This is a genomic window from Mycobacterium heidelbergense, from assembly GCF_050205645.1.
Lineage (GTDB): Bacteria > Actinomycetota > Actinomycetes > Mycobacteriales > Mycobacteriaceae > Mycobacterium > Mycobacterium heidelbergense_A.
The window spans coordinates 57,672-167,460 of record NZ_JBNMQT010000011.1 but is presented as its reverse complement, the minus strand read 5'-3'; the positions used below and the strand labels follow the sequence as shown (position 1 = coordinate 167,460).

Below are 109,789 nucleotides of genomic sequence, written 5' to 3'. Positions count from 1 at the left end.
GGCCGGGCGATATCGGCGACAGGACCAAATACTCCGGCTGGGGCTGGGCCGACGACCAGTGGGCGTGGGGCAACGTACCCACGCCCATCACGCCCCCCGCCGAAACGTGGGGGGAGCTGACCTTGCGCAGGCTCGATACCGGCACATGGATCCTGGGCGGCTTTCTGTCCTCGGGATATGCATTGGGGTACCGCACGATCGACTCGCCGACCGCCAATCTGTACGAAGCCGAGGTCCAGACGCCGGTGGTGGGGACAACCTGGGACGCCCAAAACCTCGCGGCCAGTCAGGTCGCCCAACTCTACGGCGGATATGTTCTGCCGGGCTCACGGCTGGACGTTCCGGGTGGCGTCGGGCTGGTGGTCTCGCAGTGGAACACCGCGACGGGGTGGCCGTACCGGACGATGCAGTTCAGGGTCACACTCAAGGACACCACGGCCCACGACCTTCGATTTCGGTCGCCGGGCCGAGCGCGGTAGAGTGCTCTACGTGCAGCGGGTGCTCCTCCTCGGACGCCGCGACGGGGTCTGATCCAGACCGGCCTCCCGTCGCGGGCGTTCGCGATGCGCCGGTCTGAGGTTCCCTCTGACACCCCCCGGAGCAACTACCGTGACCAGTTTTTCCCAGCCTTCCGGCCCCGACGCCTATACCTCGGCGCGGGCCGTCGTCAAACCCGCGGGCCCACCCGCACCCGGCCAGCCCGTGTGGAATCCCCAACGGGGTTCGTCGATGCCGATCAACCGGTACCGACCGTTCTTCGAGGAAGTCGAGCCTATTAGGGTCGCCGACCGCAGCTGGCCCGACCGGGTCACCGACTCCGCGCCGCTGTGGTGCGCGGTGGACCTGCGCGACGGCAACCAGGCGCTGATCGACCCGATGAGCCCGGCCCGCAAGCGCCGCATGTTCGACCTGCTGGTGCGCATGGGCTACAAGGAGATCGAGGTCGGCTTCCCGTCGGCCAGCCAGACCGATTTCGACTTCGTCCGCGAAATCATCACCGCCGGTGCCGTTCCCGACGACGTCACCATCCAGGTGCTGACCCAGTGCCGACCGGAGCTGATCGAGCGCACGTTCGAGGCGTGCGAGGGCGCGTCGCGGGCGATCGTGCACTTCTACAATTCGACGTCAATCCTGCAGCGGCGCGTGGTCTTTCGCGCCGACCGGGCCGCGGTCCAGGCCATCGCGACCGACGGCGCGCGCAAGTGCGTCGAGCAGGCCGCCAAATACCCGGGCACCCAGTGGCGGTTCGAGTATTCGCCGGAGTCCTACACCGGCACCGAACTGGAGTACGCCAGGGACGTCTGCGACGCCGTCGGCGAGATCATCGGTCCCACACCGGACAACCCGATCATCTTCAACCTGCCCGCCACCGTGGAGATGGCAACACCCAACGTCTACGCCGACTCGATCGAGTGGATGAGCCGCAACCTGGCCAACCGCGAGTCGGTGATCCTGAGCCTGCATCCGCATAACGATCGCGGAACCGCCGTCGCCGCAGCCGAATTGGGCTATCAGGCCGGCGCGGACCGCATCGAGGGCTGCCTGTTCGGCAACGGAGAACGCACCGGCAACGTGTGCCTGGTGACGCTGGGGCTGAACCTGTTCTCCCGCGGCGTGGACCCGCAGATCGACTTCTCCAACATCGACGAAATCCGCCGCACGGTGGAGTACTGCAACCAGCTGCCGGTGCACGAGCGACACCCCTACGGCGGAGACCTGGTCTACACCGCGTTCTCCGGCAGCCATCAGGACGCCATCAACAAGGGCCTGGACCAGATGAAGATCGACGCGGACGAAGCGGACGCCGTCGTCGAGGACATGCTCTGGCAGGTGCCGTATCTGCCGATCGACCCGAAGGACGTCGGGCGTACCTACGAGGCGGTGATCCGGGTCAACTCTCAGTCCGGCAAGGGCGGGGTGGCCTACATCATGAAGGCCGACCATGGCCTGGCCCTGCCGCGGCGGCTGCAGATCGAGTTTTCCCAGGTGATCCAGAAGATCGCCGACGGCGAGGGCGGTGAGGTCTCGCCGAAGGAGATGTGGGACGCGTTCTCCGAGGAGTACCTCGCGCCGGTGCGGCCGCTGGAGCGGATGAAGCAGCGCGTCGACACCTCCGAGGAGGACGGCGGCCCGACCAGCATCGCCGCGACCGTCAAGATCAACGGGGTCGAGACCGAGATCGCCGGCGTCGGCAACGGCCCGCTGGCCGCTTTCGTCCACGCGCTGGGCAAGGTCGGATTCGAGGTCGCGGTCCTGGATTACTCCGAGCACGCGATGAGCTCCGGCGACGACGCACAGGCCGCGGCCTACGTCGAGGCGTCGGTGGGCGGGCGGACCGTGTGGGGTGTCGGGATTGCGCCGTCGATCACCACCGCGTCGCTGCGGGCCGTGGTGTCGGCGGTGAACCGGGCGTCTCGCAATTAGCGGCGCTGGGGCCGAAGAACGCGCTCAAGAGCCGCTCGACCAGGCCGGCGGGGTCGCCATTGCCCGGCATGACCGTACAAGCGCTCAACCCGGCCGCGCTCGGCCGCGACGCCAGCGTGAGCAGGATCCTCACTGACCTCGGGGATCACTGGCTTGCCTCCAACGCTAAGACTTAGACGTAATTGCGTAACTGCGTAATTGCGTCATCGCCGCGGCCTTGGGGTGCCTCCAGGAACGAGCAGTCCGTGACCTGCGCGAGTTTGTGATCGACCGTGGACTAGGCGAGGTAGACCGCTGCTACCTTCGGGATCATCAACGGCCCTCACAGGGCTTAGCGGCGGGCGCCACCGGAGGCTATAGCCGAAGGGTTACTAGTAGTGGTTGAGGCTCCGATTTTCAGCCCCTCAGAATTCGAAGGCCGGACCCACTGATTAAGAGTCAGCGATTCCTTCGCGGGCAAGGTGAAGGCGGGTTTGGCAAACTGTTCGACCCCGGAAGAGTTCACCGCACCTCAACTTCGCGCGAGCTGTCTCAGCGATGTTGCCATGGCCAACACCCACGGCCGGAACGGCGATGAGTGGGCCGGCAACCGGTCACGCTGCCGCTGGTCGGTCGTAACGCCCGTGGATCAACGCCGATACTGTGGCCTGCTGCCACATCCGACCGTGAGGTGTGCGGTGACCTGCCGCGTTGATCAAGTTGGCGGCCTCGGTCTGCGTCAGTCCGCATCGGTCCACAAGCCACGTCGCATAACGCTTGAGCGCAGGCTGCCGTTCCGGCCAGGCCATGGTGGGCTCCGGCAGAGTCGGCCGAGGGCCGCATTTGAGCTCAAGCTGGCCCAGCATTTCTGTGACCTGCTGCACGGGCTGCAGATGCGCCGGCGACCCGATCGGTTCCGTAGTACAGGCCGCGGTGAGCGCCAGCTCGATCTCTTCGCGCAGCGTGTGGAATCCGGCGGCGGCAAGCGCTGCATTGTCCAGATCGTCGACAGTCTGGACCTCTCGGCGCAGCGCGAAGTCCATTTCGTTCATCCCACCGGTGGAGGGGCATGGCGTAAGACATTGGCCGAACAACAGGTTGAGCCCATGGCGCTGCAGCACCAGACTGAGCCGGCGAAAGTGTTGCTCGCGACCAAAGTCCTCCACTGGAAACGGGACCCAGATGTGGGCATTGGTGCCGATGGCCCGGCTCAGCGCTTTCACGACCGCATCTACCAGAGCCAGGTCATCGTGGGAAATGGCGTCGCCGGGTTCGAAGGTATGGATTTCGATGATGGTCGCACCATGCTGAGCCGCGGTTTCGGCGAGTACATCAGCCCGCTGACCGGTTGCATGGTCGCCAAGGACGACGACCGAGCAGGTGGTGAACATAGGGCCTGCCATCATGCCGCCCCTGCGGCGACGACGCCGCGGCCGGCCGATTTGCGGATGAACTCCTCGATCTTGGCCTCGACATTCTCGAAGCCATGGGCTCCAATAGTCAGGACCTCATCGGTCAGCTGCTCTTTGGACTTAATGAGGCCGCGCTCAGCGACGACGTGCATGATCCGACCGATTGTGTCCTCCTCGTAAGCCTGCAGGATGGCGTCGCGGACATCCTCGGCTTGTACCCTGCGGCGGTACCGGATGTTTTGCTCCAGCCACTCGCCGGTGAAGTATGCGTTCTGGTTGCACAGGATGGGGTGGCCGAGGTTGAAGTACACGACGCCGCTGGCGGCATCCCATGACGCGAAGTTGTTCGGGTCGAACTCCTGCCTGATCCAGTCTGCCTCTTTAAGGGGCGCGGGCTCGGGCACTGGTGCCGGCCGGGGCTGCACCTCGGTCGCCTTCTCGCTGGCGGGTGTACGGCGGCGGACGTTGCTCGTCCCGGTAGGCGTGACGTGCGGAGCGCGGCGCTTGGCGCTTTTTTTCCTGGGCTTGCTCCGGCGCCTGGCGGTGCCGCCCGATGTCACCCCTTCCACACCCGTCGATGACGGGTCTCCGCTAGGAACGGTTTCGGCGGTGTTGAGCATCCCGTCCAGGTAGTCGGCCCCCGGTGCGCCGGAATGCCCGAGCACACCGGTGCCGGCCTTGCGGCGCCGCGACTGGATCACTGCGTTGATCCGGGACCTCCAACGGGCTGTGAGCCGGTCGGCCGTCGTCAGATTGATCTTGTTGGCAGAACTGATGCGTTCGCGCGCAGCCTTGTTGGCGTCGAGGATTGCCTGCGGCATCCGCTCAATGAACCGCTCGCCCCACTGGGCCAGAGGCAGCTCCTTGCCGTTGCTCAGGACAAGCTTGGAGCGGGTCGGGTCCTGGTGGAGGTGCAGCCGCGGGTTGGCAGGGTCATTCCCAGGGTCCGTTGGGCCGACGATCTCCAAGCAGAGCCTGTTGTAAACGTCGCCGAGCTGGACACCGAATAGCCGCATCATCGGGGCCAAGTCGGGGTAGTCGCCGCCGGGTGCGGCAAGCACCATCGCCTCGTTCTTGTACCGGGCAATGACGTGGCCTTTGCCTCCGTAGGGCAGGCGCCGATCGTCGGGCTTGACAGGAAATGGCAGCAGAGTCCATTTCACCCCTACCCGAAGGTCATCGTCGACAACGACGGTGCCGCTAACGCTTGGACGATCTGTCCACGCACCGTGCCCCTGAATGGTCCGGCTGTCGAGGCGGTACTCGGTGTCGCCGGCTCCGGTCAGCTTGCGCCCGCCGAAACTCTTACCTTGGGCGGCTGGCATCAGTGCGCTGACGGTAATGATGATCGGCTGGCCGCCCGGGATGCCCACGGGTTCATAGATCCGATCCCGCATGGCATCGACGATCCCGTAGGGCGTCTCGTGCTTGTCGGGATTGGGATCTACGAACGGGCCATCTTTGTGCTCATTCCGGCCGAGGTAGATAAAGGCAACCCCGTGGCCACTTTTCTGCACTTCCGGGCGCCCGGTCAGGACCTGGAGCAGCGCAGGCTCGGGCGTGAATACTGGCGTGTACTCATATTCGCTGGTCGCGGGACCCTTGAACAACTTCATCGCGAGCCCCCCGGCGATTTCATCGGCGTCCCACGACAGGACCAACAGATCGGTCCAGGGGAGCACCGAGGTGCGGGCACCGGCGTGACGCTGGCCGAGCGTGTTGTGCAGCCTCCAGATGTCCCCGTCGCCCGCACCGATCGTGGTCATATATGAGCTGAGCTGCGGTTCTGTCAGCGCGGGCCCGTTGTTGATGGTCGCTCGCTTGAGAGCGCCGGTACCCGGCAATGCCACGACATCGCTGGCGATGTACGTGGTGCCATCCTGCTGGGTGGCGTTACGGATGATCTCTAGCTGGTGCTGATACGGGCGGCTGCCCGCGTAATCCTCTTCGATACGTGCCGACGCTGCCGCGTCCGACATGCCGATTGCGTGTGAGGTGGTCATTGGCTAAACAGCCGTCCAGATGAGAGGCCACTCACCTCATGGGGGCCAAGCACGTTGCTGACCTGACCCGAGCTGTCGCTGTTGGTGTCTCTGGCAGGATCGGGAGAAAACGCGAAAGCGAGCTCGACGACGCCACGATCATCGAGCAAGTCCACAGCTACCTGGGCTGCATCACCGAGGCGTTCACCGACCTTTCGGCGGTCGCCGAGGGAAACCTCACACCCCAACAACTACGACAAGACTCCCTCCTTGGAAACATCGGCGTGCTCAGGGTCCTGGCCGGCGTATGGCACAGGCTCCACGCCAACGATGTAGACGACGACGAAATCACCGAGTTCTTCCGCAAATTGGACAAGCACATGGCCGCGCCAATTGATAACGAAGGCATCTGGCGCGTCACCCGAGCCGCGGATGACTTCGAACCCAACGCGTCGGCGCCGATCATGCGCACTCAGAATCTGCAGCATCTTGCCGGGGTCATAACGGAGTGGTTCACCAATCCCCCCGCCGAGCTCTAGAGCCCCACACCGCAAAGCCCTTTGTGCCAGCTACGCCACTCAAGGCAGCCCGCCGAGCCTACGCCTGCCTCAAGCTCGAAGGTGCACACATGGCTCCGTCTCCCGATTGCCCCTAAGCGAGGTCTTGGCTACCTCCGCAGCGACAGGTATCGGTAAGCAGTAACTCGTCCGATTCCGAAACCTTTAGCAAGCTCACCAACGGGTTCCCCAGTTGCAGCAAGACGACCCAACTGTTCCTGCCTGTCGAGGCTTAGCTTCGACGGCTTCGTGGCCGATAAACGTCGCATACGGGAGGTACTCGAGATGCGGCGCGGCGCTCCTTACCTAGCTCAAGCTCGATTTCGGCGAGGAGGCCAGGGCTCGTCCGCCGGCGCGGCGGTATCGATGCATTCTCGTAAGGCGCAACAGATTTGACGCTCACTAGGTTCGGTAATGGGTATAGGGCGGCGACGCCATAGGCGACCTCGCGTAAGGCACCACCACTACCGGTGAACTCGCGCCGCAACGACGCTCAGAACAGCGCGAGCTGTTCGTCGACGGTGGTGACGTCGACGAATTCCTCCATGTTGGTGCCGCCGAGGACACCGCGCAGGGAGGCCATGAACTGCGCATCGGTCACGACGGGCACGCCCAGCTTGCGAGCAAGAAAGCCCTTGCCCTGCTCGGGGGCGGAGTCGTTGCACACCACCAGCGAGGTCTCCAGGTCGACGGTGTCGCTGTAGGCCAGGCCGGCGTGCAGGATCCGCTCGACGAGTTCCTCGTGTGTCCGGCGCACCTCTGCGGCCAGCGCCACCCGCATGCCCTGCACCAGCGGCCTGCCCGGGTCGTAGGGCCCCGGGTTCAGATACGGGCAGGGCATCCGGGAAGCGAGCACCTTCAGTGGCCGCAGCTCGTCGTGGGTCACCCGGCCATTCGGCCAGCGGCGCCGGGTCACCGGACGCACCGGCAGCCAGATGTCGCGTTCGCGGGCCCGCGCCAGCGCCGACGCGAGCACCCCGGTCAGCACCATGGCGTCGTCGAAGGCGTCGTGCGGCCGTTCCTGCGTCACGCCCCAATGCGCCGCGAGCGTCTCCAGCCGCAGGTTGTCGATGCCGAGGTCCAGCCGCCGGGCCAGCTCGACCGTGCACATGACGCTGTCGACGGGCAGTTCGGCCTCGGCGAGCTCCGCCTCGGCGGCGAGAAACGCGTAGTCGAAGGCGACGTTGTGGGCCACCAGCGTGCGGCCCCGCAGCACCTCGATCACGTCGCCGGCGATGTCGGCGAACTGCGGTTGGTCCTCCAGCATCGCGGCGGTGAGGCCGTGGACGTGCGTGGGACCGGGGTCCACCCCCGGGTTCAGCAGGCTGACTACGGATTGCTCCACGTTGCCGTCGGCGTCGAGGCCCAGCGCGGCAAGGCTGATGATCCGTGCCTGACCTGGGCGAAAGCCCGATGTCTCGACGTCGATGACGGCCCAACCCGCGTCGGGCTCGCTTGCCGGGCGACCCCAGGACACCCCGTTCATAGCCTGAGGATTGCACGTCGGACCGACATCACCGGTTCGCTGCGCGCCGTGTCGTGAACTAAATCGATGAGGGCGACCCGCGGCGCCCGGCGCCGAGCGCCGCGCTTGCGATCGCCCTTAAACTCTCCGCGTGGTCACCACCCGCGCACGTCTGGCACTCGCCGCAGGAGCGAGCGCGCGGTGGGCGTCGCGGGTCACCGGGCGCGGCGCCGGCGCGATGATCGGCGGGCTGGTCGCCATGACGCTCGACCGCTCGATCCTGCGTCAGCTCGGCGCGGGCCGGCGCACCGTCGTCGTCACCGGAACGAACGGCAAGTCCACCACCACCCGGATGACCGTCGCGGCCTTGGGAACGCTGGGCGCCGTCGCGACCAACGCCGAGGGCGCCAACATGGACGCCGGCCTGATCGCCGCGCTCGCCGCCAACCGCGATGCGCCCCTGGCCGTCCTGGAAGTCGACGAGATGCACGTGCCGCACGTCTCCGATGCCGTGGAACCCAGCGTCATCGTGCTGCTCAACCTGTCGCGCGACCAGCTGGACCGCGTCGGCGAGATCAACGTGATCGAACGCACGCTGCGCGCCGGCCTGGCCCGGCACCCGCACGCCGTCGTGGTCGCCAACTGCGACGACGTCCTGATGACCTCGGCCGCCTACGACAGCCCGAACGTGGTGTGGGTGGCCGCGGGCGGTGCGTGGGCGAACGACTCGGTGAGCTGCCCGCGCAGCGGCGAGGTCATCGTCCGCGAGCGGGGCCACTGGTATTCGACCGGCGCCGACTTCAAGCGGCCCAGCCCGCAGTGGTGGTTCGATGACGAGACGCTGTACGGGCCCGACGGCCTGGCCCTGCCGATGCGGTTGACGCTGCCGGGCGCCGTGAATCGCGGCAACGCCGCCCAGGCCGTCGCCGCCGCCGTGGCGCTGGGGGCGGACCCTGCCCGGGCCGTCGCGGCCGTCTCGGCGGTCGACGAGGTCGCCGGGCGCTACCGCACGGTCCGCATCGGCGCGCACGATGCGCGGATCCTGCTGGCGAAGAATCCGGCGGGCTGGCAGGAGGCGCTGTCGATGGTGGACAAACACGCGGCCGGGGTGGTCATCGCGGTCAACGGGCAGGTGCCCGACGGCGAGGACCTGTCGTGGCTGTGGGACGTGCGCTTCGAGCACTTCGAGGAGACGGCGGTGGTGGCGGCCGGCGAACGCGGCACCGACCTGGCGGTGCGGCTGGGGTATGCGGGCGTCGAGCACACCCTGGTGCACGACACCGTGGCGGCCATCGCGTCCTGCCCGCCGGGGCGGGTGGAGGTCGTCGCCAACTACACCGCGTTCCTTCAGCTGCAGCGGGCATTGGCGCGCCATGGCTGACTCGACTGTGCGGATCGGGCTGGTGCTGCCCGACGTGATGGGCACCTACGGCGACGGTGGCAACGCCCTGGTGCTGCGCCAGCGGCTGCGGCTGCGCGGCATCGACGCCGAGATCGTCGAGATCACGCTGGCCGATCCGGTGCCGGAATCCTTGGACCTCTACACGCTGGGCGGGGCGGAGGACTACGCGCAGCGGCTGGCCACCAGGCACCTCATCCAGCACCCGGGGCTGCAGCGCGCGGCGGACCGCGGCGCACCCGTGCTGGCGATCTGCGCGGCCATTCAGGTGCTCGGGCACTGGTATGAGACGTCGGCCGGGGAGCAGGTCGACGGCGTGGGCATGCTGGATTTGACGACCACACCGCAAGACAAGCGCACCATCGGTGAGCTGGTGACCAAGCCGTTGCCGGACGGCCTGACCCAGCGCCTCACGGGTTTCGAAAACCACCGCGGCGGAACGGTTTTGGGGGCCGCGGCCGCACCCTTGGGCGCGGTGGTCAAGGGCGCGGGCAACCGGGCCGGCGACGGCATCGACGGCGCGGTCCAGGGCAGTGTGGTCGCCACGTACATGCACGGGCCGTGCCTGGCCCGCAACCCGGAACTGGCCGACCTGCTGCTGAGCAAGGTGGTGGGCGACCTGGAACCGCTGCAGCTGCCCGAGGTGGAGCTGCTGCGCCGCGAACGACTGGCGGTGCGTTAGCCGTGCGCGCGAAGATCAGCCCGCGGCTGGCCGCCGGCGCAGCACTGCTCGGCGCGGCCGTGTTCGTCACATCGCCGACACCGGCGCACGCCGACTACGACGTCCCGAACGGCCGGTACAACGTGCTCTACCAGGACAGCGACAAACCGACCGCCTGGCTTTTCGTCCCGTGCGGTTCGGACTGCACCCTGGCGACCTCGCAAGATGGCGGGACGCTCGTCATCAGCTGGGAATTCCACCTCGCCAATGGGCGATGGACGCACAGCGGCACGGCCCAGACGCGGTGCCCAAACGGCCCATGGGCCCCGGTGACCGTCAATTACAGCTTCGATGCCGTGTCGCTTGCCGGCGAAGGCCAGACGACGACGTCGGACGGGTGCGGTGACGAGCCGGGCAAGACCTTTACGAGGTCGTTCCAATTGAGCAAAGTCTGAGGAACGTCAGGCCATGGCCCGGCGGCCGGTGAGCGCGCGGCCGAGCGTCAGCTCGTCGGCGAACTCCAAGTCGCCGCCCATCGGCAGTCCGGACGCGATCCGCGTCACGGTCAGGCCGGGGATGTCGCGCAGGATCCGCACCAGGTAGGTCGCGGTCGCCTCGCCCTCGGTATTGGGGTCGGTGGCGATGATCACCTCGGTGATGTCGACGTCGTCGACCCGTTCACCGATCCGGCTCAGCAGCTCGCGGATCCGCAGCTGATCGGGGCCGACGCCGGACAGCGGATCGAGCGCACCGCCCAAAACGTGGTAGCGGCCGCGGAATTCGCGGGTGCGCTCCACCGCCTGAATGTCCTTCGGCTCCTCGACCACGCACACCACCGACGCATCGCGACGGGCATCGGAACAGATCCGGCACCGCTCGTCGTCGGACACGTTGCCGCACACCGCACAGAACCGCACGCCGTCGCGAACCTTCGCCAGCACGGCGCTCAGCCGGTCGATATCCGCCGGTTCGACGGACAGCAGGTGGAAGGCGATGCGCTGCGCGCTCTTGGGTCCGATACCCGGCAGCTTGCCGAGCTCGTCGATCAAATCCTGGACGGGTCCCTCGAACATGGCGGTCGGTAGATCAGAGCCCCGGCATTTGCGTCGGCGGCGCCGGCGGCTGGCCGGGCGGACCACCCATGCCGCCGGCCAGCGACCCCAGCTGCTCCTGCGCCATCGCGGTGACCTGCTTGGACGCGTCGGCCATGGCGCCGACGATCAGGTCCTGCAGCGTCTCCACGTCCCCGGGGTCGACGACCTTCGGATCGATCTTCACCCCGACCACCTCGCCGCTGCCCTTGACGATGACCTCGACCAGGCCGCCGCCGGCGTGCCCGTGCACCTCGGAGTTCGCGAGCCGTTGCTGCGCTTCCATGAGCTTTTGCTGCATCTGCTGCGCCTGGGCGAGCAGCGCCGACATGTCGCCTCCGGGTTGCATGACAATCCCCTCGCATCTTGGTCTCGAGTTGGTGTCGCCTGTGGATGTCGGGCGATTCGAAACACTCAGCGTAGACCGCGCGACGTTACCTTTGCGCCGTGGACCTACGAGTGAGCAGGCGTGTCGGGATCAAGATGACGATCGGCGCGCTGGTGGCCGCGTCGACGGCGGTGACGCCGACCGCATGGGGAGTCCCCGCCAACATCGCCGGCATGGTCGTGTTCATCGACCCCGGCCACAACGGCTCCAACGACGCGTCGATCACGCGTCAGGTGCCCACCGGCCGCGGCGGCACCAAGGACTGCCAGACCAGTGGGACGTCGACCAACTCCGGCTACATGGAACACACCTTCACCTGGGACACCGCACTTCGGGTCCGAGCGGCGTTGAACGCGCTCGGCGTGCGGACCGCGATGTCCCGCAACAACGACACGGGCGTGGGAGCGTGTGTCGACGCGCGCGCGGCCGCGGCCAACGCGTTGCGCCCCAACGCGATCCTGAGCATCCATGCCGACGGCGGCCCGCCGTCCGGGCGGGGATTCCACGTCAACTATTCGGCCCCGCCGCTCAACCAGGCGCAGGCCGGGCCGTCGGTGCAGTACGCACGAATCATGCGCGATCAGTTGCAGGCGTCGGGGATTCCGCCCTCCAACTACATTGGCCAGGACGGCCTGTATGGGCGGTCGGATCTGGCCGGCCTGAACCTGGCGCAGTATCCGTCGATCCTGGTCGAGTGCGGCAACATGAAGAATCCCGCCGATTCGGCGCTGATGGAGTCGCCCGAAGGTCGGCAGAAATACGCCGACGCGCTGGTCCGCGGCGTCGCGGGGTTCCTGGCCACCCAGGGCCAGGTGCGCTAGCTTTCGAGTTCCTTTTTCAGGTTGGCGAGCACCTCGGCCTGGATTTTCTTCAGACCCAGTGGCGCAAAGGTCTTTTCGAAGAATCCCTTGATGCCGCCCGCGCCGGTCCAGCTGGTCTTCACGGTGACGCTGGATCCCGGGCCCGCGGGAGCCACCGTCCAGTTGGTGACCATGGACGAGTTTGCGTCCTTCTCGATGACGGTGTGGCCGGCGACGTCGACGTTCACCTGCACATCGCGGACGCGTGATTTGGTCGCCTGCAGCCGCCACTTGGCAACCGTTCCGGCGCCCTGCCCACCCTCGACGACCTGGTACTCGCTGTACTGCGGGGACAGGATTTTCGGGCGAACGTTCTGATAGTCCGCAACCGCGGCCAGCGTGGCCTCCGGCTCGGCGTTGATCAAGATCGTGCTGGCCGCGCTCACCTGGCCCATCAGGCGCAACTCCTCTTTCCGATGCCGCCCGCGCGGGTGCACGGGCTGTTTCCGAAGACTAGGGTATATGTGGTGCCAAGCCCTGGATCTGCACTCTCGGCTCACACGTCGGGCGTTGATCGGTTGATGGCGAGTTATCGGTCCATCCCAGCAACGTCCGCAGTCCGGCTCGCCAAGCCCAGCTCAAATCTGTTCCGCGCCCGCACCAAACGCGAGGCGCGCGGCCTGGACACCTCGGGGCTGACTCGGGTGCTCGGTGTCGATCCGGACGCCCACACCGCCGATGTCGCGGGCATGTGCACGTATGAGGACCTGGTGGCCGCGACCCTGCCGTACGGGCTTTCGCCGCTGGTGGTGCCGCAGCTCAAGACCATCACCCTCGGCGGTGCGGTCAGCGGCCTGGGTATCGAGTCGGCGTCGTTCCGCAACGGTCTGCCCCACGAATCGGTGCTGGAGATGGATATCCTCACCGGCGCTGGTGAATTGGTCACCGCGTCCCGCGGCCAGCACACCGAACTTTTCCGTGCTTTTCCCAATTCGTATGGGACGCTTGGATATTCGACCAGACTCCGAATCGAGCTGGAGCCGGTGGCGCCGTTTGTGGCGCTGCGCCACGTCCGGTTCCGCTCGCTGCCCGAGCTGGTCGCGGCGATGGAACGCATCATCGACACAGGTGGGCAGGGCGGCACGCAAGTGGATTACCTCGACGGCGTGGTGTTCAGCGCCGACGAAAGCTATCTGTGCCTCGGCAGACGGACCACCACCCCCGGCCCGGTCAGCGACTACACCGGCAAAGACATCTACTACCGCTCGATCCAGCACGACGCGGCGGGCGTCGAAGCCACCAAAGACGATCGGCTGACAATCCACGACTACTTCTGGCGCTGGGACACCGACTGGTTTTGGTGTTCCCGCGCGTTCGGCGTGCAGAATCCCCGGTTGCGCCGCTGGTGGCCGCGCCGCTACCGGCGCAGCAGCGTCTACTCGAAGCTCGTCGCGCTGGACCAGCGCTTCGGCATCGCCGACCGCATCGAAGCGCGCAACGGTCGTCCGGCGCGGGAACGGGTGGTGCAGGACGTCGAGGTGCCGATCGAACGGGTCGTCGACTTCTTGGAGTGGTTCGGCAAGAACGTACCCATTACACCGATCTGGTTGTGCCCGTTGCGGCTTCGCGATCGCGAAGGCTGGCCGCTGTATCCGATACGACCCGACCACACCTACGTCAACATCGGATTCTGGTCCTCGGTGCCGGCCACCGACCCCGCCAAGGGCGCAACCAACCGGGCCATCGAGGCGAAGGTGAGTGAGCTCGACGGGCACAAGTCGCTGTACTCCGACTCCTTCTACACCCGCGAGGAGTTTGACGAACTCTACGGTGGGGAGGCCTACAAGACAGTCAAGAAGACCTACGATCCCGATTCGCGTCTCCTCGACCTCTATGCAAAGGCGGTGCAACGGCGATGACAACGACACGAGAGCCTGAACGCCCCACCAAGTCGGGCAAATTGAGCATGGCGGAGATCCTGGAGATCTTCACCGCGACCGGGGGACAGCCGCTGAAGTTCACCGCGTACGACGGCAGCACCGCCGGCAGCGACGAAGCCGAACTGGGCCTGGATCTCCGGTCGTCCCGCGGCGCCACCTACCTGGCCACGGCCCCCGGCGAACTCGGCCTGGCCCGCGCCTACGTGTCGGGCGATCTGCAGGCGCACGGCGTGCCCCCCGGCGATCCGTACCCGCTGCTCAAGGCGCTGACCGACAGGGTCAACTTCAGGCGTCCGTCGGCGCGGGTGCTCGCCAACGTCATCCGTTCGATCGGCGTCGAACACCTGTTGCCGATCGCGCCGCCGCCGCAGGAGGCGCCGCCGCGTTGGCGGCGGGTCGCCGACGGCGTGCTGCACAGCAAGACCCGAGACGCCGAGGCGATCCATCATCACTACGACGTCTCCAACACGTTTTACGAATGGGTGCTGGGCCCGTCGATGACCTACACCTGCGCGGTGTATCCGAACTCCGACGCGACGCTGGAAGAGGCCCAGGAGAACAAGTACCGGCTGATTTTCGAGAAGCTGCGGCTGCAACCGGGTGACCGGCTGCTCGACGTGGGCTGCGGCTGGGGCGGCATGGTGCGTTACGCCGCGCGCCGCGGTGTGCGGGCGATCGGCGCCACCCTGTCGGCCGAGCAGGCGAAGTGGGCGAAAAACGCGATCCAAGATGAAGAGCTGACGGGCCTTGCTGAAGTGAGGCACTCCGACTACCGCGACGTGGGCGAGGCGGGATTCGACGCCGTTTCCTCAATCGGGCTGACCGAGCACATCGGCGTCAAGAATTACCCCGCCTACTTCGGCTTCCTGAAGTCGAAGCTGCGCACCGGCGGGCTGCTGCTCAACCACTGCATCACCCGTCACGACAACAAGTCGACGCCATTCGCCGGTGGGTTCACCGATCGCTACGTGTTCCCGGACGGGGAGCTGACCGGCTCCGGCCGCATCGTCACTGACATCCAGGACGCCGGTTTCGAGGTGTTGCACGAGGAGAACTTCAGGCATCACTACGCGATGACGCTGCGTGACTGGTGCCGCAATCTGGTCGAGCACTGGGACGAGGGGGTCGAGGAGGTCGGGTTGCCCACGGCCAAGGTGTGGGGCCTGTACATGGCGGCGTCACGAGTGGCCTTCGAGCGCAACAATCTCCAGCTGCATCACGTGCTGGCGGCCAACGTCGACGAGTGGGGCGACGACGAGCTGCCGCTGCGACCGTGGTGGCAGCCGTAACCCGAACCCGATCAGCCGCCGTCGATGCGGCGCGCGCCCAACTCGTTCTGTAACAGCTCGAGCGCGGCCTCTTCGGGGTCGCGGCGCGGAGCCGACGGCTCGTCGCGCCCCGCTTCGGCGAGCATGTGTTCCTCTTCGTCCCGCTGAGCCGAATCCGCTTCGGCGGGCTCGTCCGCGGGAGGGTCCGGCTTGACGGGCGGCGGGGCACTCGGCCCGGGCTCCGCCGCGCCGACCTCACAACGCACTCGCCAGTTCACCCCCAGCGCGTCCTTGAGCGCCTCGGCGATGACGTCGGCGTTGCGCTGTTCCGACAGCCGCTTGGCCAGCGGCGCCGAGGCGTGGGTGAGCACCAACGTGTTGTCCTCGATCGCCCGGACGGTGGCCCCGGCGAGCATCACCTCGGTGGTGCGGCTGCGCTGGCGCACCTTGTCCCGCACCGTCGGCCACATGGTTCGCACCGCGGACGCGTTGAGTTCGCCTGGAGCAGAGGCTGATTCGGGGACCGCTTCAGGGACCGGCTCGGGGGCGGCTTCGGGTGGCGGCGGTGGAGTCGGTTCGGGGACCGGGGTGGGCTTGGGTGCCGCGGCCCGCTTGGGCGTCGGGCTGGGCGCGGCGGGCCGTTGCGGGGGCGCCACGCTGTCGGCAGCGGGAATGGAGACGCCCATCCGGGTCTCGATCCGCTCGACGCGTTGCAGCAGCGCCGCCTCGGCATCGCTGGCCGAGGGCAGCAGCAGTCGCGCGCAGACCACTTCGAGCAACAGGCGTGGCGCCGTCGCGCCGCGCATCTCCCCCAGCCCGGCCTGCACCACCTCGGCGTAGCGCGTCAGCGCCGCCGGCCCGATGCGCGCGGCTTGCTCGCGCATCCGATCCAGCACGTCCTCCGGCGCGTCCACCACGCCGCGGCTCGCCGCATCCGGAACCGCTTGCAGCACAATGAGATCGCGGAATCGCTCCAACAGATCGGTGGCGAAGCGCCGCGGGTCGTGGCCGGCGTCGATCACCGATTCGACCGCGCCGAACAACGCGGCCGCGTCCGAAGCGGCTAGCGCGTCGACGGCGTCGTCGATCAACGCGACGTCGGTGGCGCCCAGCAGGCCCAGCGCCCGCTGATAGGTCACGTGCTGGCCCTCGGCCCCGGCCACCAACTGGTCCAGCACCGATAGGGTGTCGCGGGGCGAACCCCCGCCGGCGCGGATCAGCAGTGGATACACCGCATCGTCGACGACGACGCCCTCCTGCTCGCAAATCCGCCCGACCAGCGCCCGCATGGTGCGCGGCGGCAACAGCCGGAACGGGTAGTGATGGGTGCGCGACCGAATCGTCGGCAGCACCTTCTCCGGTTCGGTGGTGGCGAAGATGAAGATGAGGTGTTCGGGGGGTTCCTCGACGATCTTGAGCAGCGCGTTGAAGCCCGCCGTCGTCACCATGTGCGCCTCGTCGACGATGAACACCCGGTAGCGCGACTGCGCCGGCGCGTAGAACGCCCGGTCGCGCAGCTCGCGGGTGTCGTCGACCCCGCCGTGGCTGGCCGCGTCGAGCTCCACCACATCGATGCTGCCGGGCGCGTTGGGTGCCAGCGCCACGCAGGATTCGCACACGCCGCAGGGGTTGGCCGTCGGCCCCTGCGCACAGTTCAACGACCGGGCCAGGATGCGAGCGGACGATGTCTTCCCGCAGCCGCGCGGCCCGGAGAACAAGTAGGCATGGTTGATCCGGCCGGCTTCCAGGGCGACGGACAGCGGTTCGGTGACGTGCTCCTGCCCCACCACTTCGGCGAAGGTTGCCGGTCGATACTTGCGGTAGAGGGCCACGCTCAGCAGGCTACCGACGCCCGGTGACTCGGGCCCGACTGGCCGTCAGCGCACACTCGACGCGGACGGGGCCAGGTTCAGCATCGACTCCGAGGCCGCCAGCAGCGCGCAGGTCGCCAGCCCGTCAACGGCGGCACGCAGGTCCGGTATCGACGGGAAGGTCGGCGCGACGCGGATGTTCTTGTCGTCCGGGTCTTTCCGATACGGGAAGGACGCGCCCGCCTCGGTGACCGCGATGCCGGCGTCCTTGGCCAGGGCGACGGTGCGCCGCGCCGTGCCGGGCCACACGTCGAGGCTGATGAAGTAACCGCCCTTGGGTTCGGTCCACGAGGCGATCTTGGATTCGCTCAGCCGCTGATCCAGGATTTCGGCCGCCAAGGCGAACTTCGGCGCCAGGATCTGCTGGTGCCGCATCATCTGCAGGCGGACCCCGTCGGCATCGCCGAAGAAGCGCAGATGCCGCAGCTGGTTGACCTTGTCCGGTCCGATCGACTTCTTCCCCGCGTACTGCAGGTACCAGGCGATGTTGCCCAACGATCCGCCCAGGAAGCTGACGCCGGCGCCGGCGAAGGTGATCTTCGAGGTCGACGCGAACACATAGGGCCGGTGCGGGTTACCGGCCTTGGCCGCCAGCCCGAGAACGTCGACCTGGCGGACGAAGTCGTGCGTCAGGGTGTGGACCGCGTACGCGTTGTCCCAGAACAGCCGGAAGTCGGGCGCGGCGGTCCGCATCTGGATCAGTCGGCGAGCCGTTTCCCACGAATAGGTGACGCCGGTCGGGTTGGCGAAGACCGGTACCGCCCACATCCCCTTGATTGCCGGGTCCACGGCGACCAGTTCTTCGATGAGGTCCATGTCTGGACCGTCGGGCAGCATCGGGATCGGAATCATCTCGATGCCCATGGTCTCGGTGAGGTTGTGGTGCCGGTCGTAGCCGGGGACGGGACACAGGAACTTGACGCTCGGCTCGTCCTTCCACGGACGTGGCGAGTCCACGCCGCCGTGCAGCAACGAGAAGACGACGATGTCGTGCATCAGCTCCAGGCTGGAGTTGTTGCCCGCGATCAGGTTGGGCACCGGAATGCCGAGCAGCTCGCCGAATATCGCCCGCAATTCCGGCAGCCCGTGCTGGCCGAGGTAGTTGCGGGTGTCGGTGCCCTCCTCGTCGCGGTAGTCGTCCTCTCCAGGCAGGGTCAGCAGCCGGTTGGACAGGTCCAGCTGTTCTTCGGACGGCTTGCCGCGGGTGAGGTTCAGAGACAGCTTCATGGCCTGCAGCTCCGCATACTGCTGCTGGTGGCGTGCGTGCAAGGCCGCTAGCTCGTCATGGCTGAGGGAATCGAACGCCACCAGGGGACCTTTCGCTGATCGCACGAGCTTCGGGGTCATGAGGGGACCCCGCGCACCCGACAGAGCCCATTGACCCTTGCTGCCTTCCGGCCCTGGGGGAGTTCACAGGATAGACGCCGCGCGGGGTCCATCGCGAGTGTAATACCTGGCCCGGAGTAACCCGCGTGCAACCGGCGGCGGCCGTAGAGCACTCGGCTACCATGGCCACGGAGGATTCGCCTAGTGGCCTATGGCGCTCGCCTGGAACGCGGGTTGGGTTAACAGCCCTCGCGGGTTCAAATCCCGCATCCTCCGCCAGCTAGTCCCCGGTGCGGCCGAGGACTGACCATCAGCATGAGGAGGCGTATGGGGCGCAAGGTCGCCATACCGTGGCACTTGTTGTTTTCGATCGGTGCCGGCGTCCTCTATTTCTTCTGCGTGCTGCCCCGCTGGTACGAGCTGACGGGCGAGATGACGCGCGGACTGGGGATGGCGGGCCGCATCGCGTCGGGCGCGCTTATCGGGCTGGCCGCGCTGCCCGTGGTGTTTACCCTGCTGCGCACCCGCAAGCCGGAGCTGGGCACCCCGCAGCTGGCGCTGTCCATGCGGGTCTGGTCGATCGTGGCCCACGTGCTGGCGGGCGTGCTGATCGTCGGAACCGCGATCAGCGAGATCTGGCTCAGCCTGGACTCCGCCGGGCGGTACCTGTTCGGCATCTACGGCGCCGCCGCCGCGATCGGCCTGCTCGGAATTTTCGGCTTCTACCTGTCGTTCGTCGCCGAGTTGCCGCCGCCACCGCCGAAACCCATCAAGGCGAAGAAGCCCAAGAAGCGTCGTGGCAAGAAGGACGAGGAGGCCGACGAAGCCGCCGAGGGCACCGAGGCAGCAGAGTCCGAGGCCGACGAAGAAACCGAAGAGGCCGAGGAAGCCGAGGAAGCCGAGACCGAAGCAGCCGAGACGGTCGAGCCGGTCGCGGAAACCGAAGAAACCGCCAAAGCCGAAGAAGCTGAAGAGGCTGAAGCTCCCACCGAAGAGCCCGCCGCAACCGAAAAAGCCGAAGAGCCAGCCAGCGAAGAGCCTGCCACCGAGGAGCCCGCCGCCGAAGAGCCCGCGGGCGGGCTGCGCAATCGCCGCCCCACCGGCAAGGGCACCCACCGCATGCGCCGCCGGCGCACCCGCGGCGGCGTCGCGGTCGACGACGAATAATTCAGCGGCGCCGTAGGCGCTCGAGCGAGTCGGCGATGCGCTGCCGGGTCTGCTCGGCACCCCACAGCTCACGCACCTCGCGGTCGATATCGCCGGCCTCGCCGATCCGCGCCAGAACAGGCGCTCTGAGCTGGCCTTTGGTGTGGCGATAGGCGTAGGGCGAGATCTCACCCAGGTCCGACGCCTCCGCCACGGCCGCCCCAACGAGATCGTCGGCGACGACGCGGTGGGCGAGCCCACTGGCGACAGCGTCGTCGGCGCGATAGAGGCCGCCGCCAAGCAGCACTTCCTCGGCGTGATCGCCGCAGGCGTGACGTATGACCTCGAGCGCGGCGACGGGAAACGGCACCCCGACGCGGACCTCGGTCGCCCCGATCTGCGCGTCCGGGCCGATCAACCGGCGATCGCAGGCACACGCCAGCACACATCCGCCCGCGATCGCGGCGCCGTTGATCGCGGCGACGGTCGGCCCGGGGTAGCCGAACAGCGCGACGAACGCGTCGGACAGCGCGGGGATCAACCGATCCGCGTAGTCGGCGCCGCCCTGCAGGACGCGGTTGAGGTCGACCCCGGCGCAGAACACCCGGCCCGCCCCGGTGACGACGAGCGGGCCGCCGCCCGAATCCTGCAGCTCGCCGACGGCGTCGCTCAGCCCCTCCAGCAGCTCGACATCGAGGGCGTTGACCCGGCCCGACGACAGGGCCAACACCCGAACCGTCCCGACGGTCTGGATCTCGATCACTGCGGCCGGCCGACTATGACGACGGGAATGTCGGTGTTCTCGTCGGTGTGATAGCTCGCGCAGACGCGGTGGTAGCCGTCGGCGATCTGTAACGGAACGCCGGTGGCGAAGTCGCCGCGGACCAGCAGGATGGGCGACAACGGTTCACCCTTTTTGATCTTGGATAGATCGGACGCGACGTGGGGATTGTCAACCGGCAACAGGCTCAGCTGAGCGGCCCGCAGTATGTCTTTGGCCTTCTTGTGCACTACGTCCGAGGTCTGCAGGCTATAGGTCAGCTCTTCGACGGTGTGCGGGTCGGCGAGCAAGGCGAGGTAGTCGGCCGCGGCCGGAAAGTCATGGGCCTCAGGCTTTCCCAGCCATTTCACCTTCGGCAACGGCTGCCTCCCTTCCTGGGGCCACGTCGACGCAGCCTACCGGGTGCACCGAAAAATTGGGATCGGTAGCAAATCGGGCGTTCTGTACTCCTCCCATGACGACGCCAACGGGGCGGCGCATGAAGGAAGGAAATGCAGTGAAACGTCTTCTCGTGGGAGCGATTGGAACCCTCGGCGTCGCGTCAGCGCTGGTGGGCTGCTCGAGCGGCGGCCACTCAGCCAGCCCGGCGTCGAGCGCGGCGCCCAGTGCCTCCACCGGCACCGGCGCGCAGGTCAAGGTGGGCGGCAGCGACCTCGCGGGACTGAACCCGTCCTCGGTGACCTGCGTCAAAACCGGCGGCAAGATCGACATCGGCAGCGGGTCCACCGGCGGTGGCCAGCAGGCGCTGGCGGTCGTGATGACCGACGAGGCCACGCCCAAGGTCGAGTCGTTGGCCCTTGTTGTCGACGGCAACGCGCTGTCGGTCAGCAACGGCATGGGCGCCAAGGTCGGCTCGGCCAACGTGGCGGTGGACGGTAAGACCTACACCATCACGGGCCAGGCGCAGGGCGCCGATTTGAAGAACCCGATGGCCGGCATGGTCACCAAGGACTTCAGCATCAAGGTGACCTGCGGTTGATCGGTCGAACTCCGGGCGGCGGACGTGGCTGGATCACACGTCCGCCGCTCCGGGTTTGCGCCGCCAGGACTTATGATGCAGCCGTGTCGATCCCGGCCGAGTTGCAGCGCGCACGCCAGCTGGCGTTCGCGGCCGACGAGGCCGCGGCGCGGGATCTGCTGCTGTCCTTGATGCCCGCCATCGAGCGGGAGGATCGCGACGATCTCGCGCTCGAGGCGTTCGCACAGCTGGGCGAGATCTACCTGGCGCGCGGCTCGAATGATGGCGTCCGCGAGTCGATTCGGCGTATCCGCGACTGTGTGGCCGCCTATTCCGCCCAAGCGGGGGCACCCACCGCCGAGGTGGCGCGCATGCTCCGTCGGTACTCGCGGCGCGCCCAATTCCTGCAGACGGGCCTGACCGCGGCGCTCGGCGATCACGAAGGCGCCGCCAAGGAGCTGGCGGCGTTGGGCGATTCGAACAACGATTTCACCGACCTCGCCGACGAACACGCCTACCTGCTCACCCATGCGCAACTCCTGTGCGCGACCGCGCTCTGCGACGACGACCTGCATGTCGAGTCGCTTCCCTTGTGGGAGCGCGTGCTCGGCGCCATAGCGGATCCGGATCACCTGGGCGGTGACAGCCAGGCCGGGGACCGTCTCCGGATCGATGCGGCTATCGGATACGGCAGGTTCTGCGTGGAAACCGGGCGGTTGTCGGAGGCGCAGCCGTGGCTGCGTCGCGCGGGAGCCCGCGCGCAGGCGCGTGGATGGGAATTAGCCACGGCCAGAACACAATTGGAGCGTGCAGCGGCATGCTGGTCGGCGGCCGACCACGCCACCACCGAACAACTGGTCTCGGAGGCCCAGCCCGTCCTCGCGCGATACGCCCGAGCGCACGACGAGGCGCGGTGCTGGCTGTACCTGGGACTCACCCGGCTGGCCTCCGGCGCATTGGAAGCGGCCGACGAATGCTGGGGACACGCCGAGCGGCGGTGGCGTGAACTGGGCAAGCCACTGTACCTGCATCGGATCCTGTTGCAGCGCAGCTGGATAGCCATCTTCTGGAGCCGCTTCGCGGACGCCGTCGAGATGATCGCCCAGGCTCGCGAGCTGCTGGACTCGTCGCCGCGCAGCAGTTGGCTGCAGTACGCGCAGCTCGACAACCACCTCGGGACCGTTTGGCGCGCTGACGCATTGGCGGATCTGGGTTTCGACAGTTCGGGGGACCCCGACGAGACGCTGCAGGAAACCGAGGCGCGGCAGGCCGAAGGGCTCGGCATCCTGCGCGGTGAAGTGGGCACCCCCGAGTATTGGCGTGCGATGACCAAACTCGAACAGGCCGCCGAGCTCAAGGTGCCGGCCGCGTTGGCGGTCGACTCGGTGCGGTACTCGATTGCCGACGCCGACGCGAGATCACGCTGGGCCACCAACGTCTCGGCGCCGATCTTGGCCGGTGCCTTCGCCGTTGCCTGGGAATGGGAGAACACAGCGCTGATCAGCGAGCTGGTCGAATACCACAGCGCGCGAGGGACTTTCAATGCCGCACCCCAGGCGGCCAAAGTCGGCGAATGGGCATCCGCGGCCGCCCCTTCCCTGCTGATCGACGCCGGGGAAGCGCTGGCCGCCGCCGGCCCGCCGGCGCGCGGCGGCGCATCGCTGACGCGCCTGGCCCCGTTGCCGCCGCTTCAGATGCAGCCCGACACTGCCCCGATCCTGAGTCACTATCGCGCGCTGGCGTTGCAGCGATACGGCCGTGCGGTCACCGCCGACGAACCCGCCTGGTCGACCTGGCCATGAGTGACACGGACCGGCCGACTCTGGTCCTGCGGTTCGCGGATCTCGGGATCGTCACGTACGCCAGTCTGCGGATCGTCGGGCAGCCGTCCAGAACCGTCAATTGGGTGGTGGAGGAACCGATCCTGCTGGCGGCGCTGCAGGAGCTGGCCGACGCGTTGCCGGAGCCGCACGACGGTCAGACCCGTCGAGACGCCATCGAGCGGGCGCTGACCTGCGGCCCGTTCGCGACCCCACAGGCCGAGCTGACGCTCGCGTACATCCTGGGCGTGCTGCTCATCGCCGAACCCGGGTGGCAGCTGCTGACGGAATGCGTGGCAAGTCCGCGCGCGGTGCTGTTCGTGTCGCCCACCGCGCGTCTGGCTCGCGTCCCGTGGGGCCTGTTGGCCTTGCCGAAGTCGGGGCCGAGCAAGGAAGAACTCGTCCGCGCCCGCCAGGACGCCATCACCGCCAGCGGCAGGGTTGCCGCCCGAATCCCTTGGCAGCTGGCGGATATCGGCGAGCTCACCGATGGGTACCGGCTGATGGAGATGGTCGACGTGCTGATGGCGGTGCCGCAGAACATCGTGCACTCGCCGCGGTCGCCGGCCGGGTGGGACGCCCGCCGAGACGCTCCGCCGGTGCTGGTTCTCGACCCCCGGGTGCCCGGTCAGCGCCCCGACTCCGCGCTTGGGTCGGTCCTGGGCAGGCCGTCGGCCGAGACGGCGTTGGCGCGGCACTACACCGGGCTGATGGGACGCCTCGCGGTGCTGCCGACGGTCGACGCGGTGGTGGAACTGTTCCGCCGCCAGGACGCCGACCGCCGGTGGCTCGCCGAACTCTTGTCGCAATCCCCGAGCAGGCTGATGTACGTCGGACACGCGAGTTCGCCGGATGGCCATGCCGCCCAGGCCGATCGGGCCGCCCTGCACCTGGCCTGTACCGCGGGCACTCCCGGGGATGCCGACGCCATCGGCGACCACCGCCCGCTGACGGCATCGGATCTGATGGCGTTGCGGCTGCCGATGCCACCCCGGGTGGCGCTGCTGGCCTGCGCATCCGGCGGCGATTATCAGTTCGACGAGGCGACGGGCCTGGTGGCCGCCGTGATCCTGGGTGGCGCACAGTTGGTGACCGCCACGCTGTGGTCGCTGCCCACCACGGCGGCCTACCGGCAGTTCACGGTCGATGACCGGACCGACCCGATGTCCGATGCGGTGATCGCCGTCGACGATGCGCACGAGGCCGTCGACGCGGGGTGCGCGGTGAATCGGTGGCAGCGGGACCAGATGCGGCGCTGGCGCGACGGCGACACCACGGCCAGTCCGCTCTACTGGGCCGCGCTCGCCAGTTTCGCCGTCGATGGGGCACGCTGACAGTGGACGGCCAAGACGTCGTCGGGCAGCGAAAGCTCTTCGCGGGCAGCGGGATCGAACGCCACCAGCACGACGAGGCCCGGACGCAGTATCGAGGAGTCCGGATCGCCGTCCCCACATGCCAATTTGCCTACGAACGTCTCCCCGGACACCGCCACCACCTCGACGAAAACCTGGGGCCCGACCGCGCGCACGGTGCCGACACCGACGCTGCGTTCATGGGAATTCCGATGCCGAGAGACGATGAGCCCGCGAAAAGCGGTGTACAGCAGCATTGTCAGCGTCTTCATGTGACCAGGTTCGCGCGGCCGACCGGCTACCGAACCCAACTTTTTCGCTGCCGCTATCTTCGGAAAGCCCCTATCCTGTCCTGATGAGTGCGGATTCGCAGGTGGCGACCGCCATCGCGGTCGGCCACCCGCGCAGGTCGGTGATCGAGAAGGCGTGGCGCGCGATCGGTCCCGGCGTGGAGGTGCTCAGCAGCGACGACGGCGGCCCGTTGAGCCGCACCGTCAAACGCGTCGTGGACCCGTTAGTGCTGCGGCTGCGGTCCAACCCCCAGTATTCGAACCCCGTCGTCGATCCCGAGACGGCCGCCGCCATGCACGAACTGATCGTCGGAAGCGCTCCCCAATTGCGTTCCGCCGCGGCATGGTTCGACGCTCTCAAACTCGAGCGCCGCCGGCAGCGGATCCGCACCGGAAACGCCCAGGAGCTGTACTTCCCGGTGTGCTTCGAGCTCGCGGTGACGAAAGGGCCACCGGCACCGGAGGATCAGGAGACGGTGGCCGCGATACTCAGCGAAATCCACCTCGGCCGGGACCGGACCGCGATCGAGGTGTTGCGCCAATACGTGGCGAGCCCGGACGTCGTGGCCACGCTCACCGGCCAGCTGGATCGCAGCTGGCGCGACGTGCAAGCCTCGGAAGCAGCCGCATCGACCGCCACCGGTCCCTTCCGGGACGAGCTCGGCACCGCGCTCGGCCGTGCGGCCGGTCACAGCGCCGCGGCCGCGCGTCAACGGGCGTGGTCGGCCGTCATCGCCGACCCCGCACCTTACAACCTGGGCGCCCTGGCGCGAACCGAGACGGCCGAACTACCGTGGTCGATCGTCGCGCTGGGCTTGAGTTCGATTGCACCGCAACGAAAGCCGCAGATATCCGCCGGCTCCGACAGTGATCGCCCGCTGGACCGCAGCGTGGTGGACCGGGTGCGCGCGACGTTGCGGCGCGCCCTGGATCGCGACGCGTTGCCCGACGTCCCGCTGCTGTGCGAAGAGGAGGTCGACCGCGCCTGCGCGCCATGGGGGTTGCTGTCGGAGGATAAACAGGCCACGTTGGTGGCCGGCATCGAGGTCGCGGTCGAGCTGGCGCCACTGGACCCCACCGTCATAAGCCACTACGGGCTGGCCGCCCAGATCCAGGCCCGCCTGCGCAAGGAGGCATACGTCTTACACGCCAGGCGCTATCTCGCCGAGGGCGGCCCGATTCATCCAAGGCAACGGCAGGTCGTCGACGATCTCGCCGCCTACGCGCAGCCGTACCTCAGCCGGCTTTGGGCCCGCCTGCACGGCCGCGATGTCTGGCAGGAGCCCTGCGACGACGTCGACGAGGTGCGGTCCTTACTAGAGGGGGTCGCGCGGTCGGTGAGCCTCGATCACCGGCAACGGATCAAGGCGATGCTGGAATTGCAGGTGGCCGGATGAGATTGGTTGCCGATTCCGGTCTTTGGGGGACCGGCCCCGCCATCGCACAGACGCCGCTGACCGCGGTGCTGGAAGTCAGTGGCGCCGTGCTGTCCTGGACGGTCGACGAGCCCACCGGCGCGGCACAGATCAGCTTTACCGATTTGGCGCGCGCCGACTGGCTTTGGCGCGTCCTCGGCGAATCCGGACACGTCGCGCTGGCATCCGCCTTAGGAGCAACTGAAGGCGCCACCGACCAAGCACACAGCGTCGAGCTGACCGGTGTCGACGTCGTGCCCGAGTCGGTCGACCCGCTGCGGCGGCTGGCCCTCGGACACTGGCTGCGGCGCTGGTGGCCCGCCAGTCGCCGGGACGGCATCGCCGGGCTGGACCGCGCGCTGCTCGACGTCGAGGTCGCCCTGCTGACCATCGGGGCGCAGGGCTTCTTCACCGATGACACCCTGGATTCGGATGTTGCCCAGCTGCTGGCGCCGCACGCCGCGGCCCTGCTCATGCACGCCGGAAGTGACGATCCGCGGGTGCTCGACCTGGTCCGGGCCGGCGCCGGGGTAGCCGACGACGCCGGCGTCGATGGCATCGGGTGGCCGGAACTGCATGCCGCCCTTGATGATTCGAGCGTCGAGCTCTCGATGCCCGGCAGGCATCAGGACGACTACGCGCTGGCCGCCGGTGCGGACACGGGCGCGGGGGCCGCCACGGCGATCGCCACCGGCGTCGCATCGATCAACTGGAGCGCGGTTCCGCCCGCGATATTCGACGCGGGCGAGGACACCGTCGACTGGGTCGTCGAGACGGCCGGCGCGGCGCCGGTCGCCATCGTGCGCGCGGCCGTCATCGGGCCGGACCCGGCCGCCGGCATCGAGGTGCGACTGCGGTCGGGGGCCATCAACGGCACCGGCGTCCTGGACGCCGATGGCCGCACCGCCCTTCCGTTGGTCGACGGCCAGCAGCGGCCGGTCACGGAGTCGGCGGCCTGGGATCACGACTGGACGGCAACATCGGTGACCGTCGGCGCCGACGTCGCGGCGGAGACGCGCGAGACACGGGAGCGGGTGCGTCGCTGGGCGCGGGCGCGGCTGGACCGCCCGGGCGACGACGCATTCCTGGCCGAGATCCTCGCCGCCGAATCCGCCTACTAAGGCCTACTAAGATTCGGGTCGATTCCCTATGCTGAGCGAGTGCCAAACACCTATCGCGTCGTTCAGTGGAACACCGGAAACGTCGGCAAGAGCTCGCTGAAATCCATCGCCGACAACCCCACCCTTGAGCTGGTGGGGTGTTATGCCTGGTCAAAGGACAAGGTCGGCCGAGACGCCGGCGAACTGGTCGGCATCGCGCCGCTGGGGATCGCGGCGACCAACGACGTCGACGCGCTGCTCGCCCTGAAGCCGGACTGCGTGGTCTACAACCCGATGTGGTTCGACGTCGCCGAGCTGGTCCGCATCCTGTCGGCCGGCGTCAACGTCGTCACGACGGCGTCCTTCATCACCGGGCGCAACCTCGGCGACGACCGCGATCGGCTGGTGGAGGCCTGCGAGCAGGGCGGCTCGTCGCTCTTCGGGTCGGGCGTGAGCCCGGGCTTCGCCGAACTGCTGGCCATCGTGTCGGCGATGGTGTGCAACCGGATCGACAAGGTCACCGTCAACGAGGCCGCCGACACCACGTTCTACGACTCGCCCGACACCGAGAAGCCGGTGGGCTTCGGCCAGCCGATCGACCATCCCGAGCTGCAGCAGATGGCCGCCAAGGGGACGGCGATTTTCGGCGAGGCGGTCCAGCTGGTGGGCGACGCGCTCGGCGTCGAGCTCGACGAGGTCCGCTGCGTGGCCGAATTCGCCCAGACCACCGCCGATCTCGAAATGGCGTCCTGGACCATCGAAGCGGGATGCGTGGCGGGCGTCTACATCAGCTGGCAGGGCATCGTCGACGGCAAGACGGTGATCGACCTCAATGTCCGGTGGCGCAAAGGACAGACGCTCGAGCCCGACTGGAAGATCGAACAGGACGGCTGGGTGGTGCAGGTCGACGGGCAGCCCACGGTCACCACCAAGGTCGGCTTCCTGCCGCCGCCGTATTTCCAGGCGGAGACGATCGCCGATTTCATGGACCTCGGGCACATCATGACCGCTGTGCCCGCGATCAACGCCATCCCCGCCGTCGTCGCCGCGGCGCCGGGCATCGTCACCTACGCCGATCTACCGCTGACGCTCCCGCGCGGGTTCGTCAAGACCTAGCGCCGAAAAGCTACGCGCTCCCCGACGCGGCCGTGTCCGCCCGTCGCCGGGCGGGTTTGGCGTAGGTCGCGCCCAGCTGCGGCACCTCGAGCGGACCCTGATGGCGGGCGGCCTCGATCGCGGTGCGCAGGGGACGGGCCAGGCCCGCGAACGATCCCATGTCGAACAGCCGTTGCGTCAGCAGCCGGTTGTGGACGTAAGCGAACGCGCTGCCGGTCTCCGGGTCGGCCCATCCCAGCGTTCCGCCCAGGCCGACGTGACCAAATCCCTTGAGCAATCCGGGCACCGGTGATTCGTGGTAGCCGAGATGAAAAGGCATGGGCACCACCATGTTCGCGTCCGGCCACTTGAACGGCGACCGACCCGCCAGGCCGCGCGCCAACTCCTTGGACAGGTACCTTTTGCCGTCGATGCGGCCGTCGTTGGCGAGTACCGCGAACATCTTGGCCAGGCCGCGCCCGGTCACCACGCCGTTGGCCGCGGGCACCTCGCCGTCCAGGAATGCGGTGTCCCCTTTCACGAGCGATATGACCCCGGGGAAATACATCGCGCCGAGGGCCCCGGAGAACGGCAGACCGGCCACCCGCGGTGCGACGAATTTGAGCACCGGCATGCGCCACTTGCCTTGTGGCATCAGAATCTGCGCCGCGCTGGTGGGCGAACCGGCGGGCGGGCGGCCGAGGTGCAGGCCGTCGGTGTTGAGCGGCCGCGCGACCTCCTGGCGGATCAACTCCCGCATGCCTTTGCCGGTGACGGCGCGGGCCAGACCGGACAGCAGCCAGCCGTACGTCAGCGCGTGATACGCCTGCACGCCCCGCAGGTGATCGAGGGGCGCCTCGGCCAGGCGCTGCTCCATGAGCAGGTGATCCATCAACTCTGTCTTGGTGACGCCCCTCAGATGCGACAACCCGGATCGATGCCGCAAGACGTCGCGAACCGTGATCTCGGCTTTCCCGTTGGCCGCGAACTCGGGCCAGTATTCGGCGACCGGCTCGTCGTACGACAACAGGCCGCGATCGGCCAGCCGGTGAACCACCGTCGAGGCGACACCCTTGGTCGCCGAGAACACCATCGCACCGGTGTCCGCGGTCCACGGCTCGGTGCCCGCGCGGTCCGACCATCCCGTCCAGACGTCGACGACGGGCCGGCCGTCGATGTAGACGCAGAGGGCTCCCCCACCTAGCCGCCGCCCGGGAAAGCGCTCGGCGAACGACTTGACGACGTTCGCGAAATGCGGATCGGCGGCGCCGCACACGTGGCGTGGCAGGCCGTCGTCGGTGACCAGCAGAGTCGACATTGAGAATGAAGCTAGCAGTGGGGTTGCTCAGGGGGTTCGCGCACGTCGGCGCCCGGCGCCACGTCGGGCGGCGCTTCCCGCAAAAACTTCCTCAGCCGAAGCAGCTGATTGACGACCATGCTGATACCCAACAGCATCAGCGTCGCCACCACGGCCACCACGATTGCGGTGCTCACAACCTCCATGGTGACAGTCGAAAGCCGCGTGGCGCGTTATCTGTCGCCGTGGGCGGGTAGCCGAAAGTGCATGAGTACCGAAGACAAGTTGAAGAACAAGATCGACGATTTGGGCGGCCGGGCCAAAGAGGCCATCGGCAAGGCGACCGGGAATGACGACACGCGAGCCGAAGGGCGCGCGGACCAGGCCAAATCCAGCCTGAAGGACGCCGGCGAGAAGGTGAAGGACGCCTTCCGGAAATAGCCACGCCATAGCCCGGGGCGCACCGGACGGTTGAAAAACGAGGCCGGGGGCAATCCCTACCGCGATTGGCATCGAATACCAGGGGTGGAGGTCGTGGACTTGACCAGCAAATGGGTGCGCCGGGTGGTGGTCGCCTGCGCACTACTGTTCGCTTCCGCATTGCTCGGCCCGCCGGCCCCTTTGGCGTCGGCCGACCCGTGTCCCGACGTCGAGGTCGTGTTCGCCCGCGGCACCGGCGAACCCCCGGGCGTCGGCAACATCGGGCAGCAATTCGTCGACGCCCTGCGCGGGCGGATCGGCGCGCGATCGCTCGGGGTGTATCCCGTCAATTACGCAGCCAGCAGCGATTTCGGCAATCCTGATTTTCCGCTGACCGTCATTGACGGGATTCGCGACGCCGGCGCTCACGTCCAGTCCATGGCGGCGAACTGCCCCAAGACCAGGGAGGTGCTGGGCGGCTACTCCCAGGGTGCTGCCGTTGACGGCTACGTGACCTCGGCCGCCGTACCGCCTGGGGTGCCCGCTGACTTGGTACCGAAGCCGATGCCACCGGAGATCGCCAACCACGTCGCCGCGGTCACGCTGTTCGGGACACCTTCCGACCAATGGCTGGCGCAGTATGGCGCGCCGCCGATCGCCATCGGCCCGCTGTACAAGCCCAAGACCCTCGAATTGTGCGCGCAGGGCGACCCCATTTGCGGTACCGGCAATGACAACGCCGCGCATGTCATGTACGGGGTGAACGGCATGACGGACCAAGCCGCGGACTTCGCCGCCGGTCATCTGTAATACCCCTGGCGCCTGCGAAACCGACGGCCGTTGCGAGAATCGCACGATGCACGTTCTGATCACGGGCGGGACCGGATTCGTGGGCGGCTGGACCGCCAAGCTGATCTCCGACGCCGGACATTCCATCCGGTTCCTGGTGCGAAATCCGGATCGGCTGCAGACCTCGGTCGCCAAGCTGGGCGTCGACGTGTCGGACTTCGCCGTCGGGGACATCACGGATCGGGTCTCGGTGCGCGACGCGTTGCGCGGCTGCGACGCCGTCGTGCACAGCGCCGCCCTGGTGGCAACCGACCCGCGCCAAACCAACGAGATGCTGACCACGAACATGCAGGGAGCCCAGAACGTCCTTGGTCAGTCCGTCGAGCTCGGCCTGGATCCGATCGTCCACGTGTCGAGCTTCACCGCGCTGTTTCATCCCGGCCTGGAGATGTTGACGGCGGACCTGCCGGTGGTCGGCGGGGCGGACGGATACGGGACGTCCAAGGCGCAAGTTGAGATCTACGCGCGCGGCCTGCAGGACGCGGGGGCCCCGGTGAACATCACCTATCCCGGAATGGTTCTCGGTCCGCCGGTCGGTGACCAATTCGGCGAGGCGGGCGAGGGCGTCAAGGCGGCGTTGCAGATGCATGCGATCCCGGGGCGAAGCGCGGCATGGTTGGTCGTCGACGTTCGCGATCTGGCGGCGTTGCACGCGGCGCTCTTGGAGCCGGGCCGCGGGCCGCGCCGTTACACCGCGGGCGGTCATCGGGTTCCGGCGGCCGAGCTGGCGAACATGCTCGGCCAAATCGCCGGCACGCCAATGGTTGCCGTCCCGATTCCCGACACCGCGCTGCGGGTAGCGGGTGCGGTGCTGGATCGGGCGGGCCGGTATCTGCCCTTCGACACCCCCTTCACCTCGGCGGGGATGCAGTACTACACGCAGATGCCGGCCTCCGACGATTCGCCCAGCGAGCGCGAGCTCGGCATCACCTATCGGGATCCGACCGAAACCGTCGCCGACACATTCGCCGCCCTACGCAGCGCCACCGGCTAGGCACTAGCTGCCGCGGCCGAAATCGACTGGCTCACAGTGTAACTGTCGATTCCCTCGGTTCCGAGTTCGCGGCCGTAGCCGCTGTTCTTCACGCCGCCGAACGGCGCCGCCGGGTCCATGATGTAGCCCTCATTGACCCCGAAGGTGCCGGAGCGCACCCGGGCCGACACGTCGTATCCGCGGTCGACGTCGGCGGTGAACACCGAGCCGGCCAGCCCGTACTCGGAGTCGTTGGCGATCCTGATCGCCTCGTCCTCGTCGCGGTAGGAGATGACGGTCAGCACCGGGCCGAAGATTTCTTCGCGCGCGATCCGCATGTCGTTGTTCGCATCGCTGAACAACGTCGGCCGCACGTACCAGCCGGTGCCGAGGCCGTCGGGCATGTCGGCGCCGCCGGTCACCAAGCGCGCGCCTTCGCTCTTGCCGGATTCGATGTAACCCCGGACGCGCTCCTGCTGGCGCCGCGCCACGAGTGGACCGAGCTGGGTGTTGGGATCCGCCGGGTCGCCCACCGTCATCGACTCCATTCCTGCCGCCAAGGCGTCGACGAACTCGTCCTTGCGCGCCTGCGGCACCAGTATGCGGCTCAGCGCGTTGCACACCTGGCCGCTGTTGGCGAGGCTCGCCATCTGGATCCCGGTCGCGACGGCCGCCGGGTCGGCGTCATCGAGCACGATGGCTGCCGACTTGCCGCCCAGCTCGAGGCTCACCCGCTTGAGCCCCTGCGCACAGGCGAGGGCGACCTGTCGGCCGGCAGCCGTGGATCCGGTAAACGACACCTTGTCGACACCGGAATGGCCGACGAGCACTTCGCCGACCTCCCGACCGCCGGGCACCACGTTCAGCACGCCGGGCGGAAGGTCCGCCGCCGCAACCATTTCCGCGAGTAGCTGCGCGTCGAGCACCGACTCGGGCGCGGGCTTGAGCACCACCGAACAGCCGGCCAACAGCGCCGGCACCACCTTGCAGACGGTGAGGAACTGCGGCATGTTCCACGGCACAACGGCGGCGACGACTCCCACCGGTCGCTTCACGACGCGAATGTCCTTGCCGTACAAGCCCGGACGTACCTGCTGCCATTCGTAGGTCCCGGCCAAGCCGCAGAATGCCGAGATCATGGTCAGGGGCAGCCGGACCTGCGCCATCTTGGCGAAGCTGATGGGGGCACCGATCTCGGCGGAGATCAGTGCGGCCATATCGGCACGCCGTTCCTTGTAGATGCCGGCCAGCCTGGTGAGTGCCTCGATCCGTTCGGCGGGCTGCAGGCGTGGCCACGGCCCGCCGTCGAAGGCCGCCCGCGCCGCCTCGACGGCCCGGTTCACGTCCGCGGGTCCCGCGCTGGCCGCGCGGCCGATGACCGCCTCGGTGTGCGGAGATACCACCTCGATGACGTCGTCGGACTCCGGGGCTTGCCACTTGCCGTCGATGAAGAGTTGGTCCCTGTCGTACATCGGATCTCCCTAGGGTCAGGTGTTGCGACCACCGTTGACGCCGAGAATCTGTCCGGTGATGTAGCCGGCTTCCTCGGAGGCAAAGAACGCGCACGCCGCGGCGATGTCCTCGGGCTTGCCCACGCGCCGCACCGGTGTGCGATCGATGTGGTCCTCCACCGTGCCGCCGAGCAGATGCCGGCTCTCGGCGCTGCGCAGCATCGGTGTGTCGATGAACCCCGGCGGCACGGCGTTGACGGTGATCCCGCTGGGCCCGTATTCCAGTGCCAACGACTTGGTCAGCCCGTTCACCGCCGACTTGGCCGCCACATAGTGGGCCATGAACGGCTGCCCGGAGTGCGTGCTGGACGACGAGATGTTGACGATGCGTCCCCAGCCGGCCTCGACCATGTCGGGCAGCACGGCCTGGATGGTGTGGAAGACGCCGTTGAGGTTGACGTCGATCACTCTGGACCATTCCTGGAAGGACATCGTCAAGAACTTCTTGAAGCCCTCCACCCCGGCGGCGTTGACCAGCACCAGGATTGGGCCGAACTTGTCGCGGATCGCCGATATCGCGGCGTCGACCTGCCTGCGGTCGGTGACGTCGGCAACGTGGCCGGGCCCGTCGTCGGTGGGCGACAGATCGATGACGGCCACCCGAAATCCGTCGCGGCGCAACCGTTCCGCGACGGCACGGCCAATGCCCGACGCGCCGCCGGTCACGACCGCTGTCTTGACGCTCAAATTCTCACCCTTCGCGAAGCTGAGCGATCGCTCAGGCCGGTTGGCCTCACCTGCCTATCACCCCACGCGCGCGATGGTCAAGCGCGGACGCGGGGCGCACGCTCCTTGACCGCGGCAACCGGGAATGCGAGCATGGCGGAGACGCGATTTGGGCAATCGCTCAATGAAGGTAGGTCCGTGACCGCATCAGAACGACCCAAGACGCGCGACTCCACCACTCGCGACATGCTGATCGACGCGACGAGTCGGATCATGGTCGACGAGGGCTATGCCGCGGCTACCTCGCGGCGGGTCGCGGCCGAAGCCGGCGTCAAACCGGCGTTGGTGCACTACTACTTCCCCACGATGGACGAGCTATACCTGGACGTGTTCCGCCGCGGCGCGGCCGCGTATCTCGAGCGGCAAAAGCAGGCGTTGGCCTCCGACCGGCCCCTACACGCCTTGTGGGACACCCTGATCGGGCCCAAGGACACGCGACTGCTGCTGGAATTCATGGGCCTGGCCAACCACCGCAAAGAGATCAGGGCTGAGATCGCGGCGTGGCAGGAGCGGTGGCGTGACATGCAAATCACCGCACTGAACTTCGTCGTCCGCGAACATGGTCTTGACACAAGGGAATTCCCTCCGGCGGGCATCGCGGTCGTCATTGCGTCGATCGGCCGCATGCTCATATTGGAGCAGGCGCTCGGCACTTCCGGGGGTCACGACGAGGCCGTCGCGCTCGTCAACCGCCTGCTGGACCGGTACGAGATGCCGACACCGAAGCCGCGCCGCGGCTGATCTCAGTGCAGCACCACCCGCAGCCGCTCCCAGCCGCGAACCGTCGACGTCGGCGCCAATTCCGCTGTGTCGTAGTCGATGTCCCATTCGGGCCAGCGATTGAGCATCTCGTCGAGCGCGACGCGCCCCTCCAGCCGGGCCAGGTTGGCGCCCAGGCAGTAGTGGACGCCCTTGCCGAAGGTGATGTGCGAGATGTTGTCGCGGTGGATGTTGAACGTGTCCGGATCGGTGTAGCGGCGGGGGTCGCGGTTGGCCGCCCCGAAGAGCAGCAGCATCGCGCTGCCGGCCGGAACGGTGGTGCCGTATATATCGAAATCCTTTGCCATCCAACGGGCGACGTGGGGGCCGGTGGGTTCGAACCGCAGCGTCTCGTCGACGGTGCGGTTCAGCAGTGACCGATCCTCGTAGATCTCCCGACGTTGGTCGGGATGCTCGGCGAGCACCTTGGCCAGCCAGCCGATCAGCCGGCCCGTCGTCTCGTTGCCCGCACCCGCGACCACTTGGGTGTAGTGCAATATCTCCTTGCGGGTGAGCTTGCGGTGCACGCCCTGGTCGTCGTCGAACTCGACGTTGAGTAGCTGCGTCATCAGGTCGTCCGACGGGTTCTTCGATCGCCACTCGACATAGTCGGCATAGATTCGGCCGTCGGCGATGGAGTCGGCGTTGGCGACCTTCAGCGGCGCGCCCGGCTTGGTCCGCAGATTGGCATCGTTGGCGTCCCGGACCGAGATCTGCTCGGACTCGGGAATTCCCAACAGCATGCCGATCACCCGCATCGGCATCATCGACGCGAGCTCGGCGATGATGTCGAATCCTTCCGATCCGACGAGCGGATCCAGGCAGCGGATGCAGTAGGCGCGGATCTGGTCTTCGATTTCGGCCATCCGGCGCGGGGTGAACACCCGCGACATCAGCCCGCGCAACGCCGTGTGCTCGGGCGGATCCTGGAACATCATGACCCCGCCGGGCATGTCGAATTTCGACTGGATCAACTCGAGGATGTCGCTGCGTCGGTTGGAGAAGACCTCCCAGTTGGCCAATGCCCGTTCGACGTCGGAATGCCTTGATATGGCCCAGAAGTCGTAGCGCTCGTTGTAGTAGATCGGCGCCTCGTCGCGCAGCCGCGCATAGGTCGGATACGGGTCGGCGTTGATGCCGGTGTCGTAGGGGTCGTAGTAAACGTCCGTGTCAACCTCCGCCTGGCCTTTTGGGCGATCGCCCAAATTTACCGCGCAGGCCCTGTTTAGCAGCATCACGCTTGCCTCGTCAAGAGCCCCACGACAATCTGTGAAGATTAATCACACGCGTGTGAAAGCTTCGTTAAGAACGTGGCCGATCTTGCGGCCAACCAGCATTGTTGTTGTATGCAGGCGACGGTTGCGCTCACCGCGTCGAGTGCCGCGCGATTTCGCGTCACCGCCGCGTATGCGGCATTGCTGGCCGGGGTCTCTCTTACGCTGACGATGCTCGGTCCGCATGCGCGCGAGGCCGCCGTGAGCCGCATGAGTACCAACCTGCACAATTTGCGGCACGGCCACATGGGCACCTTGGTCGGCAGCGCCTTCGTCGACGGCAGCGATGAGGTCTACCTCTGGTTACCGGGCCTGGTGTGCCTGCTAGCCCTGGGCGAATTGATTTGGCGCAGCAGGGGTTTGGTCCTCGCGTTCACGGTCGGTCATATCGGCGCCACGCTGTTCGTCGCGATAGGTTTGGCCGCCGCGCTCAAGGCGGGATGGCTGCCGATGTCGGTGGCGCGGGCCAGCGACGTGGGGGTCAGCTACGGCGCGGTGTGTGTTCTGGGAGCGCTGACGGCATCGATACCGTCGCGCTGGCGCGCAGCCTGGGTCGGTTGGTGGCTCGGCGTCGCGATGATCGCGGCCCTGGGAGCCGACTTCACCGCCTTCGGTCACATCCTCGCGCTGCTGCTGGGCATTCGCCTTTCGTTCCAACTGCCTTCGACAGCCCACTGGACGCCCATGCGCGTGGCCTTACTCTCCGTCGGCGTCGCGTTCGGCTACTTCGTGCTCTCCGGGCCGTCAATGGTCGCGCCGGCCGCGGGTGTGGTCGGGGCGCTCATCGCGGTTCTGGCCAGCCACACCCCGCTGTTCGAGCGGCAAGGTGAGCTGGAAGCGCGCACCCGGATCGTTGGGTAGGCAGGCGAGATCGCCGGGCCCGTCCGGCCCGCTGGGACCGCCGGCACCCGGCGCACCTCATCCGCCGGGCTAGGGACGGCGCCCCAGGCGGGCGGCGTCTTCCAGCAGATCGGCAGCGGCGGTGACGCTTTCGGCGGGTGTGGTCATCTGGGCGGCGACCTCACGGGTTCGACTGACGCAGTGCGGAGTGAGGATGGACCGCAGGTCTGCGACCAGCGACTTCTGCGTGGTCTCGAAGAAGGTGCGCGCCATCCCGGCTTCCAGTCGGCTGACCGCGGCACCCCACATCGGCTGATCGACCGAGACCCAGAGGATTAGCGTCGGGGCTCCGGCCCGGATGCCCGCGAACGTGGTGCCGGGGCCCCCGTGGTGGACGACCGCGCGGCAAGCGGGAAAGACGGCCGAGTGGTTCACCGCGTCGACAACCTTGACGTGCTCGGCTTGCGACTCGGTGAAATCGCTTGCGCCACTGCAAATCAACGCCCGCTCACCTAGCTCCGCGCAGGCCGCGCTGATCATCGCGACCGCGTCATCGGGTGACGCGACTCGGACGCTGCCGAAGCCGAAGTAGATCGGCGGTGTGCCCGCGTCAATCCACGAGGCGACCTCGTCGTCGACATCCACCGGCAACTCCAGCGTGAGCCCGCCAACGAAAGGCCGCCGGAGGCCGCGCTTTGCCCATTCGGCGGCCAGCCCCGGAAAGAACAGCTCGTCATAGGCCTGGATCTCCAGCCAGTGCGAGGGTCGTGTTTCCTCCGGCAGGCCAAGTTCCCGCCGGTGGGCGTCCTCCGCGTCTTTGGTTATGCCCGGACCGCCGGGCTCGATCGGGTAGAAGTGCAGGGTAGCCAGCGGAATGTCGTAGTACTCCCCCACATTGGCGGCCAGTCCCTGTTGGCTTGGGTCCGCCAGCAGCAGATCGGCCCCGTCTGCCAGCGACGTCAGTGCCGTACCCACCTCCGGCCAATATTGGGTGACATCCCGCAAGATTTCCCACATCATGCTGATCGGATTCGGCATCGGCGCGAATTTGCGGACCAAGTTCGCGCCGTGGGGAACCGCGGCAAGCCCGGCCGATTCGACAAAGTCAAGATAGGCGGGCGGGACCGCCATGCGCACTTCGTGACCTCGACGCTGCAGCTCCCGACCGACGGCTGCGTACGGCTCGGCATCGCCTCGACTTCCCAAGGTTGCCAGCGCAAATTTCATCGCGGCAAATGTAACGCAGCGGTGCTCTGGCAGCCATCGCTGCGCATCGTGCGGAGCCGTTCTCGCCCAAAAGATCTCTGCGAGAACTTGTTTCACCAGCGCCGAGTTGTACTCTGGCAGCAATGCTGAAGCTCGAGACCGCCGCACGATACGCGCGCGCGTCCGCACAGATTCCCGGCTTCTTCTACCCCGCCGACTTCATGCTGTTCGACTTCATCCTGGGCCACCAGCTGGACGACGGAGTCGAGGGGGACATGCTCGAGATCGGGGTCTACCAGGGTAAATCTGCCATTTTGATGGGTTGCGGTCTGCGTCCCGATGAGCGCCTCATCGCGTGCGATCTGTTCGAAAAGGTGATGTCGCAGGAGGACATTCCCGTCGAGGACCGGGAACCCTATGGCGGTCTGGCCGTCGAGACGTTCTGCCGCAACTGGGATCAGTTTCACAGTCGACGACAACTCGACGTCAGAATCTGTGATTCTGCGCAATTGACCGAGCTCCCGTCGTTGCGTTTCATGCACGTCGACGGGGGCCACAGCTATCAGCGCGCCAGGGGCGACATCAAGCTCGTCGCAAAGCACGCCGGCCCGCGAGGTGTGATCAGCCTGGATGACTACCGGATGACAGAAAAGCCAGGCGTCGCGACGGCAATCGCCGAAGCTGTCGCCGCCGGCGAGCTCTATCCCTTCTGCGCGTCAGACATGAAGCTATACGCCGCCACCAACAACGACGATCAAGCACATTGGGCTGCCGTATTGAAAGCGATGCCCGGGGCCGGGGTGTCCTCGTTCCCCGACTATGACGTGGTGACCGTGGCCATGCAGGTGAGCCAGCCCGTCGTGTTCGCAAATCTGTTGTTTTGCATGTCCGGCCGTCGCGACGACGTGTGACTGAGCAGCCCTGCTTATGGCGCTCCGGGATGCGGCGGCAAGGTGAGCCGGAACCGCGCCCCTCGATCGTTGGGCACGCAGACGAGATCTCCGTGATGAGCGCGCGCCAGTGCCCGGGCGATGGGCAGGCCGAGCCCGGCGCCGCCGTGGTCGCGATCGCGGGCTAGGTCCAGACGGACAAGCCGGTCAAAGATCCGCTCACGGTCGGAGTCTGCGATCCCGGAGCCCGAATCGGTGACGGTCAACTCGACGTCCGGCCCAGCCCTGCACACGTCGATCACGATGTGCCCGCCGGATGGGGTGTGTCGGCGGGCATTGTCGACGAGATTCGACACGATCTGGGCAACGCGGGTCCGGTCGGCGCGCACGGGCACACTCGGCTCACCGGTGCGCGTGATGGCGATGTCCGGAGAGAGCACGGCCACTCGCTCGCATTCGGCTTCGGCGATCTCGACGAGATCGGTGTCGGAGAGGTCCAGTGTCACCCCGGCGTCGATGCGGCTCAGATCCAGCATGTCGGCGACCAGTCGACCGGCTCGTTGGGATTCGGCTAAAAGCATTGCTGCGCGGCGGTATTGGGCTTTCGCGCGAGCATCTTCGCCGCCTTGGGCGGCGGCCCCCATCAGTTGTTCGGCAGCGACGCCGATTCCGGCGATGGGTGTGCGCAGTTCGTGGGCAGCATCTGCCAGGAACTGGCGAGTGCGCTGTTCGGATGCTTCCAACGCGTCGAGCATGCCGTCGAAAGCCGCTGCCGCGCGGCCGAGTTCGGTGCCGACGCGGTCGGGTCGCAGTCGCCTGCCGCGGTCGCCGCTGGTGATCGATCGTGCCACGGAGGTAAGCCGATCCAGAGGTCGCAGGGCGGCGCGGGAGACGGCGGTGACCAGCAGACCGGCCACCATCAGCGTGATCAGGCCGCCGGCCACCAGGACTTCGCGCAGCCGTCGGATCAGCGCGGTGGTTTGGGTGGTGTCCGCGACCAGGATTACCCGGCCGCCCGATGTCAGTGGGTGCACCACCACGGTGGCGGTGGCGTCGGGTGGCGCGACCGGTGGTGGCGGCGGCCAGCCCGGTGGTGGCGGCGGCCAGCCCGGTGGTGGCGGCGGCCAGCCCAATGGTGGTGCCGGCCAACCCGGTGGCGGCGGCGGAGGCGGAGGTTCCGTGGGTCCGCTGGTCGTGTCGGGTTGGATGGCGTGGTCACCGTAAGTGGTTCCGTCCGCGGCGACGAGCAGCGCGCGGATTCCTCCGCCCTCGAGCTGTGCCACCAGGCGATCGGGCGGGACATTGGCGGCGGCCAACGCGTCGGCGCGGGCGGCGGTGGCCATCAGCCGATCGTGGAGATCGCGGCGGGTCTGCGCCCCGAGCAGCAGGTCGATGGTGAGGCCCAGCACCAGCAAAAGGACGCCGAGCACACCGAGGACCATCAGAGCTACCCGCCGGTGCAACGAGGGCGTGCGGGTCTGCGCCGGGGCCGCGGCGCGTCGGTCACTCATTGCCGGAATGGTTGCAGGCGGTAGCCGATGCCGCGCACCGTCTGCAGGATGCGGGGTCCGTGCGCCTCCAGTTTGCGGCGCAGTCCGCTGACGTGGACATGCACCAGGTTGGCGTCGTAGGCGTCATAGCCCCAGAGGGCGGTCAGGATCTGCCCGGTACTCACGATGCGGCCGCGCTGCTCGACCAGGAACCCGAGCAGCCGCAGTTCGGTGGCGGTCAGGTCCAGGGGCGATCCCGCCCGAGCGGCGACCGAGGCGCCGAGGTCCAACGTCAGGTCGCCGCATTGGATAACGGCGGGTAGCCGGCCGCGGCGGCGCAGCACCGCGCCGACACGCGAGATCACCTCGGCGAGTTCGAAGGGTTTGACCACGTAATCGTCGGCGCCGCCGTCGAGCCCGCGCAGCCGGTCGGGCAGCCCGTCACGGGCGGTGAGCAACACGATGCCGGCGTCGCCCCAGTCGCGGATGACATCGATCAACGCGAAACCGTCGCGCCCGGGCATCATCACGTCCAGGACCACCAGGTCGGGACGAAATCCTTCCAGGACATCTTCCAGTCCCGCCCCGTCTGTGCGGGCCGCGGTGACGTAACCGACGTCGGTCAGCGCCTCCCGCACCATTTCGCGGATCGTCTCTGAGTCCTCCACGACCAGCACGCGGGCCCCTGCGCCTGGGCGGGATATATGTTTCATGCCCTCATTCTCGGCCGCTTCCTGAAATCCACCTGAAGAAACCGGGCTCCTGCGCGATGTCTTCAGGTTGGCTTCAGATTCGCTTCTTAGCTTCGCCCGCATCGCAACGATTCGACACACCGGGAGGAAGCCATGGCCGACGATCAACCGTTACACACACCCGAGGCGCCGAGGGGCTCTGCGCCCGCACCGTCCGTCGCGCAACGGCACCCCGTCGGCGTCGCGGTCGGCGCAGGCGTCGGCGGCCTGATCGTAGGGGCGATCCTGACCGCGCTGTTGCTTCCGTTGGCCTGGGGACCCCCGCCCGGTCCCTTCGGCATGCCACCGCCACCGCCACCACCGGCGTGGGCAATCCCACCGGGCTGGGGCCCACCACCGCCCGGGCCGGCCTTCGCACCGCCCCCGCCGGCGGGGCGCCCGAACCTGCCGGAGCCCGGCCTTCCGCCGGCTGGACCGCCGCCAAGCGCGTCCCAGCCCGCGCCAGTTGGACCGACAAGCAGATAGGAGTAACAGCCGAACATGAAGATCAAACAGGTAATCGCTGGTTCCTTGCTCGCGGGTGCCCTTGGCATAACCGCGGCGGGCTTCGGTATTGGGATAGCCAGTGCGGATCCCCCGCCCCCACCGCCGGGGCCCGGCCAACCTTGGCTGCCACCGCACGGGCCTGGTGGTCCGGCTGGGCCGTTTGCGCCAGCGCCGCCGCCTGGCCCGGATGGGCCGCCACCGCCTGGAGCGCCGCACCCGCCGGGCTTTTAACTTCGGCGTGCGGTAGCTGGATCGAGGGTGGCCGTCCCAATCGCACCGCTGAGGGGCGGCCACCGTTCGCCGAGGAAAGTGATCCTCGCAATTTTTACGCCATACAAGACAAATAGGCACAGCGGCACCAAACACGAGGCTTGTGGGCAAATGTTGTTCCGCGCGGTTTTCATGCGAGCGGCTATCGGATTGGCCGCAATCGGCTCGCCACTGCCGGGCGGCCACGCTTAATGCAAAGCCGGGAGTTGACCACAGTCGCCGCGCAGAGCGGGCCTGCGCCCCGCTCGGTCATTCTGTTCGTGTTGGGGATCAACCGATCCGGAACGTCGGCGCTCACGCGGGTTCTCTCACTGTGCGGTGGTGCACTGCCCGGCAAGCTGGTGGGCGCCATGGCGGACAATCCGGTCGGCCATTGGGAGCCGCGCGCGGCCAACTACCTCAACGAAACAATCCTGCGGCGCCACGGCAGCACAATGTTCGACCCGACACTGCGCCTGCACGAAGACGGGCCGTTCGATGCCGAAGCGAAGGCCGCCTGCATCGCCAAGATCCGGGCGTTTTTGACCACGTTGCCGGCCGCGCCGCTGGTGTTGATCAAGGACCCGCGGATCACGGTGCTGTCCAGTGTGTGGTTCGACGCGGCACGTCAGGCCGGATTTGACGTCGTGACCGTGATCGCGGTGCGCCATCCGCAGGAAGTCATCGCCTCGGTGGCGGCAAGTAGTGGAGCCTCGGCGGAGCTATCGAGTGCCTTGTGGCTGAAATTCAATCTGGTGGCCGAAAGACACACGCGCGGCATGCCGCGAGTATTCGTCGATTACGCCAACCTCCTCGCTGATTGGCGCCGGGAAGTAAAGCGGATTTCCGCGGCGCTTGCCATCGACCTCGATGCCCGGGACAAGGACGGCGCAATCGAGGAGTTCCTCCAAGACGATCTTCGTCGACAGCGACACTGCGGCCCGGTCACAGACTCGTTCGGCACGGACTGGATTTCCACCGTCTACGAAACCTTGGGCGCTGCCGCGAGGAATGAGTCCTGGGATGAGTCTGCATTGGAACGCGTTTACGAGGAGTACCGCGCAAGCGAACAGGATTTCCGAACGGCATTCGAGGATTTCCGCCGCTTCCATAAGCTCAACCGGCTGGTGCGGCCATCCATTTTTAAGCTGATCATGGAAGCCTGGGCGCTGGCTCACCGGCGCAAAGGGACTTGGGCCTAGCTGGCCCGACCGGACCGACTACACTTTGATTCGGTCCCAACGAATTGCAGCGATACGGCATTTGGCAATGCGCGCACGAAACATCGCTCGCATTCTGTGTGCGGCGGTGGTGATCACATGGACGCCGCTGAGCGCGTTCATCGATACCCGCTACGCTTTCGCCGGCGCGTGTCCCGACGTCGAGGTGGTATTCGCTCGCGGCACCAACGAACCACCCGGCGTCGGGGGTGTCGGCCAGGCATTCGTGGATTCCCTTAGGTCGCGTGCGGGGGGACGGTCCGTCGGCGTGTACGCGGTCAACTACCCCGCCACCGACGATTTCGTGCGGAGTTCATTGGCGGGGGCCGGCGATGCGGGCGGTCATGTCCAATCAACGGTTGCGAACTGTCCCAACACCAGAATCGTGCTCGGCGGGTACTCGCAAGGTGCGGGCGTGATCGATATGACCACCGACAACCTGCCGCCACAGGCAGCGAGTCATGTCGCTGCGGTCGCCGTCTTCGGTAATCCAGAAAGTAACTTCGCGAGAACCCTTGGGGGCGGCCGACTTCCGTCGATCAGCCCGCCCTACCGCCCCAAGACGATTGACCTGTGCGTTCCCAACGATCCGATCTGCTCCGAAGGCAGAAACCCGACCGCACACGTTTTGTATGTTCAGTCCGGGATGACCAACCAGGCCGCGGCATTTGCAGCCGATCGGCTCTAGTTTCGCTGGTCCTTCCGATCCGTGTCACGGCTCGGCTGAACGCGTTTCGGTTCGCCCTGCATTTTCGGGTAATTCGGCGGGTAGGGCATGTCGCCGAGGCCGCGTCGTTCGTCGGCCTTGACCATTTCCAGCAGCGGCGCAATGGATTGGGCGACCGAATCCATTGCGGCCCAAGGCTCGTCGCGGCCGGCGACGAGATCGGGCACGGTCGCCATCGTGTAGTCGTCGGGCTGGGCGCCGGCCAGCTCGTCCCACGTCAGCGGCGTCGAGACGGTCGCGATCGGGGTGCGCCGCACCGAGTAGGCCGACGCCATGGTTCGGTCGCGGGCGTTTTGGTTGAAGTCGATGAAGATGCGCTCGCCGCGCTCCTCCTTCCACCACGAGGTGGTGACCGCGTCCGGCGCGCGACGCTCGACCTCACGGGCCAGCGCGATGCCCGCCCGGCGCACTTGAATGAAGTCCCACTCCGTGGCGATGCGAAGGAATACGTGGATCCCGCGGCCCCCGGACGTCTTGGGATAACCGATCAGCCCGAGCTCGTCGAGCAGCGGGCGCAGCACGTCGACCGCCACCGTGCGGGCCTGCTCGAAGGCGACGCCGGGTTGTGGGTCTAGATCGATGCGCAGCTCGTCGGGGTGCTCGGTGTCGGGGCAGCGCACCTGCCATGGGTGCAGCGTGACGGTGCCCATCTGCGCGGCCCACACGATCGCCGCCGGGTGGGTCACCTTCAACGCGTCGGCGGTTCGTCCCGACGGGAACGTCACCCGGCAGGTCTCGAGGTAGTCGGGATGATGCAGTGGCACCCGCTTCTGATAGATCTCCTCGCCGTCGATGCCGTCCGGGAAGCGCTGCAGGTGGGTGGGCCGGTTCCGCAGCGTGTCCAGCATCGGCCCGCGCGCCACGGCGCCGTAGTACTCGACGAGCCGCCGCTTGGTGCCGTTCGACCCGAGTTGGGGGAAATACACCTTGTCCGGATTGGTCAGCCGAACCGCGATGCCGTCGACGTCGACCTCTTCTGCTGGTGCGGCCACACCACGATTCCAACATGCCGCAGGCCACAATGAACCAATGGACTTGCCCGTGATGCCGCCGATCTCGCCCATGCTGGCCAAGTCGGTGCGGTCGATCCCGCCGGATGCGTCGTATGAGCCCAAGTGGGATGGGTTCAGGTCCATTTGTTTCCGCGACCAGGATCAGGTGGAGCTGGGCAGCCGGAACGAGCGCCCGATGACCCGCTACTTCCCCGAGCTGGTCGCGGCGGCACAGGCCGAGCTGCCGGGGCGCTGCGTGATCGACGGCGAGATCGTCATCGCCACCGACCACGGCCTGGACTTCGAGGCGCTGCAGCAGCGCATCCATCCGGCCGATTCGCGGGTGCGGATGCTCGCCGAGAAGACGCCGGCGTCGTTCATCGCGTTCGATCTGCTCGCCGTCGGCGATGACGACTACACGCAGCGTCCGTTCGAAGAGCGGCGCGCGGCCCTCGTCGACGCGTTGGCCGATTCCGGGCCCGCGTTTCACGTCACGCCGGCCACCACCGATCTGGGGACCGCAGAGCAATGGTTCGAGGAATTCGAGGGCGCGGGCCTGGACGGCGTCGTCGCCAAGCCGCTGGCGATCACCTATCAGCCGGACAAGCGCGTCATGTTCAAGATCAAGCACGAGCGGACCGCGGACTGCGTAGTCGCCGGGTATCGAGTCCACAAGTCCGGTGGCGACGCGATCGGTTCGCTGCTGCTCGGGTTGTATCAGGACGACGGTCAGCTGGCGTCGGTCGGGGTCATCGGCGCCTTCCCGATGGCCGAGCGGCGGCGGCTGTTTTCCGAGTTGCAGCCGCTGGTCACCCGCTTCGACGACCATCCCTGGAACTGGGCGGCGCACGAAGCCGGCGAGCGCACGCCGCGCAAGAACGAGTTCTCCCGCTGGAACGCCGGCAAGGATCTGTCGTTCGTCCCGCTGCGGCCCGAGCGGGTCGTCGAGGTGCGCTACGACCACATGGAAGGCCAACGGTTCCGCCACACGGCGCAATTCAATCGGTGGCGCCTCGACCGCGATCCGCGGTCGTGCACCTACGAACAACTCGAACAGCCGGTCACCTTCAGTCTGGGCGACATCGTTCCGGGCCTCGGGCATTGAGCGCGCGTTCGGCATCGATGCGCCGCCTGCGGTCCTGCTCCCGGGTTCGCCGGCGCACGAGCATCATCAGCCCGCGATCGCCGATCGGCCGATATGTCGTTGGGGCAGTCGGTAATTCGCCGGTGGGCAAGCAGAGGATGGGAAACAGCAGGCGACTGCCCGGGCGGGTGGTGTAGGTCTGCCCGGCGGGAGATGTCCAGACGACGGTGCCATCCGGCCGCTGCTCGTCGCGCCAGCCCGTCCAAAAAGTCTTCAAGAGGTGGTGTTTTCTACAGAGGCACTTCAGGTTCGACGGGTGCGTCGGCCCCATCGGATACGGCACGGTGTGGTCGATATCGGTGAACTCGGCGGGTCGGTCGCAGCCCGGGAACCGACACGTCATATCGCGGCACCGGATGAATCGCTCCAGCTCGGCCGAGGGGCGGTAACCCGGCTCGGGCGCAGCGTCGCCGGGATGGCGCACGGGCCGGACCTTTGCGCCGCCGCGGATCAGCTCGGCCAGCACCGTCGGGGGGATCAAGCCGCCGTTGGTGAGCCGCCCCGCGCGCGGTTTGGGTTCCGCCGGAAGGGCGGGCTCGGGGTTATCGTGCGCGACGGCAGCCGCGTCGGCGACGACGTGGACGACGACGCTCCTCGCCCGCTCGTTGCCGTCCGCGCCGGCAGGGCAGTCCGTGTTCCCACAGCCGCACGCGAGCCGGTCCGCCCCGGCGGCCAGGGCCCCCAGTGCGTCGGCGCGGCGCTGGGCGACGGTGCGCGGATCGTCATGGCATACGTCATGGGCCATCTGGTCCAGCCGCCGGTCCAAGACGGCCGCGTCACTCTCATACAGAGAACCCCACAGATGCGCGGTGCCCGACTGATCGTCGGCCGGGGTGATCACCACCTCGCGGCCGCGGGCGCTGGCACGGGTACGGCGCAAGGCACCGGGGTCGTAACGGTCCACGACGTAATCGATGGCTTGCGCCGTCTTATTGACCGACATCGGCCCGAATGTCGCGGCGCCCTCGACCAGCGTCGCATCGACCATCCGCATCGTCTCCGGATCTTTGATGAGGTCGGTGCGCCACACGATCGTCGCCGCGAGCCGGGCGCTGATCTTGCCCTCGGCGAACAGGGCCGCCACTTGTGGCACCCGGTCACGCAACGCGACGGCCTGATACATCTGACCCGATGCCATGCTGTGGCTAATGCCTTGGGCCGCAGCGACTTCGGCGGCTATCGCATCCCAGTTGTCACACGACCAGTAGGCACAGTCGGTTGGCCCGATGGCGTGGCGCCCCACCAACTCGCCGATGGCCGCGAGCCGGCGCGCGGCGGCGGCCGCCTCGACCCGCGCGCACTCGGTGATGGCCAGCGCCAACGCCGCATCATCGGCGTGCGCCAGCTCGTCAATATCCGGCAACGCGCAATCGAACATACTTTCGAATGTAGCGAAGAGTCCCGACGATCCGCCACGCCCAGAAGCCCATCTGTGGATGAAGCGCCAACTGTGGATAACCGAGCAACCCAGGGTTTAGCCCCAAGGCGCGGCGGGCACGCGACCTACATGTCTGTAACAGCGTTCAAGGATCTGCCGCTGGCCGACCGCGACCGCAAGTGGGACGGCGGCGCCGCCGAAAAGCGGGTCCGGAAGTGGGCCGGCGCGGAAGACAAACCGAACCAGAAGTACCGCGATGCCCACATCTGGTACGACAGCGGCAACAAAGACAACTTCACCGGGTACAAGCTGCTGTTCGCCGATGTCATCGGCGGCAAGCTCAAAGCGGTACCGCGAGGGGTGATGATCGCCGGCGCGATAATGGACGGCGCGCGGGGCGGCATCGACTTGCCCAAGAGCGACATCGACCGGGTCCGAAGCCACCTGGCGAAGTACTACAAGAAGATGGACGAAAGCGCGCCGTGGGAGCGCTGAAACCCGAAAAGCCCTAGCGGCCCAAGAATTCCACGATGTGGTTGGCGAGCTCTTCGCCCGCGTCCTCTTGCAAGAAATGTCCGGCGTCGCGAATCAGCGGATGGTCGATACCCTGCGCGCCGCGCATCGCATGCCGAAAGATCTCGCCCATCGGCCCGGTGATCGGGTCGCTGTCGCTGAACGCGACCAGCATCGGCGTCGGGCTCACCGACAGCTTCGCCCAGGCCACTTTGTTGGCAGCGGCCGCGGGATCGTCAGGTGCGGTGGGCACCAGGCCGGGCATGGCGCGCGGTGCCGCGCAATACTCGTCGTCGGGAAACGGCGCGTCGTAGCCCGCGCGAACCTCGTCGCTCATCGGGCGGCGACAGCCACTCTGGACGAACGCGCCGATGTTCAGCTCCGGCGCCGTCGTGATGGCTTCGCGAAAGCGCCACCAGACCTCGGGTAGCGGCTGCTCGCCGTCGGGCAGGCCGGTGTTGGCGACGACCAGGCGGGAAAACCGGTCGGGATGCTCTGCGGCCAAACGCAATCCGATCAGGCCGCCCCAATCCTGGCCGACCAGGGTCACGTTGCGGAGGTCCAGCACGTCGAAGGCCAGCGCCCGCATCCACTCGACGTGGCGTGCGTAGCTGTGGTCCGCGCGGCGGGTCGGCTTGTCCGACCGGCCGAACCCGACCAGGTCGGGGCACACGACGCGATACCCGGCGGCACCGAGTATCGGAATCATCTTGCGGTACAGGTAAGACCACGACGGCTCTCCGTGCAGCATCAGAACGGGGTCGGCGCTCTCCGGGCCGTCTTCGACCCAGGCGATCCGCAGCGTACCGCCGTCACCGTCGGGGATGTCGCAATACCTTGGGGCATAAGGGAATTCGGGCAGATTCTCGAATCGCTCGCCGGGTGTCCGCACCGTCTGCATTTCAGGTCCCTTCGTCCAAGCCCGCCAACTCGGGCAGGGTCATCAATCGATCCAGTAACGGCCGCTGCCCCTTGAGTAGCTTGGTGCGGGCCTGCGTCACCGGGAACCAGCCGACACGATCGACCTCGGGAAACTCCCGCAACTTGCCCGAGCCCTTCGGCCACTCGAGTTCGAAGGTGTTGCTGCGCGTATCGGTAACGTCGAGATCGGCCCGCACACCGAAGGCCGTAACCACCTTGCCGCTGGGCTGTTTGAGCCGACCGAAGTCGACGCGCGGCCCCGCCGGCGCCAGCAGTCCGAGCTCCTCGGAGAATTCCCGCTGCGCGACCGTCCAGGGATCCTCGCCGTCGGTGTACTCACCCTTCGGGATCGACCACGCCCCGTCGTCCTTACGCGCCCAAAACGGGCCACCGGGATGCACGATCAGAACCTCGACGACGCCGTCGCTAACCCGGTACAACAGCACACCGGCGGAGAGTTTCGGCATCGACTACTACTCAGACCCCGACGGCGCGTTCCAGGTCTTTGAGCGACGACTCCAAGTGGGCGAGCAGGCGCTGCAGGTGCGGCACGCTGCGCCTGCATCCGGTCAAACCGAAATCGAGATTGGCGCCGTTGCTGACCAGGGTGATGTTCAGCGCCTGGCCGTCCACGATCGCGGATAGCGGATAGCTGCCGTCCAGCCGCGCGCCCCCGTAATACAGCTGCTCGTGGGGTCCCGGCACGTTCGATATGACCAGGTTGAAGGGCGGCGACGTAGAGGACACCCAACCCGGAACCGCTGCCAGGGCCAGCGAACCCATATTCATCGCGGACAGGGCCAGCGCCTGGAACCGGGGCAGTTCGGAGAACACCTGCTTGTTGTTGCGCATCGACTCGCTGACGATCTCCAGCCGCCTGGCGGGATCCTCGATGTCGGTGGCGAGGTTGCACAGGATGGCTCCGACGAGGTTGCCGCCGGCGTCGGCCTCGTGTTCCTTCCGCAGGCTCACCGGAACCATCGCGACCAGCGGCGTGTCCGGCAGCGCGTTCTGCTCGAGCAGGTAGTAGCGCAGCGCCCCAGAGCACATCGTCAGGACCACATCGTTGAGGGTCACGCCCGCGGCCTTCTTGACGTTCTTGATCCGGTCCACCGACCACGACTGCGCGGCGCACCGCCGGGCGCCCCCGATCTTGACGTTCAACATGGTGCGCGGGGCCCCGAACGGCAGCGTCACCCGCTGCTCGAACAGCGCCGCGCGAGCCAGCGACACCGTCGAAGGAGCCAGTGCGGCAACACCTCCCGCCGTCCGCTTCAGTGAGCTCAACGGCGACGACGGGACGGACTTGCGTTTGGGTTTGAGCAGGCCCCATGGCGCCCGGATCTCGCGATCGTCGGGGTCGGGCGACAGCGAGCGTTGCATCAGCTTCAAGGCCGAAACTCCGTCGATGAGCGCATGATGCATCTTGGTGTAGACCGCGAAGCGGCCGTCCTTGAGGCCCTCGATCACATACGCCTCCCACAGCGGACGGTGGCGATCGAGCAGGCTGCTGTGGAGTAGCGAGGTCAGCTCGAGCAGGTCCCGAACCCGCCCCGGGGACGGCAGCGCCGAGCGCCGGACGTGGTAGTCGATGTCGAGGTCGTTGTCGTAGGTCCACGCGAGATTCGCGATGCCGCCGAAGAAGGTTGCGGGACGCTTGAGAAATGTGGGCTGGAAATCCTGCTGCGCGACCAGCTGGTCGTAGAACTCGCGGACGAAGCCCTGATCGGCGCCGGCCGGCGGCTCGTATAGTGCCAGGCCCCCGACGTGCATGGGGTGCTCACGGGATTCCCCCAGCAGAAACACCGAATCGGTGGGCATCATCAGTTCCATCCACCAATTAGACCCCCACGGGGAAGTAACCCGCCAGCGCCCTAGGCGATCACTCCGACGCGACGGACCACGCCGACGTCGCGATCAGGTCCCCGCGCTCCAAACCCGCAGCACGATGTTCGTGGATCTTGGCGTACTCCTGGGTTGTCACCATGTCGATAAACGCCTGGGGCGACGGGTATTGGACGACGAGAATCGCGTCCCACCAAGGCCGTTCGCCGTCGCCGATGACCGCCGCCGGCGCGCCTCCCGCGTAGAGCACCGTGGCGCCGACGCGTTCGAGGTGCGGCGTGACCTCACGGCCGTACTGCGCGTAGTGCTCGAGGCCACCGTCGGCCTTGAACTTCAGCAGGTTGACCATTACCACGGGTTCGTCCGGCGGCCGCGCGGTGAGCGCGGCGAACTGTTCGGGAGTGGGCTCCAGGCTGCTCATGCACAGACGATAGCGGGCAATACAACGGCGTCACTGCGCGATCAGATACGAGAAGCAAGTGCAGCAACCCCGTCGCCGTTGAGGTGTCGCAGCGCCCAAGGCCGGCCCGCGAGCACCGAGGCCAGGTGGGCGGCCTGTCCCGTAACCGTGGGCCCATCGGCACTGTGACGCCAGGCCGCGTCGGTGGCCCTCAGATCGAGGCCGCGCGCACGTGCGGCCGCCGGGACGAACGGGTTGGGTAGGTGAACCTGGGTATCGAGGACGGCGACGACGGTGGGTATCGGCACCGCCGACTCTCTGCCCAACGCATAAGTGATGTCGAGTTCGTGGATGACGTGATCGCCTAGGAGCAGTCGCCGCGGGAACACGCGGCCGATTCCTTGCGGTCGCCGCGTCAGCGCAACGAAGTCGTCGATCAACAGGGCCGGATCACGTTGCGCCGCTATCGCGCAAGCCAGTTCGGTGTTCGCGGCATCGAATGAGCCGCGGTGCCGCAGCATGCCCACGGCGAGCGACCGCAGCCCACCCCCGTACCCGACGACAAGGTGGGCCAGCACGTCGTGATTCGTCCACTCGGCGCATAGGCTTGGCTCGGCCCACTGCGCCCGGGTGATACCGCGAGCAAATTCGGCGAGCCTTATGTCGTTGTCCCGCAACATATCACCCGACTCGGACACCCAAATGCTCCCTTAGAAAGACGGCCTGGTCGGCGAGCAACGCGTCCAACAGCGGCGGATGGTAGATCTGGAAGTGATCGCCGTCGTAGTGCCGAACAACCCCGCGCGGTGCCACCACGGCGATTTCCTCGGCATGGCGAGGATCCATCAAAGTCTCCCGCCGCGATACGCAAACGAGAAGCGGCGCTTCGATTTTCGTGGCTTGGCGCTTTGCGCTGGCCAACCCGATACCGACGACGTCCGCCGCGCCCATGCGGTTGTCGAACTCACAGCCAGTCGGAACGGTGGAATACCAACCCTCCAACGCGCCCGCGATGGTCACTGCTGCCAGGCTCCCGGGCCTGCCGACAATCGGGACATATTTTCGGCCCGCTCCGCGGATACGGCGCAGCGCATCGTCGAGTATCGCGGGCGTCAGCCGCATGGCGGGCCGCACACCGCTTCGGCGCAGCGTTCCCGGGCCGTGCACGATCGGGCATTGCACCACCACGGCCGAGACGTCGGCCCCGCGCGCCGCGGCGTGCAGCACGTGCAGCGCACCGAGGCTGGTGCCCCACAGGCCCAGCCGGCCGGCGTCGATCCTGCTATCCAGCCGGAGATGACTCAGTGCCGCTTCGACGTCCTGCCGGTGGCGCCTCATGCTGAATAGCTGACGCGGCTCTCCGCCGGATTCACCGGTGTGGCGGTAGTCAAAGGCCAGCGTGGCGATACCGGCCGCGGCGAAGTGCTGTTCGTATTGCGCCAGCAGCATGCCATGGGTGGCGCCGAGGCCGTGAGCAAGCACCAGGCCCGGATGGGGCCCTGGGCCAATCGGCAGGGTCAGCCATCCCGCGCAGCGGGTGCCGTGCGAGACGAATGACACCCTCGCGGTGTCCAGGGAGGCGGTCATGTGAGATCCTTGCAAAATACGTACACCGTACGTTTGTACTTTACGTACGATGTACGTGTCAACGCATCGCGTGGAGGAGGACTGGTCCAGATGCGGGCACGCTTCACTCTCGACGAGGTACGGGCGAAGGCGATGGAGCTCGTCGACCGGGACGGACTGGCCAGCTTGAGCATGCGATCGCTGGCCACCGCGTTGGGCACCGGACCGATGACGCTCTACAACTACGTCAACGACCGCGAGGAGTTGGAAGGCCTCGTCGCTGAGGCGGTACTCGCCGATGTTCGGCTGCCTCGACGCTCCAGCGATGGGCTTGCCGACGTCAAAGGCATCGCGGCCGCCATGTGGCGGGCCGTCCGCAAGCATCCCAACGCGGCTCCGCTGGTTCTCACCCGCCGAACGGTATCCGCAGCGGGGTACCTGCCGGCCGAACGACTGATCGAATCCCTCGGCCGGGCAGGCTTGAGCGACCTGGATCTGCTCGCCGCGTTTCGAGCGGTGCTCAGCCTCGTAATGGGCTCTGCCCAAGTGGAATTGGCCGGACCATTCGCCACAGCCGACCGTGAACAATCCAATGCGGCTGCGGCCAAACGAATCGGCGAGCTGGCCGGCGCCGAGCATCCGCACATGGCCGCGTTGGCGAAAACAAGCCAACGATCGACGATGGCCGCCGATTTCGACCGAGCTCTCGAGATGCTGCTTGCCGGCATCCGGACCCGTTGCTGAACGGCGTCGCTTACAGCAGATCGGTGATGGTCTTCAGGCCGGCGTCGTAGAGCACGCCGGGCAGCATGCCGCCGTCGTGCTCGATCGTCGTGCCGTTGACGAAGTCCGCGTCCCCGCTCGCGAGAAAGACGCACACGCGACCCACCTCCGCCGGTTCCCCCGCGCGACGCAATGGGACGGCGGCGAAGTACTTTTCGCCCGTCGGATCGTCTTTGGGCAGCACGAACGACCGGAAGTTCTCGGTCATCGTCGGGCCCAGCGCGACGCAGTTGACGCGGACCTTGGGTCCCCACTCCTCGGCCAGCGATCGCGTGAGGTGGTTGAGCCCGCTCTTGGCCGCGCCATAGGAGACCAACGTCGGAGATCCCGCCGGATGCCCGGCGCCGCTGGAAATGTTGATGATGCAGCCAATGCCGTCCTGGGTGGCCATCTGCCGGTACACCCGGATGGCGAACCACAGCGGGCTGATGAGGTTCATCTGCACCGCGTAGGCGTGGAACAGCGCCGTGCGCTCGAAGTCGTCGTCGCTTCGCGGCGCGCCCTGAATGCGTTGGACGAGTTCGGGAATGCTCTCCACATGCGGCGCCGGGACGGTGCCGCCGGCGTTGTTCACCAGGATGTCGATTCGGCCGTGGGTCGCCACGACGTCGGCGACGAGAGAGTCGATCGAGTGGTAGTCACCTTGGTCGCACACTCGTTGCGAAGCTCGGGCCGCCCAGCCGGACTCGACGTCGGGGATGGTGTCCAGCGGCGAGCGCGAGCAGCCGACAACGGTGGCACCGGCGCGCAGCAGTTCATGCGCGATCCCGACGCCGACACCGCGGCTGGTCCCGGTGACGATCGCAACCTTGCCGTCGAGAACGCCCACCGGCCTACCTTCCTTATTGACAGTCACTGCCAGGTAGTCATACCGTGCCATCTCATTGGTGCGATGTAAAGGCGTCCGGGGAGGTAAGCCATGAGCAAGCTTCGCGTCATCCAGTGGGCGACTGGAGGTGTCGGCAAGGCCGCCATTGAATGCGTCGTCAACCATCCGCAGCTCGAGCTGGTCGGTTGCTGGGTGCACAGCCCGGAAAAGGACGGCGTCGACGTCGGCCGGATCATCGGAACCGACGATCTCGGCGTCGCGGCCACCTCCAGCGCCGACGAGGTGCTGGCCCTCGACGCCGACTGCGTCGTGTACAGCCCGCTGATCCCGAACGACGACGAGGTCGTCGCGATTCTGCGGTCGGGGAAGAATGTGGTCACGCCGGTCGGTTGGGTATATCCCGACCTCGACAACCCGGCCGTCAAGGCGATCGCCGAGGCCGCGGTCGAGGGTGGGGTGACGCTGCACGGGTCCGGCATCCATCCCGGCGGCATAACGGAGCGATTCCCGCTGATGCTGTCCGGACTGTCGTCGGCGGTCACCCATGTGCGCGCCGAGGAATTCTCCGACATCCGCACCTACAACGCCCCGGACGTCGTGCGCCACATCATGGGCTTCGGCGGCACCCCAGAGGAAGCGATGCAAGGGCCCATGGCCACCCTGCTCGAAGCGGGCTTCAAGATGTCGGTGCGAATGGTGGCCGAGCACATGGGTTTTCGCATCGATCCCAACATCAGGACCGTCCAGGAAATCGCCGTCGCGACCGCCGACATCGACTACGACCCGTTTCCGATCACCGCGGGAACCGTGGCCGCACGCCGATTCCGCTGGCAAGCGATCGCCGACGGCGAGCCGGTCATCACCGCGGCCGTCAACTGGCTGATGGGTGAAGACAACCTGGAACCGGACTGGAATTTCGGCGGGCTCGGCGAACGCTTCGAGGTCGAGATCACCGGAGACCCCACGGTGTCCCTGACCTTCAAGGGTCTGCAACCGCCATCCATCGCCGAAGGACTGAAACGAAACCCCGGTGTCGTCGCCACCGCCAACCACTGCGTCAACGCCATTCCCGACGTCTGTGCCGCCGGCCCCGGCATCAAGACCTATCTCGACCTGCCGCTGTTCGCCGGACGCCCCACCCCCAAAGTTGCTGCGCCGCTATGACATCCAGCGTCCTGGACGATGTGTCGTTCTGCCACCTCGTGATCGGGGTGACCGACATGGACCGGTCGCTGGCGTTCTACCGCGATGTGATCGGCATGGAGGTCGTGTTCGAGACCCTCATCTCCGGAGAACCATTCGACGCCGTCCTGCATGCCAAGCGAAAGCAAGAGGGCCGGGTGGTGGGCGGATTGCTGGGCGGATTGATGGTCGAGCTGCTCTCGCTCGGCGCCAAGCCGCCCGCCGACCAGCCTGCGCGCCAACGCATCACGGGCATCCACAACGTCTCGCTCTCCGTCCCGGACCTCGACGACGCCCACCGTCGCATCACCGCGGCGGGCTACACGCCCGAGCAGCAGCCGTTCGAAATAGGCGGAGTACGAATGTTTTTCGTCAATGACCCGGACGGAACGCCGGTGGAGTTCATCGAGCTGCCCGGTGGCGCGCGCAGCACGTACGAGATGCACCGGGGCGTGCCGCTGCGGATGGGGCCCGCGACGTGACCTACACCCATCCCGAGTCGATGCGCGGCCACGTCGCGATCGTCACCGGTGCCGCGCAGGGCGTGGGCAAGGGCATCGCCGCCGCACTGCTCGAACGCGGTGCGGCGGTGCTGCTGGTCGACATTCAAGCCGATGTCCTGAGCGCGACAACGGACGAGCTGCGGGCCACGGGCCGGGTCGAGAAGTTGGTCGCCGATCTGCGCGATCCGGACAACGCCCAGCGGATCGTGGCGGCCGCGGTCGACGCCTTCGGTGCCGTGCATGGCCTGGTCAACAACGCCATCGCCACAAACGAGCCCAAGGCATTCGTCGACATCACCACCGCGGACCTGGCCCTCGGCTACGACGTCGGCCCGCGCGCGACGTTTCTGCTCATGCAGGCCGTGCACCCGGTAATGGTCGAGGCCGGCGGCGGGTCGATCGTGAACCTCGGCTCGGGAACGGGCACCGGGGGCGAACCCAAGTGGGGTGGATACGCCGCCGCCAAGGAGGGCATCCGGGGACTGTCGAAGGTCGCCGCCCTGGAATGGGGGCGCGACAACATCCGCGTCAACGTCATCTGTCCCTTCGCCGAGTCCGACGGCGTCAAACTGTGGAAGCAATACGCGCCCGACGATTACGCGAAGGCGGTGGGACGCGTTCCGATGAAGCGCATCGGAGACGTGCGCACCGACGTGGGCGCGCTGGTGGCGTTCCTACTCAGCAGCGACGCCACATTCATCACCGGACAAACCATTCACGTCGACGGTGGTATCGGCAGCTTCCGATGAAAGAGTCGCTGCGCGACCGACAGCGCGCACAGGTCCGGGCCGACATCAGGCGGGCCGCGTTCCGGCTTTTCGTCGAGCGTGGCTACGAGGCCGTGACGACGGAGGAAATCGCCACCGCTGCAGGCGTTTCGCCGCGCACCTTCTTCCGGCACGTGCCAACAAAAGAGGATCTGCTGCTTGCTCCGGTTCGCCACGGTGGGGCCGCGATCGTGAACCTGCTCGAACAGCGCCCGGCCGCAGAGTCGCCGGATGTAGCGCTGATCAACGCCATCATTGCGCGCATCCACTCGTTCGACCAGGCCGACATCGAGGAGTGGCGCGACGCGCTGCTGGTTGCTCGCGGACTGCTAAGCAAGGCGACGATCCATACGCCCGTCGACAAGGAACGGGCCGCCAAGCTGATCGGCCAACGCATGGGTGCGGATCCCGACGACGATATCCGTCCCGGCCTGCTGGTCCAGCTGGCCTTTGCCGCAGCCGATTTCGCCTTTCAGCATTGGGTTCGTCAAGCCAGCAGAAGTAGACCGCTTGACCGCTGCGTTGCCGAAGCGTTGGAAGCGGTCAAGTCTCCCCGTTGGAAGCGCTGATCGGGCGGTCTGCGGCTAGAACCAGACCTTTCGACCGGCTACCGGGCGCCCGACCGCACCGAGGATCCACAAGATCACACCGATGACCACCAGGATGCCGCCGATCGTGTACAGAATTGACAGGCTCGTGAAGTAACCGATGATCAAGAGAATGATGCCCAGGATGATCACAGCATGCTCCTCTCTATTGAGCGCCCGTTGAATTAGCGCTTCGCCCTGGTATACCCGCCCGCGGGGCCTTCAATCGCGACGAAAGACTTAGCCGAGCGCTGGCAGGACCACGTCGGTGAGGAGCTGAACCGACTTCCACGCTTCGTCGACGGGCATGCCGCCCACCAGGGGATGCATCACCAACGGCCCGTAGTGCTCGGCCTCGCGGACTTCGGCGATGAGCTGCTCGGGAGTCAGGAATCGGTATCGTCCCGACGCCTTCACCTCGTCCAGCGTCCGGACTCCCGGCAGGTGCATGAGTGAACGATGGTCGGTTGCCCATTCGCCGTAAGTCACTGCCTCCCAGAGGATGTGCTCGCCGAGTTCCGCCCACGCCCGGTCCGGATCCTCGTGCAGGTAGATCATGCCGCGGTTGACGGGCCCGGGCATGATGACGAATGGCGTGAGGCCGACGTTGGAACACAGCTCGCGATAGTAGGCAGCGATGTCGGGCAGGTGGTCGGCCAGGCTGAGCGGCAGCCGGAAACGCGCGGCCCGCCGCGCGGTGGCACGCGCTCCCCCGCCGATATACAGCGGTGGGTGCGGCCGGGTCCAGGTGCCGGTGCAGATTCCTGAGTCCGGATCGCGGCCGGACCACACCGACAGCATCCGCTCGATCAGGCCGTCCATCAGCTCGCCCCGCCGGCCGAAATCCACCGCCAGCGCGTCGTATTCGACGGTTCGGTAGCCCAGCCCCACCGTGGTATGTAGCCTTCCCCGGCTCATGTTGTCGACCAGCGCGATGTCCTCGGCCAGCCGGACGGGATTCCACAACGGGCCGAGCGCGCAGTCCACGCTGGCGATCAGGGTCGTCGTTCGCGCCAAGAACATCGCCGCCGCCATGATCGGATTGCAGCTCCATCCGTGGCCGGTCGCGTGGTGCTCGTCGACGCTGACCGTGGTGATGCCGTGGGATTCGCCCCACTGCGCCAGTTCGAGTGCGGCGGACAAGATTCTGCTCTGCGTCCTCGGCTCGCCCTGCGGCGAGCCAAAGTTGAAGCGCAGCACGGTCAGCACCATGATCGATCCTCAGGCCTGGACCGGAGCCGCCGCCGACTGCAGGAACGCGGCGAAGTCGGGAAAGAGTGCGCGGTCGACGATTTCGATGCGGGTGCCGAAGGAGTCGACGTAGTACGCGAACAGCGCAAGGTCCGGGGGTGAGACGTCGGCGGTGGCTTCGAAGGTGAAGCCGTTGGCCTCCAGCATCTCGGCGCTGCCGGCGAGGTCGTCGGTGAAGTAGCCGAGGTGATGAGCGGAGTTGCCGGGCGCCGCCTTCCACGGGCTATCGGGAACCTCTTGGATGAGTTCGAGATGCGGGCTCTGCAGGGAGTAGACGAATGTCGACGTGAGCTCGCGTGTTTCGGTCGCGGTACGGAAGGGCAGCGTGTAGGTCAGCGGCGTGATCCATCGGTAGCCGGCTAGCGCGCTGAGCCGGGCCATCGCGGCTTCGAGGTCGGGCACGACGATGCCGGTGTGGTAGAAGTCCTCGGGTCGAAGCGCGAGTGCCATGGTCTTGTCCTTTGGGATCTCAGACGCAGTCCGACGCGCCGTCGACGACGAAGATTGCGCCGCTGGTGTAGCTGCTCTGCTCGGTGCACAGGAATGCGATCGTGGGAGCGATCTCCGCGACGGACCCGAAGCGGCGCAACGGGATATGTGCCAGCTCGGATTCCACGATGTCCGCTGCGGCGTGCATGGGCGCGGTCATCGGCGTGTCGATGGTTCCCGGTGCCACCGCATTCACCCGGATTCCCTTGGTGGCCCACTTGACCGCGAGATTCCTGGTGATACCGACGATCCCGGCCTTCGCCGCGCCATAGCCGGGCACCAAGGGAACCGCCCGCAGCGCAGACATCGACGCCAGATTGACCACGCTGGCGCCTCTCGCCGCGGTCGATGCCCGCAGGGCACGGTAGAGCCCCACGGTAAGCCGGTACGGCCCGACGAGGTTGAGGCCCACCGACGCCTCGAAACCGTCCGGCTTCGATTCGTCCAGGCCGCCTGGGAAATTCGCGCCCGCGTTGTTGACGAGCACGTCGAGCCTGCCGAAGCTGTCGGCCAGCGCGTCCACGGAGTCATGGTCGGTGATCCGTAGCGAGCGGTAGACCATGCCGGCGAGGTCGGTGTCATAGTCCGTCGCCGCCGGTTTGGTGCCGGTGACGGTGACCTCGGCTCCGGCGTCCCGGAACAGCACCGCGGTGGCGTGCCCGATCCCGCTGGTGCCGCCGGTGATCAACGCGGTCGTGCCGGTGAAGTCGAAGCCGACGCGCGCCGTCATGAGTTCCTCGCTATTTGTTCGGACAGCCAGGCTCGTTCCCAGAAATTGGTGCTGCCCGCGAGCAGGACTTCGTGTGCCTCCCGCAGTACCGTCCGCGCGGCGGGATTATCCGACGAGACGAGCTCGGCGAGATGGATGGCGTGCAGGGGTCGGCCTCCGGCAAGATGCGTTCTGGCGCGATCCACGATGGCCTCGGCGCCGGCCAGATCCACCACGTCGGCGGCGACGGCATCGAAGCCGACCGGGTAGAGCTCAGTGGTCGACCGGTGGTGGAACCAGCCCGAGTAGTTCTCCCAGATCGCCCGCACATCCCAGGCGACCTTTCCATAGCCTTGTCCCACTTCGTATTCCGTGGGCAGCGTGATCTCACGCATCAGGGTCTGGACGTCCTTGCCCGCGTTCATCCCGGCCACGGTCTCGTCGTGGACGTACTGGATGGCGTCGCGCAGCCGAGTGAGCTCGGCATTAATCAGATCGGCGCCCGCGATCGGTGCGAAGTGACCGGTCACCAGCAGTTCGGGCCGCAGTTCGCGCACCCGCTCGACCGATGCGATGGCGGTCAGGGCGTCGCGGTAGCGGTCGCCCCGCATGGTGACGAGGTTGGGAATGTGCCCGAAGATCGGGCCGAAGGTGTTTCCGCACAGGCAAATTCGCTCGTCGGGCAGCCACACCACCAGCGAGTCGGTGGTCTCGCCGCCGGGCACCGAGATCAGCTCCAGCCGTCGCCCGCCCACCTCGAGGGTGAGGGAGCCGTTGAAGTCGAGGTCGACGATGGGAACACTCTGACCGGGCAGGTGCTTGGTTCCGAGGCGCCGTTGGATCGCCCGGATGCCGGACGCCAGCGTGTCTTTGAAGGCAAACGCGCTGCGGCTGGCGCGGTAGGGGATCAGCCGTTCGTTGTCGTCCCGCCAGGCCGTCCAATTGGCTTGTGCGACAACGATTGTGTCGGGATCGCGGACGCTGTCCAGGCCGCCGACGTGGTCTACGTGGCCCTGGGTGAAGATGATGTATCGCACAGGCGAGGAGTCGACAGCGTCGAAATTCGCGCGGTGCACCGGCCCCTCGAATCCCATCCCGGTGTTGACGATCACCCGGCCGTCGGCGGTGGTCAGCAAGTACGCATTGGATAGACCCGGCGAGCACCACAGCCCCGGGGCAAGCTGCTCGGCTTGTTCGGCCGACGCCGGGCGCATCGCCTCGGCACCGGGCCTGCTGCGATAGACCGGTCCGGACATCCCTGTTGACTCCTTCATTCGGGACGGACGTCGAATCTATCGAAATAGAAATCGAACCGCCCACGGAGCTCGTCGGCCGAGATTCCGAAGTGCCGTTGCAGGTCGTAGCGGATGCGGCCGTGCTTTCCGCGCGGATTGCCGTCCAGGTAGCGCCGGAACCGCTCGCGTACTTTCGGTGTCAATTCCACCTTGCCGCGGCGGTAAAGCTCGTCGAGCAGCGGCATTTCGTTGCCGTTGAGATGGTGGAAGCTGACGTCGAGGCTTCGATCGGCGGGCACCAGGTCGCGGTCGCGCACGCACGCGCTGAGCAGCCGGTGCACGCGGTCGCTCCAGTAGTCGACGAGCCAGCCCGGGTCGATGCTGGTCCGGCGCAACCGATCGGAGTAGGCCATCATCGTGATCGCCGATTGAATCACCGCGACGGGATCGCGGTGCGTGAAGGCCACCGTCGCGTCGGGAAATGTTGCCATTAGCGGGCCGAGCTGCTCACAGTGCTGCGGGCTCTTGAGGATCCACGTCCGCGGGCCGCGCAGGAATGTCAACGCCTGCAATACTTTCTTCATGTAGGCGTAGTGCCGGGTCTGGTCGAGCGCCAGGTAGTGGTCGCGCCAATCGGGAACGCGCGCATGCCATTCCAGTACATAGGCGGCCAGATCGAGGTCGAGGAGCTCGACTTCCTCCTCGATCGCCTCGGGAAACCGGTCGTGCATGGCGGCCACTACGGGGGCGCTGGCCATGAGCGCCTCGTGTTCGGATTTGGCCCGCGCGTAGCGCGGGTCGACCCCGAAGATGTCGGGGCCTTCGCCCTGCGCGGGTATCGGCTCCTGGCTTTCCCAATACGGCAGCGCGCGTCGGCGCGGGTCAGCCGCAATGAGATTGACCAGATGGGTGGTGCCGGATCGCGGCATCCCGACGACGATGAAAGGCTTCTCGATCACGATCGACTCGATCTCGGGATAACGCTTGACGAGTTCGGTCAACGACAACCGGTTGCGCAGCAGGCGAACGATCCGTTGGCGCAGGGCGGATCGCGTCAGCTCGCGCAGGCCCTCGTCGGCTTCGATCGCGGCCACGTGTGCGCGCAGGCGGTCACCGAAGCCGTCCGTGTCGTCCAGGTCGCCGACACCGGCCCGCTCGACGGCCTCCGCGAGTATCCGTTCGATGTCGAAGTCGACGCGCTTGGCCTCGGTGAATTCCAGAATCTGGCGCTGTACATCGGTGAGCCTGGGCGCCGTCAGGTCGTCGAAGTCGATATCAGCGATGTCGGGGCCCGCAGAGCCCATGCGAGCGCCTCCTAGCGGGCTCTACAAGTTAGCCAGGTCGTCGGGAACGTCGACTTTGTGTTCCTTCAGCGCCTCGAGAGGCACGACCTCCAGTGTGCGCTCGTGAGTCGACGCCAAGACCACGGGGGCGGCGCAACCGTCGTGATGGGCCCGAAGCCAGTTCAGGGCGGTGACGCACCAGCGATCGCCGGGCAGCAGGCCGGGGAACCGGTACTCGGGCACCGGCGTCAACAAGTCATTGCCGATGGAACGCTGGTGCTCCAGGAATTCGGCAGTCATCACGGCACAGATCGTGTGCCGGCCCCGGTCTTCGGGCCCGGACGAGCAGCAACCGTCGCGATAGAAACCAGTCAGTGGGTCGGTACCGCACGGTTCCAGCGGCCCGCCCAGCACATTGCGATCAGGCACCTGCTCAGTATCGCGCTCCCGGGCACGAAGTTTGCGGGAAATGCGCCATCCACGCTATGGAAAATCGCCGTCCGGCTGCTACCTATCGGTCCGGTCGAAGTTTGCCGCGGCGACCGCTGAGCACGGCTGAGCACTTTGCGGCGAGCTTCTGCCGTTTGCCGGGATCGCAAAGCGTCGAATCGTTACCGCGAGAGGGCTATGTTCTTTGGGTGCAGTCCGTCGACGGCAGGAGTTGACTCACCCCATGGCGAGCCCAAACCCACCCGGAAACCCCTCCGACGAACCACCCCAGGGGTGGCAGCCGCAAGGCTACGGTCCGCAGCAGAATCCCCAAATCCCGCCGCCGCCCGGATATCCGGGCCAACCGGGGTACCAACCGGGCTATCCGCAGCCGCAGCCCTACCCGCCCTCCTACCCCGGCTATGCGGGGCACGTCGATCCCCAGGCGCCATTTGGTCGTGACCCCGCCACCGGGGTCCCGCTGTCGGACAAGTCCGCCACCACGGCCGGTCTCCTGCAGTTGTTCCTGGGGGTGTTCGGGGTCGGCCGGTTCTATATCGACTCGACCCAGATCGCGATCGCTCAGTTGTGTTTGGGCATCTTCGGATTCGTCTTCACCCTGTTCTGCCTTTTCGGCTTCCCGGTCCTACTCGCTTCGGGCATCTGGGCCCTCGTCGACGCGGTCATGATGTTCACCGGAAGCGTCAGAGACAACTACGGCCGCAAGCTGCGCTAGAGGATGTCATCGACGGGACGAGCCCGCTCAACACCGCTTGATGACAATGAAATAACGATTCTCAGCTAAACGTATCGCGACGCGCTAAGTAAATACCGGGTTACGGGCCTCGGCCAACTTATCGTCAATTCGTGTACCGCCGAACGGTCTTGAAGCTACCGCTGGTGTTGGCAGCGGGCAGTGTGCTGGCCCACTCACCCCGTGCCTCCGCCGAACCAGCGCCCCGCTCTTCCGGGGAGATAACGCGGTGGTCGGCCGAACGGGCCAATCGCTGGTATCAAGCCCAAGGTTGGCTTGTCGGAGCGAATTTCATCACCTCGAACGCTATTAACCAGCTCGAGATGTTTCAGCCCGGCACCTACGATCCCCGGCGCATCGACACCGAACTGGGCTGGGCCCGCGCGGCCGGGCTCAACAGCGTGCGGGTCTTCCTCCACGATCAGCTCTGGGCCCAGGATGCCCGCGGCTTCCTGATGCGTCTGGCGCAGTTCGTCAATATCGCCGCGCGCCACCGCATTAAGCCGCTGTTCGTCTTCTTCGACTCATGTTGGGATCCGTTACCCAGACTGGGCCCGCAACACGCGCCGAGGCCCGGCGTGCACAACTCCGGTTGGGTGCAGAGCCCGGGAGCCGAGCACCTAGGCGATCCCGCGTACGCCCGCCTCCTGCGTGATTACGTCACCGGGGTGTTGACCCAATTCCGCACTGATGACCGGGTTTTGGGCTGGGACCTGTGGAACGAGCCCGACAATCCGGCGAAGGTGTACAGCAAGGTCGAGCGCCCAGACAAGCTGGACCGCGTGGCGGAGCTGCTCCCCCAGGTGTTCCTGTGGGCACGTGCAGTCGATCCGAGTCAACCTGTGACGAGCGGTGTGTGGCGCGGTGATTGGGGTGAACCGGCGAGACTCAGCGCGATCAGTGCCGTGCAACTGGACAACTCCGACGTGATCACATTCCACTCCTATGCCGAACCCGCTGGCTTCGAGTCCCGGATCAACGAGCTTGCCCCACTGGGTCGCCCGATCATTTGCACCGAGTACATGGCTCGTCCCCAGGGCAGCACCGTCGAGTCGATCCTGCCCGTGGCGAAGCGCCACAACGTCGGCGCGTTCAACTGGGGCCTGGTGGCCGGAAAGACCCAGACCTACTTTCCGTGGGACTCGTGGGATCACCCCTACACGGCGCTCCCGAAGGTATGGTTCCACGACCTTCTGCTGCCCGACGGGCGGCCGTACCGGGACAGCGAAATTCAAGCGATCCGCGGACTTACCGGCGCGCAAGGCTAGTGCTGCCGAACGGGTTTCGGCGTAGGTGACGACGGCGCACTGCCGTATAGACCCAACCCCCGGGCCGCCTCCGTCGCCACTTCGCCGCGGAGATCCGAGATCGGTGAGCTGCCGCGCACATGAATCGCGTTCGAGAGCAGGATGACGTAGGTATCCGATTCCGGATCCAGCCACAGCGTGGTTCCGGTGAACCCCGTATTGCCAAAGCTGCCAACGGGAAAGATCGACCCGCGCGGTCTGGAAAAGGGAGTGTCGATGTCCCAGCCGAAGCCGAACAGATTCTCTCCGTTGATCGCGGGATAGTGCGGCGCGCCGGCTCTGCGGTCCGCTTCGTTCGCCGCTTGAAGTTGTCGGGCGCTATGCCCGGGCTGCTGCGGCGTCGTCATCACCTCGACAGTCGCTTGCTGCAACGGAAAATCGCTGGGGCGGCCGGCCAGCCGGTCGAGCAGGGCCTGCGCAAAAATGCTGACATCGTGCGCCGTCGCGAACACGCCGGCATTGCCGGCCACTCCGCCCATGCGGCGCGCCGTCGGGTCGTGCACGGCGCCCCGAAGCAAGTGGCCGTAATCGGGATTCTTGCTTGGATCGGCTCTGTTTTCCTCGTCAAGCGCCGTCGGTGCGATCCGCGGCAGGAGACTGGCCGGCGGAAGATAGCGGGTGTCCTGCATGCCGAGCGGCTCAAACACGTTGTGCTCTACGTAGACGTCTTCCGGCTGGCCCGTGATCTTTTCGAGCAGCGCGCCGAGCAGCAGGAAGTTGATGTCGGAGTAGCGGAACACCTCACCGGGACCCGACTGCAGCGGCGTGGTCAGGGCACGACGAATCCCCTCCGCCTTGTCGGGTCCGTCGAGTCCCCATGGGTCGCCGAGGTTTACGTCTATCGGTTCGCCTGAGGTGTTCGTCAGCAACATGCGCAGCGTCACCCTGGCGCGCTGTGGGTCGTTCGCCGCGTTGAACTCGGGCAAATAGTTCTGAACGGGGTCGTCAAACCCAACGTTGCCTTGTTCGTAGAGCTGCATGACGGCGATCGCCGTCGCGAGGCACTTCGTCAACGATGCCAAGTCGAAGATCGTGTCCTCGGTCATCGGCTCTGCGGGTGCGGGCGATCCGTCCAGCCCTTGTTCACCCGCGAGCTTCCGCGAACCGAAGGCCTGATGGAAGACGACCTCTCCGCCGTGCCCGATCACCACCACGGCACCCGGCAGCCTGTTTGCGGCGACCGCATTGTTCATCAGCTTGGCGACGGCTGCGAAGTCCCCCGCGGACGCCGCAGCCGGCGGCGGGGTCGCCTGCGGTGGTGCCGTCGCCTGCATCGGCTCGGTTGTCCGCGGCGGCTGCATTGTCTGAGTCGGCTGCATCGCCTGCGTTGGCTGCGTCGCCACCGCGCTGCCGCGGGCTGCTAGGTGGCCCGGATAGCCACGCGAGGAAGGCAGGGCGAGGATAAGCAGGACGGCTCCAACAGCGATGGCCGTCCGCACGGGCCACGTCATCCACCCGACTTCGGGCATATCGCCAGGGTAGGCCGTCGACCCAGAGCCGAACGAGGTGCAAGCAAGCGTGAGGACTCATCCCAGTTGACGTCTCGCAGGCGGCGGATTGCCGTGCTGGTGGGCGCGATGGCGGCCGGTGTCACGCTGGCGCAGTGCAGCGCGACGCCGCCGGCATCCGCCGATGGCACGGTCCAGCCGGTCACTGCCGCGGAACTCGGCGCGAGCTGGCGGCCGGGTTGTCCGGTCGAACCCGCGCGCCTGCGGCGGGTCGGCGTCGACCACATCGGTTTCGACGGCCAGACCCACCGCGGCGAGCTGATCGTGCACGAAGACCTGGTGCCGCAGGTCATCGCGATCTTCGAGCAGCTCTACCGACTGCGCCTTCCCATCGAGAAAATCCGTACCGTCGACCACTATCCGGGCGCCGACGACGAGCTGTCCATGGAGGACGACAACACTTCGGCATTCAACTGCCGAGGCATCCCGGGATCCAGCGCATGGTCTCAACACGCCTACGGTCGGGCCATCGACGTCAATCCGCTTCTCAATCCGTGTGTCTACGCGAGCGGCGTATTCGAACCGCGGAACGCCGCGCCGTATCTGGATCGCAGCCGCGCCGACCCGGGCCTCCTACACAACGGCGACGCGGCCGTGCGCATCTTCACCGACCGAGGCTGGCGATGGGGCGGCCACTGGACGACGCCCATCGACTACCAGCACTTCGAGCTGCCCTGACCCTGGCCGGCCACCGGTTTATCGGTTGCCCGTCGGCGCAGCGGGGTCAGGCCCCATCGACGCTCGGCCCACGTCACCAACCCGGCGCCCCCGGCGCGGGTCGGTATCGTTTTCGGCCGTGAGTTCCAACGGCAAATGGACCACGGCCGACATCCCGGATCAGAGCGGCCGCGTCGCTGTTGTCACTGGTTCCGACACCGGCATCGGATACCACGCTGCCGCGGCGCTTGCCCACCGCGGCGCGCACGTCGTGCTCGCGGTGCGCAACCTCGAGAAGGGTAATGCGGCCGCGGCGCGCATCGTCGCCGATCCGAAGGCCGACGTCACGTTGCAGGAACTCGACTTGTCGTCGCTGGACTCAGTGCGCGCCGCCGCGGACGCGCTGCGCTCGGCGTACCCGCGGATCGATTTGCTGATCAACAACGCCGGCGTCAGTTGGGCGCCGAAACAGGTCACCAAAGACGGGTTCGAGCTGCATTTCGGCACCAACCATCTCGGCCACTTCGCGCTGACCGGGCTGCTGCTCGACCACCTGTTGCCGGTGCGCGGTTCGCGGGTGGTAACCGTCAGCAGCAAGGCGCACCGGGTCCGCGCCGCCATCCAGTTCGATGATCTGCAGTTAGAACGCCGCTACGACCGAGCCGCGGCCTACGGGCAGTCCAAGCTGGCCAACCTGCTCTTTACCTACGAGTTGCAGCGACGGCTAGTTGATCAGCAGAAGAATACGATCGCGGTGGCTGCGCACCCGGGCGGCGCCAAGACCGAACTGTTCCGCCACCTTCCCGCCTACTGGAAACTCCTGATGGCGGTGTCCGCGCCGGTGGCGCTCCAAAGCCCGGCGATGGGCGCCCTGCCGACGCTGCGGGCGGCCACCGACGCGGCCGTGAAGGGTGGCCAGTACTACGGACCCGGCAGTCTCGCCGAACAGCGCGGCCACCCCAAGCTCGTGCAGTCCAGCATGCAGTCGCACGACGAGGAGCTGCAACGCCGGCTTTGGGTCGTCTCCGAAGAACTCACCGGCGTCACGTTTCCTGTGTAGACAACGAGACCGTGCCTGGGCGCTGCGATCGATGACGGCTCCGTCGCCGCGCGGCTCGGAAGCGGGCTTGGCCGCTGCCGTTTTGGCGGTGGCGGAGGGATTTGAACCCTCGGACGGTGTTAGCCGTCACACGCTTTCGAGGCGTGCTCCTTAGGCCGCTCGGACACGCCACCGCCGAGCAGCTTACCGAACCCGCCGCCGCTCACCCCAATCGCTGGCGGGCGAAGAAGGCCTCCAGGGGTGCGGCGCATTCTTGCGCGAGCACCCCGCCCCGCACGGCCGGGCGATGGTTGAGCCGACGGTCGCGGACCACGTCCCACAGCGATCCGACCGCTCCCGTTTTGGGTTCCCACGCGCCGAAGACCAGCCGCTCGATGCGAGCCAGCACCAGCGCACCCGCGCACATGGTGCAGGGTTCGACGGTCACCGCCAGCGTGGTCCCCTCCAGCCGCCACCCGTCGCCCAGCACGCCGGCCGCCGCCCGCATCGCCAGAATCTCCGCGTGCGCGGTCGGATCACCAAGGGCCTCACGGGCATTCACCGCCCGGGCGAGTTCGGTTCCGTCGGGCCCAACGACCACCGCACCGATCGGGACGTCGCGGGGACCCGCCGTCGCGGCGACTGATAGCGCGGCGCGGATCAGCTCTTCGTCAGCGATCACCGACTTGCGATCACCGACCGAGGCGGTCGATCACCGCCGACAGCTGGTCGGCAAAGCCCATCTCCCGGGCGATGCGGCCCAATTGCTCGTCGGCGTAGAGGTCGGACTCGTCGAGGATGACACCCAGCACCGCCTCGGGCAGGCCGACGTCCGATAGCAACCCGAGATCGCCCTCCTCGAACGGCTCCACGTCCTCGAGGTCCTCGGGGTCGATGTCGGCGTCGAGATTGTCCAGCACTTCGGCCGCGATGTCGTAGTCCAGCGCGGCGGTGGCGTCCGACAGCAGCAGCCGGGTCCCCGACGGCGCCGGGCGCACAATCACGAAGAATTCGTCGTCGACATCGAGAAGCCCGAACACCGCGCCGGCGCTGCGTAGTTCACGCAGCTCCGTCTCGGCCGCCGTCAGACTCGTCAATGACTTGGTGGCCATCGGGTAGCAGCGCCACTGGCCCTCTTCGCGCACGACCGCGACGCCGAAGCCGTCCGGCACGTCCGCGGACGGGCCCTGTGCAGAGGCCCGTTGTGCTCCCATGGCCGCATACGCTAGTCGCTGACCAGGCCCCTTGACCAGACAGACGCACCCGTACGAGCGAACCTGAACCACCACGGCGTGCGGAATTGTGCCAACCTTGGACTGTGGCTCGGACTGCAACGAAGACACCGATATGCGTGCTCGGTCTGGGACTGATCGGCGGCTCGATCATGCGGGCCACGGCAAAAGCCGGCCGCGAAGTGTTCGGCTACAACCGGTCGGTAGAAGGCGCGCAGGGGGCCGTCGCCGACGGCTTCGACGCCAGCACCGACCTCACCAAAACATTGACTCGCGCGGCTGACCTCGGCGCGCTGATCGTGCTGGCCGTGCCGATGCCGGCCCTGCCCAGCATGCTCGCCCACATCCGCGATTTGGCCCCCGGCTGTCCGTTGACCGACGTCACCAGCGTCAAAAGCGCGGTGCTCGACGAGGTCGCGGCGGCCGGTCTGCTGCAGCGCTTCGTCGGCGGTCACCCGATGACGGGCACCGCCGAGTCCGGTTGGCCCGCCGGCCATGCCGGGTTGTTCACCATGGCCCCGTGGGTCGTCAGCGTCGACGACCATGTGGATCCCGAAGTGTGGTCGATGGTCATGACGCTGGCGCTGGACTGCGGCGCGGCGGTGGTGCCGGCCAAGTCCGACGAGCACGACGCCGCGGCGGCCGCCATCTCGCACCTGCCGCACCTGCTTGCCGAGGCCCTCGCGATCACCGCCGCCGAGGTGCCGCTGGCGTTCGCGCTGGCCGCGGGGTCTTTCCGCGACGGCACGCGGGTGGCCGCCAGCGCGCCGGACCTGGTGCGCGCCATGTGTGAAGGCAACTGCAGCCAATTGCTGCCGGCCCTCGACCGGGCCATCGAGCTGCTGAGTCGTGCGCGCGACTCCCTCGACCGGGACCTCTCGGTGGCCGAGCTCGTCGAAGCCGGCCACGCGGCGCGAACCCGTTTCGACAGCTTCCCGCGCTCCGACATCTTCACCATCACCATCGGCGAGGACAACTGGCGCGAGGAACTGGCCGCCGCGGGCCGGGCCGGCGGGGTGATCAGATCCGCTCTGCCAACCCTGGATAGTCGACGATGAACCCGTCGGCGTCGACGCTCACGTTGGTGTCGGCGACCGGCGAACGCAGCTTGATCCCGTCGAGACTGCCCGCGCTGGTGTAGCTGACGACGGCCGCGGTGACGGTCATCTCGGGCACGTTCACGTAGACCATCGGCAACGCGATCGACTCCGCGTGTTCGTGCAGCCCGAGTCGCCGGATCGGCAGCGCGTTGAAGAACGGGCTGAATACCACGTCGACGTCGAGGGCGCCGTTATATCCCGCGCGCGACTCGCCTTGATGGTCGGTCACCAACCACATGTTCTCCTCGTCGCGGGCAATGGCCAGCTGCCGTTCCCGCTCGGCCAGCGTCACGGTCAGCCCGAACCGCTTGGTGGCGCCGGTCTCGTCGGTCTGCACCTCGTAGAAGGCGCCGAACGCCGGATTGGTCGCGGTGGCCGCCGCCACGATGCGGCCGTGCGCCCTGATTCGCTTGCCGGACACCTGAATTCGCACCGACTCCATCCGGGAGACATCCTGTGCACGCCAGGTCAACATCGCCGTCACGACGCGGGGAGTCGGATCCGTGGGGCCTGCGTTCACCCCCCTACCGTAAAGCGTGTCCACCAACCGCGGCAGGTTTGCCCGGAAGTGCGGCCGCCGTCACGCGCTCTCGCCCACGGGTCGTGGCCCTGCGCAGCCGCCCGGTACCCGGCACCGAAGCCCACACCGCCAACGCCAGCAGACCGTCGAGGATCAGCGCCAACGCCGCCACCGCCAGCGCGCCGACGAGAGCGAGCTGGAATTCGCGCTGTTTGATCCCATCGATCAGGTAGCGGCCCAGCCCGCCGAGGCTCGCGTACGCGGCGACCGTCGCGGTCGCGACCACCTGCAGCGTCGCGCTGCGCAGCCCGCCCAGGATCAGCGGCATCGCATTGGGCACCTCGACGCGCAGCAGCACCTGGGTCTCGGTCATGCCCATCGCGCGGGCCGCGTCGACCACCGTCGGCTCGACGCTGGCGATGCCGGCGTAGGTGCCGGCAAGCAGCGCCGGGATGCCCAACAGCATCAGGGCAACCAGCGGCGGTCCCAGGCCCAGCCCGAACACGAGCACCCCGAGCAACAGCACCCCGAGCGTCGGCAGCGCGCGCAGTCCGTTGACCGCCCCCACCACCAGCAGCGTGCCGCGACCGGTGTGCCCGATGATCGCGCCCAGCGGAACGGCGATCAGCGCCGACGCGCCCACCGCGAGGGCGGTGTACTCCAAATGCTCCAAGATGCGCGCCGCCAGCCCCACCGGGCCGGTCCAGTTGGCGCCGGTCAAAAGGTAGGAGAGGGCCTGTTGCAGAAAGTTCATCGCGCACCGCCCGCTATCGGCGCCGCGACCGGGCGGCGACGGCGGGCGTGACGCGCGGCCCGCTCCCAGGGCGTGGCGAGGCGCCCGGTCAGCACGATCGCCAGGTCGATGGTGATGGCCAGCAGGAGCAACACGACGATCCCGGCGAGGATTTGATCGCTCTTGTTGGTCTGGTAACCCATGGTGAACCAGGTGCCCAGTCCACCGATGCCGATCACCGAGCCCACCGACACCATCGCGATGTTGGTCACCACCACCACCCGCAGGCCGGCGATCATCACCGGAATAGACAGTGGCAGTTCGACTTTCACCACCCGCTTGAGTGCCGGGTACCCGACCGCGGTCGCGGCGTCACGCACTTGGGCCGGCACCGCGTCCAGCGCCTCGAGCACCGACCGCACCAACAGCGCGGTCGTGTAGGCGGTCAGCGCGACGATGATGTTGGCCTCGTCGAGGATTCGGGTTCCGATGATCACCGGCAAGACGACGAACAAGGCCAGCGACGGGATGGTGAAGACGACGCTGGCCGTCGCCGTCGTCAGCCGCCGGGCAACCGGGGCGCGCTGGACCAGCACACCGACGGGCACCGAGATCGCCAATCCGATCAGCACCGGGAGCAGCGATAGCCGCAGATGCACGACGGTCAGGGCCCAGGCGTCGTACAGATGGGTGAGCAGGTAGTGCATGGTCAGTCCCGCCGGCGGGCTTCCACCGCGGCCAGCACGTCGGCGGCCAAGATACCGCCGACGACCTTGCCGTCGCGGTCGACGGCAATGCCGACGGCCGACGGGGACGACAACGCCGCGTCGAGCGCCTGGCTGAGATTGCCGTCCGGACGCAACTGCGAACCGACGGCGCTGATGCTCTCCGACAACGACGCCCCAGCGCGGTGACGCCGCCAGCCGTCGGCGTCGATCCAGCCCAACGGTGCGCCGTCGTCGTCGACCACCAATCTCCAGCCGTGCGTGATGGGTTCGCCGTTGGCGAGGGCGCTCGCCGAAATCCGCTCGATGTCGTGCAGCGGCAGCCCGGATGCGTCGATGAGCTGTAGCCAGCGATAGCCGCGGCCGAGCCCGATGAACCGCGCCACGAAGTCGTTGGCCGGACGTGAGAGCAGCCGAGCCGGTTCGTCGTATTGCTGCAGGACGCCACCGTGTCCGAACACCGCGACCTGATCGGCCAACCTGAGCGCCTCGTCGATATCGTGGGTCACGAACACGATGGTTTTGCGCAATTCGCTTTGCAGACGCAGTATTTCGTTTTGCAGCTCGTGGCGGACCACGGGGTCGACAGCCGAGAACGGCTCGTCCATCAGCAGGATGGGCGGGTCGGCGGCCAGGGCGCGCGCCACCCCGATGCGTTGTTGTTCGCCGCCGGAAAGCTGCGCGGGATACCGGGTGGCGAACTTGGCGTCCAGCCCGACGCGTTCGAGCACTTGATAGGCGGCTTTGCGGGCGGCCCGGCGGCCCTGGCCCTTGAGCACGGGCACCGTGGCGATGTTGTCGATCACCCGCTGATGCGGCATCAGGCCCGCATGCTGGATGACGTAACCGATTCCGAGACGCAGCTTCACCGGGTCGACTTTGGACACGTCGACGCCGTCCACCGTGATGGTGCCAGAGGTCGGCTCGACCATGCGGTTGATCATCCGCAGGGCCGTGGTTTTGCCGCTGCCGGAGGAGCCGACAAAGACCGTCAGCTTGCCGTCGGGCACGTCGAGGCTGAGCCGGTCCACGGCAGTGCCGCCGCCTGGGTATACCTTGCTGACGTTGTCGAAGCGGATCATCCCTGCCCCACGGGGTGGTCGAAGCCGTTGTCCCGCACCCAGTTTCGGGCCACCTGGCCCGGATCTATGCCCGAGTTGCCAGCCACCGCGGCGTTGAGCGCGGCCACCCCAGGCGAGGTCAACTTCGCCGAGACGCCGTCGAGCACTTCCTTGAGGCGATCGGACTTCTTCTGCGAATTCACCAGCGGCACAATGTTACCGGCCAAGAAGTTGTGCTCGGGGTCCTCGAGTACGACTAGGTGCTCCTGGGGGATGGCCGGTGACGTGCTGAAGATGTTGGCCGCGTTCACCCTGCCCTCGACCAGCGCGCGCACCGTCACGGCGCCGCCGCCGTCTTCGATCGCGACGAAATTGCCCGGGCTGATGTTCAGTCCGTACTTCTGCCTCAGGCCGGGCAGTCCGGAGGGGCGGGCCTGGAAGTCCGAGGGCGCGCCGAATTTCACGTCCGGCGAATGTGCCGCCAAGTCGGCGATTGTTCTCAGGTGCCAGTCCCCGGCGGTTCCACCCGTGACGGTAACGGTGTCCGTGTCGGATGCCGGCGAGGGCGTCAGAATCGACAGGTCGCCGGGCAGGCGCTTGTAGAGCTCCAATTCGACGGCGTCCAGCATCGTCGCCGTGGACTTGGGCTCGAAGTACTGCAGGAGGTTGCCGATGTACTCCGGCACCAAATCGATGGAATGGTCCTTGAGTGCCGGGATATAGGTCTCGCGGCTGCCGATGCCCATCCGGCGCCCGACATCAAACCCGTTGGCCTGCAACGCCTGTGCGTAGATTTCGGCCACGATCTGGGATTCCGGGAAGTCGCCGGAGCCCACGACGATCGACTTCATGCTGCGGGTCTCTTCGCCCAGCGGATCCGAATTGCTGCACGCCGCAATCAGGCACGCCGTTGCCAGCAACGCCGCCGCGCAGCGTGTCGCGCTGCGCACGCGCAGCTTCCTCATACCGGTGACCCTATCGGCAGAAACGATGGGACGCCGCAAGGTTTCCTGCGTGGTGTGGTTTCATTCCGGGCGGGATGGGTCAAAGATGACAGTATGAGCAGCCAAACGCCTGACTCGCCCGGCCAGCCGCCCCCCAAACCCTCGCAACCGCCCAAGGGCGGCGCTAAGTCGGCAGAACCCGCCATCGGCTTCACCCGCGCCGGCGCCCTGTGGACCGCGTTGATCGCCGGGTTCCTGATCCTGATCCTGTTGCTGATCTTCATAGCCCAGAACACGGCGTCGAGTCAGTTTCAGTTCCTGGGTTGGCACTGGAGCCTGCCGCTCGGTGTCGCGATTCTGCTGGCGGCCGTGGTCGGCGGCCTGATCACCGTGGCCGTCGGCACCGCCCGGATCCTGCAGCTGCGCCGCGCGGCCAAGAAGCACCACGCCGCGGCTTCGCAAGAGGGGCGCACCTAGCCGGGTAGCTTGGCGAGTTCGGCCAGCCCACGCGAGATCAACGGCGCCACCACCTCGGGCGTGAGCTCGGAATCCGTCCCGCGGGCCTGGTCCGACATGCGCCGCCGGAAGTCGATGCCCGCGGCGATGATGGCGAGCTTGAAGTAGGCCAGGGCCATGTAGAACTCCCAGTGCGCGAGCGGTAATCCGGCGACGAGGGAATACCGGTCGGCAAGCTCGTCGGCCGTGGGCAGCAGCGGTGACGTCCACGCGGCCTGCGCGTTGACGATCAAGTCCAGAGCGGGATCGCGGTACACGCACATCAGCGCCGCGTCGGACAGCGGGTCGCCCAGCGTCGAGAGCTCCCAATCCACGACGGCGCGGACCCGCGTCGGGTCGTCGGAGTCCAGGATGGTGTTGTCGATCCGGTAGTCGCCATGCACGATCGACGTGCGGCTCTGCTGCGGAATCGCCTCGTGCAGACCGGAATGCAACCGTTCCACGTCGGCGTCGCGGTGGTCGTCGGGTAGCCGCACCAACTGCCACTGCGAGCCCCATCGGCGCACCTGGCGTTCCAGGTAACCACTGGGCTTGCCGAAATCCTCCAGGCCCACGGCGTTCGGGTCGACGTTGTGCAAGTCGACGAGTACCCGGATCAAGGCGTCGACGCACCCGTCGATGACGGTGTGGCTAAACGCTTCCAGTTGCGCGCGGCGGCGGACCACTTGCCCGGCAACGAATTCGACGATCTGGAAAGGTGCGCCCAGCACCGAGTCGTCCTCGCATAGCGCGATCGCGCGCGCGACCGGTACCGGTGTGTCCTGCAGCGCCGCAACCACCTTGTACTCGCGGGCCATGTCGTGGGCCGACGGCGTCAAGCCGTGCAGGGGTGGACGCCGCACGAGCCAGTTGGTTTTGTCGTCGTAGACCCGGAACGTCAGGTTGGAGCGGCCACCGGAGATGAAGTCCGCCCGCAATTCGCCGTCGCGATCGATGCCGAGCGAACGCAGGTACCGGTCCAGCGCGGGCAGGTCAAGCCCGTCGAGTCGGTCAGCCGAAGTCACCGAACTTGTCTACCATCGCTGGTTGCGCGGCAACAGGTCCCACACGTGTTCGACGGCGTTCACAGTCGCCACCGTCGCCTGGCCGGAGCGCGAGTAGAGCAGGCGTGTGACCGATGCGTAGTCCACGGGGAACGACAACAACCGCGCCGTCCCGAGGATCTGGTGCAGCAGCAGGTTGATCACTCCGCCGTGGCTGAACACGGCGACGGTGTCGTCGGGATCGGCGGCGGCGACGAGATCGTCCACCCCCGCCAGTACCCGCGCCCGAAAGGCGTCTTCGTCGACCGCGCTGGGAAGATGGCCCTCCGCCAGCCGCGCCCACTCCTGCGGGTTTTCGGCGCGGATCTGCTCGACGGGGATGTACACCGGAAGGTCGCGGTCGTATTCGGCGAATCGCTCGTCCACCTCGACGGCCAGCTCCCGGGCCGCCGCGACCGGTTCGGCGGTCTGAATGGCGCGGCGCTGCGGGCTGCTGACCACCCGGGAGATGGGGAACCTGGCAAGGGCATCGGGCAGGCGCGTGACCTGGGCCATCCCCTCATCGGACAGGTCCGGGTCGGAACCCTGCCCGTGTTCGCTGCGCAGCGGCAACGCGTGCCGGACCAGCAGCACTTGCATGTTTGTTCCCGTCGTCGGATGGTGGGCAGCGCCAGTTTCTCATTGCGCGCAGGAGGCTCGACCTCGAGGAGGACAGATGACCCAGCCGGGCATGGATTGGGACGCCGCCTACCGACAAGAAACACCACCCCCGTGGAGCATCGGCCGGCCACAACCCGAGCTGGCGGCTCTCATCGATCAAGGCAAAATCCGGAGCGACGTACTGGACGCCGGCTGCGGCCACGCCGCACTATCGCTGGCCCTTGCCGCACGCGGCTACACGGTTGTCGGCCTGGACGCCAGCGCCACCGCGATCGAGGCGGCGTCCGCGGCCGCGGCCGAACAAGGGCTGACGACAGCGACTTTCGCGCAGGCCGACGTCGCGAGCTTTCGTGACTACCCGCCCGGATCCGAAGGCCGGTTCTCCACAATCCTGGACAGCGGGCTGTTCCACGCGCTGCCGCCCGAGAGGCGCCAGGACTACATGCAATCCATCTTTCGGGCCGCGGCGCCGGACGCAGTGCTCTACATTCTGGCGTTCGTCGCGGGGGCACTGGGCCACCAGGGCGACGACGACACACCCGGTCCTCGCGGCTTTACCCAAACCGAGTTGCATGACGCCGTCTCGACCCTGTGGCGGGTCGATGACATCCGGCCCGCGAAGCTCTACGGCAACGCCGACGCCCTCGCGGCTGCGCCGTTGCCCGACGTCGAGCGCGACGACGAGGGCCACTTCATGGCGCCGGGGTTTCTGCTCAGCGCCCACAAAGCCGACCGCTGACACGGCCCCTTCCCAAACCCGTGGAGAATGCTATTCTCCGTACGGAGATTGGGGTGTGCGGATGACTGCTACCGGCGAAACGAAACTGGACGCGGGTGTGCTCGGACGTTGGCTGGACGCCAACGACGCACCGGGTAGCGGCGAAGAACCACTGCTGGACCAGCTGAAGGGCGGTTCCCAGAACACCCTGTACCTGATCGAGCGTGGCCCCGAACGCATGGTGCTGCGGATGCCCGGTGCACGCGCCGATGCCGCCCGCATCGATGGACTGCTGCGCGAGATCCGGCTGGTACGGGCGCTGTCGGGCACCGACGTGCCACACGCGGCTCTCATCGCCGCCGACGACACCGGCGCCGTGCTGGGCATGCCGTTCTACGTCATGCGGGCCATCGACGGGTGGAGCCCGATGGACGGCGGATGGCAAGCGCCGTTCGACACCGACCTGGAGGCACGCCGCGGCCTGGCGTTCGAGTTGGTCGAGGGCGCCGCCAAGCTGGGCAGGGTGGACTGGCGCGCCCAGGGGCTCGAAGGATTCGGCCGCCCGGCCGGATTTCACGAGCGACAGGTCGATCGCTGGCTGAAGTTCCTCGACGCCTACAAGGTCCGCGAGCTGCCCGGCCTGGACGAGGCGGCCGACTGGCTGCGCCGCCACCGGCCTGCGCACTACAAGCCGGGCATCATGCACGGCGACTACCAATTCGCCAACGTGATGTTCGCGCACGGGGCGCCGGCACGGCTGGCCGCGATCGTGGACTGGGAGATGACGACGGTCGGCGATCCGCTGCTGGATCTGGCGTGGGCGTTACTGGGCTACGACGGCGAAAACCCCAGCGACGACGGGTTCTACCTGGACATGAAGGGCATGCCGACCCGAAGCGAACTGCTCGAGCACTACGAGAAGATCAGCGGGCTGTCCACCGAGAACATCGACTACTACCTTGTGCTGGCCAACTGGAAACTGGGCATCGTGCTGGAGAAGACGTACGCCGCCGGGGTGCGCACAGGCAAGGTGGACCCAAAGATCAAAGACGCTTTCGGGGCGATGATTCCGCGGCTGATCGCCACCGCGGCCGAGCTCGCCCGGTCCCTGTCGACGGGAGACTGCTGAAATGGGTTATGCGGACGACATTTTCGACCTCACCGACCGCGTGGTGCTGATCACCGGCGGCAGCCGTGGACTGGGCCGCGAAATGGCGTTCGCCGTCGCACGCTGCGGCGCCGACGTGGTGATCGCCAGCCGCAACATGGACAACTGCGTGAGCACCGCCAAGGAAATCGAGGCCGAGACCGGCCGCTCGGCGATGCCCTACCAGGTGCACGTCGGACGCTGGGAACAGCTCGACGGACTGGTCGAGGCGACCTATGACAGGTTCGGCAAGGTCGACACGTTGATCAACAACGCTGGCATGTCGCCGCTCTACGACAAGCTGACGGACGTCACCGAGAAGCTGTTCGACGCGGTGGTCAACCTGAACCTCAAGGGGCCCTTCCGGTTATCCGCGTTGGTGGGCGAGCGGATGGTGGCCGCCGGCCGCGGGTCCATCATCAACGTGAGTTCCACCGGATCGCTGCGACCCAACGGCGGCATCATCCCCTACGCCGCCGCCAAGGCCGGGCTCAACGCCATGACCGAGGGGCTGGCACAGGCGTTCGGACCCACCGTGCGGGTCAACACGCTGATGGCCGGGCCGTACCTGACCGACGTCAGCAAAGCCTGGGGTCTGGAAAACGACGACACCAACAGGTTCAGTCACCTCTTCTTGGAGCGCGCCGGAGACCCGCGCGAAATCGTCGGCGCCGCGCTGTTTTTGGCGTCCGACGCGTCCAGTTTCACCACCGGTTCGATCCTGCGGGCCGACGGCGGTATCCCTTAGCAGATAGGAGCATTCGATGGCTTGGGACTTCTCCACCGAACCGGAGTTCGACAAGAAGCTGGACTGGATCCGCGAGTTCGTGCGCGAAGAGGTGGAACCCCTCGAGGTGCTGTTCCCGGGGTGCGAGTTCCTCCCGCTGAACGACGAGCGCCGCCGCATCGTCGACCCGCTCAAGCAGCAGGTCCGCGACAACGGTTTGTGGGCACCGCATTTAGGCCCCGAGCTGGGCGGCCAGGGCTTCGGCGCGGTCAAGCTGACACTGATCAACGAGATACTGGGCCGCAGTCCGTGGGCTCCGATCGTGTTCGGCACGCAGGCGCCCGACACCGGCAACGCGGAGATCATCGCCCGGTTCGGCACCCAGGACCAGAAGGACCGCTATCTGGCCGGGCTGCTGTCCGGGGAGATCTTCTCCTGCTTCTCGATGACCGAACCGCAGGGCGGCGCCGATCCGCGGGTCTTCACCACCCGCGCCGTCCCCGACGGTGACGGCTGGGTCATCACCGGCCGAAAGTACTTCTCCTCCAACGCTTCCGTCGCATCGTTCTTCATCGTCGTCGCAATCACGAATCCGGACGTGGCCGTCCACCACGGCGCTTCGACATTCCTGATCCCGGCCGGAACCCCGGGCCTGACCGTGGAAGCCACCCATCACCTGGTCGGGGCGGAGCCGCACGAGCCCGGACATTCCCTGGTGCACTACGACGGCGTCCGGGTGGGTTCGGACGCGCTGCTCGGTGAACCCGGCCAGGGCTTCCTGATCCTGCAGACCCGCCTGGCGGGCGGACGGCTGCACCACGCGATGCGTTCGATCGGAATGGCGCAGCGCGCCGTCGACATGATGTCGCGGCGGGCGAAAAGCCGGTTCACACAGGGCACCTCGCTGGCCGACAAGCAATTGGTGCAGGAATTCGTCGCCGACTCCTATACCGAGTTGATTCCGTTTCGGCTCACCGTGCTGCACGCCGCGTGGCTGATCGATAACGGCGACGAGCACGCGGCCCGCGCCGAGATCGCCGCCTGCAAGATCCTGGCGTCCCAGGTACTGAAATCGATTGCGCTGCGCGCCATTCAAGTACACGGCGCGCTAGGGCTCACCGACCAGCTGCCACTGGTCAACGTCCTGCTTGGTGGCATCGCCCTCGGCCTGGCCGACGGGCCGACCGAGGCACACAAGGTCAACCTGGCCCGCATGCTGCTCAAGGGATACGACGCCGAAGACGGCGAGTGGCCCGGCGAGATGCTGGGTGTTCGGCGAGAGGCCGCCCGTGCCAAATACGGTGAGCTCGTTGACCAATAGCCGAGTCACGGCGGCCGTCGAACGGGCACTCGACGAACGCCAGCGGGAGGCCACCGAGGAGGTGGAGCGGATCCTGGCCGCCGCGGTGCGGGTGATGGAGCGGATCGCGCCCGCGCCGCCGCGCGTCAGCGACATCGTCGCCGAGGCCGGCTCGTCGAACAAGGCGTTCTACCGCTACTTCGCCGGTAAGGACGATCTCATCCTGGCCGTGATGGAACGGGGCGTGGCGATCGTCGTGTCCTACCTTCAGCATCAGATGGCCAAGGAGTCGAGGCCACAGGACAAGGTCGCGCGCTGGATCGAGGGCACGCTGGCACAGATCGCCCACCCGCACCTGATCCGGAAAAGCCGCGCCGCGGCCGGTCAGATGTCGACGGGCACCAACTGGCGTACGGTCGATCAGGAGATGATGCTGCCGCTGCGGGACCTGCTGGTCGAACCCGTTGCGGCGCTGGGCAGTAGCGATGTGGACCGCGATGTCGAGGCCGTGTTCTGTTGCACGGCCGCAACGTTGCGGCGCTACATGGGTTCGGCGGAGCGGCCCGGGTCCGACGACATCGCCCACGTGGTTCGGTTCTGCCTGAAGGGGTTGGGGGTCAAGTGATGCGCGCGGTCGTCTGCCAAGCGTACGGGCCGCCGGAAGACCTGGTGCTCGCCGACGTTGACGAGCCGGTCGCGGGTCCCGGGCAGCTGCTGGTGCGGGTGCATGCCGCGGCTGTCAATTTTCCCGATGTGCTGTTCATCGCCGGCAAGTACCAGGTCAAGATTCCGCCGCCGTTCATCCCCGGCAACGAGATCGCCGGCGAGGTGATCGCCGCCGGAGATGGCGCGGCGTTCAGTCCGGGTCAGCGCGTGTCCGGAACCACTTTTGGAGCATTCGCCGAACAGGCGCTACTCGACGCGAGCCAGGCCGAACTTGTGCCCGACGACGCCGACTTCGCTTCGGCCGCGGCCTTCGGGGTGACATACCGCACCGCCTATCACGCGTTGCGCTCGACAGCCGCTGTCACAGAGGGTGATTGGGTTGTCGTCCTGGGCGCCGCGGGCGGGGTGGGGCTGGCCGCCGTCGACCTGGCGGTCGCCATGAAGGCCAGGGTGCTGGCCGCGGCGTCGAGTCCGGAAAAGCTCGAGCTGTGCCGACAGCGTGGCGCCGAGGCGACCGTCGACTACGACCGGGAGGACCTGAAATCCCGCATCCGAGAGCTCACCGGCGACAGCGCCCGGGTAGTCCTGGACCCCGTCGGCGGGGCCTATTCGGAGCCGGCGCTGCGCGGACTGGCCCGCGGAGGCACCTTCGTCACGCTCGGTTACGCGGCCGGCGCGATCCCGGCCGTCCCGCTCAATCTCATTCTGCTCAAAGACATCTGTGTGCGCGGCATGGAGATCCGCACTTTCATGACCGATCATCCCGACGAGGCGATCCGTGACACCGAGGAGTTGACGGAGATGTTCGCCACCGGGGTCATCCGGCCGTACATCGGCGCGCGCTTCCCGTTGGCCGAAACGGCCGCGGCGCTGCGCTATGTGGCTGAGCGCAAGGTGCTGGGCAAGGTGGTCATCGACGTCGCGTGAGGCGGTGTGCGGCGCGCACCGCTTGGCACCATTCGTCAATGTGCCCACCTCTCAGCGACAATCCGGTCACACATCAACAACCAGCGCGTATCCAGTAGCAGCTGCGTTGTCGCTATGAGGCGGGCACAAAACATGGCCCCTGGTTTGCGGAGGCTCGAGTGACGAATGTGACAACAGTTCGCTACGGCGTGACGATGTTGAAACTCGGGTCCGGTTCGTCGAGCACGTCCAGGAACGCCTGCAGCGCGGCCTGGTCACCGGATATGTCCAGCCCGGGCGAAGCGAAGTCGCCCATCGCCACCGTCAGCAGACGAAACTTGCTGTCCAGCTTGACCGTAACGTTCGCCGTTGCGGCGTCGGCAGCCGCCTTGCGGTAGACCAGCACGCCGTTGCGCAGCGTGAGCCGGTAGTTGGCGGCAAGGTCGGCGAACGAGATGTCGATGGCGATGTCGAGGTCCCACGCGCGCGGCCCGTCGACGCGCAGAGCGAAGCCGTCGAAAAGCTGCTCCGGTGTCAGCTGGTTGAGCATCGACATCGAGGCGGCGGTAACGGCGGTTCCGAAGTTGCCGTCGCGCAATTCGGTTGCCCCGCTCATGAAGAAGTTTCGCCAGACCGCGTTCTCCGCGCCGTAGGCGAGCTGCTCCAGCGTGTCGGCGTACAGCGCGCGGGCCGCCTCGTGAGCGCTGTGGGCGAATACCGCGTGATCGAGCAGCGTTGCCGCCCAACGGAAGTCACCTGAATCGAAGGCGGCCCGGGCGAGTTCCACCACCCGGTCGATCCCGCCCATCGCGTCGACGTACCGGGCGGCGAGCGCTTCGGGCGGGTGTGGCCAGAGCCTGGCAGGATTGCCGTCGAACCAACCCATGTAGCGCTGATAGACGGCCTTGACGTTGTGGCTGACCGAACCGTAGTACCCGTGGGTGTGCCAGGCGCGCTCCAATACCGGTGGCATCTGGAACATTTCGGCGATTTCCACACCGGTGTGGCCCTGGTTGAGCAACCGCAGCGTCTGGTCGTGCAGATACGCATACATATCGCGTTGCAGTGAGAGGAATTCGACGATGTCGTCGCGACCCCAGGTCGGCCAGTGATGGGAGGCGAACACCACGTCGGCGCGATCGGCGAAGGTGTCGATCGCCTCGGTGAGATAGCCCGACCAGGCGTGCGGGTCACGCACCAGCGCGCCGCGCAGGGTAAGCAGGTTGTGCAGGTTGTGGGTGGCGTTCTCGGCCATACACAACGCGCGGTAACGGGGGAAATAGAAATGCATTTCGGCGGGCGCCTCGGTGCCCGGCGCCATCTGGAACTCGATCTCCACGCCGTCGATGGTGTGCTTCTCACCGGTCTCGCGGATGTCGATGGTCGGGACGATGACCGCGACCTCGCCGGTGGACGGCGCCTGGCCCAGGCCGCAGCCCACCTGATCCTGCGGTCCGCGGGGAAGCAGCGTGCCGTACATGTAGGTGGCCCGTCGCGTCATGGCAGGACCGGCGTAGACGTTCTCTTTGACCGCGTGCTCGACGAAACCCTCCGGCGCCAGCACCGCGACGGCACCGGCGTCCACGTCCGCCTGCGCAGTGACGCCCAGCACGCCGCCGAAATGGTCGACGTGACTGTGGGTGTAGATCACCGCGACCACCGGGCGGTCCCCGCCGCGGTGGGTGCGATACAGGTTCAGCGCCGCGGCGGCGACCTCGGTCGAGATCAACGGATCGATGACGATGACCCCGCTGTCGCCTTCAACGAAGGTCACGTTCGAGAGGTCCAGCCCGCGGACCTGATACACGCCCGGCACCACCTCGTAGAGACCCTGTTTGGCGGCCAGCGACGATTGCCGCCACAGGCTGGGGTGCACGGTCGCGGGAGCCGGACCCTCGAGGAATGAGTAGGCATCGTTGTCCCACACCACGCGGCCGTCGGCCGCTTTGACGACGCACGGCGACAATGCCGCTATAAATCCACGATCCGCATTGTGAAAATCCGTCGTGTCGTCAAATGGCAGGGCGTGCTGGCGATGTGCGGACTCGATGACTGGGGTGGGAGGTTTGTGGTCCACCGGCAATACATTGCCATCCATGCGCCTTCCCCGAAAGAACGCGGCGAGACCTGGCGGATTAACCGAAAAGAAACAATTTCGCCGAACCTCTTCTAACCGGTCCGGCAAACCCGCATAATGCCCAAACGACCCTCAATGCCGAGGGCCGCAACGATCGGGCGAAGGAGAACAGGTGAAGCGTGAACTGACGATCGCGGTTGCCGGGGCGGCAATTCTGGCCGCGGCTATTTCTGGTTGTTCGAGCAACAAATCGAGTTCCGGTGGCGGGGCCACCTCGGGCGGTAATGCGTCGGCTAGCGCCGGCGGCGGGCCCACGGTGACCATCGACGGGAAGAACCAGAACGTGAGTGGTTCCGTCGTGTGCACAACGGCGGGCGGCAACGTCAACATCGCGATCGGTGGGGCCGCGACCGGCATCGGCGCCGTGCTCACCGATGCCAACCCTCCCCAGGTGAAGTCGGTTGGGCTCGGCAACGTCAACGGCGTGACCCTCGCGTACACGTCGGGGACCGGCCAGGGCAATGCCTCGGCGACCAAGGACGGCAGCCACTACAAGATCACCGGGACCGCCACGGGCGTCGACATGGCCAACCCGATGCAACCGGTGAACAAGCCGTTCGAAATCGACGTGAATTGCTCTAGCTAGTCGAAGAGCTGGAGGCGGGCGGTTGCCACCCGTTGAGTGGCAACCGCACCGTGAACTCGGTATGGCCCGGTGAGCTGCTTACCGTGATAGTTCCGTTGTGCGCCTTGACAACTGCGGAGACGATCGCCAGGCCCAGCCCGGTGCTGCCGCCCTTGCGGGAGCGCGACGAATCGCCGCGGGCAAACCGCTCGAACACCTCCGACTGAAGCTCGGCCGGAATGCCGGGACCGTTGTCGATCACCTGCAGCACGGACTGCGTCGGCTCGGTGCTCAGTCGCGTCGTCACTACGGTGCCCACGCCGGTGTGAATGCGGGCGTTGGCAAGCAGATTGGTGACCACCTGATGTAACCGGGCCGCGTCACCGGTGACGACCACCGGCTCCTCGGGCAGGTCGAGCTCCCACTGGTGATCGGGTCCGGCGACGTGCGCGTCGCTGACCGCATCGACCGCGAGGCGTGACAGGTCCACCGGTTCGCGTTCCAGCGGGCGCCCCGAGTCCAGGCGGGCCAGCAACAGCAGGTCCTCGACGAGCCGCGTTATCCGCTCCGTTTCCGATGCCACCCGACTCATCGCGTGCGCCACCGCCTCGCGGTCGTCGCCCATGCGTTGGGTGAGTTCGGTGTAGCCGCGGATCGCCGCGAGCGGCGTGCGCAGCTCGTGACTCGCGTCGGCGACGAATTGCCGCACCCTCGTCTCGCTCGCCTGACGGGTCTCCAGCGCGGCCGCGATGTGGTCGAGCATCCGGTTGAGCGCCGAGCCGAGCTGCCCGACCTCCGTGGAGGGGTTTGCATCGGATTCGGGCACGCGCACCGGCAGCTCGACCTCACCGCGGGCCAACGGGAGATCGGCAACCTTGCGCGCGGTCTGTGCGACGCGGCGCAGCGGCGCCAACGCTCGCCTGATGATGATGATCCCGGCGATTGTGGCCGCGGCCAGTGCGATCAGGGTGACAATGCCGAAGATGACCAGCATCCGCAGCAACGTGGCGTCGACGTCGGCCATCGACAAGCCGGTGACGATCAGGTCGCCGCCGCGCCGGCTCGGGGCGGCGACGACACGGTAGCGACCCAGCCCATCGAGATTCAGGGTCACCGGATTGCGGCTGCCGGCGATCGCCGCCAACTGCGCCTGCGCCTTGTCGGTCAGGGCGGCCCGGTCACCGCTGCTGGTCGTGTAGCCGGCGTCGACCGTCTTGCCGTCGCTGACCACCGCCGCGACCATGCCCGCCGGCTGACCGGGTGCATCGAGGAACCGCGGGCCGGGACCCGGCCTGGGGTAGCGGAAATGCTCGTGGTGCGGACGATTCATTTCGGGGTACATCAGCGCCGAGCGATAGGAGGTTCCGGCGAGTTGGCCATCGAGCTGCTTCACCAGGTGGTGGTTCAGCGCGAGTTCGGTAGCCGCCGTGATGCCGATACACACCAGGGCGAGCACGACCACCTGCCCGAGCAACAGCCGCAGCCGAAGCGACCAGGCTCGCCGTGTCCCGGCCAATGGTCGCGACCCGCTGCGCCCGGCTTCGCCGCGCTTGCGATCGCTCCTAGCGGGCCGGCTTGAGGACATAGCCCGCGCCACGCAGCGTGTGGATCATCGGTTCGTGACCATTGTCGATCTTCTTGCGCAGGTAGGAAATGTAGAGCTCGACGATGTTGGAGCGGCCGCCGAAGTCGTAGCTCCACACCCGGTCGAGGATCTGCGCCTTGCTCAGCACCCGCTTGGAGTTGCGCATCATGAACCTCAGCAGCTCAAACTCGGTGGAGGTCAACGAGATTGGCTCGCCTGCGCGCGTCACCTCGTGGCTGTCCTCGTCCAGGACCAAATCCCCGACCACCAGCTGCGCGCCGCTGTCCACTGTTGTCACGCCGGTGCGCCGTAGCAGCGCCCGTAGCCGCAGCACCACTTCTTCGATGCTGAACGGTTTGGTGACGTAGTCGTCGCCGCCCGCGGTCAGCCCGGCGATGCGATCTTCCACGGCATCCTTGGCCGTCAATAGCAGCACGGGCAGTTGCGGATTGTCTTCACGCAATTTGTGCAGGACGTCGAGCCCGCTCATGTCCGGCAACATCACGTCCAGCACGACCACGTCCGGCCGCTGGGCGCGGGCCGAGGCGATGGCCGACGCTCCATCGCCGGCGGTGGCGATGTTCCAGCCCTCGTAGCGCAACGCCATCGACACCATCTCGGCCAAGACCGATTCGTCGTCGACGACAAGCACGTTGATGGGATTGCCGTCCGCGCGGCACATGACGACCCGCTCAACGGAGGCTCGGGGCTGCGTCGACACAACCTCCAGTATCCGCTTGCCACTTGGCCGGCGCTATGCGCTTCCTATGCGTGTCCTGTGAAACGCGCGCCTAGGGCTGGTACTAGTACCAGTACCGCCTGCCGGCGACCGGGCGGCCCACGGAGCCCATGATCCACAGAATTGCGCCGACCACGAGCAAGATAATTCCCAGCACCCATAACAAATGAATGCCGAAGACAAATCCGAGGATAAGCAGGATTACACCTAAAACGATCATGACAACTTCCTTTTCGTGAGGATTTCTTTTACGTCAGTGCTCCCATTGAGCTGGGCTGCGGCACATGGCAATCCTTGACTTTCGGGTTGACACCGCCGTAATTCAACGGCCCCGCAACCACGGTCAATGCGATGTTTCCCGCTGTGACACAACTTGTGTCGCCGCCCTTGAAGTAGTCGCGCTGCCACGCTGCGAATACTCCGATGAGCAGCCACACCAGAACAACCGTGCCGATAATTCCGCTGCCACGCATGGTGACCTCCGTTGTGTTCGAGAAAAGTTTTCTCGTGGCCGGAGGTTTACCCGTTGAACTCGTGTCTAAACCTCAGCGGGGCGCGGTTTCGCGCCGCTCCCAATGGAGTTCGCGTTAGGAATGGTCGGCGAGCCACGTGTCGGCTCGCCTCTTCGACGCCCGGGACAGCCACGCGTCCTGAATCAGCTCGGTCAATTCCGTCTTCGTGATTTCCGGGAGCCGGCCGGCCCGCACCAAGACCGACGGGTGTCCGTCGAAGTGGGCCGTGGTGAAGAAGGGCGACGCGGGATCTTGGGTCAGCGCCAGCTTGTCGCTCTCGGACTCCACCCAGAACATGATCACGTCGGCGAACCGTTCACCTGTTCGCGGATCCGCCGCGTCCGGCTGGGGAGTTCGGAAGAACACGAAGGACTTTCCGCCCACTTGGTAGATCGGGTTACCCTTCGGCCCCTCCAGCCGCTTGACGTGGGGCATGGACGCGGCGATGCGATGCACGTCGCTCACCCGGGCGGGCCGGTCAGCCATGGCGGCGATGCGCGGAGACGTAGAGGGTCGGCGGCATCGCGTCCTCGGCGCCCCGCGGAACCTCGCGGCCGTAGCGGGTCATCAGCTCCTCGAACGTCGCCACCGACACGTCCCACCCGTGCTCACGCAGCCAGGCGTCGACAGGGGTGCGTTCCTCGGCGTACCAGAGATCCTCGAAGTCGGTGATCTCGGTGTTGACCAGCTTGGCGGCCGCCGCCCGCATGCGTTGCATGTCCTCACGCTGACGCCGCACCCGGTCGGCGTCGGTGAAACCCGCGCTGGGCACGTTGGAGGCCACCCAGCTGCCCGGCACGCTGAGCGAATGTATCCGCTCGAACAGCAAGTCCTGGGCCTGCGCCGGCAGGTAACGCACCAGCCCCTCGGCAGACCACACGCAGGGCAGCGAGGCGTCAAATCCGGCCTCCTGCAGTGCCTTTGGCCAATCCTGACGCAGATCGATCGGCACGTTGACCAGCCGGGCCGTCGGCTGTGCGCCGTGTTCGCGCAGCGTATTCGATTTGAATTCCAGCACTTTGGGCTGGTCGAGTTCGTAGACGACGGTGCCCTTGGGCCACGGCAGCCGCCAGGTGCGGGCGTCGAGGCCGGCCGCAAGGATCACCACCTGACGCACGCCGGAGCCGGCCGCGTGCAGAAAGAACTCGTCGAAAAACGCTGTCCGCGTGGCCATGAAGTCGATCATCAGCCGTAGCCGCGCCCGCATGTCCGGCTCGAGCTCCATGGCCTTGGCCAGCAGCTTGGGGTCCGCGTAGATGCTCCACATGCCCTCCCCCGCGGCGTCGACGAACAGCCGCGCAAAGGGGTCGCTGATGAGGGGATTCTCACTCTCGGTTTCCGCCGCGCGGGCCGCGGCGACACCCAGGGCGGTGGCTCCCACGCTTTGGGTGATGTCCCAGGAGTCGTCGTCGGTACGCGGCATGCCTCTCCCCTTCCAGGCCCGAAAGTCAGTTCGTTCCACACACTAGGCTGCTTCGCAGACGTCCCACGGTTCGGGAAAGGAGTCGCGATGACGCGCACGCCGCAGGAGGTATTCGCCCACCACGGAAAGGCCCTCGCCGCTGGCGACCTCGACGAGATCGTCGCCGACTACGCCGACGATGCCGTGGTGATCACGTCCGCCGGCGTCGCGCGCGGCAAGGGCGGCGTACGCGAGGCCTTCGCCAAACTGCTCGACGAACTGCCCGATGCGGCGTGGGACCTGAAGACCCAGATCTTCGCGGGCGACGTGCTGTTCCTCGAGTGGGCCGCCGATTCGGCGGTCAACCGGGTCGACGACGGCGTGGACACCTTCGTGTTCGGCGACGGAATGATCCGGGCACAGACGCTCCACCACACCCCGCAGTCCAAGGGATGAGCGTGGACCTGAAGGCCGTTGCGGACTGGATGTCGAAGCAGGGGCTGGGCGAGGGGCCGCTGCAGGATGTTTCCGACGTCACCGGCGGAACGCAGAACGTCATGCTGCGGTTCACCCGGTCCGGCCGGCCCTACGTGCTGCGCCGCGGGCCACGGCACCTGCGCGCGCGCAGCAACAGCGTGATCCTGCGCGAAACCAAAGTCCTTGCGGCACTTGCCGGTTCCGACGTGCCGCACCCGCACCTGATCGCCACCTGCGACGACCCCAGCGTGCTCGGCGACGCCGTCTTCTACCTGATGGAGCCCGTCGACGGATTCAACGCCGGGGAGGGGCTGCCGCCCTTGCACGCGGGTGATCCAGGCATTCGGTTCCAGATGGGGCTGTCGATGGCCGACGCGCTGGCGAAGCTGGGCGCCGTCGACCACGTCGCCGTCGGCCTCGCCGATTTCGGCAAACCGGAAGGCTTCCTGGAGCGCCAGGTGCCGCGCTGGCTTTCGGAGCTCGAGTCCTACAACGAGTACGACGGCTACCCGGGGCCGCAGATCCCCGGTGTCGATGATGTCGCGGCGTGGCTGGAGCGCCGCCGCCCGACCGTCTGGACGCCGGGCATCATGCACGGCGACTACCACGCGGCCAACGTGATGTTCTCCCGCACCGGGCCCGAAGTGGTCGCCATCGTCGACTGGGAGATGTGCACGATCGGTGACCCGCTGCTGGATCTGGGCTGGCTCCTCGCGACGTGGCGCCAGCCCGACGGGTCCAGCGTGTTCAGCCACGCGCTCGGCGGGCAGGACGGCCTCGCGAGCACCGACGACCTGTTTCAGCGATACGCCGCCAACACCGCGCGCGACCTATCGCACATCACCTGGTACACCGTGCTGGCCTGCTTCAAGCTCGGCATCGTGATCGAGGGCACCCTGGCCAGGGCGTGCGCCGGCAAGGCCGAAAAGGAGGTCGGCGACCAACTCCACGCGGCCACCGTGCATCTCTTCGAACGAGCGCTCACTCTTATCGACAACGACGCGTGACCTACTAACATCTCCCTTCGTGCCGCCTTCGCCCGAGAACCCCGATTTCTACTCCGAGCCCACCCGGGCCGCCGGATATGGCGATGCCGCCGGGTATGGCGGGGCCGCAGGATATGACGACTACGGATACGGTTACGAGCCCGCGCCCGAGCCGCCGGAGCCCCCGACCCCGTGGTACCGCCGGCCCGCCGCGCTCGTCGCGGCCGGCGCGCTCGGGGTGATCCTGCTCGCGCTGGCGGCGTACGCGGTCTTCAAGCTCGTGAGCGGTTCGCCGGCGCCCAGCCCCACGACAACCACCACGCCCATTCCGTCGACCACCGCGGTGACCACCACGACGACGACCGCTGCCGAGCCGCCGCGCCATCACGGGGGCGGCGGGGGCGGGGCGCCGACTCAGACGGTCACCGAAACGGCCCCACCGCCGACCACCGACACTCCGACGACGACGGTTCCGCCGGAGACGAGCACCGTCACCCTGTCACCGAGCACCGAAACCAGCACGGTCACCCAAACGGTGACCGAGCCCCCTCGCCGCGGACCGTTCGGGGGACCGTTCGGGGGCCGCTAGCGGTCGCCGCCCGAAAAGACGTGACGCCGCTGAGCCGGCGCAACTGAATACCGCTAGATTTAGCCATCATGACCGGGCCCGCGAGGATCAACTCGACGCGGACCCCGCCGTACGGGTGGCTCACTATCGCCGTCTTGTTGATCGCGGCGTTGGTGTTGTGGTTGGTGTATTTGCAGTTTCGGGGGGAGTTCACGGAGAAGACGCCGGTGACGATGTTGTCGTCGCGGGCGGGTTTGGTGATGGATCCCGGGGCAAAGGTCACCTTGAACGGGGTGCAGGTCGGGCGGGTGGCCAGCATTGCCGAGGTACAGCAGGACGGCAAGCCGGCGGCGAAGTTCGTGTTGGACATCTATCCGCGGTATTTGCACTTGATTCCGGCCAATGTGAATGCCGATATCAAGGCGACCACGGTGTTCGGCCAGAAGTATGTGTCGATGACCAGCCCGGCCAACCCGTCGCCACAGCGGCTTCGCGCGCATGCGGTGATTGATGCGCGTTCGGTGACCACCGAGAGCAATACGTTGTTTCAGACGATCACCTCGGTGGCCGAGAAGGTGGATCCCGTCAAACTCAACCTGACGTTGAGTGCGGCGGCGCAGTCGTTGGCGGGGTTGGGGGATCGGTTTGGGCAGTCGATCATCAACGCCAACGCGATCCTCGATGATGTCAATCCGCAGATGCCCCAGGCCCGTCATGACATTCAGCAGTTGGCCGGTCTGGGGGACACCTATGCCAATGCCGCACCGGATTTGATTGATTTCCTCAACCATGCGGTGGTGACGTCGCGTTCGATCAACGCGCAGCAGAAGGATTTGGATCAGGCGTTGCTCTCGGCGGCGGGGTTCGGTAACACCGGGGCCGATATCTTCCAGCGTGGTGGGCCCTATCTGGCGCGCGGCGCCCAAGACTTGGTGCCCACCGCCGAGCTGCTGGACACCTACAGCCCCGAAATCTTCTGCATGATCCGCAACAACTACGAGATCGAGCCGGTCATCCGCGCATCCCAGGGCGGCTACAACGGCCACTCCATCGACATGGAGATCGAAGCGACGTCCGGATTGAGCGCACTTCTGAACCCGCTGTCGGCGCCGGTCTTGATCGCCTCGCTGGTTGGCGGGCTGGCCGGCCTGGTCGGCGGGGCGCCGAACCCCTACACCTGGCCGGAGAACCTGCCGCGGGTGAACGCGCGCGGTGGGCCGGGTGGTGCGCCGGGCTGTTGGCAGAAGATCACCCGTCACTTGTGGCCCGCTCCCGAGTTGGTGATGGACACCGGCAACAGCATCGCGCCCTACAACCACATCGACGCCGGTTCGCCCTATGCGATGGAGTACGTGTGGGGCCGTCAGGTCGGCGACAACACGATCAACCCGTAACCACCGGTTAGAAGCCTGCCGCGGACGGTTTGGCCATCCGACGGCGATCCCTGCGCGATGAGTTTGGCCACACTGCCAGGTCGGTCTCTTAGAGAACCAATCGAGGGGAGTTGTGTCCATGTCGATCGAGCATGTCTTGGCCGTTGTTCCGGTGACCGACTTGGAGAGGAGTCGACGCTGGTACGAATCACTATTTGGACGAGAGCCCGATAACAATCCAATGCCGAACCTCGTTGAGTGGCAGGTGGTTCCGGGCGGATGGGTACAGGTGTTCATCGACGAACAACGTGCCGGCTCGACGTTGCTCAACTTCGCTGTCGGGGATTTGGAAGCCTATATCGACGAGTTGAAACAGCGAGGTCATGAGCCGGGCGAAATCATCGACGCAAACAAGGGAGTGCGGTTGTCAACGATCACCGACCCTGATTCGAACACGATTCGGCTTGTCGGCGGCTTCCGAATCCGATACTGACCCGCGGCCAAATGAGCGCGCCCGAAGGGATTCGAACCCCCAACCTTCTGATCCGTAGTCAGATGCTCTATCCGTTGAGCTACGGGCGCCTGTCTTCAGTTGTCTTGCCAAAACTTCTCAGCGGAGGCGAGAGGATTTGAACCTCCGGTCCCCTTGAAGGGGGACAACTCATTAGCAGTGAGCCCCATTCGGCCGCTCTGGCACGCCTCCATTGGACTTTCTGAGGTTACCCGACCCCTTCCAGGTGTCCCGGAACCGCCGGAGGCATAGCGTACACAGCGCCGACATATGCTGTCGAAGTGACTGCCCGCCTACGGCCGGAGCTGGCCGGGCTGCCAGTTTATGTTCCTGGTAAGACAGTGCCGGGCGCCATCAAACTGGCCAGCAACGAAACCGTCTTCGGCCCGCTGCCCAGCGTGCGCGCGGCCATCGAGCGAGCCACCGACATCGTCAACCGCTATCCCGACAACGGCTGCGTCCAGCTCAAGGCCGCACTCGCCGCACACCTGGGTTCGGACTTCGCGCCCGAACACGTCGCCGTCGGATGCGGTTCGGTCAGCCTGTGCCAGCAACTCGTTCAAATCACCGCCGCGGCCGGCGACGAGGTCATCTACGGGTGGCGCAGTTTCGAGCTGTACCCGCCGCTGGTCCAGGTCTCCGGCGCGACCGCCATCCAGGTGCCGCTGACCGACCACACCTTCGACCTCTACGCCATGCTCGCCGCGGTCACCGAACGCACCCGGCTGATCTTCGTGTGCAACCCCAATAATCCGACGTCCACCGTCGTCGACCCGGACGCTTTGGTGCGATTCATCCAGGCCGTCCCGCAGCACATCCTGATCGCCATTGACGAGGCCTACGTCGAGTACATCCGCGACGGCATGGCGCCGGATAGTCTGGATCTGGTCCGGGCTCACAGCAATGTCGTTGTGCTGCGGACGTTTTCGAAGGCATACGGGTTGGCGGGTTTGCGCATCGGCTATGCGGTCGGGCATCCCGACCTGATCACCGCGCTCGACAAGGTGTACGTGCCGTTCACCGTGTCCAGCCTCGGGCAGGCCGCAGCCATCGCGTCGTTGGCGGCCGCCGACGAGCTGTTGGCGCGCACCGACGCGCTGGTCGCCGAACGCACGCGCGTCGCCGCGGCCTTGCGCGACGCCGGCTTCACGCTGCCGCCGACCCAGGCCAACTTCGTCTGGCTGCCGCTGGGGCCCCGCACGCTGGATTTCGTCAAGCAGGCCGCCGACGCGCGCATCGTGGTCCGCCCGTACGGGACCGACGGCGTCCGGGTCACCATCGGGGCGCCGGAGGAGAACGACGCGCTGCTGCGGTTCGCCCGCGAATGGATCACCCAAACCGAACCGGAGGAGTGAGCAATGACTTTGGCCCGCAAGAAGTTCACCGAGTTCAAGGAACGCGGCGATCAGATCGCCGACGCCGAGCTCGACGATTTCTGGGCGACCCTTGAGCCCGCGACGATCGACGCCATGATCGGCGAATGGAAGGGCGGCGAGTTCGTCACCGGCCACAAAATGAACGGCCAGCTGGAGAAGGCGGGCTGGTTCGGCAAGACGTTCACGTCGTCCAGCGACGTGCAGCCGCTGGTGTGCCTCGACGCCGACGGCAATAAGTTCTCGAACAAGGCGATGGGCAAGGGCGAGGCGAGCCTGTGGCTGGAAGACTTCAGGGGCGAGATCACCGCGACAATGGTCTACGACGGCCAACCCGTGCACGACCACTTCAAGAAGATCGACGATGACGCGGTCATGGGCATCATGAACGGCAAGGGTGTGCGGGATAACGGCCGCTACTACTACTTCTATCTAGAGCGGGTGTAGGGGATCCGCCGAAAGCCTCCCGATTAGCGGGCCGGGTTGCGGCCGGTGAACGCGACCAGCCGTTCCAGGGCGCCCGCGTCTTCCGGCACGTCGACCGGGTCGTCGAATCCGGCGGTGCCGCGGAGCTCCGGTCTGATGACCCGCTGCGCCAACCCGAGCACGTATTCGGCCAGCGGCTCGGGGGCGTCGACCCGGTGGCCCACGGCGGCGGCGTAATCCCAAGCGTGGACTAGGAATTCGAGCGACAGGATGGCACACGCGCCCTTGGCCGGCATTTCGCCGTTGCCGAACGGCACGTTGCCCTCCAGGCCGTGGCGGTGCCAGGCATCGAGGGCCGGGCGGGCGGCGGCGACGATCTGGCGTTCCACCGAATCGCTTTCGTCGCGCTCCGGGATCTCGGCATCCACCATGCCGCCGAGTGCCGTGATCGAGTTCAGCAGGTGCCCGGTCAGCTGCGAGACGTCGTACTCGGTGCACGGCGTCTGTCGCGACAGGTCGTCAGCGGCGATGGGGTGCAAGACTCGCTGCAACACCCCGAGCGTGTCCTCGGCGCTGTGCAGCTCATCGGGCGGCGGTGAATCGGGGCCGGGTCGCAAATCACTGGGCATATTTGCCACGCTACGGTCTCGATATGGGCGAAACATACGAATCCGTCACCGTCGACATCAAAGACCAGGTAGCGCAGGTGACGCTGATCGGGCCGGGCAAGGGCAACGCGATGGGGCCCGCGTTCTGGTCGGAGATGCCGCAGGTGTTCGCGGCGCTGGACGCCGACCGTGACGTGCGGGCCATCGTCATCACCGGATCCGGCAAGAACTTCAGCTACGGCCTGGACGTGCCCGCCATGGGCGGGTCGTTCACTCCGCTGCTGTCCGGCGACGCGCTGGCCGGTCCCCGCGCGGATTTCCACGCCGAGATCCGGCGCATGCAGAACGCGATCACCGCGATCGCCGACTGCCGCACCCCCACCATCGCCGCGGTGCACGGCTGGTGCATCGGCGGCGGCGTCGACCTGATTTCCGCGGTGGACATTCGCTACGCCAGCGCCGACGCGAAGTTCTCGGTGCGGGAGGTCAAACTGGCCATCGTCGCCGACGTCGGCAGCCTCGCCCGCCTGCCGCTGATCTTGAACGACGGACACCTGCGCGAACTCGCGCTGACCGGCAAGGACATCGACGCGGCCCGCGCGGAGGAGATCGGTCTGGTCAACGACGTATACGCGGACGCCGAGGCCACCCTGGACGCCGCGCACGCGACCGCCGCCGAGATCGCCGCCAACCCGCCGCTGACCGTGCACGGCATCAAGGACGTCCTGGACCAGCAACGCATCGCGGCGGTCTCGGAGAGCCTGCGCTACGTCGCCGCCTGGAACGCGGCTTTCCTGCCGTCGAAGGACCTGACCGAAGGGATCTCGGCGACGTTCGCCAAGCGTCCGCCGCAGTTCACCGGGGAGTAAAGGTGACCCCGGACGGAAGGATCCGGGTCCCGGCGGACCTGGACGCCGTGACGACGATCGGCGACGAGGACCACTCCGGCGTCGACGACGCCGCCATGGAACGGATCTGGCAGGCCGCCCGGCACTGGTATCAGGCCGGCTTTCACCCGGCGATCCAGCTGTGTATCCGGCATCGCGGCCGCGTCGTCCTCAACCGCGCGATCGGACACGGCTGGGGCAACGCTCCCACCGACCCGCCCGACGCCGAGAAGATCGCCGTCACGACGGACACGCCGTTCTGCGTGTACTCGGCGGCCAAGGGCATCACCGCAACCGTGGTGCACATGCTCGTCGAGCAGGGCCACTTCTCGCTCGACGACCGGGTCTGCGAGTACCTCCCCAGCTACACCAGCCATGGCAAGCACCGCACCACGATCCGGCACGTGTTGACCCACAGCGCGGGCGTCCCCTTCCCCACCGGGCCCCGGCCGGACCTGCGCCGCACCGACGACCACGAGTACGCGCAGGAGCAGCTCGCCAAACTCAGGCCGCTCTACCGGCCCGGACTCGTGCACATCTACCACGCGCTGACGTGGGGCCCGCTGATGCGCGAGATCGTCTACGCCGCCACCGGCAAGGACATCCGCGAAATCCTGGCCGCCGAGATTCTCGATCCGCTTGGCTTCCGGTGGACCAACTTCGGCGTCGCCAAGCAGGACATTCCCTTGGTCGCGCCCAGCCACGCTACCGGCAAGCCGCTGCCGCCGCCGGTCGCGGCGATCTTTCGCAAGGCGATCGGCGGAAGCGTGCACGAGATCATTCCGTACACCAACACCCCGGCGTTCCTGACCACCGTCGTCCCGTCCTCCAACACCGTTTCGACCGCCAACGAGTTGTCGCGCTTCGCCGAGATTTGGCGGCGGGGCGGCGAACTCGACGGCGTGCGGATCATCAGCCCGGAGCGGATGTACGCCGCGGTGCAGGAGTGCCGGCGGCTGCGACCGGATTTCGCGGTGGGACTGCACCCGGCCCGTTGGGGCACCGGATACATGTTGGGCACCAACAGGTTTGGGCCGTTCGGTCACAATGCGCCGGCCGCGTTCGGGAACCTCGGTCTGGCCAACATCGCGATCTGGGCCGACCCGCAGCGCGCACTGGCCGCCGGCGTGATCAGCAGCGGCAAGCCGGGCCGCGATCCCGAAGTTGGCCGCTACACCGCGCTGATGGACGCCATCGCCGCCGAAATCCCGACCGGTTAGGCCCCGCCGCGGTGGGAACACTGCGGGACATGGCTACTTACCGTGTGCTGAATCCGACCGGAGAAGTCGTCGCGACGAAGGACATCGAAAGCGCCGGCGACGCGCACGCGTGGTTCGTCGACACCAAGGCCGACAACTCAGAACTCGGCTGGCGAATGGAAGTCGAGCGCGACGGCGATTGGCATTTCTTCGACGACTCCGAGGGCGAGCAGAGCTAACCGGGTTTTGCGCCGCACAGTTGCGGGCAACCAAATACGTATGCATTCCGACCGCTTTCGCCAGCTATTGGACAGTCCGGGCCCGTTTGCGTCCGTTTACTTCGACGACTCGCACGACACCCACGACGCCGAGGCTCAGCTCGAGCTGAAGTGGCGCGCACTGCGCGAACAGCTCGAGCAGCAGGGCGCCGACGCATCGGTCACCGAGCAGATCGGACACGCGGTGATGGATCTGCGCGCGCCGATCGGGCGCAGCGGTCGCGCGGTGGTGGCCGACGCCACGGGCGTCGTGCTCAACGAGCACCTGGTGCGACCGACCGCCGAAACCGTCGTGCGCGTCTCCGAGTTGCCCTACATCGTCCCGATCATCGAACTTGGCTACGACGACCCGGACTACCTGTTGGTGGTCGTCGATCACGCCGGTGCGGACATCACCACCCACATCGACGGCACTCTGCGCTCCGAAACCGTCGACGGCGGTGGCTATCCCGTGCACAAAGCCGCCAGCGCCGAGACGTCGGGCTACGGCGATCCGCAATTGCGCAGCGACGAAGCCGCCCGAAAGAACGTGCGGGCCATCACCGATCGGGTCAGCGAGATCGTTGACCACACCGGCGTCGACGCGATCTTCGTGGTGGGCGAGGTGCGGTCGCGTTCGGATCTGGTGGCGGCGCTGCCGGAGCGGATGCGGGCGGCTCCGCTGCATGTCGGCGCGCGCCACAGCGGCCACGACTACGGAGAAATCCAACGAGCGATCGAAGCCGAGTTCGCCAAGCGGCAGTTGAGCGTGATCGACGATGCCGCACAGCGTTTCACCGCCGAGGTGGGCCGGCAATCGGGGCTGGCCGCGGAGGGACTGGGCGCCGTGTGCTCGGCACTGCGTCAGGGAGCCGTCGACACCATGATCATCGGCGACATCGACGACGCCACCGTGGTCGCCGACGAAGCGCTCACCGCCGTCGCCCCGAATGCCGACGTGCTGTCCGAGCAGGGCGCGGCCCCCGCAAAGACGCTGCGGGCCGACGAGGCGCTGCCGTTGATCGCGATTTCCGTCGGGGCATCCCTGGTTCGCACCGACGAGCGCATCGCGCCGGCCGACGGCATCGGTGCGGTGCTTCGCTACGCGCCGACACTGCACGAATCCGCCCGCTGACCCGCGGTGGCGGAGGGATTTGAACCCCCGGACGGTTTTAGCCGTCTCTCGCTTTCAAGGCGAGTGCATTAGGCCGCTCTGCCACGCCACCGCTGATAAGGGTAGCGGGGGTCGGTAGCGTGGCCCGCATGCGCGCAATCGTCGCTGAATCCGCCGACAAACTGCAGTGGCAAGAAGTGCCCGACGTCTCCGCCGGCCCGGGCGAGGTATTGGTCAAGGTCTCCGCGGCCGGCGTCAACCGCGCCGACGTGCTGCAGGCCGCGGGTAAGTATCCGCCGCCGCCCGGGGCCAGCGAGATCATCGGCATGGAGGTGTCGGGCGTCATCTCGCACGTCGGGGCCGATGTCACGGAATGGTCTGTCGGACAAGAGGTTTGCGCGTTGCTTGCCGGCGGCGGTTACGCCGGATATGTCGCCGTTCCGGCCGGCCAGGTGCTGCCGATCCCGAAGGGGGTTGACCTCGTGGACGCCGCCGGGCTGCCCGAGGTGGCGTGCACGGTGTGGTCCAACCTGGTGATGATCGCTCACCTGGGTGAGGGCCAGCTGCTGCTGATGCACGGCGGAGCCAGCGGCATCGGAACGCACGCGATCCAGGTCGCGCGAGCGCTGGGCGCGCGCGTGGCCGTCACCGCCGGATCGGCGGAGAAGCTGGACTTCTGTCGGGGCCTGGGCGCCGAGATCACCATCAACTACCGCGATGAGGACTTCGTGGCGCGGCTGCGAGACGAGACCGACGGCGCCGACGTGATCTTCGACATCATGGGCGCCGCTTACCTCGACCGCAATATCGACGCCCTGGCCACCGACGGGCAGCTGGTCATCATCGGCATGCAGGGCGGGGTGAAGGGTGAGCTCAACATCGGCAAGCTCCTGATGAAGCGGGCCCGGGTCATCGGCACCACGCTGCGCGCCCGCCCGGTGAGCGGGCCGAACAGCAAGACCGAGATCGTGCAAGCGGTGACGGCCTCGGTGTGGCCGATGATCGCCGAGGGCCGCGTCCGGCCGATCATCGGCGCGCGAATGCCCATCGAGCGGGCCGGTGACGCGCACCAAGAGTTGGTATCGGGCAAGGTGACCGGAAAGATCGTGCTGACGGTCTGACGAGCCTGCCCTCGGGTGTGCGCCCAGGGCTTCCGCTGTGCGGGGTGGGCGCCGTCACTGCACACTCAACGCAAAGGCGCGGCCTAACCCTCAGCCCAGCGACGCCAGGGCCCGCACCAGCTGGTCGACCTCGGCCATCGTCGAGTAGTGCGCCAGCCCCACGGTCACGGCGCCGCCGACCTCGTTGGCACCCAGCGCTTCGAGCACGCGCGAACTCTCGTTGGAGACCGCGAGAATTCCGTTGTCCGCCAAGCGCTGCACCACCCGCTCGGCGGGCACGCCGTGCAGCGCGAAACTGACCACCGGTATCCGCGACTCCGGCCGGCCGATCAGCATCATCAACGGCAAGGACCGCAGCGACACCATCAGGTAGTCGAAGATGCGGTTCAGATACGAGGTTGCCGACTGCATCGACATCGACAGGCGCTCGCGCCGGCTGCCGCGAGCCGACTCGTCGAGCGCCGCGAGGTACTCGATGCTGGCGACCACACCGCCGAGCAGACCGAACTGGTGCGCGCCGACCTCGAGCCGCGCCGGGCCCGTGGCGTGGGGATCGGTCGAGACCGAGCCGAAGGTGTGGATCAACGCCGGATCGCGGAACACGAGCGCCCCGATCGGCGGGCCGCCCCACCCGACGGCATTGACCGCCACCACGTCGGCCTCGGTTTCCTTGACGTCGAGCAGCCGGTACGGCGCGGCGGCGGAATGGTCGAGCACCACCAGCCCACCGACGTCGTGGATCAGCTTCGTCATCGCCCGCAGATCGGTGACCGTGCCCAGCGTCCCCGATGCTGAGGTGACGGCGACCAGCCTGGTGGACTTGCCGATCAGGCCCTCCCACTGCCACGTCGGCAGCTCACCGGTCTCGATGTCGACCTCGGCCCACTTCACCTTGGCGCCGTAGCGGTGCGCCGCGCGCAGCCACGGGGCGATGTTCGCCTCGTCGTCGAGGCGGCTGACGATCACCTCATAACCCAGCCCGGCCCGCGACGACGACGCCTCGGCCAGCGAGGACAACAGGATCGCGCGATCGGCGCCCAGGACCACGCCCGCCGGGTCGGCGTTGAGCAGATCGGCCACCGCGGCGCGCGCGGCCTCCAGCACGGCGGCGCTGCGCTGCGCCGAGGGATGCGCACCGACGGTGCTGGCCGCGGACCTGCGGAAGGCCGTCGAGACGGTCGTCGCAACGGAATCGGGAATCAGCATTCCCGCCGGCGCATCGAAGTGCACCCATCCGTCACCCAGCGACGGATGTAGTCCGCGCACCCGGGCGACGTCGTAAGCCATGCCAGCCACCTTAGAGCTTCCGCATTTCCGCGAAATTGTGACGGTAGCGGGTGGCCGAGAGGCGTTCCAGCCGAACGGCGGCTTGGCGAGCCAGGTCACCCGGGCAGCCATACTAGTCGAGTGGGGCTCTGGATCGGAACGCTGCTCGCACTGTTCTTGCTGATCACGCCCGGGACAATCGTCGCACGCATCACTCAGTTAACTTGGCCAGTCGCTATTGCGGTGGGTCCGGCGCTGACATACGGCGTTGTAGCGCTGGCGATAATCCCCCTCGGCGCGCTCGGAATCCCTTGGAACGGTTGGACTGCGCTCGCCGCGCTGGTTGTCGTGTGCCTCGTGATGACGGGTTTGCAGCTGCTAGTCGCCCGCTACCGCGACACCGAGGCCTCGGAACAAGAAGAGGCGCGCGGCATCGGCGGCTGGCCGGCGCTGACGGTGGCGGCCGGTGTGCTGCTGGGCGCCCTGCTGATCATGTGGGCGGCGCATCGCGGCCTCACGCACTGGCAATCCGTTCCCAGCACCTGGGACGCCGTCTGGCATGCCAACGAGGTGCGCTACATGCTCGACACCGGCCAGGCGTCGTCGACCCACATGGGCGAGCTGCGCAACGTCGAGACGCACCAGGCGCTGTACTACCCGTCGGTGTTCCACGCCCTGACCGCGGTGTTCTGCCAACTCACCGGGGTGGCACCGACCACCGGCTACACCCTGAACTCGGTGGCGGCCTCGGTCTGGCTGTTTCCGACCAGCGCGGCGATGCTGACCTGGCATCTGCTTCGGCCGCGCATCACCGTTTGGCGTACCGCGGGGGTTTCGGCGACGGCGGCCGCGCTGTCGGCGTCGTTCACTTCGGTGCCCTACGTCGAGTTCGGTGTCGCCGCGATGCCCAACCTGGCCGCCTACGGGGTCGCGGTCCCGACGTTCGTCCTGATCACCTCGACGCTGCGGCATCGCGACCGCATCCCGACGGCGGTGCTGGCGCTGGTGGGCGTCCTGTCGGTGCATCTGACAGGCGGGTTCATCGTTATCCTGTTCCTCTTGGCGTGGTGGCTGCTGGACGCGTTCTGGCATCCGGTCCGCGGCCGGCTCGCCGACGTGCTGACCCTGGCCGCAGTGGCGGTGCCGACCGCGGCGATCCTGGCGCCGCAGTTCATCGGGGTGCTGCGGCAGGCCGACATCATCGCCGGGCATGCATTCCCCAGCTTCAAGAGCGCGAAGCAGGGCGTCATCGACGCGCTGCTCCTGCACACACGTCACCTCAACGACTTCCCGACCCAATACGGCCTGATCGTGCTCATGTATGCCGGCCTGGCGATCCTGCTGTACAAGAAAATCTGGTGGCCGCCGGTGGTGTGGCTGGTGCTGACCGTCGCGACGATCTACTCCGGGGCGCCGTTTCACAACCCGGCGGGCGCCGCCATCGAAGCGTTCAGCCAGTTCTTCTACAACGACCCGCGACGGCTCACGGCCGTGGTGACGATGTTGGCGACGCCGATGGCGGCGATCGCCGTGTTCGCCGCCGTCATGCTGGTGGTCGCGGGCACCAAGCGGGTCACCGAGCGGTTCAAACCGCTCCCCGCGCCGGTCTGGGTCGCGGCCACCGCGGTGCTGCTGGTGATTTCCACCGTCCTGACCGCGCGGCATTACTTCTACCGGCACCTGGTGCTGTTCGGGGACAAATACGACTCGGTGATGATCGACCAGCGCGACCTGATGGCGATGGCCTACCTGGCCAACCAGCCGGGCGCACGCGACACCGTAATCGGCGACTCGAACGTCGACGGCACCGCATGGATGTACGCCGTCGCCGACCTGCACCCGCTGTGGACCCACTATGACTTTCCGCAGCAGACCGGCCCGGGCTATTACCGCTACATCTTCTGGACCTCCGCGCGCAAAGGCGACGACGATCCGAAGGTGGTCGAGGCAATTAAGGCCCTCAATATCAGGTACATATTGACTAGCACGCCCAACGTGAGAGGGTTTGCCACACCCGACGGACTAATGTCTTTAGAGAAATCGAAGTCGTGGGCGCTGATCTACGACAACGGTGGGGCCAAGATCTACGAATGGCGCGGAAACACCGCCGCGACGCCCCACCCCTAGACGCAACAAGAGGATGGTGACGGATTGAGCAACGGCAACGACGGTCGAGACGACGATGGCATCGAAATCATCGGGGGCGTCGATCCGCGGATCATGGCGATACGCGAGGCGGACGACGAAGACTCCGACGGACGCTCCCTGACCGACCTGGTCGAGCAGCCCGCCAAGGTGATGCGGATCGGCACCATGATCAAGCAACTGCTCGAGGAGGTGCGCGCCGCACCGCTCGACGACGCCAGCCGCAACCGGCTGCGCGAGATCCACGCCACCAGCATCCGCGAGCTCGAAGACGGCCTGGCACCCGAACTGCGCGAGGAACTCGACCGGCTCACCCTGCCGTTCAACGAGGACGCCGCGCCGTCGGACGCCGAGTTGCGCATCGCCCAGGCACAACTCGTCGGCTGGCTGGAAGGCCTGTTCCACGGCATCCAGACCGCGCTGTTCGCCCAGCAGATGGCGGCCCGCGCGCAGCTGGAACAGATGCGCCACAGCGCGCTGCCGCCGGGCATCAGCAAGTCGGGCCACGGGCCCGGCTCGGGCACCGGGCAATACCTGTAGGCCGACTTAAGTAGCTGATGGTGGCGGGTTCGGGACCTCACATCGAGACGCAGAGCGCGTGGGTGGAATTTCCCATCTTCGACGCCAAGTCGCGTTCATTGAAGAAGGCCTTCCTGGGCAAGGCGGGCGGCACGATCGGTCGCAACAACTCCAACGTGGTTGTCGTGGAGGCATTGCGCGACATCACCATGTCGCTCGAGCTGGGCGACCGCGTCGGATTGGTCGGACATAACGGGGCCGGGAAATCGACTCTGCTGCGGCTACTTTCGGGCATCTACGAACCCACCCGCGGCTGGGCGAAGGTGACGGGGCGAGTGGCGCCGGTCTTCGATCTCGGCGTCGGCATGGACCCCGAGATCTCCGGCTACGAGAACATCATCATTCGCGGCCTGTTCTTAGGGCAGAGCCGAAAATACATGCTGAGCAAGGTCGACGAGATCGCCGAGTTCACGGAGCTCGGCGACTACCTGTCGATGCCGCTGCGCACGTATTCCACCGGCATGCGGGTGCGACTGGCGATGGGCGTGGTCACCAGCATCGACCCGGAGATCCTGCTGCTCGACGAGGGCATCGGCGCCATCGACGCCGACTTCCTGAAGAAGGCCCAGTCGCGGTTGCAGGGCCTGGTGGAGCGTTCCGGAATCCTGGTGTTCGCCAGCCATTCCACCGAATTCCTGGCCCGGCTGTGCAAGACGGCCATGTGGATCGACCACGGCGTCATCCGGCAGACGGGCGGCATCGAGGACGTGGTGCGCGCCTACGAAGGCGAGGAGGCGGCGCGCCACGTCCGCGAGGTGCTCGCCGAAACCGCCGGACAATCATGAGTGAGTCCGTCTTCGCCGTCGTGGTCACCCACCGGCGACCCGACGAGCTGGCCAAGTCGCTGGATGCGCTGAGCACGCAGACCCGGTTGCCCGATCACCTCATCGTGGTCGACAACGACGGGTCCGAAGGCGGGCGGGTCAGCGATCTCGTTGCCGCCCAACCGATTTCGACGACATATCTGGGTTCGCGCCGAAACCTCGGCGGTGCAGGCGGTTTTGCGCTCGGCATGTTGCATGCGCTGTCGCAGGGCGCGGACTGGGTGTGGCTGGCCGACGACGACGGGCGCCCGCAGGATTCCCGCGTGCTGGCGACGCTGCTGGCCTGCGCCGAGAAGTACGGGCTGGCCGAGGTGTCGCCGATGGTGTGCAACTCCGACGACCCGCAGCGGCTGGCTTTCCCGTTGCGGCGCGGCCTGGTGTGGCGCAGGTACGCAGGCGAATTGCGCACCGAAGCGGGCCAGGATCTGCTGCGCGGCATCGCGTCGCTGTTCAACGGCGCGCTGTTCCGGGCGTCCACCCTGGAAGCGATCGGGGTGCCGGACATGCGGCTGTTCATCCGCGGCGACGAGGTGGAATTGCACCGCCGGCTGGTTCGGTCCGGCCTGCCGTTCGGCACCTGCCTGGAGGCGGTCTACCTGCACCCCTGCGGATCCGAAGAGTTCCGGCCCATCCTGGGCGGTCGGATGCACACGCAGTATCCCGACAACCCCACCAAGCGGTTCTTCACCTACCGCAACCGCGGCTACCTGCTGTCGCAGCCGGGTCTGCGCAGGCTGCAGGCCCAGGAGTGGCTGCGGTTCGGCTGGTTCTTCCTGGTGAGCCGCCGCGATCCCAAGGGCCTGCTGGAGTGGATTCGGTTGCGCCGCTTGGGACGTCGCGAGCAATTCGTCAAGCCCGGAGGATCGTGATGAGTTTCCTCGACGCCGCGACTCAGTCCCGGACATTGACCCGCGCCCGCGCGGATCTGATCGACGGGTTTCGCCGTCACGAGCTGTGGCTGCACCTGGGTTGGCAGGACATCAAGCAGCGCTACCGCCGCTCGGTGCTGGGGCCGTTTTGGATCACCATCGCGACCGGCACCACCGCCGTCGCGATGGGCGGGCTGTACTCCAAACTGTTTCACCTGCAGCTGGCGGTGCACCTGCCCTACGTCACGCTCGGGTTGATCATCTGGAACCTGATCAACGCCGCCATCCTGGAGGGCGCCGACGTCTTCGTCGCCAACGAGGGCCTGATCAAACAGCTGCCGACGCCGTTGAGCGTGCACGTCTACCGGTTGGTGTGGCGCCAGATCATCCTGTTCGCCCACAACATCGTCATCTACGTCGTGATCGCGATCATCTATCCCAAGCCGTGGTCGTGGGCCGACTTGTCGGTGATCCCGGCGCTGGGGCTGATCGTGCTCAACTGCATCTGGGTGTCGTTGTGCTTCGGCATCCTGGCGACCCGCTACCGCGACATCGGTCCCCTGCTGTTTTCCATCGTGCAGCTGCTGTTCTTCATGACGCCGATCATCTGGAACGAAGACACGCTGCGGCAGCAGGGTGTCGGACGCTGGTCGAGGATCGTCGAACTCAACCCGCTGCTGCACTATCTGGACATCGTTCGTGCGCCGCTGCTGGGCGCGCCCCAGGAGCTGCGGCACTGGGTGGTGGTGCTGGCGCTGACGGCCGTCGGCTGGGTGCTGGCGGCGTTGGCGATGCGGCAATACCGCGCCCGGGTGCCCTACTGGGTGTGACCGTTCGCCCGGTCAATTCGGCGAAGAACCTCTCTTACCGCGGCGCATCGGCTGTACTGATGGTCGGGTGGGCCAGAACGAGAGGACGGAGCCGACATGCGTGAGTCGCGCTTGACGGGCCGTGCGCGTCGGGCCGTCGTCCTGCTGGGCGCCGTGTTTGGCGTCGCGATGCTAGGCGCCGGTGGGGCAAGCGCCGACGGACCGGTTCAGTTGAGAAGCCGACTGGGCGATGCGTGTCTGGACGCCCCGAACGACAGCTGGTTCACCCCGGTGGTGGTCAACCCTTGTGGTGGGGGGGACACCCAGCGCTGGAATCTCAACGGCGACGGGCGAATCGAGAGTGTGGCCTTTCCCGGAAGGTGCCTGAATGTGCCGGAGTCCAGCCTTTCGCTGCGACTCCTGGCCTGTTGGACCAGCCAGCGTTGGACCATCCAGCCCGACGGCCGGATCACGGCCCTTCTTGGTGGCTGCCTCACCGTCCTCGGCGGCCCGGGCCCCGGGACCTGGGTGGGCCCCCGCATTTGCAACGGCTCGCCCGAGCAGGGGTGGGATAGCGTCCCGTAACCGAGCCGGCCGGTCGCTTCAAGAATCTTTTGAGGATCCGACAAGGCCGGGGCACGACGCTAACCGTCGTGGAAATTCCTGATATCGCCAGCGCCGACGGGGTGCACGTCGCCGTCATGCATCGTGCCGACGCGCCCGTCGGCCGGACGGCGCGGTTCCACATGCGCAAGATGTTCGACAACCTGCCCTGCTGCTATCGCTCGTGGGCGAACCAGGGGAAGCGCTTCTTCCTGCACGGCTACGAGCGGACGTTCGAAATCGAGTTCGCTTGCGCGGAAACCGAACCCGACACCTCGGTGGTGGACCCGGGTGCCGTCCGGGTGATCCGTGCGGCGCTGCGATACCAGTTCGACCACACCACGTTGATCGCCGCGGACGACCCGCAGCGTGCCCTGTTCGAGCTGATGGCCGAGCGGGGCGTGGTCGATCTGCGCATCATGGACGACACCGGCATGGAGGGCTCTGCGGCCTGGGTGTTCGACACCGCCGAGCGGATCGTCGGGCTCGCGACCGGGGGCCGGGTCTGGGTGTCGCGGATAAAGGCACGCGAGCGCCGCAACCACGTCGTCACGCTGACCGCGGGACCGGTGTGAAGCTCACAGCAACCCGGTCGCTGACGGCGCGAATGGGTATGCACGTGTACAACTAAATAGATGTGCTTGCCTAATACCGGTGACGGGCGGCCGCTTGGTGGTGTAACACTGATACGCCACGAATCGGATTCACGGCGTGTGAGTGATCAGCAAACGGCGACCCGAGACGTCGGGGCGAAAGGTGGGCGGACGTGACCAAGAAAGCCCAATCAGTGGCCGATGCCGCGCGGGAGAACCTGGCCGCGGAGCTGGATCGGCTCCGGCAGCGCCGCGATCGCCTCGAGGTTGAGGTCAAAAACGACCGCGGCATGGTCGGCGACCATGGGGACGCGGCCGAGGCAATCCAGCGTGCCGACGAATTGGTCGTGCTGGGTGACCGGATCAACGAACTGGACCGGCGATTGCGCACCGGGCCGTCGCAGTCCGGAGAGGCCGAAACGCTGCCCGGCGGCACCGAGGTGACCTTGCGCTTCCCCGACGGTGAGGTCGTGACGATGCACGTGATCTCCATCGTCGAGGAGACCCCGGCCGGCCGCGAAGCCGAGACGCTGACTGCCCGCAGCCCACTGGGCCAGGCGCTCGCCGGACGCAAACCGGGCGACACCGTGACCTACTCGACGCCCCAAGGGGAAAACCAGGTCGAGCTGATCGCGGTGAAGTTGCCCAAATAATCCATGCCTGAGCTCGCGCCGCCACTGAGTCTGACGACGCAGATATGGCGCTTCGTTGTCACCGGCGGGCTGGCCGGCATCGTCGACTTCAGCCTCTACCTGGTGCTTTACCAGCTGATCGGCCTACAAGTCGACTTGTCCAAAGCCACCAGTTTCGTCGTCGGCACCATCACGGCCTACCTGATCAACCGCCGGTGGACGTTCCAGGCGTCACCGAGCACGGCGCGGTTCGTCGCGGTCATGGTTCTCTACGGCATCACCTTCGCCGTGCAGGTCGGGCTCAACCATCTGAGCCTTGCCCTGATGCACTACCGCGGCTGGGCGATACCCGTCGCGTTCGTGATCGCACAGGGCACCGCGACCGTGATCAACTTCGTCGTGCAGCGAGCCGTTATCTTCCGCATCCGCTGAGCCAGCCGGCCAAGCGGTACCCTCTTTGACGATGTTCACCACCAAACGCCTGACGGGCTGGGGTCGCACCGCTCCCTCCGTCGCGACGGTGCTTTCCACCCGGGATGCGGAGGAGATCGCCAAGGCCGTGGCCAACGCGGGCGACCGCGGCGTGATCGCCCGCGGCCTGGGCCGTTCCTACGGCGACAACGCGCAAAACGGTGGCGGGCTGGTGATCGACATGACGCCGCTCAACCGCATCCACTCGATCAGCGCCGACACCCGGCTGGTCGACGCCGACGCCGGCGTCAACCTGGACCAGCTGATGAAGGCGGCGCTGCCGTTCGGACTGTGGGTTCCGGTGCTGCCGGGCACCCGGCAGGTCACCATCGGCGGGGCGATCGCCTGCGACATCCACGGCAAGAACCATCACAGCGCCGGCAGCTTCGGCAACCACGTGCGCAGCATGGAGCTGTTGACCGCCGATGGCGAGATCCGTCACCTCACACCGACCGGTGAGGATTCCGAAGTGTTCTGGGCGACGGTCGGGGGCAATGGCCTGACCGGAATCATCCTGCGGGTCACCATCGAGATGACACCGACGGAGACGGCCTACTTCATCAACGACGGCGACAACACGGCGTCGCTGGACGAGACCGTCGACTTTCACAGCGATGGCAGCGAAGCCAACTACACCTACTCCAGCGCCTGGTTCGACGCCATCAGCCCCCCGCCGAAGTTGGGACGTGCGGCGATCACTCGCGGGCGTCTGGCACTGCGCGACGAGCTTCCCAAGAAGCTGGCCAAGAATCCCCTTAAGTTCGATGCGCCACAACTGATGACGGTGCCCGACGTCTTTCCCAACGGGTTGATGAACAAGCTCACGCTGAGCACCATCGGCGAGTTGTATTACCGGCGAGGTGGCCACTACCGCGGCAAGATCCAGAACCTTACGCAGTTCTATCACCCATTGGATCTGCTGGGTGAATGGAACCGTGGCTACGGCTCAGCCGGTTTCGC

120 protein-coding genes, 5 tRNA genes, 1 other RNA gene and 1 pseudogene (2 of these 127 only partly in view) are annotated in these 109,789 nt (G+C 66.9%); 67 read left to right on the top strand and 60 right to left on the bottom strand.

Annotated elements, in window-relative coordinates; all coding sequences use genetic code 11:
- A protein-coding gene (locus ACQI5H_RS15135; protein WP_427080158.1) for a DUF4185 domain-containing protein crosses the window boundary here: on the top strand, positions 1–479 show its 3' portion. 724 nt of this gene lie to the left of the window's left edge; only the last 479 of its 1,203 coding nucleotides appear in the window; its start codon lies beyond the left edge, outside the window; its stop codon occupies positions 477–479.
- Between the two features lie 130 nt (positions 480–609).
- Positions 610–2,424, top strand: coding sequence for a 2-isopropylmalate synthase (gene leuA / locus ACQI5H_RS15130; RefSeq protein ID WP_427080157.1), 1,815 nt, complete (start codon positions 610–612; stop codon positions 2,422–2,424).
- Between the two features lie 593 nt (positions 2,425–3,017).
- Here the strand turns inward: leuA and ACQI5H_RS15125 are convergent.
- Together ACQI5H_RS15125 and ACQI5H_RS15120 are read right to left on the bottom strand one after the other, a co-directional pair.
- Positions 3,018–3,794 carry a hypothetical protein gene (locus tag ACQI5H_RS15125; protein WP_427080156.1) on the bottom strand — a complete coding sequence of 259 codons (777 nt, stop codon included), beginning with the start codon at positions 3,792–3,794 and terminating at the stop codon, positions 3,018–3,020.
- Between the two features lie 11 nt (positions 3,795–3,805).
- Entirely contained in the window at positions 3,806–5,818 is a 2,013-nt protein-coding gene (locus tag ACQI5H_RS15120; RefSeq protein ID WP_427080155.1) for a hypothetical protein, read from the bottom strand.
- A 38-nt stretch (positions 5,819–5,856) separates the two neighbouring features.
- Between ACQI5H_RS15120 and ACQI5H_RS15115 the strand changes: the two genes are divergently transcribed.
- Complete coding sequence (locus ACQI5H_RS15115; RefSeq protein ID WP_427080154.1) at positions 5,857–6,336, top strand: hypothetical protein; 480 nt, start codon at positions 5,857–5,859, stop codon at positions 6,334–6,336.
- Positions 6,337–6,464: 128 nt separating this feature from the next.
- On the opposite strand, the pseudogene ACQI5H_RS15110 reads toward ACQI5H_RS15115, so the two are convergent.
- Positions 6,465–6,770: pseudogene (locus ACQI5H_RS15110) on the bottom strand (helix-turn-helix domain-containing protein); the annotation flags it as partial.
- A 77-nt stretch (positions 6,771–6,847) separates the two neighbouring features.
- Complete coding sequence (locus ACQI5H_RS15105) at positions 6,848–7,840, bottom strand: DEDDh family exonuclease (protein WP_427080153.1); 993 nt, start codon at positions 7,838–7,840, stop codon at positions 6,848–6,850.
- 130 nt (positions 7,841–7,970) lie between these two features.
- Between ACQI5H_RS15105 and ACQI5H_RS15100 the strand changes: the two genes are divergently transcribed.
- The 3 genes from ACQI5H_RS15100 to ACQI5H_RS15090 are packed head-to-tail and all read left to right on the top strand — an operon-like array spanning position 7,971 to position 10,334.
- Entirely contained in the window at positions 7,971–9,200 is a 1,230-nt protein-coding gene (locus ACQI5H_RS15100; RefSeq protein WP_427080152.1) for a MurT ligase domain-containing protein, read from the top strand.
- Positions 9,193–9,900: a type 1 glutamine amidotransferase gene (locus ACQI5H_RS15095; RefSeq protein WP_427080151.1), complete on the top strand. Its 708-nt coding sequence runs from the start codon at positions 9,193–9,195 to the stop codon at positions 9,898–9,900. The genes ACQI5H_RS15100 and ACQI5H_RS15095 overlap by 8 nt, the downstream gene beginning before the upstream one ends.
- Before the next feature lie 2 nt (positions 9,901–9,902).
- Positions 9,903–10,334 (top strand): hypothetical protein, encoded by a 432-nt coding sequence (locus ACQI5H_RS15090; protein ID WP_427080150.1) that lies wholly within the window; start codon positions 9,903–9,905, stop codon positions 10,332–10,334.
- 6 nt (positions 10,335–10,340) lie between these two features.
- On the opposite strand, the gene recR is transcribed toward ACQI5H_RS15090, so the two are convergent.
- Both recR and ACQI5H_RS15080 read right to left on the bottom strand, forming a co-directional pair.
- Entirely contained in the window at positions 10,341–10,952 is a 612-nt protein-coding gene (gene recR, locus ACQI5H_RS15085) for a recombination mediator RecR (protein ID WP_427080149.1), read from the bottom strand.
- A gap of 13 nt (positions 10,953–10,965) precedes the next feature.
- Positions 10,966–11,319, bottom strand: coding sequence for a YbaB/EbfC family nucleoid-associated protein (locus tag ACQI5H_RS15080; RefSeq protein WP_427080148.1), 354 nt, complete (start codon positions 11,317–11,319; stop codon positions 10,966–10,968).
- 98 nt (positions 11,320–11,417) lie between these two features.
- On the opposite strand from ACQI5H_RS15080, the gene ACQI5H_RS15075 reads away from it, so the two are divergent.
- Positions 11,418–12,179 (top strand): Rv3717 family N-acetylmuramoyl-L-alanine amidase, encoded by a 762-nt coding sequence (locus ACQI5H_RS15075; protein WP_427080147.1) that lies wholly within the window; start codon positions 11,418–11,420, stop codon positions 12,177–12,179.
- On the opposite strand, the gene ACQI5H_RS15070 is transcribed toward ACQI5H_RS15075, so the two are convergent.
- On the bottom strand, positions 12,176–12,613 hold the full coding sequence (locus tag ACQI5H_RS15070; RefSeq protein WP_427080146.1) for an SRPBCC family protein: 438 nt from the start codon (positions 12,611–12,613) through the stop codon (positions 12,176–12,178). The genes ACQI5H_RS15075 and ACQI5H_RS15070 overlap by 4 nt on opposite strands.
- Before the next feature lie 126 nt (positions 12,614–12,739).
- Between ACQI5H_RS15070 and ACQI5H_RS15065 the strand changes: the two genes are divergently transcribed.
- Together ACQI5H_RS15065 and ACQI5H_RS15060 are read left to right on the top strand one after the other, a co-directional pair.
- The gene (locus ACQI5H_RS15065; protein WP_427080145.1) at positions 12,740–14,077 is read left to right on the top strand and encodes an FAD-binding oxidoreductase; all 1,338 of its coding nucleotides are present in this window, start codon (positions 12,740–12,742) and stop codon (positions 14,075–14,077) included.
- Positions 14,074–15,387 carry a class I SAM-dependent methyltransferase gene (locus ACQI5H_RS15060; RefSeq protein WP_427080144.1) on the top strand — a complete coding sequence of 438 codons (1,314 nt, stop codon included), beginning with the start codon at positions 14,074–14,076 and terminating at the stop codon, positions 15,385–15,387. The genes ACQI5H_RS15065 and ACQI5H_RS15060 overlap by 4 nt, the downstream gene beginning before the upstream one ends.
- Positions 15,388–15,398: 11 nt before the next feature.
- Here the strand turns inward: ACQI5H_RS15060 and ACQI5H_RS15055 are convergent, their stop codons facing one another.
- The 3 genes from ACQI5H_RS15055 to ffs all read right to left on the bottom strand — a co-directional run bounded on the left by ACQI5H_RS15055 (position 15,399) and on the right by ffs (position 18,677).
- Positions 15,399–17,198 carry a DNA polymerase III subunits gamma/tau gene (locus ACQI5H_RS15055; protein WP_427080143.1) on the bottom strand — a complete coding sequence of 600 codons (1,800 nt, stop codon included), beginning with the start codon at positions 17,196–17,198 and terminating at the stop codon, positions 15,399–15,401.
- Between the two features lie 45 nt (positions 17,199–17,243).
- Positions 17,244–18,545: an aminotransferase class I/II-fold pyridoxal phosphate-dependent enzyme gene (locus ACQI5H_RS15050; protein WP_427080142.1), complete on the bottom strand. Its 1,302-nt coding sequence runs from the start codon at positions 18,543–18,545 to the stop codon at positions 17,244–17,246.
- Between the two features lie 37 nt (positions 18,546–18,582).
- Positions 18,583–18,677, bottom strand: an RNA gene (gene ffs / locus ACQI5H_RS15045) — signal recognition particle sRNA small type.
- Between the two features lie 76 nt (positions 18,678–18,753).
- On the opposite strand from ffs, the gene ACQI5H_RS15040 reads away from it, so the two are divergent.
- A tRNA-Ser gene (locus ACQI5H_RS15040) sits at positions 18,754–18,842 on the top strand.
- 48 nt (positions 18,843–18,890) lie between these two features.
- On the top strand, positions 18,891–19,730 hold the full coding sequence (locus ACQI5H_RS15035) for a hypothetical protein (protein ID WP_427080141.1): 840 nt from the start codon (positions 18,891–18,893) through the stop codon (positions 19,728–19,730).
- 1 nt (position 19,731) lies between these two features.
- Here ACQI5H_RS15035 and ACQI5H_RS15030 read toward each other — a convergent pair whose 3' ends face one another.
- The gene (locus ACQI5H_RS15030; protein WP_427080140.1) at positions 19,732–20,472 is read right to left on the bottom strand and encodes an enoyl-CoA hydratase/isomerase family protein; all 741 of its coding nucleotides are present in this window, start codon (positions 20,470–20,472) and stop codon (positions 19,732–19,734) included.
- Positions 20,469–20,849, bottom strand: coding sequence for a hypothetical protein (locus ACQI5H_RS15025; RefSeq protein ID WP_076059465.1), 381 nt, complete (start codon positions 20,847–20,849; stop codon positions 20,469–20,471). Before ACQI5H_RS15025 ends, ACQI5H_RS15030 begins: the two co-directional genes overlap by 4 nt.
- A 119-nt stretch (positions 20,850–20,968) precedes the next feature.
- Here ACQI5H_RS15025 and ACQI5H_RS15020 point away from each other — a divergent pair, with 119 nt between their 5' ends.
- The 3 genes from ACQI5H_RS15020 to ACQI5H_RS15010 all read left to right on the top strand — a co-directional run bounded on the left by ACQI5H_RS15020 (position 20,969) and on the right by ACQI5H_RS15010 (position 24,602).
- Positions 20,969–21,469: a lipoprotein LpqH gene (locus tag ACQI5H_RS15020; protein WP_427080197.1), complete on the top strand. Its 501-nt coding sequence runs from the start codon at positions 20,969–20,971 to the stop codon at positions 21,467–21,469.
- Between the two features lie 83 nt (positions 21,470–21,552).
- On the top strand, positions 21,553–23,250 hold the full coding sequence (locus tag ACQI5H_RS15015) for a hypothetical protein (protein WP_427080139.1): 1,698 nt from the start codon (positions 21,553–21,555) through the stop codon (positions 23,248–23,250).
- Positions 23,247–24,602 (top strand): CHAT domain-containing protein, encoded by a 1,356-nt coding sequence (locus ACQI5H_RS15010; RefSeq protein WP_427080138.1) that lies wholly within the window; start codon positions 23,247–23,249, stop codon positions 24,600–24,602. Before ACQI5H_RS15015 ends, ACQI5H_RS15010 begins: the two co-directional genes overlap by 4 nt.
- On the opposite strand, the gene ACQI5H_RS15005 is transcribed toward ACQI5H_RS15010, so the two are convergent.
- On the bottom strand, positions 24,557–24,931 hold the full coding sequence (locus ACQI5H_RS15005) for a hypothetical protein (RefSeq protein WP_427080137.1): 375 nt from the start codon (positions 24,929–24,931) through the stop codon (positions 24,557–24,559). The two genes, ACQI5H_RS15010 and ACQI5H_RS15005, sit on opposite strands and share 46 nt — an antisense overlap.
- Before the next feature lie 44 nt (positions 24,932–24,975).
- On the opposite strand from ACQI5H_RS15005, the gene ACQI5H_RS15000 reads away from it, so the two are divergent.
- From ACQI5H_RS15000 to ACQI5H_RS14990, 3 genes are read left to right on the top strand one after another with little or no spacing between them, the layout of a single operon-like run.
- On the top strand, positions 24,976–26,307 hold the full coding sequence (locus tag ACQI5H_RS15000) for a hypothetical protein (protein WP_427080136.1): 1,332 nt from the start codon (positions 24,976–24,978) through the stop codon (positions 26,305–26,307).
- Entirely contained in the window at positions 26,304–27,446 is a 1,143-nt protein-coding gene (locus tag ACQI5H_RS14995) for a hypothetical protein (RefSeq protein WP_427080135.1), read from the top strand. The genes ACQI5H_RS15000 and ACQI5H_RS14995 overlap by 4 nt, the downstream gene beginning before the upstream one ends.
- A gap of 39 nt (positions 27,447–27,485) precedes the next feature.
- A complete protein-coding gene (locus ACQI5H_RS14990; RefSeq protein ID WP_427080134.1) occupies positions 27,486–28,541 on the top strand; it encodes a dihydrodipicolinate reductase in 1,056 nt (351 codons plus the stop codon).
- 10 nt (positions 28,542–28,551) lie between these two features.
- Here the strand turns inward: ACQI5H_RS14990 and ACQI5H_RS14985 are convergent, their stop codons facing one another.
- The gene (locus ACQI5H_RS14985; RefSeq protein ID WP_427080133.1) at positions 28,552–29,838 is read right to left on the bottom strand and encodes a serine hydrolase domain-containing protein; all 1,287 of its coding nucleotides are present in this window, start codon (positions 29,836–29,838) and stop codon (positions 28,552–28,554) included.
- A gap of 11 nt (positions 29,839–29,849) precedes the next feature.
- The gene (locus ACQI5H_RS14980) at positions 29,850–30,014 is read right to left on the bottom strand and encodes a hypothetical protein (RefSeq protein WP_427080198.1); all 165 of its coding nucleotides are present in this window, start codon (positions 30,012–30,014) and stop codon (positions 29,850–29,852) included.
- Positions 30,015–30,084: 70 nt separating this feature from the next.
- On the opposite strand from ACQI5H_RS14980, the gene ACQI5H_RS14975 reads away from it, so the two are divergent.
- From ACQI5H_RS14975 to ACQI5H_RS14965, 3 genes are all read left to right on the top strand, one after another.
- Positions 30,085–30,258 carry a CsbD family protein gene (locus ACQI5H_RS14975; protein ID WP_076125229.1) on the top strand — a complete coding sequence of 58 codons (174 nt, stop codon included), beginning with the start codon at positions 30,085–30,087 and terminating at the stop codon, positions 30,256–30,258.
- A gap of 99 nt (positions 30,259–30,357) precedes the next feature.
- Positions 30,358–31,047: a cutinase family protein gene (locus tag ACQI5H_RS14970; protein ID WP_427080196.1), complete on the top strand. Its 690-nt coding sequence runs from the start codon at positions 30,358–30,360 to the stop codon at positions 31,045–31,047.
- 46 nt (positions 31,048–31,093) lie between these two features.
- Positions 31,094–32,080, top strand: coding sequence for an NAD-dependent epimerase/dehydratase family protein (locus tag ACQI5H_RS14965; protein WP_427080132.1), 987 nt, complete (start codon positions 31,094–31,096; stop codon positions 32,078–32,080).
- Here ACQI5H_RS14965 and ACQI5H_RS14960 read toward each other — a convergent pair.
- A complete protein-coding gene (locus ACQI5H_RS14960; protein WP_427080131.1) occupies positions 32,077–33,531 on the bottom strand; it encodes an aldehyde dehydrogenase in 1,455 nt (484 codons plus the stop codon). The two genes, ACQI5H_RS14965 and ACQI5H_RS14960, sit on opposite strands and share 4 nt — an antisense overlap.
- A 15-nt stretch (positions 33,532–33,546) precedes the next feature.
- Complete coding sequence (locus tag ACQI5H_RS14955) at positions 33,547–34,257, bottom strand: SDR family NAD(P)-dependent oxidoreductase (protein ID WP_427080130.1); 711 nt, start codon at positions 34,255–34,257, stop codon at positions 33,547–33,549.
- A gap of 225 nt (positions 34,258–34,482) precedes the next feature.
- Between ACQI5H_RS14955 and ACQI5H_RS14950 the strand changes: the two genes are divergently transcribed.
- The gene (locus ACQI5H_RS14950) at positions 34,483–35,037 is read left to right on the top strand and encodes a TetR/AcrR family transcriptional regulator (protein ID WP_427080195.1); all 555 of its coding nucleotides are present in this window, start codon (positions 34,483–34,485) and stop codon (positions 35,035–35,037) included.
- Between the two features lie 2 nt (positions 35,038–35,039).
- Here ACQI5H_RS14950 and ACQI5H_RS14945 read toward each other — a convergent pair whose 3' ends face one another.
- Complete coding sequence (locus tag ACQI5H_RS14945) at positions 35,040–36,290, bottom strand: cytochrome P450 (RefSeq protein ID WP_427080129.1); 1,251 nt, start codon at positions 36,288–36,290, stop codon at positions 35,040–35,042.
- Between the two features lie 111 nt (positions 36,291–36,401).
- Here ACQI5H_RS14945 and ACQI5H_RS14940 point away from each other — a divergent pair, with 111 nt between their 5' ends.
- Entirely contained in the window at positions 36,402–37,190 is a 789-nt protein-coding gene (locus ACQI5H_RS14940; protein ID WP_427080128.1) for a rhomboid-like protein, read from the top strand.
- 69 nt (positions 37,191–37,259) lie between these two features.
- Here ACQI5H_RS14940 and ACQI5H_RS14935 read toward each other — a convergent pair whose 3' ends face one another.
- Positions 37,260–38,396 carry a glycosyltransferase gene (locus ACQI5H_RS14935; protein WP_427080127.1) on the bottom strand — a complete coding sequence of 379 codons (1,137 nt, stop codon included), beginning with the start codon at positions 38,394–38,396 and terminating at the stop codon, positions 37,260–37,262.
- Between the two features lie 122 nt (positions 38,397–38,518).
- Here ACQI5H_RS14935 and ACQI5H_RS14930 point away from each other — a divergent pair, with 122 nt between their 5' ends.
- On the top strand, positions 38,519–39,286 hold the full coding sequence (locus ACQI5H_RS14930) for a class I SAM-dependent methyltransferase (RefSeq protein WP_427080126.1): 768 nt from the start codon (positions 38,519–38,521) through the stop codon (positions 39,284–39,286).
- 14 nt (positions 39,287–39,300) lie between these two features.
- Here the strand turns inward: ACQI5H_RS14930 and ACQI5H_RS14925 are convergent, their stop codons facing one another.
- Both ACQI5H_RS14925 and ACQI5H_RS14920 read right to left on the bottom strand, forming a co-directional pair.
- Positions 39,301–40,776 (bottom strand): sensor histidine kinase, encoded by a 1,476-nt coding sequence (locus ACQI5H_RS14925; RefSeq protein ID WP_427080125.1) that lies wholly within the window; start codon positions 40,774–40,776, stop codon positions 39,301–39,303.
- Positions 40,773–41,468, bottom strand: coding sequence for a response regulator transcription factor (locus ACQI5H_RS14920; protein ID WP_427080124.1), 696 nt, complete (start codon positions 41,466–41,468; stop codon positions 40,773–40,775). The genes ACQI5H_RS14925 and ACQI5H_RS14920 overlap by 4 nt, the downstream gene beginning before the upstream one ends.
- A 986-nt stretch (positions 41,469–42,454) precedes the next feature.
- Here ACQI5H_RS14920 and ACQI5H_RS14915 point away from each other — a divergent pair.
- A complete protein-coding gene (locus ACQI5H_RS14915; RefSeq protein ID WP_427080194.1) occupies positions 42,455–43,444 on the top strand; it encodes a sulfotransferase family protein in 990 nt (329 codons plus the stop codon).
- A 67-nt stretch (positions 43,445–43,511) separates the two neighbouring features.
- The gene (locus tag ACQI5H_RS14910; RefSeq protein ID WP_427080123.1) at positions 43,512–44,150 is read left to right on the top strand and encodes a cutinase family protein; all 639 of its coding nucleotides are present in this window, start codon (positions 43,512–43,514) and stop codon (positions 44,148–44,150) included.
- Here the strand turns inward: ACQI5H_RS14910 and ligD are convergent.
- Positions 44,147–45,181 carry a non-homologous end-joining DNA ligase gene (ligD, locus tag ACQI5H_RS14905; protein ID WP_427080122.1) on the bottom strand — a complete coding sequence of 345 codons (1,035 nt, stop codon included), beginning with the start codon at positions 45,179–45,181 and terminating at the stop codon, positions 44,147–44,149. The two genes, ACQI5H_RS14910 and ligD, sit on opposite strands and share 4 nt — an antisense overlap.
- 37 nt (positions 45,182–45,218) lie before the next feature.
- On the opposite strand from ligD, the gene ACQI5H_RS14900 reads away from it, so the two are divergent.
- Complete coding sequence (locus ACQI5H_RS14900; RefSeq protein ID WP_427080121.1) at positions 45,219–46,286, top strand: ATP-dependent DNA ligase; 1,068 nt, start codon at positions 45,219–45,221, stop codon at positions 46,284–46,286.
- On the opposite strand, the gene ACQI5H_RS14895 is transcribed toward ACQI5H_RS14900, so the two are convergent.
- Positions 46,249–47,703 (bottom strand): DUF222 domain-containing protein, encoded by a 1,455-nt coding sequence (locus ACQI5H_RS14895; RefSeq protein ID WP_427080120.1) that lies wholly within the window; start codon positions 47,701–47,703, stop codon positions 46,249–46,251. The genes ACQI5H_RS14900 and ACQI5H_RS14895 overlap by 38 nt on opposite strands.
- Positions 47,704–47,832: 129 nt before the next feature.
- Here ACQI5H_RS14895 and ACQI5H_RS14890 point away from each other — a divergent pair, with 129 nt between their 5' ends.
- Entirely contained in the window at positions 47,833–48,198 is a 366-nt protein-coding gene (locus tag ACQI5H_RS14890) for a hypothetical protein (protein ID WP_427080119.1), read from the top strand.
- A 13-nt stretch (positions 48,199–48,211) separates the two neighbouring features.
- Here ACQI5H_RS14890 and ACQI5H_RS14885 read toward each other — a convergent pair whose 3' ends face one another.
- The 6 genes from ACQI5H_RS14885 to ACQI5H_RS14860 are packed head-to-tail and all read right to left on the bottom strand — an operon-like array spanning position 48,212 to position 52,969.
- Positions 48,212–49,117 (bottom strand): haloalkane dehalogenase, encoded by a 906-nt coding sequence (locus ACQI5H_RS14885; protein ID WP_427080118.1) that lies wholly within the window; start codon positions 49,115–49,117, stop codon positions 48,212–48,214.
- A gap of 1 nt (position 49,118) precedes the next feature.
- On the bottom strand, positions 49,119–49,604 hold the full coding sequence (locus tag ACQI5H_RS14880; protein WP_427080117.1) for an NUDIX domain-containing protein: 486 nt from the start codon (positions 49,602–49,604) through the stop codon (positions 49,119–49,121).
- 10 nt (positions 49,605–49,614) lie between these two features.
- The gene (locus ACQI5H_RS14875; protein ID WP_427080116.1) at positions 49,615–50,970 is read right to left on the bottom strand and encodes a WS/DGAT/MGAT family O-acyltransferase; all 1,356 of its coding nucleotides are present in this window, start codon (positions 50,968–50,970) and stop codon (positions 49,615–49,617) included.
- Positions 50,971–51,019: 49 nt separating this feature from the next.
- A complete protein-coding gene (locus ACQI5H_RS14870) occupies positions 51,020–51,403 on the bottom strand; it encodes a DUF1330 domain-containing protein (protein ID WP_427080115.1) in 384 nt (127 codons plus the stop codon).
- A gap of 41 nt (positions 51,404–51,444) precedes the next feature.
- Positions 51,445–52,080, bottom strand: a complete 636-nt coding sequence (locus ACQI5H_RS14865; protein WP_427080114.1) for a maleylpyruvate isomerase family mycothiol-dependent enzyme — start codon at positions 52,078–52,080, stop codon at positions 51,445–51,447.
- Positions 52,064–52,969: an alpha/beta hydrolase gene (locus ACQI5H_RS14860; RefSeq protein ID WP_427080113.1), complete on the bottom strand. Its 906-nt coding sequence runs from the start codon at positions 52,967–52,969 to the stop codon at positions 52,064–52,066. The genes ACQI5H_RS14865 and ACQI5H_RS14860 overlap by 17 nt, the downstream gene beginning before the upstream one ends.
- Positions 52,970–53,059: 90 nt before the next feature.
- On the opposite strand from ACQI5H_RS14860, the gene ACQI5H_RS14855 reads away from it, so the two are divergent.
- Complete coding sequence (locus ACQI5H_RS14855; RefSeq protein ID WP_427080112.1) at positions 53,060–53,692, top strand: TetR/AcrR family transcriptional regulator; 633 nt, start codon at positions 53,060–53,062, stop codon at positions 53,690–53,692.
- Positions 53,693–53,702: 10 nt separating this feature from the next.
- On the opposite strand, the gene ACQI5H_RS14850 is transcribed toward ACQI5H_RS14855, so the two are convergent.
- Entirely contained in the window at positions 53,703–54,560 is an 858-nt protein-coding gene (locus tag ACQI5H_RS14850) for an SDR family NAD(P)-dependent oxidoreductase (protein WP_427080111.1), read from the bottom strand.
- A gap of 90 nt (positions 54,561–54,650) precedes the next feature.
- Between ACQI5H_RS14850 and ACQI5H_RS14845 the strand changes: the two genes are divergently transcribed.
- From ACQI5H_RS14845 to ACQI5H_RS14830, 4 genes are read left to right on the top strand one after another with little or no spacing between them, the layout of a single operon-like run.
- Positions 54,651–55,724: a dihydrodipicolinate reductase gene (locus tag ACQI5H_RS14845; RefSeq protein ID WP_427080110.1), complete on the top strand. Its 1,074-nt coding sequence runs from the start codon at positions 54,651–54,653 to the stop codon at positions 55,722–55,724.
- Entirely contained in the window at positions 55,721–56,224 is a 504-nt protein-coding gene (locus ACQI5H_RS14840; protein WP_427080109.1) for a VOC family protein, read from the top strand. Before ACQI5H_RS14845 ends, ACQI5H_RS14840 begins: the two co-directional genes overlap by 4 nt.
- Positions 56,221–56,994: an SDR family NAD(P)-dependent oxidoreductase gene (locus ACQI5H_RS14835; protein ID WP_427080108.1), complete on the top strand. Its 774-nt coding sequence runs from the start codon at positions 56,221–56,223 to the stop codon at positions 56,992–56,994. Before ACQI5H_RS14840 ends, ACQI5H_RS14835 begins: the two co-directional genes overlap by 4 nt.
- Positions 56,991–57,581, top strand: a complete 591-nt coding sequence (locus ACQI5H_RS14830; RefSeq protein ID WP_427080107.1) for a TetR/AcrR family transcriptional regulator — start codon at positions 56,991–56,993, stop codon at positions 57,579–57,581. The genes ACQI5H_RS14835 and ACQI5H_RS14830 overlap by 4 nt, the downstream gene beginning before the upstream one ends.
- 15 nt (positions 57,582–57,596) lie before the next feature.
- Here the strand turns inward: ACQI5H_RS14830 and ACQI5H_RS14825 are convergent, their stop codons facing one another.
- The 7 genes from ACQI5H_RS14825 to ACQI5H_RS14795 all read right to left on the bottom strand — a co-directional run bounded on the left by ACQI5H_RS14825 (position 57,597) and on the right by ACQI5H_RS14795 (position 62,995).
- Entirely contained in the window at positions 57,597–57,752 is a 156-nt protein-coding gene (locus ACQI5H_RS14825; protein WP_427080106.1) for a hypothetical protein, read from the bottom strand.
- An 87-nt stretch (positions 57,753–57,839) separates the two neighbouring features.
- Complete coding sequence (locus tag ACQI5H_RS14820) at positions 57,840–58,811, bottom strand: LLM class flavin-dependent oxidoreductase (protein ID WP_427080105.1); 972 nt, start codon at positions 58,809–58,811, stop codon at positions 57,840–57,842.
- A 9-nt stretch (positions 58,812–58,820) separates the two neighbouring features.
- Positions 58,821–59,300 carry a VOC family protein gene (locus ACQI5H_RS14815; RefSeq protein WP_427080104.1) on the bottom strand — a complete coding sequence of 160 codons (480 nt, stop codon included), beginning with the start codon at positions 59,298–59,300 and terminating at the stop codon, positions 58,821–58,823.
- Between the two features lie 19 nt (positions 59,301–59,319).
- Entirely contained in the window at positions 59,320–60,069 is a 750-nt protein-coding gene (locus ACQI5H_RS14810; protein ID WP_427080103.1) for an SDR family NAD(P)-dependent oxidoreductase, read from the bottom strand.
- Positions 60,066–61,304, bottom strand: coding sequence for an MBL fold metallo-hydrolase (locus tag ACQI5H_RS14805; RefSeq protein WP_427080102.1), 1,239 nt, complete (start codon positions 61,302–61,304; stop codon positions 60,066–60,068). Before ACQI5H_RS14805 ends, ACQI5H_RS14810 begins: the two co-directional genes overlap by 4 nt.
- A 14-nt stretch (positions 61,305–61,318) precedes the next feature.
- Positions 61,319–62,587 (bottom strand): sulfotransferase family protein, encoded by a 1,269-nt coding sequence (locus ACQI5H_RS14800; RefSeq protein ID WP_427080101.1) that lies wholly within the window; start codon positions 62,585–62,587, stop codon positions 61,319–61,321.
- Between the two features lie 21 nt (positions 62,588–62,608).
- Positions 62,609–62,995 (bottom strand): DUF2237 family protein, encoded by a 387-nt coding sequence (locus ACQI5H_RS14795; protein ID WP_076125165.1) that lies wholly within the window; start codon positions 62,993–62,995, stop codon positions 62,609–62,611.
- Positions 62,996–63,239: 244 nt separating this feature from the next.
- Here ACQI5H_RS14795 and ACQI5H_RS14790 point away from each other — a divergent pair, with 244 nt between their 5' ends.
- Entirely contained in the window at positions 63,240–63,731 is a 492-nt protein-coding gene (locus ACQI5H_RS14790; RefSeq protein ID WP_427080100.1) for a TM2 domain-containing protein, read from the top strand.
- Positions 63,732–63,862: 131 nt separating this feature from the next.
- Entirely contained in the window at positions 63,863–65,017 is a 1,155-nt protein-coding gene (locus ACQI5H_RS14785) for a 1,4-beta-xylanase (RefSeq protein ID WP_427080099.1), read from the top strand.
- On the opposite strand, the gene ACQI5H_RS14780 is transcribed toward ACQI5H_RS14785, so the two are convergent.
- On the bottom strand, positions 65,014–66,525 hold the full coding sequence (locus tag ACQI5H_RS14780) for a serine hydrolase domain-containing protein (protein ID WP_427080098.1): 1,512 nt from the start codon (positions 66,523–66,525) through the stop codon (positions 65,014–65,016). The genes ACQI5H_RS14785 and ACQI5H_RS14780 overlap by 4 nt on opposite strands.
- Before the next feature lie 108 nt (positions 66,526–66,633).
- Between ACQI5H_RS14780 and ACQI5H_RS14775 the strand changes: the two genes are divergently transcribed.
- Together ACQI5H_RS14775 and ACQI5H_RS14770 are read left to right on the top strand one after the other, a co-directional pair.
- Complete coding sequence (locus ACQI5H_RS14775) at positions 66,634–67,242, top strand: M15 family metallopeptidase (protein ID WP_427080193.1); 609 nt, start codon at positions 66,634–66,636, stop codon at positions 67,240–67,242.
- Positions 67,243–67,360: 118 nt separating this feature from the next.
- Complete coding sequence (locus ACQI5H_RS14770; RefSeq protein WP_427080097.1) at positions 67,361–68,281, top strand: SDR family NAD(P)-dependent oxidoreductase; 921 nt, start codon at positions 67,361–67,363, stop codon at positions 68,279–68,281.
- 83 nt (positions 68,282–68,364) lie between these two features.
- Here the strand turns inward: ACQI5H_RS14770 and ACQI5H_RS14765 are convergent.
- From ACQI5H_RS14765 to ACQI5H_RS14755, 3 genes are all read right to left on the bottom strand, one after another.
- Positions 68,365–68,454: transfer RNA gene (locus ACQI5H_RS14765), tRNA-Ser, on the bottom strand.
- 29 nt (positions 68,455–68,483) lie between these two features.
- Entirely contained in the window at positions 68,484–68,942 is a 459-nt protein-coding gene (locus tag ACQI5H_RS14760) for a nucleoside deaminase (RefSeq protein ID WP_427080096.1), read from the bottom strand.
- A gap of 10 nt (positions 68,943–68,952) precedes the next feature.
- Positions 68,953–69,474: a tRNA adenosine deaminase-associated protein gene (locus ACQI5H_RS14755; RefSeq protein WP_427080095.1), complete on the bottom strand. Its 522-nt coding sequence runs from the start codon at positions 69,472–69,474 to the stop codon at positions 68,953–68,955.
- Between the two features lie 131 nt (positions 69,475–69,605).
- On the opposite strand from ACQI5H_RS14755, the gene ACQI5H_RS14750 reads away from it, so the two are divergent.
- Positions 69,606–70,550 (top strand): prephenate dehydrogenase, encoded by a 945-nt coding sequence (locus ACQI5H_RS14750; RefSeq protein WP_427080192.1) that lies wholly within the window; start codon positions 69,606–69,608, stop codon positions 70,548–70,550.
- Here ACQI5H_RS14750 and ACQI5H_RS14745 read toward each other — a convergent pair.
- The 5 genes from ACQI5H_RS14745 to ACQI5H_RS14725 are packed head-to-tail and all read right to left on the bottom strand — an operon-like array spanning position 70,513 to position 74,596.
- Positions 70,513–71,112 carry a putative glycolipid-binding domain-containing protein gene (locus ACQI5H_RS14745; RefSeq protein WP_427080094.1) on the bottom strand — a complete coding sequence of 200 codons (600 nt, stop codon included), beginning with the start codon at positions 71,110–71,112 and terminating at the stop codon, positions 70,513–70,515. The two genes, ACQI5H_RS14750 and ACQI5H_RS14745, sit on opposite strands and share 38 nt — an antisense overlap.
- A gap of 4 nt (positions 71,113–71,116) precedes the next feature.
- The gene (locus tag ACQI5H_RS14740) at positions 71,117–71,866 is read right to left on the bottom strand and encodes an ABC transporter permease (protein ID WP_427080093.1); all 750 of its coding nucleotides are present in this window, start codon (positions 71,864–71,866) and stop codon (positions 71,117–71,119) included.
- Positions 71,863–72,552: an ABC transporter permease gene (locus ACQI5H_RS14735; protein WP_427080092.1), complete on the bottom strand. Its 690-nt coding sequence runs from the start codon at positions 72,550–72,552 to the stop codon at positions 71,863–71,865. Before ACQI5H_RS14735 ends, ACQI5H_RS14740 begins: the two co-directional genes overlap by 4 nt.
- 2 nt (positions 72,553–72,554) lie before the next feature.
- Positions 72,555–73,652 carry an ABC transporter ATP-binding protein gene (locus ACQI5H_RS14730; RefSeq protein ID WP_427080091.1) on the bottom strand — a complete coding sequence of 366 codons (1,098 nt, stop codon included), beginning with the start codon at positions 73,650–73,652 and terminating at the stop codon, positions 72,555–72,557.
- Positions 73,649–74,596 carry an ABC transporter substrate-binding protein gene (locus ACQI5H_RS14725; RefSeq protein ID WP_427080090.1) on the bottom strand — a complete coding sequence of 316 codons (948 nt, stop codon included), beginning with the start codon at positions 74,594–74,596 and terminating at the stop codon, positions 73,649–73,651. The genes ACQI5H_RS14730 and ACQI5H_RS14725 overlap by 4 nt, the downstream gene beginning before the upstream one ends.
- Positions 74,597–74,689: 93 nt before the next feature.
- On the opposite strand from ACQI5H_RS14725, the gene ACQI5H_RS14720 reads away from it, so the two are divergent.
- Positions 74,690–75,052 carry a LapA family protein gene (locus tag ACQI5H_RS14720; RefSeq protein ID WP_427080089.1) on the top strand — a complete coding sequence of 121 codons (363 nt, stop codon included), beginning with the start codon at positions 74,690–74,692 and terminating at the stop codon, positions 75,050–75,052.
- On the opposite strand, the gene ACQI5H_RS14715 is transcribed toward ACQI5H_RS14720, so the two are convergent.
- Both ACQI5H_RS14715 and ACQI5H_RS14710 read right to left on the bottom strand, forming a co-directional pair.
- Positions 75,049–76,095, bottom strand: a complete 1,047-nt coding sequence (locus ACQI5H_RS14715; protein WP_427080088.1) for a phosphotransferase family protein — start codon at positions 76,093–76,095, stop codon at positions 75,049–75,051. The two genes, ACQI5H_RS14720 and ACQI5H_RS14715, sit on opposite strands and share 4 nt — an antisense overlap.
- A gap of 9 nt (positions 76,096–76,104) precedes the next feature.
- A complete protein-coding gene (locus ACQI5H_RS14710; RefSeq protein WP_427080087.1) occupies positions 76,105–76,713 on the bottom strand; it encodes a histidine phosphatase family protein in 609 nt (202 codons plus the stop codon).
- Between the two features lie 76 nt (positions 76,714–76,789).
- Between ACQI5H_RS14710 and ACQI5H_RS14705 the strand changes: the two genes are divergently transcribed.
- From ACQI5H_RS14705 to ACQI5H_RS14680, 6 genes are all read left to right on the top strand, one after another.
- On the top strand, positions 76,790–77,473 hold the full coding sequence (locus tag ACQI5H_RS14705) for a class I SAM-dependent methyltransferase (RefSeq protein WP_427080086.1): 684 nt from the start codon (positions 76,790–76,792) through the stop codon (positions 77,471–77,473).
- Between the two features lie 61 nt (positions 77,474–77,534).
- A complete protein-coding gene (locus ACQI5H_RS14700) occupies positions 77,535–78,581 on the top strand; it encodes a phosphotransferase family protein (protein WP_427080085.1) in 1,047 nt (348 codons plus the stop codon).
- A 1-nt stretch (position 78,582) separates the two neighbouring features.
- On the top strand, positions 78,583–79,347 hold the full coding sequence (locus ACQI5H_RS14695) for an SDR family NAD(P)-dependent oxidoreductase (protein WP_427080084.1): 765 nt from the start codon (positions 78,583–78,585) through the stop codon (positions 79,345–79,347).
- Between the two features lie 16 nt (positions 79,348–79,363).
- Positions 79,364–80,647, top strand: a complete 1,284-nt coding sequence (locus ACQI5H_RS14690) for an acyl-CoA dehydrogenase family protein (protein WP_427080083.1) — start codon at positions 79,364–79,366, stop codon at positions 80,645–80,647.
- Entirely contained in the window at positions 80,628–81,251 is a 624-nt protein-coding gene (locus ACQI5H_RS14685) for a TetR/AcrR family transcriptional regulator (protein WP_427080191.1), read from the top strand. The genes ACQI5H_RS14690 and ACQI5H_RS14685 overlap by 20 nt, the downstream gene beginning before the upstream one ends.
- Positions 81,251–82,219, top strand: coding sequence for an NADPH:quinone oxidoreductase family protein (locus tag ACQI5H_RS14680; protein WP_427080082.1), 969 nt, complete (start codon positions 81,251–81,253; stop codon positions 82,217–82,219). The genes ACQI5H_RS14685 and ACQI5H_RS14680 overlap by 1 nt, the downstream gene beginning before the upstream one ends.
- Before the next feature lie 181 nt (positions 82,220–82,400).
- Here ACQI5H_RS14680 and ACQI5H_RS14675 read toward each other — a convergent pair whose 3' ends face one another.
- Positions 82,401–84,281, bottom strand: a complete 1,881-nt coding sequence (locus ACQI5H_RS14675; protein WP_427080190.1) for an alkyl/aryl-sulfatase — start codon at positions 84,279–84,281, stop codon at positions 82,401–82,403.
- A gap of 166 nt (positions 84,282–84,447) precedes the next feature.
- On the opposite strand from ACQI5H_RS14675, the gene ACQI5H_RS14670 reads away from it, so the two are divergent.
- Positions 84,448–84,921: a lipoprotein LpqH gene (locus ACQI5H_RS14670; RefSeq protein ID WP_076063435.1), complete on the top strand. Its 474-nt coding sequence runs from the start codon at positions 84,448–84,450 to the stop codon at positions 84,919–84,921.
- On the opposite strand, the gene ACQI5H_RS14665 is transcribed toward ACQI5H_RS14670, so the two are convergent.
- From ACQI5H_RS14665 to ACQI5H_RS14640, 6 genes are all read right to left on the bottom strand, one after another.
- Positions 84,914–86,416, bottom strand: coding sequence for a HAMP domain-containing sensor histidine kinase (locus ACQI5H_RS14665; RefSeq protein WP_427080189.1), 1,503 nt, complete (start codon positions 86,414–86,416; stop codon positions 84,914–84,916). The genes ACQI5H_RS14670 and ACQI5H_RS14665 overlap by 8 nt on opposite strands.
- Positions 86,417–86,462: 46 nt before the next feature.
- On the bottom strand, positions 86,463–87,167 hold the full coding sequence (locus ACQI5H_RS14660) for a response regulator transcription factor (protein WP_427080188.1): 705 nt from the start codon (positions 87,165–87,167) through the stop codon (positions 86,463–86,465).
- Between the two features lie 121 nt (positions 87,168–87,288).
- Entirely contained in the window at positions 87,289–87,444 is a 156-nt protein-coding gene (locus tag ACQI5H_RS14655) for a DUF6131 family protein (RefSeq protein WP_175879771.1), read from the bottom strand.
- Positions 87,445–87,472: 28 nt separating this feature from the next.
- Positions 87,473–87,697 carry a hypothetical protein gene (locus ACQI5H_RS14650; RefSeq protein WP_076063428.1) on the bottom strand — a complete coding sequence of 75 codons (225 nt, stop codon included), beginning with the start codon at positions 87,695–87,697 and terminating at the stop codon, positions 87,473–87,475.
- Between the two features lie 114 nt (positions 87,698–87,811).
- Positions 87,812–88,222: an MmcQ/YjbR family DNA-binding protein gene (locus ACQI5H_RS14645; protein WP_427080081.1), complete on the bottom strand. Its 411-nt coding sequence runs from the start codon at positions 88,220–88,222 to the stop codon at positions 87,812–87,814.
- Positions 88,215–89,159 (bottom strand): class I SAM-dependent methyltransferase, encoded by a 945-nt coding sequence (locus ACQI5H_RS14640; protein ID WP_427080080.1) that lies wholly within the window; start codon positions 89,157–89,159, stop codon positions 88,215–88,217. The genes ACQI5H_RS14645 and ACQI5H_RS14640 overlap by 8 nt, the downstream gene beginning before the upstream one ends.
- An 87-nt stretch (positions 89,160–89,246) precedes the next feature.
- Here ACQI5H_RS14640 and ACQI5H_RS14635 point away from each other — a divergent pair, with 87 nt between their 5' ends.
- The 5 genes from ACQI5H_RS14635 (at position 89,247) to ACQI5H_RS14615 (ending at position 93,035) form a co-directional block, all read left to right on the top strand.
- Entirely contained in the window at positions 89,247–89,594 is a 348-nt protein-coding gene (locus ACQI5H_RS14635; RefSeq protein ID WP_427080079.1) for a nuclear transport factor 2 family protein, read from the top strand.
- Positions 89,591–90,622 carry a phosphotransferase family protein gene (locus ACQI5H_RS14630; protein ID WP_427080078.1) on the top strand — a complete coding sequence of 344 codons (1,032 nt, stop codon included), beginning with the start codon at positions 89,591–89,593 and terminating at the stop codon, positions 90,620–90,622. The genes ACQI5H_RS14635 and ACQI5H_RS14630 overlap by 4 nt, the downstream gene beginning before the upstream one ends.
- A 19-nt stretch (positions 90,623–90,641) precedes the next feature.
- Complete coding sequence (locus ACQI5H_RS14625; protein WP_427080077.1) at positions 90,642–91,190, top strand: hypothetical protein; 549 nt, start codon at positions 90,642–90,644, stop codon at positions 91,188–91,190.
- 68 nt (positions 91,191–91,258) lie between these two features.
- Positions 91,259–92,563, top strand: a complete 1,305-nt coding sequence (locus ACQI5H_RS14620) for an MCE family protein (RefSeq protein WP_427080076.1) — start codon at positions 91,259–91,261, stop codon at positions 92,561–92,563.
- 118 nt (positions 92,564–92,681) lie between these two features.
- Positions 92,682–93,035 (top strand): VOC family protein, encoded by a 354-nt coding sequence (locus ACQI5H_RS14615; RefSeq protein ID WP_427080075.1) that lies wholly within the window; start codon positions 92,682–92,684, stop codon positions 93,033–93,035.
- Positions 93,036–93,051: 16 nt separating this feature from the next.
- On the opposite strand, the gene ACQI5H_RS14610 is transcribed toward ACQI5H_RS14615, so the two are convergent.
- Both ACQI5H_RS14610 and ACQI5H_RS14605 read right to left on the bottom strand, forming a co-directional pair.
- Positions 93,052–93,124, bottom strand: a tRNA-Arg gene (locus ACQI5H_RS14610).
- A 32-nt stretch (positions 93,125–93,156) separates the two neighbouring features.
- Positions 93,157–93,245 (bottom strand) — tRNA-Ser (locus ACQI5H_RS14605).
- Between the two features lie 89 nt (positions 93,246–93,334).
- On the opposite strand from ACQI5H_RS14605, the gene ACQI5H_RS14600 reads away from it, so the two are divergent.
- Complete coding sequence (locus ACQI5H_RS14600) at positions 93,335–94,408, top strand: pyridoxal phosphate-dependent aminotransferase (RefSeq protein ID WP_427080074.1); 1,074 nt, start codon at positions 93,335–93,337, stop codon at positions 94,406–94,408.
- A 3-nt stretch (positions 94,409–94,411) separates the two neighbouring features.
- On the top strand, positions 94,412–94,873 hold the full coding sequence (locus tag ACQI5H_RS14595; RefSeq protein WP_427080073.1) for a DUF4334 domain-containing protein: 462 nt from the start codon (positions 94,412–94,414) through the stop codon (positions 94,871–94,873).
- 23 nt (positions 94,874–94,896) lie between these two features.
- On the opposite strand, the gene ACQI5H_RS14590 is transcribed toward ACQI5H_RS14595, so the two are convergent.
- Positions 94,897–95,481: a TIGR03086 family metal-binding protein gene (locus tag ACQI5H_RS14590; RefSeq protein ID WP_427080072.1), complete on the bottom strand. Its 585-nt coding sequence runs from the start codon at positions 95,479–95,481 to the stop codon at positions 94,897–94,899.
- A 23-nt stretch (positions 95,482–95,504) separates the two neighbouring features.
- Between ACQI5H_RS14590 and ACQI5H_RS14585 the strand changes: the two genes are divergently transcribed.
- The 4 genes from ACQI5H_RS14585 to ACQI5H_RS14570 are packed head-to-tail and all read left to right on the top strand — an operon-like array spanning position 95,505 to position 98,938.
- A complete protein-coding gene (locus tag ACQI5H_RS14585) occupies positions 95,505–96,329 on the top strand; it encodes a crotonase/enoyl-CoA hydratase family protein (RefSeq protein ID WP_427080071.1) in 825 nt (274 codons plus the stop codon).
- 2 nt (positions 96,330–96,331) lie between these two features.
- A complete protein-coding gene (gene lipE, locus ACQI5H_RS14580; protein WP_427080070.1) occupies positions 96,332–97,567 on the top strand; it encodes a lipase LipE in 1,236 nt (411 codons plus the stop codon).
- Between the two features lie 29 nt (positions 97,568–97,596).
- Positions 97,597–97,785 carry a hypothetical protein gene (locus ACQI5H_RS14575; RefSeq protein ID WP_427080069.1) on the top strand — a complete coding sequence of 63 codons (189 nt, stop codon included), beginning with the start codon at positions 97,597–97,599 and terminating at the stop codon, positions 97,783–97,785.
- A 40-nt stretch (positions 97,786–97,825) separates the two neighbouring features.
- Positions 97,826–98,938, top strand: coding sequence for a hypothetical protein (locus ACQI5H_RS14570; RefSeq protein WP_427080068.1), 1,113 nt, complete (start codon positions 97,826–97,828; stop codon positions 98,936–98,938).
- A gap of 4 nt (positions 98,939–98,942) precedes the next feature.
- Here ACQI5H_RS14570 and ACQI5H_RS14565 read toward each other — a convergent pair.
- Positions 98,943–99,029, bottom strand: a tRNA-Ser gene (locus ACQI5H_RS14565).
- Positions 99,030–99,066: 37 nt separating this feature from the next.
- Between ACQI5H_RS14565 and ACQI5H_RS14560 the strand changes: the two genes are divergently transcribed.
- Positions 99,067–100,038, top strand: coding sequence for an NAD(P)H-quinone oxidoreductase (locus tag ACQI5H_RS14560; RefSeq protein WP_427080067.1), 972 nt, complete (start codon positions 99,067–99,069; stop codon positions 100,036–100,038).
- A gap of 90 nt (positions 100,039–100,128) precedes the next feature.
- On the opposite strand, the gene ACQI5H_RS14555 is transcribed toward ACQI5H_RS14560, so the two are convergent.
- Positions 100,129–101,325, bottom strand: coding sequence for a cysteine desulfurase-like protein (locus ACQI5H_RS14555; RefSeq protein ID WP_427080066.1), 1,197 nt, complete (start codon positions 101,323–101,325; stop codon positions 100,129–100,131).
- Between the two features lie 120 nt (positions 101,326–101,445).
- Between ACQI5H_RS14555 and ACQI5H_RS14550 the strand changes: the two genes are divergently transcribed.
- From ACQI5H_RS14550 to ACQI5H_RS14505, 10 genes are all read left to right on the top strand, one after another.
- Positions 101,446–103,431, top strand: coding sequence for a DUF6541 family protein (locus tag ACQI5H_RS14550; RefSeq protein ID WP_427080065.1), 1,986 nt, complete (start codon positions 101,446–101,448; stop codon positions 103,429–103,431).
- Positions 103,432–103,524: 93 nt separating this feature from the next.
- Positions 103,525–103,989, top strand: coding sequence for a bacterial proteasome activator family protein (locus ACQI5H_RS14545; protein ID WP_427080187.1), 465 nt, complete (start codon positions 103,525–103,527; stop codon positions 103,987–103,989).
- 17 nt (positions 103,990–104,006) lie between these two features.
- A complete protein-coding gene (locus tag ACQI5H_RS14540; protein WP_427080064.1) occupies positions 104,007–104,813 on the top strand; it encodes an ABC transporter ATP-binding protein in 807 nt (268 codons plus the stop codon).
- Positions 104,810–105,721: a glycosyltransferase gene (locus ACQI5H_RS14535; protein ID WP_427080063.1), complete on the top strand. Its 912-nt coding sequence runs from the start codon at positions 104,810–104,812 to the stop codon at positions 105,719–105,721. Before ACQI5H_RS14540 ends, ACQI5H_RS14535 begins: the two co-directional genes overlap by 4 nt.
- Positions 105,721–106,551, top strand: a complete 831-nt coding sequence (locus ACQI5H_RS14530) for an ABC transporter permease (RefSeq protein ID WP_427080062.1) — start codon at positions 105,721–105,723, stop codon at positions 106,549–106,551. The genes ACQI5H_RS14535 and ACQI5H_RS14530 overlap by 1 nt, the downstream gene beginning before the upstream one ends.
- 96 nt (positions 106,552–106,647) lie before the next feature.
- On the top strand, positions 106,648–107,115 hold the full coding sequence (locus ACQI5H_RS14525; protein WP_427080061.1) for an RICIN domain-containing protein: 468 nt from the start codon (positions 106,648–106,650) through the stop codon (positions 107,113–107,115).
- 68 nt (positions 107,116–107,183) lie between these two features.
- On the top strand, positions 107,184–107,708 hold the full coding sequence (locus ACQI5H_RS14520) for a 6-carboxytetrahydropterin synthase (RefSeq protein ID WP_427080060.1): 525 nt from the start codon (positions 107,184–107,186) through the stop codon (positions 107,706–107,708).
- Between the two features lie 191 nt (positions 107,709–107,899).
- Positions 107,900–108,379 (top strand): GreA/GreB family elongation factor, encoded by a 480-nt coding sequence (locus tag ACQI5H_RS14515; RefSeq protein WP_427080059.1) that lies wholly within the window; start codon positions 107,900–107,902, stop codon positions 108,377–108,379.
- 3 nt (positions 108,380–108,382) lie between these two features.
- A complete protein-coding gene (locus tag ACQI5H_RS14510; RefSeq protein ID WP_427080058.1) occupies positions 108,383–108,790 on the top strand; it encodes a GtrA family protein in 408 nt (135 codons plus the stop codon).
- A 31-nt stretch (positions 108,791–108,821) separates the two neighbouring features.
- On the top strand, positions 108,822–109,789 hold the 5' portion of the coding sequence (locus ACQI5H_RS14505) for an FAD-binding protein (protein ID WP_427080057.1). Its footprint extends 388 nt past the window's final position; only the first 968 of its 1,356 coding nucleotides appear in the window; it begins with the start codon at positions 108,822–108,824; the stop codon falls past the right edge of the window.

Excerpts from the sequence above, each read along its gene's own strand:
- ACQI5H_RS15125 (WP_427080156.1), bottom strand. The coding sequence starts at position 3,794 with ATGTTCACCACCTGCTCGGTCGTCGTCCTTGGCGACCATGCAACCGGT.
- ACQI5H_RS15120 (WP_427080155.1), bottom strand. The coding sequence starts at position 5,818 with ATGACCACCTCACACGCAATCGGCATGTCGGACGCGGCAGCGTCGGCA.
- ACQI5H_RS15115 (WP_427080154.1), top strand. The coding sequence starts at position 5,857 with ATGGGGGCCAAGCACGTTGCTGACCTGACCCGAGCTGTCGCTGTTGGT.
- ACQI5H_RS15105 (WP_427080153.1), bottom strand. The coding sequence starts at position 7,840 with ATGAACGGGGTGTCCTGGGGTCGCCCGGCAAGCGAGCCCGACGCGGGT.
- ACQI5H_RS15095 (WP_427080151.1), top strand. The coding sequence starts at position 9,193 with ATGGCTGACTCGACTGTGCGGATCGGGCTGGTGCTGCCCGACGTGATG.
- recR (WP_427080149.1), bottom strand. The coding sequence starts at position 10,952 with ATGTTCGAGGGACCCGTCCAGGATTTGATCGACGAGCTCGGCAAGCTG.
- ACQI5H_RS15080 (WP_427080148.1), bottom strand. The coding sequence starts at position 11,319 with ATGCAACCCGGAGGCGACATGTCGGCGCTGCTCGCCCAGGCGCAGCAG.
- ACQI5H_RS15070 (WP_427080146.1), bottom strand. The coding sequence starts at position 12,613 with ATGGGCCAGGTGAGCGCGGCCAGCACGATCTTGATCAACGCCGAGCCG.
- ACQI5H_RS15065 (WP_427080145.1), top strand. The coding sequence starts at position 12,740 with ATGGCGAGTTATCGGTCCATCCCAGCAACGTCCGCAGTCCGGCTCGCC.
- ACQI5H_RS15060 (WP_427080144.1), top strand. The coding sequence starts at position 14,074 with ATGACAACGACACGAGAGCCTGAACGCCCCACCAAGTCGGGCAAATTG.
- ACQI5H_RS15035 (WP_427080141.1), top strand. The coding sequence starts at position 18,891 with ATGGGGCGCAAGGTCGCCATACCGTGGCACTTGTTGTTTTCGATCGGT.
- ACQI5H_RS15020 (WP_427080197.1), top strand. The coding sequence starts at position 20,969 with ATGAAGGAAGGAAATGCAGTGAAACGTCTTCTCGTGGGAGCGATTGGA.
- ACQI5H_RS15010 (WP_427080138.1), top strand. The coding sequence starts at position 23,247 with ATGAGTGACACGGACCGGCCGACTCTGGTCCTGCGGTTCGCGGATCTC.
- ACQI5H_RS15000 (WP_427080136.1), top strand. The coding sequence starts at position 24,976 with ATGAGTGCGGATTCGCAGGTGGCGACCGCCATCGCGGTCGGCCACCCG.
- ACQI5H_RS14995 (WP_427080135.1), top strand. The coding sequence starts at position 26,304 with ATGAGATTGGTTGCCGATTCCGGTCTTTGGGGGACCGGCCCCGCCATC.
- ACQI5H_RS14985 (WP_427080133.1), bottom strand. The coding sequence starts at position 29,838 with ATGTCGACTCTGCTGGTCACCGACGACGGCCTGCCACGCCACGTGTGC.
- ACQI5H_RS14975 (WP_076125229.1), top strand. The coding sequence starts at position 30,085 with ATGAGTACCGAAGACAAGTTGAAGAACAAGATCGACGATTTGGGCGGC.
- ACQI5H_RS14965 (WP_427080132.1), top strand. The coding sequence starts at position 31,094 with ATGCACGTTCTGATCACGGGCGGGACCGGATTCGTGGGCGGCTGGACC.
- ACQI5H_RS14960 (WP_427080131.1), bottom strand. The coding sequence starts at position 33,531 with ATGTACGACAGGGACCAACTCTTCATCGACGGCAAGTGGCAAGCCCCG.
- ACQI5H_RS14950 (WP_427080195.1), top strand. The coding sequence starts at position 34,483 with ATGCTGATCGACGCGACGAGTCGGATCATGGTCGACGAGGGCTATGCC.
- ACQI5H_RS14945 (WP_427080129.1), bottom strand. The coding sequence starts at position 36,290 with ATGCTGCTAAACAGGGCCTGCGCGGTAAATTTGGGCGATCGCCCAAAA.
- ACQI5H_RS14940 (WP_427080128.1), top strand. The coding sequence starts at position 36,402 with ATGCAGGCGACGGTTGCGCTCACCGCGTCGAGTGCCGCGCGATTTCGC.
- ACQI5H_RS14935 (WP_427080127.1), bottom strand. The coding sequence starts at position 38,396 with ATGAAATTTGCGCTGGCAACCTTGGGAAGTCGAGGCGATGCCGAGCCG.
- ACQI5H_RS14930 (WP_427080126.1), top strand. The coding sequence starts at position 38,519 with ATGCTGAAGCTCGAGACCGCCGCACGATACGCGCGCGCGTCCGCACAG.
- ACQI5H_RS14925 (WP_427080125.1), bottom strand. The coding sequence starts at position 40,776 with ATGAGTGACCGACGCGCCGCGGCCCCGGCGCAGACCCGCACGCCCTCG.
- ACQI5H_RS14920 (WP_427080124.1), bottom strand. The coding sequence starts at position 41,468 with ATGAAACATATATCCCGCCCAGGCGCAGGGGCCCGCGTGCTGGTCGTG.
- ACQI5H_RS14915 (WP_427080194.1), top strand. The coding sequence starts at position 42,455 with ATGCAAAGCCGGGAGTTGACCACAGTCGCCGCGCAGAGCGGGCCTGCG.
- ACQI5H_RS14910 (WP_427080123.1), top strand. The coding sequence starts at position 43,512 with ATGCGCGCACGAAACATCGCTCGCATTCTGTGTGCGGCGGTGGTGATC.
- ACQI5H_RS14900 (WP_427080121.1), top strand. The coding sequence starts at position 45,219 with ATGGACTTGCCCGTGATGCCGCCGATCTCGCCCATGCTGGCCAAGTCG.
- ACQI5H_RS14895 (WP_427080120.1), bottom strand. The coding sequence starts at position 47,703 with ATGTTCGATTGCGCGTTGCCGGATATTGACGAGCTGGCGCACGCCGAT.
- ACQI5H_RS14890 (WP_427080119.1), top strand. The coding sequence starts at position 47,833 with ATGTCTGTAACAGCGTTCAAGGATCTGCCGCTGGCCGACCGCGACCGC.
- ACQI5H_RS14885 (WP_427080118.1), bottom strand. The coding sequence starts at position 49,117 with ATGCAGACGGTGCGGACACCCGGCGAGCGATTCGAGAATCTGCCCGAA.
- ACQI5H_RS14880 (WP_427080117.1), bottom strand. The coding sequence starts at position 49,604 with ATGCCGAAACTCTCCGCCGGTGTGCTGTTGTACCGGGTTAGCGACGGC.
- ACQI5H_RS14875 (WP_427080116.1), bottom strand. The coding sequence starts at position 50,970 with ATGGAACTGATGATGCCCACCGATTCGGTGTTTCTGCTGGGGGAATCC.
- ACQI5H_RS14870 (WP_427080115.1), bottom strand. The coding sequence starts at position 51,403 with ATGAGCAGCCTGGAGCCCACTCCCGAACAGTTCGCCGCGCTCACCGCG.
- ACQI5H_RS14860 (WP_427080113.1), bottom strand. The coding sequence starts at position 52,969 with ATGACCGCCTCCCTGGACACCGCGAGGGTGTCATTCGTCTCGCACGGC.
- ACQI5H_RS14855 (WP_427080112.1), top strand. The coding sequence starts at position 53,060 with ATGCGGGCACGCTTCACTCTCGACGAGGTACGGGCGAAGGCGATGGAG.
- ACQI5H_RS14845 (WP_427080110.1), top strand. The coding sequence starts at position 54,651 with ATGAGCAAGCTTCGCGTCATCCAGTGGGCGACTGGAGGTGTCGGCAAG.
- ACQI5H_RS14840 (WP_427080109.1), top strand. The coding sequence starts at position 55,721 with ATGACATCCAGCGTCCTGGACGATGTGTCGTTCTGCCACCTCGTGATC.
- ACQI5H_RS14830 (WP_427080107.1), top strand. The coding sequence starts at position 56,991 with ATGAAAGAGTCGCTGCGCGACCGACAGCGCGCACAGGTCCGGGCCGAC.
- ACQI5H_RS14820 (WP_427080105.1), bottom strand. The coding sequence starts at position 58,811 with ATGGTGCTGACCGTGCTGCGCTTCAACTTTGGCTCGCCGCAGGGCGAG.
- ACQI5H_RS14815 (WP_427080104.1), bottom strand. The coding sequence starts at position 59,300 with ATGGCACTCGCGCTTCGACCCGAGGACTTCTACCACACCGGCATCGTC.
- ACQI5H_RS14810 (WP_427080103.1), bottom strand. The coding sequence starts at position 60,069 with ATGACGGCGCGCGTCGGCTTCGACTTCACCGGCACGACCGCGTTGATC.
- ACQI5H_RS14805 (WP_427080102.1), bottom strand. The coding sequence starts at position 61,304 with ATGTCCGGACCGGTCTATCGCAGCAGGCCCGGTGCCGAGGCGATGCGC.
- ACQI5H_RS14800 (WP_427080101.1), bottom strand. The coding sequence starts at position 62,587 with ATGGGCTCTGCGGGCCCCGACATCGCTGATATCGACTTCGACGACCTG.
- ACQI5H_RS14790 (WP_427080100.1), top strand. The coding sequence starts at position 63,240 with ATGGCGAGCCCAAACCCACCCGGAAACCCCTCCGACGAACCACCCCAG.
- ACQI5H_RS14780 (WP_427080098.1), bottom strand. The coding sequence starts at position 66,525 with ATGCCCGAAGTCGGGTGGATGACGTGGCCCGTGCGGACGGCCATCGCT.
- ACQI5H_RS14775 (WP_427080193.1), top strand. The coding sequence starts at position 66,634 with ATGGCGGCCGGTGTCACGCTGGCGCAGTGCAGCGCGACGCCGCCGGCA.
- ACQI5H_RS14755 (WP_427080095.1), bottom strand. The coding sequence starts at position 69,474 with ATGGGAGCACAACGGGCCTCTGCACAGGGCCCGTCCGCGGACGTGCCG.
- ACQI5H_RS14740 (WP_427080093.1), bottom strand. The coding sequence starts at position 71,866 with ATGAACTTTCTGCAACAGGCCCTCTCCTACCTTTTGACCGGCGCCAAC.
- ACQI5H_RS14735 (WP_427080092.1), bottom strand. The coding sequence starts at position 72,552 with ATGCACTACCTGCTCACCCATCTGTACGACGCCTGGGCCCTGACCGTC.
- ACQI5H_RS14730 (WP_427080091.1), bottom strand. The coding sequence starts at position 73,652 with ATGATCCGCTTCGACAACGTCAGCAAGGTATACCCAGGCGGCGGCACT.
- ACQI5H_RS14725 (WP_427080090.1), bottom strand. The coding sequence starts at position 74,596 with ATGAGGAAGCTGCGCGTGCGCAGCGCGACACGCTGCGCGGCGGCGTTG.
- ACQI5H_RS14720 (WP_427080089.1), top strand. The coding sequence starts at position 74,690 with ATGAGCAGCCAAACGCCTGACTCGCCCGGCCAGCCGCCCCCCAAACCC.
- ACQI5H_RS14710 (WP_427080087.1), bottom strand. The coding sequence starts at position 76,713 with ATGCAAGTGCTGCTGGTCCGGCACGCGTTGCCGCTGCGCAGCGAACAC.
- ACQI5H_RS14705 (WP_427080086.1), top strand. The coding sequence starts at position 76,790 with ATGACCCAGCCGGGCATGGATTGGGACGCCGCCTACCGACAAGAAACA.
- ACQI5H_RS14700 (WP_427080085.1), top strand. The coding sequence starts at position 77,535 with ATGACTGCTACCGGCGAAACGAAACTGGACGCGGGTGTGCTCGGACGT.
- ACQI5H_RS14695 (WP_427080084.1), top strand. The coding sequence starts at position 78,583 with ATGGGTTATGCGGACGACATTTTCGACCTCACCGACCGCGTGGTGCTG.
- ACQI5H_RS14690 (WP_427080083.1), top strand. The coding sequence starts at position 79,364 with ATGGCTTGGGACTTCTCCACCGAACCGGAGTTCGACAAGAAGCTGGAC.
- ACQI5H_RS14680 (WP_427080082.1), top strand. The coding sequence starts at position 81,251 with ATGCGCGCGGTCGTCTGCCAAGCGTACGGGCCGCCGGAAGACCTGGTG.
- ACQI5H_RS14660 (WP_427080188.1), bottom strand. The coding sequence starts at position 87,167 with ATGTGCCGCGCGGACGGCAATCCCATCAACGTGCTTGTCGTCGACGAC.
- ACQI5H_RS14655 (WP_175879771.1), bottom strand. The coding sequence starts at position 87,444 with ATGATCGTTTTAGGTGTAATCCTGCTTATCCTCGGATTTGTCTTCGGC.
- ACQI5H_RS14650 (WP_076063428.1), bottom strand. The coding sequence starts at position 87,697 with ATGCGTGGCAGCGGAATTATCGGCACGGTTGTTCTGGTGTGGCTGCTC.
- ACQI5H_RS14645 (WP_427080081.1), bottom strand. The coding sequence starts at position 88,222 with ATGGCTGACCGGCCCGCCCGGGTGAGCGACGTGCATCGCATCGCCGCG.
- ACQI5H_RS14640 (WP_427080080.1), bottom strand. The coding sequence starts at position 89,159 with ATGCCGCGTACCGACGACGACTCCTGGGACATCACCCAAAGCGTGGGA.
- ACQI5H_RS14635 (WP_427080079.1), top strand. The coding sequence starts at position 89,247 with ATGACGCGCACGCCGCAGGAGGTATTCGCCCACCACGGAAAGGCCCTC.
- ACQI5H_RS14630 (WP_427080078.1), top strand. The coding sequence starts at position 89,591 with ATGAGCGTGGACCTGAAGGCCGTTGCGGACTGGATGTCGAAGCAGGGG.
- ACQI5H_RS14620 (WP_427080076.1), top strand. The coding sequence starts at position 91,259 with ATGACCGGGCCCGCGAGGATCAACTCGACGCGGACCCCGCCGTACGGG.
- ACQI5H_RS14615 (WP_427080075.1), top strand. The coding sequence starts at position 92,682 with ATGTCGATCGAGCATGTCTTGGCCGTTGTTCCGGTGACCGACTTGGAG.
- ACQI5H_RS14595 (WP_427080073.1), top strand. The coding sequence starts at position 94,412 with ATGACTTTGGCCCGCAAGAAGTTCACCGAGTTCAAGGAACGCGGCGAT.
- ACQI5H_RS14590 (WP_427080072.1), bottom strand. The coding sequence starts at position 95,481 with ATGCCCAGTGATTTGCGACCCGGCCCCGATTCACCGCCGCCCGATGAG.
- ACQI5H_RS14585 (WP_427080071.1), top strand. The coding sequence starts at position 95,505 with ATGGGCGAAACATACGAATCCGTCACCGTCGACATCAAAGACCAGGTA.
- ACQI5H_RS14575 (WP_427080069.1), top strand. The coding sequence starts at position 97,597 with ATGGCTACTTACCGTGTGCTGAATCCGACCGGAGAAGTCGTCGCGACG.
- ACQI5H_RS14570 (WP_427080068.1), top strand. The coding sequence starts at position 97,826 with ATGCATTCCGACCGCTTTCGCCAGCTATTGGACAGTCCGGGCCCGTTT.
- ACQI5H_RS14560 (WP_427080067.1), top strand. The coding sequence starts at position 99,067 with ATGCGCGCAATCGTCGCTGAATCCGCCGACAAACTGCAGTGGCAAGAA.
- ACQI5H_RS14555 (WP_427080066.1), bottom strand. The coding sequence starts at position 101,325 with ATGGCTTACGACGTCGCCCGGGTGCGCGGACTACATCCGTCGCTGGGT.
- ACQI5H_RS14545 (WP_427080187.1), top strand. The coding sequence starts at position 103,525 with ATGGCGATACGCGAGGCGGACGACGAAGACTCCGACGGACGCTCCCTG.
- ACQI5H_RS14540 (WP_427080064.1), top strand. The coding sequence starts at position 104,007 with ATGGTGGCGGGTTCGGGACCTCACATCGAGACGCAGAGCGCGTGGGTG.
- ACQI5H_RS14535 (WP_427080063.1), top strand. The coding sequence starts at position 104,810 with ATGAGTGAGTCCGTCTTCGCCGTCGTGGTCACCCACCGGCGACCCGAC.
- ACQI5H_RS14530 (WP_427080062.1), top strand. The coding sequence starts at position 105,721 with ATGAGTTTCCTCGACGCCGCGACTCAGTCCCGGACATTGACCCGCGCC.
- ACQI5H_RS14525 (WP_427080061.1), top strand. The coding sequence starts at position 106,648 with ATGCGTGAGTCGCGCTTGACGGGCCGTGCGCGTCGGGCCGTCGTCCTG.
- ACQI5H_RS14510 (WP_427080058.1), top strand. The coding sequence starts at position 108,383 with ATGCCTGAGCTCGCGCCGCCACTGAGTCTGACGACGCAGATATGGCGC.